Here is a 115343-nt window from a genome sequence, read left to right on the forward strand (position 1 = left end):
CGGTGCTGGTCCACCGCTTCGATCAGGGCTTGTGAACGGGCCACTTGCAAGCGCGCCTGCAGCAGGGCATCCGCGGCTTTATCGTGTTCGGCGTCACTGCTGCTGGCATCTAGCTCAACCAGTACCTCGCCTGCCCGTACGGTTTGTCCTTCCTTCACATGCAAGGCTTTGACACTGGCCACATCGACCGAGGCAATGGTTTTGATGCGTGCCGATGGAATGATCTTGCCCGTGGCGGTGACGATGATATCGATGTGGCCAAAGCAAGCCCACAGTATGGCTGCCAGCAGCAAGCTCATCAGCACACGGGCACTGAGCCGCAAGGTGGCCGAGTCGGGTGCTTCCCGTAATGCCAGTCCGGCAGGCAGAAATTCGGCTTCCTGTTTATTGAAAAAATCGGTTTTCAGCGTATCCCGGATACGCCAGAAGTGACGGAAAACCGAAACATAACGGCGCAGCAGATCGAACCCGGCCTGTAGCCGGTGACGCAAGCTCATACCTGCTCCAGGGGGCCAGGATTGCCATGTACTACCGGGTTGACGGCTGCCTGCCCCTGCAAGGTATGCAAATGGCGATAAATGCCATTCGGCTGTTGCATCAGTTGGGCGTGATTGCCGGATTCGGCAATCTGCCCCTTTTCCATCACGATAATCCGGTTGGCATCCCGTACTGCCGACAAGCGATGCGCAATAATCAATACCGTGCGACCGGCGGCAATCCGCCGCATATTGTCCTGGATGACTTTTTCCGATTCGTAATCCAGTGCGCTGGTGGCTTCGTCAAAAATCAGAATGCGTGGATCAAGTAATAACGCCCGTGCAATGGCAATCCGCTGCCGTTGGCCACCAGACAAGCCGGCACCCTGTTCGCCAACCAACGTGTCGTAGGCTTCCGGCAATTCACAGATAAAGTCATGCGCGCCAGCCAGCTTGGCCACCTGAATGATTTTCTCAATTGGTGCCGCAGGATCGGTCAGCGCAATATTGTCGCGAATTGAACGGGAAAATAAGGTGTTTTCTTGCAAAACCACGCCAATTTGCTGACGCAAGGAGGCGGTGTCCACAATGGCAATATCCTGACCATCCACCGTCACCCGGCCCCGGTCCGGCACATACAGCCGCTGTACCAGTTTGCTCAAGGTGCTTTTACCTGACCCGGAGCGACCGACAATGCCAATCACCTCGCCCGGCTTGATTTCCAGAGATATGCCACGCAGTACATCGCTGGCATCCGGGCGGTAGCGAAAGGACACCTGATCAAAACCAATGGCACCGGCAATGCGCGGAATGCGGGTTTTATGGCCCTCCACTTCGGTATGCGTATTCAGGATATCGCCCAGCCGCTGCATGGAAATACCCACCTGCTGGAAATCATTCCATAACTGCGCTAGCCGCAGAATGGGCGCTGATACCTGGCCGGCCAGCATATTAAAAGCCACCAGCTCGCCCACGGTCATTTTGCTGTCCAATACTTGCAAGGCTCCCAGCCACATGATGCCCGCGGTCACCAGCTTGCTGACCAGACTAACACCGCCACTGGCCACCAGACCGACATTGGTGGTGGATAGCCCGGCTGCCACATAAGCTGCCAGCTGTTTGTCCCACTTTTGCCGCCAGCGCGGCTCTACCGCCATCGATTTGATGGTGTCTATCCCGGTGAGGGTTTCCACCAGAAAAGATTGGTTCTCGGCACTTTTATTGAACTTGTCATTCAGCTTGGCGCGCAGGATAGGGGTAAAAATAAACGACAGCAGCAGATAGACCGGGATGGATGCCAATACAATCATGGTCAATGGCACGCTGTACCACAGCATCACCAGTAAAAATACAACAGAAAATACCGTATCCAGTACCAGAGTCATGGCGTTACCGGTGAGGAAAGAGCGGATATTTTCCAGTTCGCGTATGCGTGCCACCGAGTCCCCGGCACGCCGAGCCTGAAAATACGCCACCGGCAATGACAGCAAATGGTCAAATAGCCGGGCACCCAGTTCCACATCAATCTTGCTGCTGGTGTTGGCAAATACCGCAGTGCGAATTCCGCTGAGCAAGGCATCAAACAAGGTGGCCACAATCAGGCCGATGGCTATCACGTTCAGCGTGGTCATGGCATGGTTCACCAGCACCTTGTCCATTACCACCTGAAAGAACAAGGGGGTGATCAGGCCAATCAGTTGCAGCGCCAGTGAAATCAGCAATACCTCGCCCAATGACTTGCGATACTTCACCACGGCAGGGATAAACCAGGTGAAATCAAATTTCGCCATGGCCCCGGCAAAGCTGGCGCGGCTGGTAAACAGAATCAATTCGCCACTCCAGCGCGACAGCAAGTCCGGCAAACCGATTACCTGCGGAGGCTGACCGGGCTGCTGAATCAGTACTCGCCAAGACTCATGGGTGGTATCCACTTTTCCCATGATAAAAAAGCCGCCATCCCGCCATATCCCAATGGCAGGTAAGGGCGCACGTTCCAGCCGCGCCATGTCTTGTTGAATACATTTGGCCGTCAGCCCCAACTTGCGCGCTGCCAGCAACAGGGTTTGTACCGAAAAAGCTGAATTGCCAAACTGGTGGTGTAACTGCGCGGCATCGGCAGCAATACCATGTAATTGCGCCATCAGAATCAAACAGTGCAAGCCGCTGTCAAGCTGCTTGCTATGGGTGGCATCAGCCGGAGAGGAAGAGGGTGTAGACATGGAAACAAAGCCAAAACGAACAGGATGAAGGCGGTGCTGCATCACCCGCCGGGAACAATGGCAGTACAGGAGGCAAGCGAGGCTTACCTCCTGACTGCTTAACAGGATGATTTGACGGGACTAATGATTGACCGCCAGCAACACCTGGCCATTACTCTGCTGACCATTAACCCAACTGGTTTGGGTTGCAGACGGTGGTGCAAACGCACTCATGGCCTGTACAAAGCGGGCAACGTCACTGTTGTACATCGTGCGGCCATCCGCGGTTTGAATGCGTTCTATCTGGTTATCTGTGCCGCTGCTGCCCGGGGTGTACCAGTCTTTGACAGTGAGCCTGTCCGTACTGCCCAGCACTTTGATTTGCAGGTCCATGCCCTGTTTGGAGAACCACAAATCAGTCTGATTGATGCCATTCAGCTGCAAGGTATCGGTATTACCCAGCGTGGCATCCTGATCGATGATCAAGTCCTGGCCGTCGCCACGGTTAAATACATAGCGGTCGTTACCGGCCTGGCCAATCAGCGTGTCATTGCCTTTGCCCCCAGTCAGCACATTATTGCCACGGTTGCCGATAATCTGGTTATCCAGCGCATTGCCGGTGGCATTGATGTTTTCTTCCCATAGCTTGATCGGTTCGATGGTGTAAATGGCGTATGCATTAGTGACATTCGCATCCCGGCGGAAATCGGCCAGCGGGATATAACGGGTCATGTCGCTCACCAGTCCGCGGCCTGAGTCTGCAATATAAAAGCCATTAATTGCTCCACTCTTGGCATCGCAGGCCACGCCAGTGACCGTTACCACATGATTGGTACTGCCATCACCCAAATAAGCCGCATCGTTCCACAGCTTGCCACTGTTCACTGCAATGATCACCCCGCGTCCACCCTTGATCAAGTTGGCAATGGCTTGCTCGTTATAGCCAGCGATAATGCCATTACGAATGCCATAGCTATCCAGCAAGGCTTGTTGATTGTAGGCGTTACAGCCACCGCGCTGGTAGTCAGGTTTGACCGGGTCGGTGACGCACCATTTATTGTCTATCGCCCGCTGTACCACCTGGCCTTCGGTCAGGGCGATATTGGCCTGAGTCGCCAGGTTGGCAATGCTGGTTAGCGCGCAGGTACCGCGGAAACCGGGGATGGCATTGCCTTGCATATAATCCAGCTCGTTGGCCTTGGGATAGCCATACACCAGAATATCCACCCCGTCGGCCAGGCCCTTTTCCGGCTTGGCAAAGTCCAGCAGGGTGAGGTTCTCGACATGCTCACCCAGGGCGTAGCTGATACTGGCATAGACCGTATCCACGCCCTCGCCAGCCAGTTCAATCACCTTATCACCGGCATTGTCGACATAATAAATATCATTGCCCAGTCCACCTATCATGGTATCGGCCCCGGTGACACCATCCAGGATATTATTCTGGCTGTTTCCAATAATCAGGTTATTCAGGCTATTGCCGGTGCCATTGATGGTATAACCTTCCAATAGACGCAATTCTTCGATATTGGCATTCAGAATATAATTGACACTGCTGACGACGGTATCGTAGCCCTCGTTCTGCTGTTCCAGCACCACATCATTTACGCTGTTGACAATATAGATATCGTTGCCTTTGCCACCTTCCATGGTGTCGGCACCGGCCCCACCGTCAATATAGTCATTGCCGATGCCACCAATAATGGTGTCATTCCCGGCACCGCCATACAGGAAATTATTATCGCGTGTACCAGCAGGCAAGGGTGCTTCATTATTGGCCATGCCACCGACAATCAAATCATCACCATCCCCGCCATAAATCACATCATCGCCAGCGCCACCAAACAGCCGGTCGTTACCGGCTTCGCCATACAGCCAGTCATCTCCCTCTCCCCCTTGTAACTCATCGTTACCAGTACCGCCCCATAACTGGTCATTCCCCAGCCCGCCTAGCATCAAATCATTACCTGCCCCGCCATACATCACATCATTATCCGTTTCGCCAGCAGCCAAGGCCTGTTTGGTATCATTGCCTGGCGTGAACCCCAGCATGATGTCATCGCCATCACCGCCCCACATGCGGTCATTACCCACCCCGCCAAACATCTTGTCGGCACCGCTGCCACCATCCATCACATCATTACCACTACCGCCAGTCATTTCGTCATCACCAGCACCACCAAATAACGTATCGTCACCAACTCCACCATCCAGATAATCCTGTCCAATACCACCATCCAAGTAATCATTGCCCAAGCCACCTAGCAACTGATCATTCCCTGCACCACCAAACAACACATCATCATCAGTTTCACCAGCTAATAGCGACTGTTTGAAGTCGTTACTTGCTGTGAAGCCTTGCAGAAAATCATCTCCATCCCCGCCATTCAATACATCATTACCTACCCCGCCAAATAGCTTGTCATTGCCACTACCGCCATCCAGTACATCACTCCCACTACCACCATTCAACTCATCATGCCCATCTCCGCCAATCAGCGCGTCGTTACCCTCTTGTCCCAGTAGCAAATCATTACCACTACCTCCATCCAGCAGATCATTTCCAGCGCCTCCATCTAGCTGGTCATTGCCTTCTTCACCATACAAGCGGTCATCTCCAGCATAGCCCCACAAAATATCATTACCGGTACCACCCCATAAATTATCCTTACGGTCAGAACCTCCCATCTGGTCGTCACCACCGCCAGCATAAAAATTTTGTATCAATGCCAGGTTGAAGAATTTCCCATTGTATTGGGCATAGTAATTGACATCGAAACTGTCATTTCCATCTGTGCCAACCATATTGCGTTGGTCGCTGGAAATCTTTATCTGAGAAGGTGCCCAATCAATCCACAGACTAGAAGCTATCCAGAAGCGATTATCTGTATTACGCAAGGTGGCATAGTTACTACCCCATGCCGTAGGTAGTACCGGTGGCATTTTAATGTTTAGTGGTGCTAATGCTGTGCTTTGAGCCACGGTTTGCCCAACAGCCTGACCTGCCGTATAAAAGCCAACATCGCTGGCACGGATGGTTTGCAAGCCAAGCCCACTCAGCGCACTGGCCAGGGTGATGTTTTCACCGCCCTGCGCAACGCCATCCTCATTGCCATCCTGCCAGGCGGTCAGACCATCCAGCTCCGCCCCACTCAGCTTGCCATCCTTATTGCTATCGCGAGCCAGCAATTGCGCTGCTGACACGGCCTTGCCATTGCCATCCAGCACGCGGAAGGTTTGCTTGGCAATGGAAGTGGCATTATCGGTGGCGATGGCTTTGCTTTCGTAGAAAGCGCCGATGGGATCGTAGCCAAAATGGTAGGTAGGTGTAGTAAAGGTAGGGCTGCTGTACACCAATTGATAGGTGGAGAAACTACTGTAATCACGCCAGATGGAATCCAGCACGCTGCCTTGGCCATACAGATAGCGCATTTGCCGGTCGGCATTCAGCAGGTCGGCAAAGGAGTTGCCTGTGGAAATATATTGATCAGGGCCGCCATATAAATTTTTAAAAGTATAAATTAATTGATCAGTCTTTCCGTCCTGATTGCTATCAAGTTCAATTACTGATGTTGAACTTGAAATTGATTTTGCTTTGCTAGATGAATTTATTTGATCGAATTTATTGAGTAAACGGTCGTAAGATCCATCACTAAGAGGGTTGCCCGTGCAGTCTGTGCAGTTGTATGGTTTTGATAGACCATGTTGCAGTAAAAATCTATCGGTAATGGCTGCAGCCATTTGTTCGATATTCATTTTATTGAAATCGTCATTGATAGAGTAATCGTAAACATTTTTATCGTAACTGAAACCATTGCCAATCCAATTGCCAATGCCACTTAAAATAGTAACTTTCCCTTGTACCTGCCACTGCCAAATATGGGCAACCTCATGAACTAACCATCCTTTAAAGCTCATGCCACCTGCTGTGGTGTAGTCATTTTTGTAGTATTCGTCTGGAAATGAAATGGTATTAAATGTAGTGACGGCAGCTTCTCCTGGTAATAGCCTGGTATTGATGACTATTTTGGAGTAATCAATAGAGTCTCCATATACCTCTTTAAGCATGGATATTTCATTGTTGGTGAGTTTTCGTTCGCTCATGATTAATCTCCAATTTTCATTTGTTAATTATTTATGTTGTTGATGCTGCCATTTTGGTAAATAAATTCTCCTTTGATGTTGGTTGGGTATTTTTCCCCGTTTTTATAGAAAATAACAAATCCTAGTATTTGATATCTACCGTTGGTGATTTTTTTTGCTGGGATGTATGGGTCTATTAATTCTGTTTGTTTTCCGTATTGTATTGGAAAGTAATTTCCATGTATTACTTGTTCTACTGGTTGGCGCCCCCATGCTGCCCAAAATCCTTCGCTATCATTATTGGTGGTTGTTTTGCTAATTGAAATGCTAGTGAGTTCTGCGTAATCATATGTGCCTTTATTTTTTATGTCTATATATAAATTTCCAGTTTTATCTGTGTATGCGATGGATGAAACCCAGTTTTCACACTGAATCACAGAGCAGGGGTGGCATCCTGATAGTACTGCTGAAATTATCAGAATCACCAAGTATGTATACTTACGGCAATATAGATTGTGCGTCATTATCTTCAATCATTTATCGAGCGATTAACTGGTAAGTTAAGGCTGTGATTGTGCTTGTGTAAATGGACTATTAGGTCAGTGTTTTTATGTTTTCTGATGGTGTGATGGAGGTTTGAATTTATATGTCAAAGCGGCATTATGTGAATTTTAGTTTGATAGATGAATCGGATTTTATTCACACTTCCAAAGTGTGTTGGGAGTTCTCTTGATAAGCGGCATTTGACAGGGTGCTGAGTGCGGCGTCACGGTTCAGGGTGCTGGTCATGGTTTATCTCCGGTCTGGACAAGGGCTACTGGGGGAAAGAAGGGGACTGGCTGGGTTGGGTTTTTTGCAAGGCTTTGAGCGCTTTTTCACCCTGCTCTCGATAAAATGCGCGACTGCGCTGCTCGCTGACAGCCATTGCTTGCTTAACCCGTTGCTGCCAGTTGTCAGGAAAAATGACACGATGTTTTAGTTGTGGGGAGTTAGGTACTTCAGATCTATTTAAAACTTCCGTGGTGAGCCATAATTCCCCAGGGGCTTGGTAGCAAGAAGTTCCTATGGTAATCATACTGATTTGACTAAATATATTCTTGTCATAAGATATTATTCCGATCCATCCAGAGCTACCGCTTTTATCCCAATACATCCACCCCAACTCTTTGCCAGTTTGTGGGTCGGTCAGTGGTACTCGAACTCCAGCTCCCGGTAATGTGCTGCGCGGACGCATTAGCCGGTTCGCTGCACTAGCCAAAAATTCCGATGAAGTTTGACTTAGATCCAGCTCTACTGGCGGCATCCTTGGGTCCCAGGGCAGCGGATTACGTTGCTGATCGAAATACACATCCAGCACGCAACGTACTTCGTCTTCACGGCAAGCTTGGCGGTCGCCCCCCCAGCCGCAGGTGGCGTAACTGGGCATCACGCGAAAGGCGACAGCATCGGCACCTTGCAAGGCTTTCGATTCCTATTGCACCGGCATTTGAAAGCGCTGGGCAAAAGCGGGGGTGTAGACGTAGATATTGGGGTCTCGATCCATCACGCCACGGTGTCGAACAATGCGCGCTTCATAAGAAAAATTCGCTGCGGGTGGCTCGCTTTGCAGCATGGGCAACGGTTCCACAGCATGAGCCGTGGCTACGGTTAGCATGCAGGCCAGCGCCAGTCGTATGGCAGAGCGAGGAGGAGGAAGGGCAAGACGGGACATGGGCATTCCTTGAGCAAAGACGTGGTGGTAGCAAAAGCGGTAACAAGGGCTGGCCTGCACGTAGCGGCTGACTGTAGGGGGGAGTAACCGGGCGGGTAAACCTGTACAAGGGACAGGTAAATGGCATCAATGCAGAGCAAGGATGGGTGGCGAATGGAGTCGGATTGTTCTAGTGGTTGATTAATCTTGAAGATGGAGTTGGATCCTTTATGCACATGGCTGAATAGTGTGAGTACTCGCACGGAAATGACTTACGGGGAGGTGAGAAGTCGGTGTAGTGAAAATTGGGCAGTATAGTGCCGGCATGCATTTGTTCTGCGTGCCAAGTACTCATAGATCGTGATCATGACTCAGGCCTGCTAAAGGCTGTGGGTTGGCCAAGGTGTTCTGTGTGCGCAATTTCACTTTTCCCCTTGGCTATGGCGTAGCCGCGATTTCTGGGGCTGAATGCAGCCGTGCTTGCTGCAAAAGTAGCGTTTGGTGGTTGCCGACGAGTGTGTGTCGCTGAGTGGTTTCGGTGTGTATGGCAGAAGGCTTGCTGGCCGCCAAAGGGCGGGTATGGGTGGGGTGCCGGGTGGAAGGGATTGAGGCAAGAACAGGCACAGCAGGGCCTTGTGGCTCTGCTGCGCCAGATGAGCGCAAGACTACCTTGGCGCCGCTAACAAAAAGCCTGCTGCTGCGTTGCGCCTCCTTGCCGTACTCTTTGTACTGTTTGCGTCGGCGCGTCTTGCCCCAGGGAGGCTACGCTATTTTGTTAGCCGCTCTTAGCGCGGCAAGCCCAGCGCGTAGCGGATGACTTCGCGTTTGAGCGGGCCGGCCTTGTCGGCCAGTTTCAGCCCCAGCTTGCGGGCAGCCTTGAGCGGCGGAATGTTGTTGCTAAAGCCGAAGCAGAAGGCGTCCATGCCGGTCTGCATGGCCAGATTGGCTGGTTTGCGGCGTCGTTCGTAGGCTTTGAGCACGCTGATATCGGCAAAGTCGCGTCCTTCGCTGACGGCGCGGCTGATGATGTCGGCCAGCTCGGCCACATCCTGAAAGCCGAGGTTGACCCCTTGACCGGCCAGCGGGTGAATGGTGTGGGCGGCGTCACCGGCCAGCACCACGCCATCCTTGGCATACGTTGCCGCATGGCGACGGGTGAGGGCGAAGGAGCCGCGTGCCAGCAGCTGGCGGATGCCGCCCAGCTTTTGCGGGAAGGTGGCGCTGAAGGCGGAAACCAGTTCTTCGTCGCTCAGTGCCAGCAGGCGCTTCACTTCGGTGGGCGTGTTGTACCACACCAGAGAGGCGTGCGGGCCGGTGAGCGGCAGGAAGGCTTGCGGGCCGGAGGCGGTAAAGCGTTGCCAGGTGATGTCCTGCTGGCCGTATTCCATTTCGCAGCTGGCTACCAGCGCATGCATGGGGTAGTCCCAGCTGGTGATGCCGATGCCTGCTGCATCGCGCACCTGGGAGCGTGCACCGTCGGCGGCTACCAGCAGGCGGGCGACCAGTACGGTGCCGTCTTCCAGCGTGACGCGCGATGCCTTGGGCGAGTAGACAATGCTGGCAATGCGCGCCGGGCAAATATAGCGGATGTCGTCTTTTTCTTGCAGGCAGGCGGTGGTGGCCAGCTGTACGATGCGGTTTTCCACGATGTGCCCCAGTGCGTCCACACCGGCTTCGGCGGCATCAAACAGGGTGCCGTTCTGTTCCCGGTCTTCCCATACCTGCATGCGGCGGTAAGGGGCGGCGCGCATGGCGAGAATACGGGGCCAGGCGCCCAGGCGTTCCAGCAACTGTGCCGATGCGGGGCTGATGGCTGATACACGCAGGTCCGGTGCCTGTGTCGGGTCAAACGCCGTGGGCGCGGTCTGTTCCAGTACGGCCAGCTTCAGGCCCTTGCCACTGAGTGCAGCGGCCAGGGCGCTGCCAACCATGCCCCCGCCGACGATCAAGATATCCAGATGTTCCATTACGGCCCTCATGCGGCGCATTGCGCCTGATTCTCGTTGCAGTATTGCGCGCGATTGTGCCAAAGGCGGCTGCCATTGGCTTTGGTCTGGATCAAGCGCCGGGCAAGTGCGCGGCTTCAGTCGCCGGAGTACAGCGGGCGTTCTTCCAGCACGGCGCGCAGGCGCGGGGTGACATGCTGGATGAAGGCTTCGTATTTCTTCGGCAGTGGCTGGCGGTACGGAAATACCAGGTACACCGGCCAGCTGCCGCCTTGCCAGCCCGGTAATACCCGTACCAGATGCCCGCTTTCCAGATAATGGCTGGCCACATAGTGCGGCAGCAGGGCCACGCCGTGGCCGGCAATCAGGCCGGAAATCAGCGAGGCGTACTGGTCGCACACCAGCATGGGACGGGTGGTGATGGATTTGAGTTCGCCGTCTTTTTCCAGCCGCCATTCCCGGCCATAGACATGATGGCTGTTAAGCAGGATGCGGTGACGGCACAGGTCGTCCGGGCTGTTCAGCGGCGGGGCTTTTGCCAGATACTCGGGCGAGGCGTAGGGCGCTTCCCAGACAAACCCCAGCGGCTTGGCCACCAGGCGGTCGTCGTGCACATTGCGTGAGCGGATGCAGAAGTCGACGCCGTCGTTGATCGGGTCTTGCAGGCGGTTTTCCGCGCGCAGCTCCAGTTCCAGATCCGGATGGCAGGCAGCCAGCTCGGACAGCATGGGAGCCAGCAGGTACTGGGCAAACGAGGCGGTGGCGCTGATGCGCAGCGGGCCTTCGATCAGGCCCTGCGCTTCTTCGATATCCGGCCCCACTTTTTCCAGCATCTCGCGCAACTGGCGGGCGTGCTCGGCCAGACGGCGGCCGGTTTCGGTCAGTGCCACGCGGCGGGTGTTGCGCAGCACCAGCACGGTGCCAAGCTGCTGTTCCAGCTCTTTCACCAGCTGGCTGATGCGGCTTTTGGCGCAGCCAATGTCATCGGCGGCGGCGGTAAAACTGCCTTTGCGCGCCAGTGCATCAAAAGCCAGCAGGGCATCGGGCGATGGAGTGGGATTTGTTTTCATGGCAGAACAGTGCGTGGTAAGGGCGATGTATTTGACGGCGTTTTTCACGATATTAGCATAGGGACGCCCAGTTTCCTGAACAGTGCCAGGAATTTTCTTAGCAGACTGTCGGTCAGGCAGGCTTATTCTGAATTGTTTTAAATTTTGAACATTGAAGTCGTTTTATTGGTGTTAATCTGCGAAATTGTCATGCGTATGATTGATTGGCGTGATTTTCAGAACGATGCTCAATCAAGAAAGGCAAGGCAATGAAAGTACTGGTTATTGGTGGACGTGGTGTTATCGGTAGTGCCGTGGTGGCATTGTTGTCAACAGAACATGAGGTGCTGGTGGGCGGGCGTCATGAAGCTGAGGTGCGGGTGGACATGACCGACCCGGCCAGCATCGAGGCCATGTATCAGGCGCATCCAGACCTGGACGCGGTGGTGGTGACTGCCGGCCATGTGCCATTCAAGCCCTTGCAACAGCTGAGCGAGGACGATTGGCAGTCTGGCTTGCATGACAAGCTGATGGGGCAGGTGCGTCTGGTGCAGATCGGTGCGCGCCACCTGCACACGGGGGCGGTATTCGTGCTCACTTCCGGCCTGTTGAAGCGCGAGCATATTCTGGGCGGTAGTTGCGCCAGTGTGGTCAATGCCGGTCTGGCTGCCTTTGTGCGCTCGGCGGCACAGGAGTTGTGGGGACAGGCGCGGGTGAATCTGGTCAGCCCTGGCGTAGTGGCGGGGGATGAGCGCGGTGCCGGGGCCTTTGCCGGTTTCATGCCGGTGAGCCGTGAGCAGATTGCCCAGAGTTATCTGCGCGCCCTGACCCAGCCCCTGACTGGCAAGGTGCTGGAAGTCTTTCCCGAAGTCACGCGCTAAGGCCGGATGTGGGAAAATGAGCGCCGCCGGTGATCAGCACCGGCGGTTTTCCTTTTGCAATGGATTGCTCATGTTGCCCACTTTTGCGCTCAGCGCCGCCATGCTGCTCTGGGCCAGTGCCTTTATCGCGCTGAAAATCGTCTTTGTCGTGTTCGACCCACTGGCAGTGCTGTTTGCCCGCATGGTGCTGGCCAGTTGCTGCATTCTGCCCTTGTTGTGGCAGCGGGCAGAGCGCTGGCGTTACCAGCGTGGCGACTGGCGCTGGATGCTGGCCATGGGCCTGGCCGAGCCCTGTCTGTATTTTCTGTTTGAAGCCCAGGCGCTGGTGAATACCAGTGCGGCACAGGCATCGGTCATTACTGCCACGCTGCCCTTGCTTACCGGGGTGGGCGCCATGTTGTTCCTGCATGAAAAAATGAGCCCGCGTGGCTGGCTGGGGCTGGTCATTTCCTTTGCCGGGGTGCTGTGGCTGACGCTGGACAACCAGGTATCCGCCCAGGCACCCAACCCGGTATTGGGCAATGCGCTGGAGTTTTGCGCCATGTTGTGTGCCACTGGCTATGTGCTGATTGCCAAGCGCCTGTCGCGTCGTTATTCGGCACTGGCCATTACCGGCATGCAGACGGTGCTGGGCAGTGTCTGGTTTGGCCTGGCCCTGCTTAGCCCCTGGGGCCATTGGCCCAGTCATTTTCCACTCTGGCCCAGCCTGATGGTGGTGTACCTGGGGGTGTTCGTCACCCTGGGGGCATATGGCCTGTATACCTGGGCCGTCAGCAAGATGCCGGTGTCGCGGGCATCGCCCTTTATCAATCTGATTCCGCTTTTTACCGTCCTGCTGGCGTGGTGGCTGCTGGATGAAACCCTGGTTCCGGCGCAATGGCTGGCCTGCCTGTTGGTGCTGGGTGGGGTGTTGCTGGGCGAGGGAAGGTCTTCGGCCAGGTAGTCTGAATGTTAAGTTTGGTAAAAACCGGTCGATATGACAGATATCAAGTGCTGTACCATCGCCAGCCATCACCTGTGCAAGGGAAAAGCGGCGTTGCCAGCAGCCTGACACTATAAATAACTCTAGGTTTGTCGGCGAAGCGTGCCGATCAGCCATTCCCTCCGGCCGGGGCTCGTTCCGGACTGAATGGCTTCTCCATATCAATAACAGGATGCAAGGCGTGATGAACAAGACATGGCAGATCCGTTCGCTGCAAGCGGCGGTCATACTACTCGGGGGTGGTTTGCTGGTAACCATGGCGCAGGCCGAAGAAAAGGCTGCGGCACCTGCCGAACACGGCAAGCCCATTGTCTTGCCGGGCAAGCAGGCGGCATCGGCCGCAGCGGAAGCACCGACCAAGACCATCGTGTTGCCGGGCAAGCTGGCTGCATCCATGGCGGCGGCGCGCGCCAAGCCCAAGGAGCCGGAAACCCTGCAGCCTGAAGTAAAGCAAGGGGCGGCACCTCTGCTGAAAGCCCCAGTGGGCCCAAGCCCCGAGGTACATGCCCCGGGCGCTGCAGTGCATGAGGCCAGGCGTGCGGCCAAGCCGCGCCGTGCCAAAGCCAAACCCAAGGCAGTGGAACGCAAGCCTGAGGAGAGCAGCCATGACGAACACGGCCATGGCTCCGAGGTGCAGCAAGTGCGTGCCGCGGTAACGACCATCCTGCACGACAACAGTGAATACATGGCGCATCACAATGCCGCCTATTTCAAGACCTTTGCCGACAAGCAGACGCCGCGCGCCACGGTAGTCACCTGCTCCGATTCCCGGGTGCAAAGCGAGGTGATGGACAAGAGCGCCGTCAACGACCTGTTCATGGTGCGTGACATCGGCAACCAGCTGGCCACGGCAGAGGGCTCGGTGGAGTACGGGGTGCGCCATCTGCATACCCCGCTGCTGATTTTTGTCGGCCATGCCGCCTGCGGTGCCATCAAGGCAGCCTCGGCCGATTACAGCAAGCTGGAACCGGCCATCCGCAAGGAATTGGCCACCATCAACATTCCGCAGGGCATCGACCCTACCGATGGCGCGCTGCTGAATGTGAATAACCAGGTGGAAAGCGCCATCCTGAAGTTTTCCGGCGAGGTGGAAGCCGGGCATCTGGCCATCCTGGGGGCGTTCTACGATTTCCGTAACGATCTGCGCCAGGGGGCCGGCAAGCTGATCATCACCAATCTGAACGGTGAGACTGATCCGGGCAAGATCCGCGAACTGATGAAGCAGGGCCAGTATTTCAAATACAGCTTCATGCGCTGAGCGCAGCACTTTTTCTGTACCAGAACCGCCACCGCGTTGATCCGCGCTGGCGGTTTTTCTTTTTGTTCAGTCTGTTTTTGTAAGTGCAAGACTACAAGCTGGTGAGGTTGGCTGTTGAATGATTTACCGGCACATCCTGTTTTATGTTGCTGACGACTTGTTTACTTGGCCTGGCGCAAAACGATGAACAGATAAAAAGAGTAATCTGCCTTTAATAATGATTTTTCCAGTAAAACAAAGGCGCTGGCCTTGTTTGTCTGACAATTTTATTTGCATGGTTGTAGTGGATTAATTACAGCATGCAGGGCTGTATATTCAGTTTGTATTTGAAAAAGCCTGCCGGATGAATACGGCGATCAACTGAATGTCATGCAGCCCGGGCAGATTTCTTTTTTGTCATTGGAGTCGTGTCATGTCGGTATCTTCATTGGAACAACTCGATGCGCTGGTAGCGCGTGTCAAACAGGCGCAGGCGGTTTTTGCCGAATTCTCCCAACAGCAGGTGGATGTGATTTTCCGCAGCGCGGCGCTGGCCGCGGCGGATGCGCGCATTCCGCTGGCGCGCATGGCGGTGGAGGAAACCGGCATGGGGGTGATGGAAGACAAGGTGATCAAGAATCACTTTGCCTCCGAGTACATCTACAACAAGTACAAGGATGAAAAGACTTGCGGCGTGCTGTCGGAAGACGACAGCTTCGGCACCATCACCATTGCCGAACCTATTGGCATCCTGTGCGGCATCGTGCCCACCACCAACCCTACCTCCACGGCCATTTTCAAGGCGCTGATCGCACTGAAAACCCGCAATGCCATCATCTTCTCGCCCCATCCGCGGGCGCGGCGTTCCACTTGCGAAGCCGCCCGGCTGGTACTGGAAGCCGCCGTGGCTGCCGGTGCGCCGCAGGACATCATCGGCTGGATAGACGAGCCTAGCGTCGAGTTGTCCAACGCACTGATGCAGCACCCGGATATCAACCTGATTCTGGCCACCGGTGGCCCCGGCATGGTGAAGGCCGCGTACTCCTCCGGCAAACCCGCCATTGGCGTGGGCGCAGGCAATACCCCGGCGGTGATCGACGAAACCGCCGACATCAAGCGCGCCGTGGCCTCCATCCTGATGTCCAAGACTTTCGACAACGGCGTGGTATGTGCGTCCGAGCAGTCAGTCATCGTGGTGGACAGCATTTACGAGGCCGTGCGCGAACGGTTTTCGCGCCATGGCGGTTACATTCTCAGCGCAGAGCAAACCGCCGCCGTGGCGGGTGTCATCCTCAACCGTGGCAGTCTGAATGCTGCGATTGTCGGCCAGAGCGCGGTGAAGATTGCCGCCATGGCCGGCATTACCGTACCGGCGGACACCAAGGTGCTGATTGGCGAAGTGAGCGATCTGAGCAATGACGAAGCCTTCGCCCACGAAAAGCTGTCGCCCACGCTGGCCATGTACCGCGCCCGCGATTTTGCCGATGCCTGCGACAAGGCTGCTGCACTGGTGGCACTGGGCGGTATCGGCCACACCTCGGCGCTGTATACCGATCAGGACTTGCAAGGCGAGCGCATCCGCTATTTTGGCGACAAGATGAAAACCGCCCGCATCCTGATCAACACCCCGTCCTCACATGGCGGCATCGGCGACTTGTACAACTTCAGCCTGGCGCCGTCGCTGACGCTGGGTTGCGGTTCCTGGGGTGGTAATTCCATCTCGGAAAACGTCGGCCCCAAACACCTGATCAACAAGAAAACCGTGGCCAAGAGGGCGGAAAACATGTTGTGGCACAAACTGCCCAAGTCCATTTACTTCCGTCGTGGCTGCCTGCCGGTGGCACTGGAAGACCTGGCGGACAAAAAGCGTTGCCTGATCGTGACCGGGCATTACCTGCTGGAGCACGGCTTTGTGGATGAGCCGGTGCGGCTGCTGAAAAAAATGGGCCTGGAAGTGGAAGTGTTCTTCGACGTGCCTGCCGACCCCACGCTGGCCGTGGTGCGCAAGGGTGCCGAACTGGCCCATGCCTTCCAGCCGGACGTGATCATGGCGCTGGGCGGCGGCTCGCCGATGGATGCGGCCAAGATCATCTGGGTGATGTACGAACACCCGGAAGTGCATTTTGCCGATCTGGCGCTGCGCTTCATGGACATCCGTAAACGCATTTACCAGTTCCCCAAGCTGGGTGGCAAAGCCATGCTGGTGGCGGTGCCCACCACATCCGGCACCGGCTCGGAAGTCACGCCGTTTGCCGTGGTGACCGACGAAGTAACCGGGGTGAAATACCCGATTGCCGATTATGAGCTGACTCCGCACATGGCCATTGTGGATGCCAATCTGGTGATGGACATGCCCAAGTCGCTCACCGCCTTTGGCGGCATCGACGCGGTGACGCATGCGCTGGAAGCTTATGTGTCGGTGATGGCCAACGAGTATTCCGACCCGCAGGCCCTGCAGGCGCTGAAGCTGCTGAAGGACTACCTGCCATCGGCCTATCTGAACGGCGCACGCGACCCGAAAGCGCGCGAGCAAGTGCATAACGCTGCCAGCATTGCCGGCATCGCCTTTGCCAACGCCTTCCTGGGCGTATGCCACTCCATGGCGCACAAGCTGGGTGCGGAATTCGGCCTGGCGCATGGTCTGGCCAATGCCTTGCTGATCAGCAATGTCATCCGCTACAACGCGGCTGATATTCCGACCAAGCAAACCGCGTTCAGCCAGTACGACCGGCCCAAGAGCGTGGCGCGTTATGCCGAGATTGCCCGTCATCTGGGGCTGGAAGGCGAGCGCGATCACGAACGGGTGGAGAAACTGGTGCAGTGGGTGGACGAGCTCAAGCAGATGCTCAACATCCCCATGTCGATTCAGGCAGCCGGCGTGGAAGAGGCGGACTTTCTGGCCCGGGTCGACCAGTTGGCCGAAGCCGCGTTTGACGACCAGTGCACCGGGGCCAATCCGCGCTACCCCTTGATCAGCGAACTCAAACAGCTGCTGCTGGACAGCTACTATGGCCGGGCCTGGTGCGAAGCGCATTTGCGCGATGCCGCCAGCGATGTTGCTGTGGTGCGCAAGTCCAAGGGCAAGCAAAAAGCGGTATAAATCCGCAGCGTTTCAACCAGCAGGCCCGGAGCTAGCTCCGGGCCTTTTCCTGCCCGCTGCATTCCATACCGGGTGTGCTGGGTTAAGCTGTCTGCTTGACCAGCCCGTGATGGAGCGCAGTATGAAAATCGACACTATTCCGTTTGGCGTGACCGACTGGTCGGCCATTGCCCCTACCGAGCATCCCGGCGAAAGCGGCATGGCGCTGTGGCGTACCTGTCAGTTCGGCAATATCCGCGTGCGCATGGTGGAGTACAGCCCCGGCTATGTGGCCGACCACTGGTGTCGCAAGGGTCATATCCTGCTGTGTCTGGAAGGTGAGTTGCTGACCGAACTGGCCGATGGCCGCCGCTTCATGCTGACCCCCGGCCTGAGTTATCAGGTGGCCGATGAAGCCGAGCCGCACCGCTCGTCAACCCGGACCGGGGCGCGGCTGTTCATTGTGGATTGAGCGCGGCTCACCACACCCCTGCGGTGTGGTGTCTGCTTGCCGCAGGGGCATTACGCTATTTTGTGGCCTCAGGCAGGCTTGCTCTTGCGGCTGCTGCGTGCCGGTTTGGCGGCGTCGGTTTCGCTGGCGCTGACCGGTACCGGTTTCACCTTGGCCCGCGTGCCTTTGGGCTTGACGGCGGGTTCTCCTTTTTGCAGATGCAGCAGGCGGCGGCGGATGTCGTCGGTATCCAGCCAGATATCCTCGCCCTTGCTGATGCGTTCCAGTTCCTGATCACTCAGGAAGGGGCGGCAGACATTGCGCATCACCTTGTCGAACCATTTGCGGCTGGCCATCACCTGCGCTGCCTGTTCGTTACCCTTGCCCACCGAGGCGGATGAGTAGTTGTGGAACATCAACTGGCAGGTGTCATGCACGATCAGCTCGTCCCCGGCCAGAAAGATCAGCGCGCCCATGGAAAAGGCGCGGGCTTCCAGAATGGTGATGACGTGCGCCTCGCTGGCGGCGATGTTGTTGATGATCTGCAGGCCGGTATCGAAATTGCCGCCGGGGGTGTTGAGGTGCAGGAAGATCAGGTCGGTGGCACTGGCAGTGCGCAGGGTGTACAGCAAGTCGGTGTACTGGATGGGGTCGACAATTTCGCCGGACAGATAGTAGGAAATCTGGCGGATCACACCTTGTGATTCATAGCGGCGGAAGGCGGGCAGTTTCACATCGTCGTCTTCGTCGTCGTCAGTGCTGCGGTCTTGCAGCGGGGCGTGGTAGCGGGAGTGGGTCATCGCATTTTCCTGTTGTTGTAAGGATGAGGAAGACTGCGTGTTGCACTGTCAGTGTAGCCCTGCCACCACAAGAGCGACCAGCCTGTTTCCTCCCTGTTTTGCGATATGGCAATGCAGGAAACAGAAAAAACGCCTGCAGCACCGGGCGGCAGGCGTTGTGGAGCGGGATCTGGCCGAACCTAGCCCAGTTCTTTCAGCAGCTCCTTCACCCGCACCACGCGCAGGCCCACTTCTTCTATCTTCGACTCCACCCGCAGCTTGTCCTGACCGGCCAGCTTGTAGTTCTTCTTGCTCTGGATCAGCTGGATGATCTTCATCGGGTCGATCGGCGGGTTCTTGATGAACTGCAACTGGATGGCCACTTCGCTGGCGTCCAGCTTGGCCACGCCCAGCGGCTTGGCCAGCAGGCGCAGGCGGTGGCTTTCGATCAGCGTTTTCACCGTTTGCGGCGGCAGGCCGAAGCGGTCGATCAGCTCCTCGTGGATGGCATCGATGTCCTGCTCGGTTTCGCAGGTGGCCAGGCGCTTGTACAGCACCAGCCGTTCATGCACGTCCGGGCAGTAGGCATCCGGCAGCAGCGCCGGGCTGTGCAGATTGATTTCGGTGGTGACGCCCAGCGGTGCGTCCAGGTCCGGCTCGCGGCCTTTTTTCAGGTCGCGCACCGCTTGTTTGAGCATCTCGGTAAACAGCGAGAAACCCACTTCCTGCATTTCGCCCGACTGGCCTTCGCCCAGTACCTCACCCGCGCCACGGATTTCCATATCGTGCATGGCCAGATAGAAACCGGCACCCAGCTCGCCGGATAGCTGGATGGCTTCCAGCCGCTTGCCGGCGTCCTTGGTCATGCCGTCCGGGGTCAGCAGATAGGCATAGGCCTGATGATGGCTGCGGCCCACCCGGCCACGCAGCTGGTGCAGCTGGGCCAGGCCGAACTTGTCGGCACGGTTGATCAGGATGGTGTTGGCATTGGGAATGTCGATGCCGGTTTCGATGATGGTGGAGCACAGCAGCACATTGAAACGCTGTTGCAGGAAGTCGCGCATTACCTGTTCCAGCTCGCGTTCGCGCAACTGGCCGTGGGCCACGCCGATGCGGGCTTCCGGCACCAGTTCGGCCAGTTTTTCCTGCATGTTGGCAATGGTGTCCACTTCGTTGTGCAGGAAGAACACCTGACCGCCACGCTTGAGTTCACGCAGGATGGCCTCGCGGATCACGCCGTTGCTGGCCGGGCTGATGAAGGTTTTCACGGCCAGGCGGCGGTTGGGCGCAGTGGCGATGACCGAGAAGTCGCGCAGTCCTTCCAGCGCCATCGACAACGTGCGCGGAATCGGTGTGGCGGTGAGGGTAAGCACGTCCACATTGGCGCGCAGGCGCTTGAGCTGTTCCTTCTGGCGCACGCCAAAGCGGTGCTCTTCGTCGATGATCACCAGCCCCAGGTTCTTGAACTGTACATCCGGCTGCACCAGCTTGTGGGTGCCGATGACAATGTCCACCGTGCCCTCGGCCAGGCCCGCCAGCGCGGCCTTGCTTTCCTTGGCGCTGCGAAAGCGCGACAGCTCGGCAATCTTCACCGGCCAGTCGTTGAAGCGGTCGGAGAAGTTCTGGAAATGCTGCTCGGCCAGCAAGGTGGTGGGCACCAGCAGCGCCACCTGCTTGCCGCCCATCACCGCGACAAAAGCGGCACGCAGCGCGACTTCGGTCTTGCCGAAGCCCACATCGCCGCACACCAGACGGTCCATCGGCTTGCCGCTGCACATATCGTGGATCACGGCTTCGATGGCATTGGCCTGGTCTATGGTTTCTTCAAAACCGAAACCGGCGGCAAAGGCGTCGTAATCGTGGTGGGACAGGGTGAAACTGTGGCCTTCGCGCGCGGCGCGCTGGGCGTAGAGGTTAAGCAGCTCGGCGGCGGTATCGCGCGCTTTTTCGGCGGCTTTCTTCTTGGCCTTTTCCCAGGCCGGGTTGCCCAGCTTGTGCAGCGGGGCCTGTTCGGATGGGCCACCGGCATAGCGCGAAATCAGGTGCAGCTGGCTCACCGGCACGTATAGCGTGGCGTTGTCGGCGTACTCCAGCTGCATCAGCTCGGTTTCGCCTTCGCCCAGGTCCATTGACACCAGGCCGATATAGCGGCCGATGCCGTGCTGCTCGTGCACCACCGGGTCGCCGGATTTCACCTCGGCCAGATCGCGCAGCATGGAGTCCGAGCTCATCTTCACATGGCGGCGGCGGGTGTGGCTGCGCGCAATATGCTGATACAGCTCGCTCTCGGTGATGATGGACAGCGGCGGTTGCTGCTGGGCAAAGCCGGAATACAGCGGGGCCACCACCAGCGCCAGTGGCATGTTGCCGTTGGCAAACTCCTGCCAGTTGTCGATCAGTTGTGGCTTGATGCCGTGTTCCTGCAGGAACTGCACCATGGTTTCGCGCCGCCCCAGGCTTTCTGCCGTCAGCAGCACGCGCTGGCCGCTGGTCTGCAGATAATGCGCCAGCTTGTGCAGCGGGTTGTCGGCGCGGCGCTCGACCGCCAGGTCGGGCAGGGTGAGGCCGGCGGCATCCGCTTCGCCTGCTGCCGGGATTTCAATGCGCGAATAAGGCTTGATGCGACCAAGGAATTCGTCCTGACGCAAGAACACATCGGCCGGTGGCAGTACCGGGCGTTCCGGGTCGCCCTGTGCCATGTGGTAGCGGTTCTGTACGTCCTTCCAGAAGGTGTCGGCGGCACCGGCCACGTCGCGGTGCAGCACCACCAGGGCGGCTTCGCCCACGTAGTCGAACAGGGTGGCGGTTTCGTCAAAGAACAGCGGCAGGTAGTACTCGATACCGGCAGGGAACAGATTGGCCGAGACGTCCTTATAGATGCGACTCTTGGACGGGTCGCCTTCCATGCGCTCGCGGTAATGCTGGCGGAAGGCGGTGACACCGCTTTCGTCCGCCGGATATTCGCGCGCCGGCAGCATGCGGATTTCCGGCACCGGGTACAGCGTGCGCTGGCTGTCCGGGTCGAAGGTGCGCAGGCTGTCGATTTCCTTGTCGAACAGGTCGATGCGGTAGGGCAGGGTGCTGCCCATGGGGAACAGGTCCACCAGGCCGCCACGAATGGAAAACTCGCCCGGCGCCATCACCTGGGTGACGTGGCTGTAGCCTGCCATCACCATGTCGGCGCGCAGTTGCTCCACATCCAGTTGTTGCTTGCTTTGCAACAAGAAGGTGCGGCCCAGCAGGTAGCTGACCGGCGAGAGCCGTGTCATGGCGGTGCTGACCGGTGCAATCACCACCTGGCATTCGCCGCGGTGGATTTGCCACAAGGTGGCCAGCCGCTCGCTCACCAGCTCGCCGTGCGGCGAGAAATGGTCGTAAGGCAGCGTCTCCCAGTCAGGCAGCAAGGCCGCCTTGATGTCGGGGGCAAACCAGGGCAACTCGGCCTTCAGCCGTTGTGCGGACTGGGCATCGGCAGTCAGCACCAGCAGGGTGTGGCCGGCCTTGGCCAGGCCGGCCAGTACGGCAGCATCCAGGCCATCGGGCAGGGCAGGGCAGCAGGTCTTCTGACCGGCAGGGGCAATGCGAGGCAGTGTGTCCAACATTCTTCTTCACATTCGTGGATCTGCGAGTATTATACCAGCGGGCATTTCACGCCATGGGTGTGTTTGCCATCCATTTACAAGAGGCCACAAGGCCCGCGACCCGCCACATATCCGTACCTCATACCAATAATCACCGCCCGGCATTGCCGGGCATGGACGGACTGTGGCTGTAAAGGATTGGGAGAGTGAAAACTAAGGGGATGTTTGCCGGCTGGCTGGCTTTTGCCGTGTTTGCCGCCAGCTTGTTGCTATGGCCCAGGAGCGCCCTGGGTGAGATTCCTTTGTACGGTTTCCTGCCACACGGCCTGTTTGCCGGCTGCCTGCTATGGCGCGGCTTGCGCCGGGTGTGGTTCTGGCCGCCGGCAGCCCTGCTGCTGACCAGCCAGTATTTGCCATGGCCATGGGCGACCGCCCTTAGCCTGTCCTTGCTGCTGCTGTTGCCGGGCGCACATTTGTTGCGTGCGTCACCGGCCACTTCAACCGATGGTTCGGCCATCTCCCGCCTGTTGCTGAACCTGCTGGAAGTGTGTGCCTATTTCACCGCTCCGCCCATTGCCTTGCTCGGCGTCTATTCCTTCTGGCATGGCAGTTTGCCCGAGGTATTGCAGTGGATGGCGCAGGCCGGTGCCTGCTGCATGCTGGCCATGACCTCCTGCCTGCCGCTGTTGCGACTGAGCAGCCTGCCCGACCGGCGTCGGTTGCTGGAGTTGCTGGTGATCTTGCTGGTGATGCTGGCTGTATGGGCTTCCATGGTAAGCAATGCACAGGATTTGCCCATACCGCGCCCGGTACTGTTTTTTCCCCTGATGATCTGGGCCTCCTTCCGCGGCCGCTTGCTGGGTGCCTGCCTGTCCGGTGCCCTGCTGTGTCTGTTGTTGTCCCTGCCCGGTTTTTTCCCCGGTCTTTACCTGTATGCCGGCAGCACCGAGCTGATGACCGAAACGGCGCTGTGCCTCACTTTCATCGTGGCTTCCTTGCTGGTGGCAACGCTGAGTGATGTGCACCGCCGCAAGGAAGACGAGCTGAACGAATTCCGCTCGCGGGTGGAGTCGCTGGTCAACAACAGCCCCAACATGATGTCGCTCAAGGGGCTGGACGGCCGCTTCCTGCTGGCCAACCGCGCTTACAGCCGCATGCTGGGCGTTACCGAGTACGCCATGGTGGGCCGCCTGGTGAGCGATTATTTTGCTCCTGATGATGCCCGGCGCATCCAGCAGCAGGACGAAGTGGTACTCAATTGCCTGGAGCCGCGCCAGTTTGAAGAAAGCTTCACCACCGGCGGCAGCACCTTCACCATGCTGGTGACCAAGTTTCCGCTGTTCGACAGCCAGGGCCGCCCGGCCGGGGTAGGCAGCGTGGATACCGACATCACCCGTACCCGCGAAGAGCAAAAAGCCAAGAAGGAAGCCGAGGAAAAATACTGGGCGCTGGTGGAACAAACCCTGGTCGGCATCTACATCCTGCAGGACGAGCGGCTGGTGTACGTCAACCCCAAGCTGGCGGATATTGTCGGCTATCGTCCGGAAGACATGCAGGACATGCCGCTGGAAAGCCTGCTGCCGCCCAGCGAGGCCAGCCGCATCCGGCTGCAGATCAAGCGCCGCCTGCGCGACAACATCCAGGTAATGCATTACACCACCCGCGCCATCAGTCGCGATGGCCATCTGGTGGATCTGGAAGTGCACAGCCGTCTGGTGGAGTACGACGGCAAGCCCGCGCTGATTGGCGTGGTGGTGGACATTTCCGATCGCATCGCCGCCGATACCAATCTGAAGCTGGCAGGCAAGGTGTTCGAAAATTCGGCGGAAGGCATCCTGATTCTGGATTCCGATACCCGCATCATCGCCGTCAACCACGCCTTCACCCGCATTACCGGCTACCCGGAAGACGAGGCGCTGGGCAAGCTGTCGCGCATCTTCAGTGAAAATGACGACGCAGTCAGCCAGCAAATGCTGGAAGCACTGGCGCAGCACGGCCACTGGCAGGGCGAAATGCGCGACCGGCGCAAGAATGGCGACTGGTATCCGGCTGAACTGTCCATTTCGCTGGTGCGCGATGACGGCGGCTTCCTCAGCAATTACGTGGCGGTGTTTTCCGACATCACCGTGCGCAAGCAGGCCGAAGAGCGTCTGCAGTTTCTGGCCAATCACGACCCGCTCACCCGTCTGCCCAACCGCAGCAGCCTGATCAGCCGGCTGGAACAGGCCATTGTCGACATGAGCGGCGAGCCGACCCCGCTGGCGGTGATGTTCATCGACCTGGACCGTTTCAAGCTGATCAACGACTCCTTCGGTCACCAGTCCGGTGATGAACTGCTGCGCGAAATTGCCATTCGGCTGTCCAATTCGGTGGGTGAGCGCGGCCTGCTGGCGCGGCAAGGTGGCGACGAATTCACCCTGCTGCTGACCGAATTTGCCGATCAGGCGGAACTGGCGGCGCTGGCCGAGGACATCCTCACCGTGCTGGGCCGTGGCCTCAGGCTGGAAGAACACGAAGTGTTTGTCACCGGCAGCATCGGCATCAGCGTGTTTCCCAATGACGGCACCGATGCACGCAGCCTGCTGAAAAACGCCGATGTCGCCATGTACCGCGCCAAGGACGCAGGCAAGAACACCTACCAGTTCTTTGACGCAGAGATGAATACCCAGACCTTCGAGCGCCTGCTGCTGGAAAACGGCATGCGCCAGGCGCTGGAGCGGGGCGAATTCGAACTGCACTACCAGCCGCAACTCAATGCCGCCAGCCGCGACATGTCCGGGGTGGAGGTGCTGATCCGCTGGCGTCACCCGCAACTGGGGCTGATTCCGCCGCTGCGCTTCATTCCGCTGGCCGAAGAAACCGGCCTGATCAAGCCGATTGGCGACTGGGTGCTGCAAGAAGCCTGCCGCCAGATCAAGGCCTGGGACGATGCCGGGCTGTTTGTGCCGCGCGTGGCGGTCAACCTGTCGGCGCGTCAGTTCGAACAGACCACGCTGGTGGACAATGTGGCCCGTGCCTTGCAAACCACCGGGCTGGATGCCTGCCGGCTGGAGCTGGAAATCACCGAAAGCATGATCATGCAGAACCCGGTGGAGGCCGTGCACCAGCTGGCCGAACTGAAAGCACTGGGGGTGTGGCTGTCGATTGACGACTTTGGCACCGGTTATTCCTCGCTGTCCCATCTCAAGCGCTTCCCGCTGGATACGCTGAAAATCGACCGCTCCTTTGTCGACGGCCTGCCGGGTGATGAAGACAATGCCGCCATTGCCGAAGCCATCCTGGCCATGGCCAAGAAGCTCAAGTTCAAGGTGGTGGCCGAAGGGGTGGAGAATGCCGCCCAGGCAGATTTCCTGGAGCTGAAAGGCTGCACCCTGTTGCAGGGCTATCACTTTGGCAAGCCGGTTCCGGCGACAGAGTTCCCGCAACTGGCCGAGCAACTGGCCAAGTCGGCCCGTCTGGCCGTACTGGCCGACTGGCAGGGCGGTCTGTGATGGGCAACGGGCAGCGGTTTGGCAGCAAGCGCCGCCCTTTGCAGCTACAATAGCGCCCATTCCCGTTTACAAGGCTTCAAGCGCATGAGCAACAAGCGACTCATTCACGGCTTTCATGCCATCAACGCCCGCTTGTGGCAGAACCCGAAAAGCCTGATCGAAATCTGGCTGGCTGGCGGCCGCCACGATGAGCGTGCCAAGGCCGTGCTGGACAAGGCCGCAACAGAAAGCATCAAGCTGCACATTGTCGACAAGGCCAGGCTGGACAGCATGAGCGGCAATGCCCGCCATCAGGGCGTGGTGGCGATGATTGACGCCAGCCGCAACCATGTCGACCTGGACGACGTGCTGGAAAACCTCAACGAACCGCCGCTGCTGCTGATTCTGGACGGCGTGACCGACCCGCATAACCTGGGTGCCTGCCTGCGCGTGGCCGACGCCATGGGCGCCCATGCGGTGATTGCCCCCAAGGACCGCTCGGCCGGGCTGAATGCCACCGTATCCAAAGTGGCCTGCGGTGCCGCAGAAGTCATCCCCTACATCACCGTCACCAATCTGGCACGCACCCTGCGCGACCTGAAGGACGCCGGGGTGTGGATTGCCGGCACCACCATGGAAGCCGATACCGACCTGTTCCATGTGGATGCCGCTGGTCCGCTGGCCTGGGTGATGGGCTCGGAAGGCGAGGGCATGCGCCGCCTGACGCGCGAGCACTGCGACGTGCTGGTGTCCATTCCGATGTGTGGCACGGTGGAAAGCCTCAATGTGTCGGTGTCCTCCGGCATGGTGCTGGCCGAAAGCCGCCGCCAGCGTGTGCTGGCCGCCGAAAAAGCCCGCTGAACCCACGGCACCCCACCTCGAAACCCCATGCCACGGCATGGGGTTTCTGTTTATTGGCCCCCTCACACGTGCGGTAATGAAAGTGCGAGGGGGAAGAGATGGCAAGGCTGCGCAATCAGGTAGTGAGTTGGAGGGCCCTGCTTTGCCACGTCCGGTGCAATCGCACCAGATGGCTTTGTCGGCAGCCTGCCCATGCCACGGCATGTCGTTTTTTTTGATGCAGGACAGTTTTTTGTCATCGCGTGGATCACTTGCGGAACCAGGCTGGCTATACTCTGCTCTACTGGTTTTATACCCTTGGGGGGTATTTAAGATGCGTGATGAGTTGGCCGGATCATGCCTGCCACGCTGAAGCCCCCACCGACGGAGTCAAGACATGGACAGAAGACATTTCCTGCAATGGAGCAGCGCGCTGGCGCTGATGCCGGTGCTGGCAAGCAAGAGCAGAGCAGAAGGCATGGCCGACATGCCGGGCATGGATCACGCAGCCATGGACCACGGCGCAAGCGCCAGCATGCCTGCTGCGGAGAGTCTGGGTCTGCCGCGCGGCCTGCCCCTGCCTGCGCTGTCCATGCTGGCCAATCAGGGGGGCAGCGGCCAGTTTGTCGGCCAGTTGCAGGCCGCGCCGGTCAGCCTGCCGCTGTTGCCGGGCAAGCCCGCTACTACTTTCTGGGCGTATAACGGCCAGATTCCCGGCCCGGCCATCGTGGCCTGGGAAGGGGACGAAGTGGACATTGCTTTTGCCAATAAGCTGCAGCAGCCCAGCACCATTCATTGGCATGGCATGCCGGTGCCGGCAGAGCAGGACGGCAATCCGCACAACCCGGTTCTGCCGGGGCAGCAGCATGCCTACCGCTTCCGTTTGCCGCCGGGCAGCGCAGCCAGCTACTGGTATCACCCGCATCCACATGGCCATACCGCGCAGCAGGCCTACATGGGGCTGGCCGGCGTATTCGTGGTGAAAAGCCGCAACGACCCGCTGGCGCATCTACCGGAGCAGTGGCTGGTGCTGTCCGACCTTAAGCTGGATGCCCATGGCCAGATTGCGGATAGCAGCGCTGCCGACCGGCATGATGGCCGCGAAGGCCAGTTCGTGCTGGTCAATGGCGGCTGGCAGCCGGTCATCACGCTGGCTCAGGGCGAGCGGCAGCGCTGGCGCATCTGGAATGCCAGCAGCGCCCGCATCCTCAAGCTGGCCTTGCCCGCACACGAAGTACAGCTGGTGGGCACCGATGGCGGCCTGATCGGCGCACCGCGCCACATCGATACCCTGCTGCTGTCGCCCGGCGAGCGGGCGGAAATCGTCGTGACCGGACGCTTTGCTACAGGCCAGCCATCCGCCTTGCAGTCTTTGCCTTACAACCGCGGCAAGGCCATGAGCCCGGAGCAGGGCGAAACCCTCACCCTTGCCACCATCCGCCAGGCAGGCAGCAAGGCCACCGCCATGCTGCCGGACAAACTGCGCGATATCACTGCGCTGGGCGAGCCTGCGGTAAAGCGGGTGGTACAGTTCAGCGAGAACATGGCCAACCCGGCGGCGATGTTCCTGATCAACGGCAAGAAATTCGACATGAACCGGGTGGATTTCACCGGCAAGGTCGGCCAGATCGAAGAATGGGACATTGTCAGTCAGGCGCACATGGACCACCCCTTCCACATCCACGGCACCCAGTTCCAGGTGATAGCCCGCACCGATGACGGCGTATGGCAAACCGAGCCCTTCCTGGCCTGGCGCGATGTGGTCAACATCCCGGCTGGCGAGACCGTGCGCTTGCGCTTTGTGCAGACCATGCCCGGCCTGCGCATGTTCCACTGCCATATTCTGGAGCATGAGGATGCCGGCATGATGGCCATGCTGGATGTCCGGACATAAAGCAGCCAGGCACAACAGCGCAGGGCTGCCGGTGTTACACTGGCAGCCCTGTTTTCAATCCAGAATGCGGAGTCTGCATGAGCCTTGCCCCCAAAAACGACGACTGCTGCCATGGGCAGCCGGAATCCAGTGGCAAGAGTGTGACCCAGCCCAACAAGGCGGCCCTGCTCAAGCGGCTGGCCAGAATTGAAGGGCAGGTACGCGGCATCAGCGGCATGGTGGAATCCGACCGTTACTGCGTGGACGTGCTGACCCAGGTGGCGGCAGTCAAGTCGGCACTGGATGCCGTGGCCATGCAGTTGCTGGAAAACCACATGAAGGGTTGTGTCAGCCGCGCATTGCAACAAGGTGATGCAACCGGCATGGTGACCGAGCTGATCGATGTGGTGAAAAAGGTGCGTTAGGGCGCGGAACGCCCCAATCAAGGCAGGCTTCATCAACGATTGCTCCGCCTTGTGGAATACTCGGGTTTCCCCACCTGCCCATGGAAACCCACCGCCATGAAAACCCTTCTGCCAGCGCTGGCTGGCCTGCTGTTGTCCCCCTGGCTGATGGCCGATCCGCTCCCGTTCGAACAATTCATGCGCCTGCACCGCGGCATGTCGGCCAGCGAGCTGGCGCAACTGGCGGGCAAGCCCGACTACACCCGTCCGGACCCGGCAGGCAGTGGCGATACCGAGCTGTTCTGGCTGGGCGACATCGACCTGCCCTATACCACGGTGATCACCCTGCATCAGGGCCTCGTCAGCGATATTCACCGCAACAAGCGCCTGTAGTTGTTGCGCTTTGACTGCGCGGCTTGTCATCCGGCCCAGGTATACAGCCGATTTAGTTTGCCCCGGCCTGATTAAGTGCGTAGAATGCTGCGGTTTCACTACCTTGCTTTTTGCAACCGCATGGCAAAAAGCTAAATAGCCATAAGGAGTTAACATGCGTCATTACGAAATCGTGTTCATCGTCCATCCGGACCAGAGCGAACAGGTTCCGGCCATGATCGAGCGCTACAAGGGCATGGTTCTGGCCGCTGAAGGCAAGATCCACCGTCTGGAAGACTGGGGCCGTCGTCAACTGGCTTACCCGATCCAGAAGCTGCACAAAGCCCACTACGTTCTGATGAACGTTGAGTGCCAGTCCGAAACCCTGGCCGAGATCGAGCACGCCTTCAAGTTCAACGACGCTGTTCTGCGTCACCTGACCATCAAGCTGGACCGCGCCATTACCGAAGCGTCCCCGATGATGAAGGACGAAAAGGCTAAGAACCTGCTGGATTCCCAGCCGGCAGCCGAGGCCGAAGCTGCTGCCTGATAGGCAGGAGTGAAGGACTTGCAGAACCGTCTGGTATTGACCGCGACGGTCGAACGCGAAGAAGACCTGCGTTACACCCCTGCCGGTATTCCGGTAGTGGAAATGTGGGTCCGGCACCAGTCAAGACAGACTGCTGGCGGGTTCGAACGGGATGTGGCCTGTGAAATCCAGGCCGTGCTGATTGGTGAAGACGCCCGGCGTATTGCCGGCAAACTGGCAGGAAACACGGTAACGCTTACCGGCTTTCTGTCCCAGCGCAGTCTGAGGAATCCGCGGTTGGTACTCAATATCGAATATGTTGAATTTGTAAAAGGTTAGTCAAAATGGCTCGTCAACTCTTCAAGCGCAAGAAGTTCTGCCGCTTCACGGCAGAAGGCATCAAGGAAATCGACTACAAATCCGTTGATCTCCTGAAAGACTTCATCGCCGAAAACGGCAAAATCATCCCGGCTCGCATTACCGGTACCAAGGCTCGCTACCAGCGTCAGCTGACCACTGCTATCAAGCGTGCTCGCTTCCTGGCTTTCCTGCCTTACACCGATCAACACTAAGCCGGGAAAGGACTTAAGATGCAAATCATTCTGCTCGAAAAAGTTGCCAACCTGGGTCAACTGGGTGACGTGGTAAAGGTTAAGAACGGTTACGCCCGTAACTTCCTGATCCCGCAAGGCAAAGCCAAGCGCGCTACCGAAAACAACCTGAAAGAGTTCGAAGCGCGTCGCGCCGAACTGGAAGCCAAGCAAGCTGAAATCCTGGCCGATGCCAAGGTTCGTGCTGAAAAGCTGGCTGAAGCTGTTATCACCATCGCGCAAAAAGCCGGTGTTGATGGCCGTCTGTTCGGTTCCGTGACCAATGTGGACGTGGCTGAAGCCGTGACCGCATTCGGCGTGGAAATCAAGCGTTTCGAAGTTCGCCTGCCGAACGGCCCGTTCAAGGCCATCGGTGAGTACGACATCGAAATCGCCCTGCACCACGACGTGGTTGCTCCGATCAAGGTTGTTGTGGTCGCTCAAGCCTGATTCCCTTACCCGGAATTGTGCTGCACGAAAAAAGCCCGCTCTTGCGGGCTTTTTTCATGGGCTGACGGTTTTACCTGCGCCATCCCAAGCCTGATCTGCACTGTCAGGATCAAGAAGCCTGAGGTTTGCTTCCGTCTGCTTTCCATTTGCTGTTTCAGTTTTTTCCCATCAATTTGACCGGTCTTTTCAAATAAGCTCCCTGCTGTCCATCTCCGGGCCGAGCATGCACTGGCTGTGCGGCACGCTACGGCCCCGTATTTGCAGTCGAGGAGCATTGCCGCATGTCATCTGTCATTACCCGATGCAGTCAGTTCAGTAGCTGGCTGAGCGCCGCGCTGGCACAGGAAAATCCGCTCGTTCCCACGCCCTTGACGCAGCATGTCAATGCCGATGTCTGCATTGTCGGCGGTGGATTTACCGGTCTGTGGAGTGCCATCCGTATCAAGGAAGCCAGCCCGGAAACCGAGGTAGTGATTGTCGAAGCGCGGATGTGTGGCAGTGGTGCCAGTGGCCGTAATGGCGGCTTTGTGCTCAGCCTGTGGGCCAAATACCAGTCGCTGGCCAAGATGTGCGGCGAGGCCGAAGCCCTGCGCCTGTGCCAGCTGTCATCACAGGCCATTTTCGAGCTGGAGGCCTTTTGCCAGCAGCATGGCATTGATGCCCAGCTGCGGCTGGATGGCTGGCTGTGGGCTGCCACCACCACCGCCCAGCTAGGTAGTTGGGAGGGTACAGCCAGCCAGCTGGAGCGCCTGGGGCAATCTCCCTTCCTGCGTCTGGCTGCGGGACAAGCGGCGCAGCTTGCTGGTTCTGCCCTGCATCTGGATGGCGTGTTCGAGCCGGTGTCAGCCTCCATTCAGCCGGCCATGCTGGCGCGTGGCCTGCTGCGCCATGCCCGCAAGCTTGGGGTCAAGGTGTATGAGTCCACCCCGATGCAGCGGCTGGAAGCAGGCTCCCCGGCTCGGGTGCAATGTCCACAGGGCAGCGTGCGTGCCGGCAAGGTGATTCTGGCCATGAATGCCTGGGCTGCGCAGTTTGCCGACATCCGCAAGGCCTTTGTCGTGGTATCCAGCGATGTGGTGATGACGCGTCCCTTGCCTGACTTGCTGGAGTCTATCGGCTGGACCAATGGCATGACCATCTCCGATAGCCGCATGCTGGTGCATTACTACCGCACCACGCCCGATGGCTGCATTGTTTTTGGCAAAGGTGGTGGCAGCGAGCAACTGGTATACGGCAGCCGGCTGGCCGACAAGCTGGACGGGCCATCAGGCATCGCCGACACGGTGGCTGCCCATTTGCGCCGTGCCTATCCGGGAGTGCAGGCCAGCGATGTCATCAGCAACTGGACCGGCCCCATCGACCGTACCCATAACGGCTTGCCGCATTTCGGTGCGCTGCCGCAGCAAGCAAATGTCTTCTATGCCATCGGCTATTCCGGCAATGGCGTTGGCCCCTCCATGTTGGGCGGCCGCATCCTGGCGGCGCTGGCACTCGGACAGGATAACGAATGGGCGCGCTGTGGCCTGGTGCAAGGCCTGCAGCGCGACTTTCCTCCCGAACCCATACGCTATATCGGTGGCCGTCTGGTGCGCCATGCGGTGGGGCAGGTCGATCTGGCTGCCGACGAAAACCGTCAGCCGTCCTGGTTGATGCAGCAGTTGAGCAAGCTGGCTCCCGCCGGCCTGTCGCCAACCAGGAACACCCCTTCCCAATCCCGCTAGACCCATCTGGAGAACCGCATGTCTTGCTCATCGGATATCGAACAGATCCGCCAGGCACTCACTGCCTATTACCACGCCTTGTATTACGGCCGGCCGGAAAAACTGGAAGAAGCATTCCGTCCCGATGCCATCTTGCTTGGCGATGTTGACGGTAACGAATCGCGGCTGGACCAGACGCAATACCGCAAGCTGCTGCAAACCCGTGTTTCGCCACATGCCCAGGGTGAGCCCTATCGCCTGCAGATCGGCGAAATCCGTCTGTGCGGCAATGCCGCCATGGCGGAGCTGCAAACACCTTTGGCCGGGAAGGTTTTCACCGATTACGTCTCGCTGTTCAAGCGTCAGGGACGTTGGCGTATTGCATTCAAGCTGTATTCCCATCCGCAGTGAACCCTGTCGCCAGCCGCGTCAGTGTGGTCGCCACGCTGACCGGTTGATTCTTGCACTTCCACGGAGCATTCATGCATTCAACTGAACTGGCGGCAGAGCCGTCCCATGCAGACTCTGGCCTGCTGGTGCAGCCCATCAGCAGGCTGGAAACCATAGGCATCATTTTTGGCACCAATATCGGGGCGGGCGTACTGGGCATGGCCTTTGCCGCGCGCAAGACCGGATATGTCCCGCTGTTGCTGTGTCTGGCACTCACCTGTGTGCTGTGCACCATCACCATGCTCTACCTGACGGAGGTGGCGCTGCGTACCCGTGGCAATCATCAGCTCAGTGGCCTGGCTCGCCGCTATCTGGGCGGAGTGGGCGGCTGGCTGTTGTTTCTGGCGGTGGCTGCCAACAGCTTTGGTGCGTTGACGGCCTATATGGCAGGCAGTGGCAGCATCATGCTGGATTTGCTCGGCGCATATGGCATGAGCAGGGAGCTGGGTAGCATCCTGTTCATCGTGCCGTCGGTGGCCGTGTTGTATCTGGGCCTGAAAGTGCTGGGGGCGGGTAACAAGCTGATCAGCATCAGCATGATTGTCATCATCCTGGCGCTGATTCTGGCGTCCATCGTCAGCCAGGATGCACGGCTGAGCAATCTGTGGCTCAGTCACTGGCAGTATGTGGTGCCGGTGTTCAACCTGGCGGTATTTGTGTTCGGTGCGCAGTTTCTGGTGCCAGAGCTGGTGCGCGGTAATCTGACGGCACCGCGCAAGCTGCCCGGTCTCATCATGGCCGGCATGGCGCTGACCTTTGTCTTTGTCGCGCTGATTCCGGCTTCGGTGATTGCCCTGGTCGGCAGCGACAACCTGACCCAGGTGGCCACGCTAAGCTGGGGCAGGGCGCTGGGTCAATGGGCTTATTACACCGCCAACATCTTCGCCTTGCTGGCCATGCTGACTTCCTACTGGGGGCTGGGTGGCTGCCTGTTCACCAATATATTCGACCACTTCCGCCTGGGAAGCGAACAGCAAAAAGGCAAACGCCTGTTGGTGCTGGTTGTGGTTGCACTGCCGCCTTTCCTGCTGGCGTATTCGGGTATTGCCAGCTTCGTCAATGCGCTGTACTTCGCCGGCACATTTGGTGGCGTGCTGATGGGCATCATCCCGGTTCTGCTGCTGAATGCCGCACGGCGTCGGGGCGATGTTGACAGCGAGTTCGTCTGTGGCTGGTATGCCCACCGCAGTGTGCAGTGGCTGATTGTCGCCACCTTCTTCCTCAGCGGAGTGTATGCGGTGGTATCGCTGTTTGGGGTGCTGCCGGAAAGCTGGTAGCAAGCCAAAACGCCTGCTACTGCTTGGACAGTCAAGGCTTGACCGACCTGGCACAGGCCGGGTCGGTCAGGCGCAGGCTGGTGGCTAGTCGTTTTCCAGCACGATGCGGGCACGCAGGCCGGGTGCGCCGTCTTCGGCAATGGCCAGCAGGCGGTCGATATTCGGATGCTTGCCCGGATACAGGCGCGCATCGGCAGTATGTTCCGCATACAGCTGCAGGCCTTCCAGGGCGGCTGCGCGGTTGATATGGCTGTGTTTCTTGATGAGGGCATGGTAAACCCGTACCGAACCGGCAGTGCCCGGCTTGTTTTCCAGACGGGTGAGGGTTTCGCCGGCAGCATCCAGCAGTACGATGGCGGCGATGCCATCGGTGGTTGGCAAGGTTTCCAGAATATCCTTGAAGGTGGTGGTCATGCGGTGGGTTTCCTGCTTGGAATAAAGAGTTGTCGGGTTCAGTCAGCTGATGCTAGCACAAGAGCACCAGTCGCCAGAGGGTAGGGGCTTGCGCCATTCTGGTCGATTCATGCCCTGAAATGGTGCGCATATCGTGCCTGCCCGGTAGCCGGGCTTACGATATCCGGCACTGAAAATTGACATGTTCAATATTATCAAAGGCTTGTCATTTCTGGCACGCCATTTGCTATATGTGATGCAGTAGCTGGCGACGGGTGATTGCTCCCTCCTCCTTGCAATCACCGTCCTGCGCCAGTCTGCAAAGGAGAAAACAGAGCGGCATAGCCGCCACCGGCCGGTCTGGCCGAAGAGACCACTCTTCGGCCAGACGACCAACCCGCCTTCAGCCTGGTTGAACGCCCATCAGATATTTGCGGCTCATGGCCTTGAACAGTTCACTGCCGGCAACGCCCAGCATTTCGAACAACACCATTTCCCGACTGACCAATACCGCTCCCGCTGCCTGCATGCGTTGCAAGCCCAGTTGCTTGTCGCTGTCGCGGCGGCTGGCCACGGCATCGGCCACCACAAACACCTGTTTGCCCTGTGCCAGCAGTTGCAGCACCGTCTGCAACACACAGACATGCGTTTCCATGCCGCAGACAATCACCTGCTTGCGCGCCAGCAGGCTGTCTGGCAGGCAGTCGGCGGCAACGCAGGAAAAATGCAGCTTTTCCACGACGGCGGCTTGCGGTGCCAGTGCCAGCAGGCTGGCTTCGGTGTGGCCCAGGCCGCGTGGATATTGTTCGGAAAACACAATGGGCAGGCCGGTGTCGTGTGCTACACCCACCAGCCACAGGCTGGCTGCCAGCATGGCGTCGGCCTGGTCCACCGCCGGTAACAGCTTGTCCTGGATATCCACTACCAGCAATGTGGCTTGATCAATCTGCATCAACATGTCGCTGCCCCTTTCTGTGCTTTTTCATCGGTAAGCCTTCCGGCTGACAGGGTAATCCCTTGATGGGCAGAAATGCCAGATGTGGCACTATGCCGCTTCAACATTCTTGGGACCGTTCACCTGCCATTGCAGTTCTGCAAGCGGGTGACGTGCGCAACCTGGCGTGGCAAGCCGACACAGAGCAGCTGCCCGCGCCGCGGAGAGAGTTCATGCTGCAAGGTGCTTACCGGCTGTTTCACCAAGCCATTGTCGAAGTGATCGACCCCAGGCGGGTATTTAGCGACCCGCTGTCCACCCTGGCCTACGGGACGGATGCGTCCTGCTACCGGCTGGTGCCCAAACTTGTCATCCAGACACACTCCGAGGCCGAAGTGCAGGCAGTGCTGGCACAGGCTGCGGCATTGAAATTGCCGGTCACCTTCCGTGCAGCGGGTACTTCGCTGTCCGGCCAGGCGGTGAGCGATTCCATTCTGGTGGTGGCCAATCATGGCTGGAAAGACCTGCAAGTCCTGGATGAAGGACGTGCCATCCGCCTGCAGCCGGGGGTGATCGGCGCGGCCGCCAATGCGGCACTGTTGCCGTTTGGCCGCAAGATCGGTCCGGACCCGGCCACCATCAACTCGGCGATGATAGGCGGCATTGTCAGCAACAACTCCAGCGGCATGTGCTGCGGTACGGCGCAAAACACTTACCAGACCATCAAGAGCCTGCGGCTGGTGCTGGCTGACGGCACGGTGCTGGATACCGGCGATGCCGCCAGCGTGGCGGCTTTCCGCCAGTCCCATGCCGGCCTGCTGGCCGGACTGGGGGCTCTGGCCGCTCGTATCCGTGCCGATGGCGAGCTGGAAGCGCGTATCCGCCGCAAGTACAAGATGAAGAACACCACCGGCTACAGCCTGAATGCGCTGGTGGATTTTGCCGATCCGCTGGACATGCTGCTGCATCTGATTGTCGGCAGCGAAGGCACGCTGGCTTTTGTGTCCGAGGCGACTTACCACACGGTGGAAGAGCTGCCCAACAAGGCGTCGGCGCTGGTGTTGTATCCCACCATCAAGGACGCCTGCGATGCCATCCAGTTGCTGGCCCAGCACAAGGACGTGGTGTCCTCGGCCGAGCTGCTGGACCGCGCCAGCCTGCGTTCGGTGGAAAACAAGGCAGGGGTGCCGGCCGAACTGAAAACGCTGGGCGACGAGGCTGCCGCCATCCTGATTGAAACCCGTGCCCGTGATGCTGCCGCACTCACCGCACAGATTGATGCCATTTGCGGCTATATCGCTGCCATTCCCAATCTGTCCGGCATCCGCTTTACCGATGTGGCCGAGGAATACACCCGCTTGTGGAATATCCGCAAGGGCATGTTCCCCAGCGTGGGCGCGATGCGGGCGGCGGAAACCACCGTCATCATCGAAGACGTGGTGTTCCCCATCGAACATCTGGCCGAAGGCACGCTCAAGCTGCAGGCCTTGTTCCGCCAGTACCATTACGACGAAGCCATCATCTTCGGCCATGCGCTGGAAGGTAACCTGCACTTCGTGTTCACACCCAACTTCTCCGGCGAAGCCGAAATCAAGCGCTACGAAGCCTTTATCGAGGACGTGTGCAAGCTGGTGGCAGTGGAATACGAAGGGGCAGTCAAGGCCGAGCACGGCACCGGCCGCAATATGGCACCGTTTGTCGAGATGGAATGGGGCCCGGCGGCGTATCGCATCATGCAGGAGCTTAAAGCCCTGTTCGACCCGGATGGCATCCTGAACCCGGATGTGATCATCACCCACGACAAGCTGCTGCATATCCGCAACCTGAAGCCGATTCCCACCGCCAATGCGCTGATCGACAAGTGCATCGAGTGCGGCTTCTGCGAAGTGATGTGCCCCAGCCGCGCCATCACCCTGACACCGCGCCAGCGCATTGTGGCCAACCGCGAAATGGCTGCGCTGGAGCAAAGCGGCAAGGACCCGTCCCGGCTGGATGAGCTGCGCGAGCGCTACCAGTTTGCCGGTGATGAAACCTGTACCACGTGTGGCTTGTGTGAATCCGCCTGTCCGGTGGGCATCAACACCGGCGCGCTCACCAGCCAGCTGCGCCAGCAGAATCTCAGCGATACCGGCTGGGCGCTGGCCAACACCCTGGCCTGCCACTATGACACCGCCACCGCGGGTGCACGCCTTGGCTTGCGTGCGCTGCAAACCGTGCAAAGCGTGGCCGGCAATGCCGCCACCGGTATGCTGATGCGCAGCCTGCGCCGGGTAGTGGGGCGTCGTATTCCGTACTGGACGCCATACTTCCCGCGTGCTGCCGGCAAACTGCGGCTGGATGGCGGCAAACAGGGCGAACGCAAGGTGGTGTACCTGCCATCCTGCCTGACACGCACTTTTGCCCCGGCCAAGGCGCAGCCGGACCAGCGCCCGCTGAACGAGGTGGTGGCCTCGGTGCTGAGCAAGGCCGGTTACCAGATTCTTTACCCGCAGCAGATGGATGGCCTGTGTTGTGGCACGCCGTTCAAGTCCAAGGGGGCAGTGGATGCCGCCGCCAGCAAGCTGTCCGAGCTGGAAGCGGCCTTGCTGCAGGCCAGTGACAATGGCCGCTGGCCGGTGATTGTCGACAATGGCGTGTGTACCGCCAGCATGCTGGAAGGGCTGCAGGACAAGCGTCTGCAAGTGTATGACGTTACCCGTTTCGTGCAGGAGGTGGCCGCTGAATATCTGGTCTTCACTCCGCAGCCAGAAAGCGTGGCGCTGCACGTGGTGTGCTCCATGCGCAAGACCGGCCAGGCGGCCATGCTCAATGCCCTGGCCAAACGCTGCGCCAGCAAGGTGGTCGAGCCGCAGGGCATTACCTGCTGCGGCTTTGCCGGTGACAAGGGCTTCAGCCATCCGGAACTCAACAGCAGTGCGCTCACCGGCCTGAAGGCACAGGTGAAGGACTGCGGCAGCGGCTTCTCCAATAGCGTCACCTGCGAGATCGGCCTGTCGGCCAACTCCGGCATCCCTTATCAAAGCCTGATGTATCTGGTGGACAAGGCCTGTCGCAGCCGCTGATCTGCAGTCCTGTCATCAATCGACAGCCCCGTTTCCATCATGGAGCGGGGCTTTTGTTTGATCAGCTGGCTTGTAACATCGTGCTGCTGTTTGTCATGATGGCGGATTGACTGTCTGTAACTGGCTGCAAGGGAGCAATCGCGCATGAGTTTTCATATCCGCCGCATCGAGCCGGAAGACGCCGCCGCCATGGCGCGCTTGCAATCCGCCCCCGGCGTGGTACGCCATACTTCACAGCAGCCCTATCAGTCGGCCGCCGACTGGCAGCAAAAATTGCAGCAGCTGTCCCCATCCTGTCACTGGCTGGTGGCCTGTGATGCTGCCGACGAAGTGATAGCCAGCGCCGGGCTCACCATCCTGCCGCAGGCGCGTTGCCGCCATGTGGCCGACCTGTTCCTGCTGGTCCGCGACGAATGGCAGGGCAAGGGCGTGGGGCGTGCACTGATGCAGGCCCTGCTGGAGCTGTCCGACAACTGGCTGGGGCTGATCCGGTTGCAACTGATGGCCCAGCAGGACAACCAGCGCGCCATTGCGCTGTACGAGCGCTTTGGCTTCCAGCATGAAGGCGTGGTGCGGCAGGACATCCTGCAAGACGGACGCTATGTGGACAGCGTGGTGATGGCACGGCTGCACTGGCCGGCAGGAGGTCAGGCATGAGCCAGTTTCACATTCGCAAACCCGGTCCGGCAGATGCCGCGGCACTGCGCGCCCTGATGAGCGATCCGCTCTGTTACGGCAATACCCTGCAGCTTCCTTATCCATCCATGCAGCTATGGCAACAGCGGCTGGCGGCTAGCGACCCGCTGCACCATGCGCTGTTGCTGGAAACAGCCGAAGGGCAGGTGATTGCCCATGGTTCACTGTGGCGGGAATGTGCACCAAGACTGGCACATGGTGCCAGCCTGGGCATGGCGGTGCAGCGCGAATGGCAGGGACAGGGCGTGGGTTCTGCCTTGCTGCAGGCCATGCTGGACCTCGCTGATAACTGGCTGGGCCTGCACCGGGTGGAACTGACGGTATTCACCGACAATGCCGCTGCGCTGGGCTTGTACCGCAAATACGGTTTTGTCGAAGAGGCCTGTTTGCGCGCATATGCCTTGCGCAACGGGCGTTATGAAGATGTGTTGAAAATGGCAAGACTGCGCCCCATGCCCTTGCATGGACCGGTCTAGACGCAGGACAAAAAAATAACGCCATCGACAGATGGCGTTTTCAATTACACAACAAAGGAGTTTGCTGTCTGCCCCTGACGGCAGTGGCTTGCTGATGCACGGCAAGCCCTGAAGAAACTTCAACAGAGTGTCAACATTATCCAATCTGCCCGGCAAGCTGTCGTTCATCATCCGGACATGAAGCGGTAATATTGCGACCTGTCTGATTTATATAAAGAAAAAGCGCGGATAAACCGCGCTTTTGTCTTTCTCAGGCAGTCGTGTCCGATCGCCTTGATCAAGTACTTAGATGTCCTGCCCTTCGACAATGCCGTCATGGCTGGCCGAGGATTTGGGCAGAATCAGGTTCAGCGCCATGGCCAGAATCGAGCACAGGCCCACGCCGGCCAGTTCCAGCCCGCCCAGTTTCAGCGTCAGGCCGCCAATGCCAGCGGTCAGCACTACCGAGATGATGACCAGATTGCGCGGCTGCATCAGGTCTACCTTGGCTTCAATCAGCGTCTTCAGGCCGATGGAGGCGATGGTGCCGAACAGCAGCACCATGATGCCACCCATCACCGGCATCGGGATGGATTGCAGCAGGGCATTGAACTTGCCGAAGAACGCCATGCAGATGGCAAACACGGCAGCCCAGGTCATGGTCACCGGGTTGAAGTTGCGGGTGATCATCACTGCGCCGGTCACTTCGGCATAGGTAGTCACCGGCGGGCCGCCGATCAGGCCGGCCACACACACGCCCAGGCCATCACCCATCAGGGTGCGATGCAGGCCCGGCGTCTTGGTGAAGTCCTTGCCGGTCACGCCGCCAATGGCCATCACGCCACCGATGTGTTCGATGGACGGGGCAATGGCCACCGGCAGCATGAACAGCGCGGCAGACCAGTTGACCTCGGGGCTGTGGAATACCGGTGCGGCAAACCACGGTGCATTGGCCAGCTTGGCAAAATCCACCACGCCCATGAAGGCAGCAGCGATATAGCCCACGGTGACGCCAGCCAGAATCGGCACCAGCTTGAACATGCCACGCGCGTAAATGGAAACGATGATGGTGGTGGCCAGCGAAATGGCAGCCAGCAGCATGGAGGTTTCATACGGCATGATCTGTTTGCCGCCAGCCTGACCCATGGCCATGCCGGATGCAGCGGTGGCTACCGACAGACCGATGATCATGATCACCGGGCCAATCACCACCGGCGGCAGCAGCTTGTTGACCATGGCCATGCCGCGCCAGCGCACGATGGCGGCAAACACGAAGTACATGAAACCGGCGGCAAACAGGCCGAACATGGTGGCACCCTGGCCCCAGGTATGCATGGAGTAGATGATGGGGCCGATAAAGGCAAAGGAGCTGCCCAGGAAAATGGGTACCTGACGACCGGTACACAGCTGGAACAGCAAGGTGCCGATACCGGCACCAAGCAAGGCCATGGCCGGGTTGAGGCCGGTCAGCAGCGGAACCAGAACCAGTGCGCCAAAAGCGACGAACAGGATCTGGGCGCCGGAGATGGCCACCTTCACGTGTTGGAACATAATGGGATTTCCCTGTTTTTGTTGAAATTGAAATGGGCTTGGTCTGACGCTGACTCAGACCGTGCAATACATGATGGCCTGGGCAATGATGTTGTTCTGCTCCCGCGCCAGCTCGCTGTGTTGCCTGAAGTCCCGCACCATGGCCTGTACCCGTGAGTAGGTATCAAAGTTCGGTAGCGGGCGATAGGCAATGTCCACGCCCAGCCGCGCCGCCACCTTCTTGATGGTGGTGGGCTTGATGCACACATGCACATCCGGCTGGCTGTAAGCCAAAAAGCAGGTCACCACCGGCCACTTGGCCGGATTGGCATTGCCGTCATTGCGGCACAACTGCAGTACCTCGACAAAGTCGGCAAAGCTGTCCGGGCCAAACTGGTGCAGCAGGCGATACAAGGCCTGGGCAAACGGCAGGTGCACATCGCGAAAGCCCAGGTAATTACGAAAGGCCATCTTCTCGAAGGTGCTCACCGTGGTGCTGCGGCCGATGATCTGGCGACAGGTTTCGCTGATGGCGGCAAGATTGCCGTCGTTTAGCGCCTGCTGCATGGTTGTGGCGGCCAGTCCCTGGCTGCACAGCGTGATGACGCTGTCCACGCTGCGGTGCTTTCTGGCCAGTGCCTGCCATGCCGCGTCCTGCAAACCATCGGGAAAGCGCAGCAAAAAATCCTGATCAATCGCCTGATGCGGACTCAACACGGTAGGTCTTCCTTGTGCATGGCGCTGGGGTTGCAAGGCCTGCAAAAAACGCCGCTACTTCGGCTGAAGGTGAGCGGCGTGTTGCAGGCATGGGCAGGACTCAGATGTGCTTGGTGCCGAAAATCTTGTCACCGGCATCACCCAGACCCGGGATGATGTAGCCGTTTTCATTCAGATGGCTGTCCAGCGAGGCCGCGTACAGTTGCACGTCCGGATGGGCATCGTTGACCACCTTCACGCCTTCCGGCGCTGCGACCATCACCACCGCCTTGATCTGCTTGCAGCCTTTGCGCTTGAGCAGTTCGATGGTGGCCACCATGGAGCCGCCGGTTGCCAGCATCGGGTCGATGATGATGGCAATGCGCTCGTCCAGGCTGTCGACGAATTTCTCGAAGTAGGACACCGGCTCCAGCGTTTCTTCGTTGCGGGCCAGGCCCACCACGCTGATCTTGGCGGAAGGCACCAGATCAAGCACGCCGTCCAGCATGCCGATGCCGGCGCGCAGGATGGGAACGACAGTGACTTTCTTGCCCTTGATTTGCTGTACGTCGATCTTGCCGCACCAGCCGTCGATGGTGGTGGCTTCCAGTTCGAAGTCGCGCGTGGCTTCATAAGCCAGCAGGCGTGCCAGTTCCTGGGTGAGCTGGCGGAATTTCATGGTGCTGATGTCGCCTTCGCGCAGCAGACCCAGTTTATGTTGCACCAGCGGATGGTTGACTACGTGGATATTCATTTTTTTGGTCCCAACCCTGCGAAAAAGCTGCCGATGCCGGTCTTGTGAACCGCAATGGCAGCTTGTTTCAGATATGCGAAACCGGCCTTGTTGCCGCGGCCGGTCTTTGAATGAGGTATGGGGCGGTATTCTACCGCTTTTCCCAGCTGGAAATCCACGGGATTAACCCTGATGCAGGCAATGGCGCCGAGCAGATATAACCCTGCACCGCAGTGCACCCTAGTTCCGTCAGGACGGAGAGGTCTCCGGCGTCTTCCACGCCCATGCCAATGGTCTGCAGGCCTTCACGTTGCCCCAGCTCCAGGGCTTCTTGCAGGATGGCACGCAAGTGCTGGTTATCCCCTGCGCCGTGGACAAAGGCCCGGTCGGTTTTCAGGCCGCTGAAGTGACTGGACTTGAGTTTGTCGGTCAGCCCCACGCCAATGCCGAACTCATCCACCATCACGCCAAAACCGGCCTGGCGCAGTGTAGCCAGCTGGGTGTCGGCTACCGTCCAGTGCTGGCGCAAGGTGCTCTCGGAAAACTCCAGCGTCAGGTTGGCTGGGGTCAAGCCGGCCAGACGTGTTTTCTGGGTAAGATGGGAGGTCAGTTGCGGGTCGGCCAGCAATTGGGCCGAGAGGTTGATCGATACATTCAGGTCGAAACCCTGATCCAGCCAGTCGCGGCAGGCATACAGGGACTTTTCCAGAATCAGTTCGGTCAGCTCGCGAATCATGCCGCGCTCTTCCATCACCGGCACAAAGGTGATGGGGGACAGCACGCCCAGCGCCGGGTGACGCCAGCGCGCCAGCGCCTCGGCACCGATCACGCGGCGGGTCTGGATGTTCACAATCGGCTGGAAATACGGTACCAGCTGGTCGTTGACCAGGGCTTTCCAGATTTCATCAATCGGCATGGCCGTGCCACCGTTGGCAGTCAACGGGCTGGCGCTTTGGTCCGGAGCGGCATAGAAGCCGTCAGCTTGGGAGGAGGTCATGTCTGTCAGGTATCCGCTACGAAAAGGGCGCTGCCTTGCCTGTCTGTCATGGCTGAATTGTAAGACAGGGAATTCCGGGTGGATATGTTCATCTTCAAAATGCCGCAAAAAAACCCGGCATGGCCGGGCTTTGGAGAATACGGTAGGAACTGGCTTACAGGCCTTCCAGCACCTGTTGCAGTTCGCCGGACTGGTACATCTCGTACATGATGTCCGAACCGCCAATGAATTCACCCTTCACGTACAGCTGTGGAATGGTCGGCCAGTTGGAGAATTCCTTGATGCCCTGGCGGATTTCCGGGTCTTGCAGCACGTCGACGGTCTTGATGGTTTCCACGCCACAGGCTTTCAGGATTTGCACTGCGCGCGAGGAAAAGCCGCACTGCGGGAACTGGGCCGAACCTTTCATGAACAACACAACCGGATTTTCGGTAACGGTCTGCTTGATGATTTCCTGGGTATCCATGGGGAATTCCTTGCTGTGAAAGGGCCGGCGCCGGGCTGACCCTGAATACTTGACTGAATCAATGGGTTATTGTACGTAAGCGGGCCGTTCCGGTCAATTTGCCTGATTACGTGCCCGCAGCTGGTGCAGGAATATCTCGGCCTGGCCGTCATACAAGGCATGCCGGTTCATGAAGCGCGACACATTGGCGGCCACCAGAGCAGTCGCCATCAGCGGGATGATCATGCTGGACGAGGAAGAAGTCATTTCCATCACGATGACAAAACCGGTCATCGGTGCGCGCGTCATGCCGGAGAAAAACGCCACCATGCCCAGCAGCACCATGGCGGCCTGGGGCAAAAACGGCAGCAACAATGACATGTTCAGGCCAAAGCCTGCCCCCACGGCGAGGGAAGGGGCAAACATGCCACCGGGTGCGCCGCTGATATAGGTGATGATCAGTGACAGCAGCTTGAGAATGCCGTATTCCTGCATGCTGCTGCCGCCACCTTCAATGATTTCCTTGGCACGGAAATAGCCGGTGCCAAAGGTAATGCCATCGCTGCCAATGCCGATGACGGCCAGCAGCAAGCCGCAGGCAATGGCAAACAGGATGGGGTAATGGCTGCGCCAGTCATGCAAGGGGCCGGGCAGGCGGTTGGCCAGTGCCAGAATGGCACGTGAAGTCAGCCCGCCGATGATGCCGCCGACGATGCCGCATACCGGAATGGCCATCCAGCCCGAGCGCAACTCCAGCGCGACGGATACCACGCCGAAGTAGTTGTAATCGCCCAGTACGGCAATGGCGGTGATACCGGCCAGAATCACCGATAGCAGGATGGTGGAGCTGGCACGCTGGTCGAAGGTGCGGCCCATTTCCTCGATGGCAAACACGATGCCGGCCAGCGGGGTGTTGAACGCGGCGGCTACCCCGGCGGCGGCACCGGCCAGAATGAAACTGCGTGCCACGCCTTCATGGCGCAAGGCGGCTTCGCGGTTGAGGGAATACTTGATGGCAGCACCCACCTGCACGATGGGGCCTTCATAGCCCATGGTGGAACCACAGCCCACGCCGATCAGCGTCAGCACCATCTTGCCCACGGCAGCCCGCATGGTCAGGATGCGCGCGCGCAGCGCATGCATGCCAGGCTGCATGGCAATGATGGTTTGCGGAATGCCGCCACCACCGGCACCTTCAAAGAAGGTGCGCAGCAGCCAGACGGACAAACCCAGCCCGGCGGGGGTGATCAACAGCGCCCAAAACGGCGATTGATCGTAGATCTGGTAGAACAGCTCGTGCGACAGATGGCTGCCATTGGCAAACACGGCGGCCACCAGGCCGATGAGGATGGCAGCAATCCAGATGGGGGCCCGACGCCGCCACAATCCCACGGACAAATACAGGTATCTCAGGCGGCGGCTTGCGCGCAGACCGTGCTGGCCCAGGCGCCGGGCGACTCTGGAGTCGGACATGGGGGTGGGAACTCCATCGGTTTATCAAGAGAGTAGCAGAGCCGAAACGCAAATCATTCTGGATTGAACAGTATTTTCGATTCTGCTAATACTCTAATGATAAGGTCAATCTGCTTTCCTGACCAGAACCGCGGCAAAGAAACCGTCAGAATTATGCAAATGCGGTTTCAGTTCCAGATAATCACCGATTTGCAGCGGAATTTTCTGTTCGGCCAGCGCGGCATCCATCGGCAGCAGGCTGAAGTCCGGATGTGCGGCCAGGAAGGCTTCCACGATGTCGCGGTTTTCCTGCGGCAGCAGGCTGCAGGTGGCATACACCAGACGGCCGCCCACTTTGACCAGACGGGCTGCCGACGCCAGGATGGCGGTTTGCTTGGCGTTCAGCTCGGCCACGCTTTCCGAGCTCTGGCGGAATTTCAGGTCCGGGTTACGGCGCAGGGTTCCAAGGCCGGAGCAGGGGGCATCCACCAGCACGCGATCCGCCTTGCCGGCCAGACGCTTCACCTTGCTGTCGTTTTCATGTGCCAGCAGTTGCGGATGCACATTGGACAGGCCGGAGCGGGCCAGACGCGGCTTGAGGTTGGCCAAGCGCTTTTCCGACACGTCAAATGCGTACAGGCGGCCGCTGGACGCCATTTGTGCGCCCAGCAGCAGGGTCTTGCCACCGGCACCGGCACAGAAGTCCACCACCATTTCACCACGGCGTGCGCCGGTAATCAGGCCCAAGAGCTGGCTGCCTTCATCCTGCACTTCGATGGCACCGGACTCGAACAGCTCGTACTTGCTCAGCGAGGGCTTGCCTTGCAGACGGATGCCGAGCGGGGAGTACGGAGTAGGTTCGCAGGGCATGCCGTCGGCGCGCAGACGGTCGATGACTTCATCACGCTTCATTTTCAGGGTGTTGACGCGCAGGTCTAGCGGGGCGGGTTCCATCAGGCCCAGGCCCAGTGCCAGCACGTCTTTCGGGTCTTTTTCTGCCAGACGCTCGATCACCCATTCCGGCAGTTCGGCCGCCACAGACAGGCTGTCTTCCAGCGTTTTGCCCTTGACGCCACCGAGCCATTCGCGTTCGCCAGCGCTGGTGCAGTCAGCCATTTCCTTGATATTGAGCTTTTGCAGACGCATCAGCGCCACCATGGCCAGGCGGCGCGGCGTGGCTTTTTCCGGGGCGATGAGGGCGCGGAACTGGATCAGGCGGCGCAGGCAGCCAAAAGCGGTTTCGGCAATCAGGTGACGGTCGTTGGAACCCAGCTTCACGTTTTCGCGGAAGTAGGCGGACAGCACGGCATCGGCCGGACGGTCGAAGCGGGTCATCTGGCCGATGACGGTTTCGATATGTTTCAGTTGGCTATGGCTGATATTCATTAACGGTTATTCCGGGTCATGGGGCGAGCGGGCAGGCGCCATTGCTCGGTGCCGTCAACATTGATCAGCACGGCGCGCAGTTCCACCCGCTTGCTTTTGTCGATGCGCGAAATGCGCACCGGCAGGTTGGAGAAATCCGGAGCCAGCCAGAATTCGGTGATGTCGTCCTCGCCCTTGGCGCGGAACACTATCACCCGGATCTTGCCGGAGCCGGTGTCGTAATCGGTTTCGCCACTGGGGGTCATCGGATAGTCGTAGACCTTTTTCCCGGTGGTGATCTGTAGCGGGGCAGTGCCAAGCTGGCCGCCCTTCAGGCCCAGCTGGAAAGCCAGGCTGAATACATCCTGCGCCCCGCTGCGCAAGGCGACTTCCTTGTCGCCCTGGTCGCCAAAATGCAGCATGCCGGCAGACCAGTCAAAGCGGGCGGATTCTTTGGCATCCTGACCTACCCAGGCTTGCAGGCTATCCGGTTGCAGGCCTTGTTTGCCCAGCTGCCCTTGCGAAAGGTAGCGCCGATTTCCGCCCACCAGCGGATTGAAGCGGATTTCCAGCGTGTAGCGGTGGCCATCCTGTTGCCAATCCAGACCGCCGCTGCCCACCATCGCACCATTATAGAAGGTCTGGTAGCCAAGTTTGGCCCGCGCCGGGAAGCGGTGCAGTGCGCTGGCCGGGGTCAGATAACCGGCCGGCCTGTCGTTGTTGCTGGCTCCCGGCGCGCTGGCTTCTGCTGCCTTGGCGTGTTCTTCCGGCTTTGATGCCGGCGGTTCTGCCTCCGGCATGCTGGCCTCGGCACGCTTGCTGCTTTCTGTGGCCGGCTGGCTGGCATCGGCCAGCTCGGCAGGATGCTCTGCCGCTTTGTCCGCTACGGTGTCTGTCCTGGCCTGCGCACCTGAAGCGTCGCGTTTGCGCTTGTGCTTTCTGGCTGCCGGATGATGTGTGACCGCGCCGCCAGCCGGGCCGACAGGCCGCAGCCGGGCAGTGGGTACTGCGGGTGGTGCCGGTGTGTCCAGTGCCAGTGCCTGCATCTTGACGTCAATCTTGCGCAGCGCCTGATCGGGCGGCAGTTCGATGACGGCATCGGGCAGCAGGCCCGAGCCCAGCATGGTCAGATGCACCAGTACTGAGAGCAGCAAGGCAAGGGCAAAGACCCGCAGCGGTGTCTTCATGCTGATGCCGGAATTACGGCGCCGGGGCCATCAGGCTGCCGGGCGGCTGGTCTGGCGAGGCCACGCGGCCATCAATAATGTTCAGTTCATCGGCGACAAAACGGCGTACGGCATCGGGGTAGAGCTGGTGTTCCAGCTGCAATACCCGCGCGGCCACGCTGTCCGGGGTGTCATCCGGCAGCAGGCTGACCACGCCTTGCGACACGATGGGGCCGTGATCCAGTTCGGCCGTGACAAAGTGCACGGTACAACCTGCCACCTTGCAGCCCATTTCCAGCGCCCGCGCGTGGGTATGCAGGCCGGGGAAGGCCGGCAGCAGCGAGGGGTGGATGTTGAGCATGCGGCCTTCGTAACGACGGGTGAAGCCGGCGGTCAGAATGCGCATGAAACCGGCCAGCACCACCAGCTGCGGCTGGAAGCCATCAATGACCTGGGCCAGTGCGGCATCGAAGTCCTCGCGGCTGGCATAGGCCTTGTGGTCCACCACGGCCGTGGCAATGCCACGCTCGGCGGCCCAGGCGAGGCCAGCGGCATCAGGGCGATTGGATATCACCGCCGCAATGCATGCGCCGGGGATATTGGCGTCGACAATGGCCTGCATATTGGAGCCACGGCCGGAAATCAGGATGACGATATTCTTCATGGGTCAACATGTCTGCGGCAGCCACAATGCCTGCCGGTAAAAAAACAAGCGCCGCCAGCAGTGCTAGCGGCGCCGTTCGGTGTCACTGCCGGACTCAGGAAATCTGGGTCTGGTGTTCGTCACCATTGCGGGCGCGCACAGTGCCCAGGCGATGTACGGTTTCGCCTTCCTGCTGCAGCAGGGCAGTGGCAGCAGCCACGTGCTCTTCGGCCACAATCACGACCATGCCGATGCCACAGTTGAAGGTGCGGTACATTTCCTGGCTGTCCACATTGCCTTCTTTTTGCAGCCACTGGAACAGCTTGGGCAGCTCCCAGCTGTTTGCATCCAGTTGGGCGACAACATTGTCCGGCAGTACGCGCGGCGTGTTTTCGGTGATGCCGCCGCCGGTGATGTGGGCCATGCCTTTTACCGGCAGGGTCTGCATCAGCTTGAGCAGCGGTTTCACGTAGATGCGGGTCGGCGCAATCACGGCGTCGCGCAGGCTCTTGTCGCCATCAAAGGCGGCGTCCAGATCCGGCTGGGCGCGGTCGATGATCTTGCGAACCAGACTGTAGCCGTTGGAATGCACACCGTTGGAACCCAGGCCCAGGACAACATCGCCCGGTACGATGGTACGGCCGGTGATCACCTGGCTTTTTTCCACCACGCCGACGGCAAAGCCGGCCAGATCGTATTCGCCCACCGGGTACATGCCCGGCATTTCAGCGGTTTCGCCGCCGATCAGTGCACAACCGGCTTGTTCGCAACCGGCGGCAATGCCCTTGATGACGTCAGTGGCTTGCGGTACGTCCAGCTTGCCGCAGGCGAAGTAATCCAGGAAGAACAGCGGCTCGGCGCCCTGTACCAGGATGTCGTTCACGCTCATGGCGACCAGATCGATGCCGACGGTGTCGTGGCGGTTCCAGTCAAAGGCGAGTTTCAGCTTGGTGCCCACGCCATCGGTGCCGGAAACCAGGACGGGCTCTTTGTACTTTTTGGAAATTTCCACCAGTGCGCCGAAACCGCCGATACCGCCGAGAACTTCCGGGCGCATGGTGCGCTTGGCATAGGGCTTGATGTTTTCGACGAGCGCGTCGCCGGCGTCGATATCCACGCCTGCATCACGGTAACTGAGGGACTGGGTGCTCAAGGTAAACTCGCTTTCTGCTAACTTGAAGTATTTTCACGTCAAGCTTTCGCTGATGCGAAAGCACTGTATTTTAACTGAATTTCCTCGGGAAAGCTGCGCTAAGTTTGCAATGTGTTGTCCGGATGTGTGCCGGGCAGGCTGGGGGAGTGGCAGTTGGCAGGGTGCGCAGGCGCGGTGGGAGCATGCAGACTGGCGATTTTATACAACAACAAGCACTAAACAAATGCCATGCAGCGGTTTCGCCAAGCAGGCATCTCAGCGTAAAATTGCAGCCTGACTTCAATCGGCCCACACGACCTTACTCTTGGACCAGCTAGTACTAGACCTGACCCCCACGCCGCTGCCGGCTTTCGACAATTTCCTGGCCCAGCGCAACCGCGAGGTGATTACCGCCCTCACGGCGGAGGATGGCGAGCGTTTCATCTATCTGTGGGGTGAACCCGGCAGCGGCAAGACGCACCTGTTGCAAGCCTGGATTGCCCATGCCGAGCGGCTGGGGCGTGCTTCCATTTATCTGGATGGCCAGAAAGAGCATTTGCCGGACTTCGCCCGCGAAGCCAGCTTCATTGCGGTTGACCATGTCGACGACCTGGCACCGGACGACCAGATCACCCTGTTCTCTTTTTATAACTCCCTGAAGGAGAGCGGCGAAGGCCGCCTGCTGATGGCCGGGCGCAAGCCGCCGATGGCCGCCGCCGTGCGTGACGACCTGCGTACCCGCCTGGGCTGGGGACTGGTGCTGGAAGTAAAGGCCCTGTCTGACGACGACAAGCTGGCCGCGCTGCGCACCCATGCCGCCAACCGCCAGCTGGCGATTGCCGACGATGTATTCCGTTACCTGCTTACCCACTGGCGGCGCGACCTGTCCAGCCTGATCGGCATGCTGGACATGCTGGACCGCTATTCGCTGGCGCTGCGCCGCCCCATCACCGTGCCGCTGGTGAAAAACGTTTTGCAAACCGCGAGTTCTTCCGACACATGACCCAAGCACGCAATCTGGCCCTGTTTGACCTGGACAACACCCTGCTGATCGGCGACTCCGATTTCGAATGGCCGCGCTTCCTGATCAAGCGCGGCATTGTGGATCAGGCTTACTACGACCACCGCAACAACCATTTCTACGAACAGTACAAGGCCGGCACGCTGAATATCGGCGAATATCTGGAATTTGCGCTGGAACCGCTCACCCGCTACGACAATCAGGAACTGGCGGCACTGCATGCGGCTTATATGGATGAGCATATCCGCCCCATCATTCCGCAAGCCGCGCGTGACCTGCTCAACCTGCATCGCCAGCAGGGTGATGAAATCCTCATCATCACCGCCACCAACCGCTTCATCACCGGCCCCATCGCGGCCGAACTGGGCGTGGATGACGAACACCTGATTGCCATCGACCTGGAACGCACCGCCGATGGTCGTTACACCGGCAAGCACACCGGCGTACCCAGCTTCCAGGCCGGCAAGATCACCCGGCTGGAAATGTGGCTGGCCGAACGTGGCCAGACGCTGGCCAGCTATGGCCGCAGCTTCTTCTATAGCGATTCGCACAACGACCTGCCCTTGTTGTCCATCGTCAGCAACCCGGTGGCAGTCGACCCGGACGACACCCTGCGCCAGCATGCCAAGGAGCAGGGCTGGCCGATCATCAGCCTGCGTGGCTGACATAGCGCATCAATAGTTCAGACAGTCTGGCTACGGCCAGACTGTTTTTGTATGGAGAGATGATATGGAGCAACTGCAAGCATTCCTGGCCCGCGCCGAAGCCCTGCTGGCCCGTCTCGAACCCTTGCTGCCCCCGGCCCGGCCCGAGCCGGACTGGAGTGCAGCGGCCTACCGCTGGCGGCGTCAGGGCATGGCCGGCTGGCTGGAGAGTGTCAACGAGCCGCACACCCTGCCGCTGGCACGGCTGACCCATATCGACAATCAGCTCAAGCTCTTGGTGCGCAACACCCGCCAGTTCGTCAAGGGAAAACCGGCCAACAATGTGCTGCTGACCGGTGCGCGTGGCACCGGCAAATCGTCACTGGTAAAAGCCTTGCTGCCGGAATTTGCCGACAAGGGCCTGCGCATCATCGAGGTGGACAAGGAGCATTTGTCCGACCTGGCCCAGATCATGGCGCTGGTGGCCGGTCGCAAGGAGCGTTACATCCTGTTCTGCGACGACCTGTCGTTTGAAGACGGTGATGACGCCTACAAGGCACTGAAAACCGCGCTGGATGGCGGCCTGGCCCGCCGGGCGGAAAACATGCTGGTGTATGCCACCTCCAACCGCCGTCACCTGATGCCGGAAAAACACAGCGAAAACCGCGAAGGCTGGGTCAGCGATGGCGAAATCCATCCGGGCGAAGCCATCGAAGAAAAAGTGTCGCTGTCGGACCGCTTCGGCCTGTGGCTGTCGTTTTATCCGTTTGATCAGGACGCTTACCTCGCTGCGGTCAAAACCTGGCTGGAGCATTTCCAGCTGCCGATGGACAGCGAAGCCGAACGCGCCGCCCTGCAATGGAGCCAGCTGCGCGCCAGCCGTTCCGGCCGGGTAGCCTGGCAGTTTGCCAATGACTGGGCCGGGCGTAGCGCCAAGGAACGCAAGGCGGAGCTGGGCAAGTGAGCTTGACGGCCGCTGCCAGCATGCCGTCGCAGCACAAGGCGCGCGGCATCCTGCTGTACAGCCTGGCCATCTTTTTGCTGGCGGTGATGGATGCCAGCGCCAAATGGCTGACCCATGGCTATCCGGTGGGGGAGATCATCTTCTTCCGCTCGCTGTTTGCCCTGCCCATCCTGCTGGTGCTGGGCTTGCGTCATAGCAGCGCACCGGCCCGGCTGCTGGCTACCGCCCATCCGTGGCAGCATCTGCTGCGTGGCATGGTGGTGCTGGTCACCATCGTCACTTTCTTCATTGCCTTGCGCCATCTGCCCCTGGCCACGGTGACGGTGATCACCCTGTCCAACCCGGTGTTCATGCTCTTGCTCAGCCTGGTATGGCTGAGCGAGCGCGTTGGGCGGCGGCAATGGCTGGCGGTGGTACTGGGCCTGCTGGGTGTGCTGGTGGTGTGTGGCTGGTCCGGCCTGCAGTTCAATGTCTACAGCCTGCTGGCGGTGGGTTCTGCCTTGTCTTATGCCCTGGCCTCACTGCTGACGCGCCAGCTGTCGGCCACCGACAGCCCGGCCACCATTGCCATGCTGGGAACGCTGATCATGCTGGTAGTCAGTGCGCTGACCGCCGGCAGCGACTGGCAGCTGCCCGGCTGGGGCGACTGGCTGGTACTGCTGTTGCTGGGCCTGAGCGGCGGGGTGGCCAATTTCGTCAACGCCCTGTCGCTACGCTATGTGCAACTGTCGGCGGTGGCGCCGCTGGAGTACAGCATCCTGCTGTGGGCGGCCGCACTGGGCTATCTGTTTTTTGGTGAAATGCCCGGCATCACCACCTGGCTGGGCGGTGCACTCATCATCGCCAGCGGCGTGGTGGTGGCCCGCGAGAAACATTAAGGCAAACAATAATCAACATGCATTCCGACAAGAAAATCATCGAAGTGGTGGCGGGCGCGCTGATGCGACCGGATGGCAGCTTCATGCTGGGCAGCCGGCCGGAAGGCAAGCCCTATGCCGGTTACTGGGAGTTCCCCGGCGGCAAGGTGGAGCCGGGCGAAAGCGCCATGCAGGCGCTGGTGCGCGAGCTGCAAGAAGAAATGGCCATCACGGTGACCCATGCCACGCCCTGGCTGACCCGGGTGCATCACTACGAACATGCATCGGTACGTTTGCATTTCTTCCGGGTATGGGACTGGCAGGGCGAGCCGCAACCGCAGGAGGGACAGCAGTTTGCCTGGCAAGCGCCAGACCAGATCAGTGTCGAGCCCATGCTGCCGGCCAACGGGCCTATCCTCAAATCTCTGCAACTGCCTGCCGTCTATGCCATCACTTGCGCGCATGAAATTGGCGTGGCCGCCCAGTTGCAAGCCTTGGCCGCTGGCCCTGCATACGGGCTGGTACAGGTGCGTGAACCGGACATGAACCGGCAGCAGTTGCAGGCCTTCGTCACGGAGGTAGCTGCCATCGTGCATGCGCGCGGCGGCAAGGTGGTGGTGAATGCCGAGCCGGACTGGCTGGCCGGCTGGCCGGTGGATGGCGTGCATCTGAATGGCACCCGTCTGCGACATCTGGCACTGCGGCCGGATTTTGACTGGGTGGGCGCTTCGGTGCATTCGGCTGAGGAATTGCAACAGGCGGCAGCGCTCGGCCTGGATTACGCCTTGCTTGGACACGTCCAGCCCACGGCCAGCCACCCTGGCGTCACGCCACTGGGCTGGCAAGGCTTTACGGTGGTATTGGCAGATGGCATCCCGCTGCCGGTGTATGCGCTGGGTGGTTTGCAGCAGCAGGATCTGCCACGAGCCCGCCAGCATGGTGCGCACGGGGTGGCGCTGATGCGAGGGGCATGGCAATGACGATGAATCTCAAACAGAAAAAACTGCTGTTGATTGGCGTAGCCCTGATATTGCTGGCGGCACTCAAGGGTGGGCTGATCTGGTGGTATTTCCAGCACAAGCAACAAGCCGCTGTGCCGGAGTCGCTGGCCTGCAATGTCACACAGGGGGCGTGCAGCCTGCCGGACGGCGGCAGCCTGCGTTTTGTCACGCCTCCGCAAAACGGCAAGCCTTTTGTCATGCGGCTGGAAGGGGTGACTGCCAGCGAACCCAGCGTGGAGTTCGCCATGGCAGACATGGACATGGGGTTCAATCGCTACCGCTTTGTGGCGGATGGCGCCAACTGGCAAGCCCGCATCACCCTGCCGGTATGTGCCACGGGCAGCCGTCACTGGATTGCCACCCTGCATCTGGGGGAGAAGGCTTACAGCCTGCCGTTCCAGGCGCAGTAGCGCAAGTATCGTTCAGCACGCAAAGGCTCCGGGAGGGGCCTTTTTTGTTGAGGGCCAAGCAAAGATCTCTTTCCTGTCCGCCGCGCGGAGGCGGCACTCAAAACCCTCATCCGCTTAAGCGGATGCAAAACCGGTTTTAACTTTGACCGCCCACTATGCGGCTACACTTTCACTTCAACAGATAGCTGAGCACGATACCTGCCATCAGCACCGCACCGACGCGGTTATTGTCCAGAAAAGCCTTGAAACACAGCCCTCGGTCGCGGGTGCGGATTTCCAGATACTGCTTGGCAATCAAGCCCAGGCTGATAGCCAGCGCAGCAAAGAAGGGCCAGCCCAGGCTCAGGTGCAGGCCGATACCGGTCATCATGCTGATGAACACGGCGTGGCACAGCATGATGCCGGTGACGTCGTGATCGCCAAAAGTGATGGCCGAGGTCTTGATACCGATTTTCAGGTCATCCGGCTTGTCGGCCATGGCATAGGCGGTGTCGTAAGCCACGGTCCAGAAGGCATTGGCCAGCAGCAGCAGCCAGGCCAGTGCGGGAACGTGATTGTTGAGCGCGGCAAAGGCCATGGGAATGCCAAAAGAGAAGGCAATCCCCAGATAGGCCTGCGGCATGGGGAAGAAACGCTTGGTAAAGGGATAGCTGGCGGCCACGAAAACCGCTGGCACGCTCATCAACCAAGTCAGCTGGTTGAGCGGCAGGATCAGCAGGAAGGAGAGAATGGCCAGCACCAGGGCCAGCAGCAGCGCTTCGCGCTCGGTCACCGCGCCACGGGCAAACGGGCGCTGGCTGGTGCGCTCTACATGCATGTCGTAGTGGCGGTCGGCATAGTCGTTGATGACGCAGCCGGCGGAGCGCATCAGGAAGGTGCCGACCACGAAAATCAGCACTACCAGCGGGTCCGGCTTACCGTTACCGGCGATCCACAGCCCCCACAGGGTAGGCCACAGCAGCAGCAAGGTGCCGATGGGCTTGTCCATGCGCATCAGTTGCTTGTAAACGGTGTAGCGGTCTTTCAGGGCGTGCAGTGTCATCGGGCAAAGTCTTTCAGGGCGGGCAGGAACACCTCGCACACCACCATGGGGGCGTCATCCAGCACAAAACGGCAGCGACGTGCGCTGAGGTTGTCGGCCTGGGCTGGGCTGGCCTGATACAGCGGATGGCTGCTGTCCAGTTGCCGGTAATGCAGGGGGGCGCGTTGCAGTTGCGGCAGGCCGCCAAACAGGGTGAAACCCAGCGAGCGGCTGCCCCGGTCCAGAATCGGCTGCCATACCGGGCAGTCCAGCCGGGCAATGCTGCGGGCATAGACAACCGGTACCTCGTCCAGGGTCAGTAACACATGACGCGCATACAGCGGTTGGTCCGGGGCGATGCCCAGCAGGGCGGGTTCATCGGCATGGGCCGGGCTGCTGCCCTGGCTGAGCGGTTGCACCGCAAAGCGGTGGCCGGTGGCCAGCAGCCGTTCGGTGAGCGAGCCGGGCTCGGTGACAAAACCGAGCAGGGCCGGGGGGAGGGCGGGTGGCTGCGGCAGCCAGTGTGAATCCTCGATCATGGCGCGCATTATGCCAAAGCCGGACGATGCTTGTCCTGTTTGTCGCCTGTAATACGACAATACGCTTGCCTGTTTATTTCACCGCCGGGCTGCGACAGGTATGATGAAAGCCCCTGTTCTTGCCCTTTGCCGGACTTGTGTCAGCCATGTTGCCGCAAGCGGAATGACGATCATGATAGAAACCCTGTTGTGGCTGGTAGGCTACCAGCTGGCTGGAGAACTGATCAGCCGCACTTTTTCCCTGCCCTTGCCTGGCCCGGTACTGGGCATGCTGTTGCTGTTTGCCACGCTGGCCCTGCGCAAATCGGTACCGGAAAGCATGAAGCTGAATGTGCCGCGCTTTCTGTCGCATCTGTCTCTATTGTTCATTCCGGCCGGAGCTGCGGTGCTGGCCTACCGTGATTTGCTGGCCGGATTTGGCTGGCAGCTGATTGTGGTGCTGGTGCTGTCCACCACCTTGACCCTGCTGCTGCCCGGCCTGTTGCTCAAGCTGCTGCTGGCGCGCCATCGACACCAGGAGGGCGCATGAATACCGATGCTGCCCTCAGCGTGATCCGCACCTCTCCCTTGACCGGGGTGTTTGTCACCTTGCTGGCCTACAAGCTGGCGGTGTTGTTCAACCGCCGCTGCAAGGGGCATCCCTTGTCCAATCCGGTGCTGATCGGTGTGTTGCTGTTGCTGGTCTGGTTGCTGGCCACCGGCACCAGCTACCGCGATTACATGAAGGGCGGGGTGATGGTGCAGATGCTGCTGGGCCCGGCCACGGTGGCACTGGCCGTGCCGCTGTATGGCAATCTGTCGCGGTTGAAGCGTGCCGCCGGCCCCCTGGCCATCACCATCGGGTTTGGTGGACTGGTGGGGATTGTCAGTGCGGTAGGAGTGGGCTGGCTGCTGCAATTGCCGCAGCAGGTGTTGCTGTCGCTCACCACCCGTGCCGTTACCACGCCCATCGCCATGAGCGTGTCGCAGGGCATTGGCGGCATTCCGGAGTTGTCCGCCATGTTCGTGATTTTGTCCGGCATATTCGGTGCGGTCATCGTCAAACCCTTGTTCAATCTGCTGGGCTTGCGCGATGACATGGTGCTGGGAACGGCAACCGGGATTTCCGCTCACGGCATTGGCACGGCCAGGGTGTTTCAGTTGTCGGAAACGGCGGGTGCCTTTGCTGGCCTCGCCATGGGGCTGAATGGTGTGGTGACGGCCATTCTGGTGCCCTTGCTGGCACCTTTGCTGCACTAGGCCGGGCTGGCTAGGTGTTTGTCCGACATGCAGCTGACACAAGGCTGGTGTAGGCTGCCGGTCTGCTGTCATGCTCTGGGATACAGGCATGTCGTGCGGCACTACAAGGCGGGTTTACCTTGTCGTGATGCCGCACCAACAACAATAACGGAGGTGAATGATGGATCTGATTCTATGGCGCCACGCCGAGGCAGAAGAGGGCTCGGATGATCTGGCGCGCGCACTGACGCGCCGTGGTCAGCAACAGGCCAGCCAGATGGCCGCTTGGCTGCGCGACCGTCTGCCGCGCGATTTTATCTTGCTGGCATCGGAAGCCAAACGCTCGCAGCAAACCGCAGCGCTGCTGAGCAAGCGTTACACCGTGTTGCCGGAACTGAACCCGGATGCCTCGATCGAGGCGGTGATGCAGGCCGTTAACTGGCCTGAGGCAGGCAAGACCATCGTGCTGGTGGGGCATCAGCCTTATATCGGACGCCTGTCTGCCCAGCTGCTGGGCGAGCAGCCCTTGCTGTGGAGTGTGAAGAAAGGGGCGGTGTGGTGGTTGAGCCACCGCGTGCGCCACGATCTGGAGCAAGTGCGGCTGAAGGTGATGATGACACCGGGCATGCTGACGCCCAATGAGTGATGCAGTCACCGGCTTGTGAAAAAAACCGCCTGTATGGCGGTTTTTTCATACTGTCGCAGATAAAAAGAGGGCTCCCGAAGGAGCCCTTGATCAGCGGGTACCAAGCGGGCCGGGGGTGGGCCCTGAGAGAGAGTCTTGGTAAGTAAATACTAGAAATAGTTTTTACAAATTGCAATAGATGACGGTCAGTCTGTCGTTGCTGCCAGCTGTTGGCGCAGGTTTTTTGCCACAGCCACCATGCGTTGCAGCGCGGCTTCCACTTCCGGCCAGCTGCGGGTTTTCAAGCCGCAATCCGGGTTCACCCACAAGCGCCTGGCCGGTATCACCTGCAAGGCCTGTTCCAGCAATGCCGTCATTTCGTCGGCGCGCGGTGTGCGCGGGCTGTGGATGTCGTAAACACCGGGGCCGATCTGATTGGGATAATGGAAACGGGCAAAGTCCTGCAACAGCGCCATGTCCGAACGCGAGGTTTCAATGGTGATCACGTCGGCATCCAGGGCGGAAATCTGCGGCAGGATGTCGCCAAAGGCCGAGTAGCACATATGGGTGTGAATCTGCGTGCTGTCATCCAGGCGCCAGCTGCATAGCCGGAAGGCTTCGCCCGCCCAGCGCAGGTAGTCTGCCCGGTCAGCCTTTTTCAGCGGCAGGCCTTCCCGGATGGCCGGTTCGTCAATCTGGATGATGCGGATGCCGGCATTTTCCAGCTCCAGTACTTCATCGTTCAAGGCCAGGGCAATTTGCTTGCATACCGTGCTGCGCGGCAGGTCGTCACGGACAAAGCTCCATTGCAGCAAGGTGACCGGCCCGGTAAGCATGCCTTTGACCGGGCGCTGTGTCAGGCTTTGCGCGTAGACGGCCCAGCTGACGGTCATGGCCTTTGGTCGTGCCACATCGCCCACGATGATGGGCGGCTTGACGCAACGGCTGCCATAGCTCTGCACCCAACCCAGCCGGGTAAACACAAAGCCGTCCAGTTGTTCGCCAAAGTATTCCACCATGTCGTTACGCTCGGCCTCGCCATGCACCAGCACGTCCAGGCCCAGCGCTTCCTGACGGCGGATGGCCAGTGCGATGTCCTGCTGCATGGCCTGTTGATAGTCGCTTGCAGACAGTTCCCCGCGCTTGAAGGCGGCACGGGCGCTGCGGATGCTGGCAGTTTGCGGAAAGGAACCGATGGTGGTGGTGGGCAGCAGGGGCAGCTGCAGCCAGTCCTGTTGCTGTGCCTCCCGGCTGGCGAAGGGGCTGCGGCGTTGGTCGGCACCGGGCGGCAGCGTGGCCAGCCTGTCCTGCACCGCCGGGCGATGAATCAGCGGGCTGTTGCGGCGCAGTGTTTGCACATGGTCGCTGGCCTGCAGTTCATGCACGATGCTGTTGCGGCCTTGTTCCAGAGCACGCTGCAGCAGCTTGAGCTCATTCAGCTTTTGTACGGCAAAAGCAAGCCAGCTGCGGATGTCGGCATCCATGGTGGTTTCGGCGGCGGCATCTACCGGGCAGTGCAGTAGCGAGCAGCTGGGGGCCAGCCACAGCCGGTCGCCCAGTTGTTCGGCCAGTGGCTCCAGCAGCGCCAGCTGTGCCGACAGATTGCTGCGCCAGATATTGCGTCCATCCACGATGCCGGCGGAAAGAATCTTGTCTGCCGGCCAATGGGCGGCGAAGGCTGCCAGCTGCTCTGGTGCGCGCACCAGGTCCAGATGCAGGCCGGCGACCGGCAATGTGCTGAGCAGGGCGGTGTGCTCCGCCACACTGCCAAAATAAGTGGCCAGCAGGAGGTTCAGCGGAGTGCTGGCCAATTGCTGATAGGCAGTGGCGATGGCTTGCAGCCAGTCGGCGGGCAAGTCCAGTGCCAGGATGGGTTCGTCCAGTTGTACCCAGCTCACGCCGGCTGCGGACAGCTGTTGCAGGATCTGTTCATAGCAGGCCAGCAGTGCGGGCAGCAGTTGCAGCCGGTCAAAATCGCCGCCCTTGCACTTGCCCAGCCACAGCAGGCTGACCGGGCCGATCAGCACCGGCTTGGTACGGATGCCCAGTGCCCGAGCCTCGGCCAGCTGGCTTAGCAAGACCGCCGGGTTGGCGGCAAAGCGGGTGTCGGCATGCCATTCCGGCACCAGGTAGTGGTAGTTGGTATCGAACCATTTGGTCATTTCCAGCGCGGGCTGTTGCTGGTTGCCACGTGCCAGCTGGAAATACTGTTCAGGACTGATGCTGGCCGCCTCAAAGCCGAAGCGGGGCGGGATGGCCCCCACCAGAATCTGCGCATCCAGCACGTGGTCGTACAAGGAGAAGTCGCCCAGCGGTGACAGGGTGATACCGGCACCCTTTTGCAGCAGCCAGTGGCGCTGGCGCAGTTCGCGTGCGCCTTGCTGCAGTGCTTGCTCGTCTATCTGGCCCTGCCAGTAGTTTTCCAGCAGGAATTTCAGTTCGCGTTTGGCGCCGATGCGGGGGAAACCGGCCAGGTGCAGTGTGGTCATGCGGGGCTCCTTGTTGTCAGTGGCTCCAGCATGGTGGTTTTTACTGTATGATTCAAACGCATAATTTTATCGATTTGAATTAATTATTTTCATGATTGGACGGTCCGACTGTGCTGGAACTGCGTCATTTGCGAACCCTGATTGCCTTGCAGGAAACCGGCAGCGTGTCGCTGGCGGCAGAGCGGGTGTTTCTCACCCAGTCCGCCTTGTCGCATCAGCTAAAGCAGCTGGAGGCCTACTATCAGCAGCCCTTGTTCGAACGCAAGACCCAGCCGCTACGCTTTACCCTGGCGGGGGAACGCCTGCTGACGCTGGCGCATGAGCTGCTGGGCCGTGTGGCTGCGGCCGAGCGCGATGTGGCGCGCATTCGCGAAGGCGATGCCGGTGAATTGCGCGTGGCGGTGGAGTGTCACACCTGTTTTGACTGGCTGATGCCGGCCATGGACAGCTACCGCCAGCACTGGCCTGCGGTGGAGCTGGACATCGTGTCCGGCTTTCATGCCGACCCGGTCAGCCTGCTGCTGACCCAAAGGGCGGATCTGGCCATCGTGTCGGAAATGGAAGCGCAAGCCGGTGTGGTGCACCACCCTTTGTTTGCTTACGAGATGGTGGGCATCGTGGCGCGGGATCATCCACTGGCAGAAAAGAAAATCTGGCAGGCGGCAGATTTCGCCGGTGAAACGCTGATCCAGTACCCGGTGCCGGATGACATGCTGGATTTGTGGCGCAAGGTATTGTTGCCTGCCGGGGTGAACCCGCCACGGCGCAGCAGCGAGCTGACGGTGGCCATCATCCAGCTGGTGGCCAGCCGGCGCGGGGTGGCGGCCTTACCGTACTGGGCGGTGCGGCCTTATCTGGAAAAGGGCTATGTGGTGGCGCGTACCATTGGCGATGGCGGCCTGCGCAGCGAGTTGTATGCCGCGGTGCGCAGCGAGGATGCACCGCTTGCCTTCATGCAGGATTTTCTGGCCACGGTACGGGAGCGCAGCTTCGCCACGCTCCCCGGCCTTACCGTACTGGCAGGCTGATCAGTCAGCGCCTAGACATGGTCGGCATGTTCGTCATGCCCTTCCATGCCCAGTTCCTGAATCTTGCGGGTCAGGGTGTTGCGGCCCCAGCCCAGCAGATGGGCGGCTTCCACCTTGCGGCCACCGGTGTGGGCCAGCCCGGTGCGGATGCAGCTTTCTTCAAAGCGGCGGGTCAGGTCGTCGATGATGCCCACTTCACCGGCGCGCAGCCGACGGGCCACTTCTTCGGCCAGCCCCAGCGTCCAGTCCACCACGTGCACGGCGCTGCTGACTACCGGGCTGCCATCGCTTTCCGTCGCCGGTGCAATGGCTTCCGGTTCGCGCAGTTCGGAGGGCAAGTCGCCCACTTCCACCTGCTGGCCCGGTGCCATCACGGTAATCCACTGACACAGGTTTTCCAGTTCGCGCACATTACCGGTAAAGCTGTGGAACTTGATCACTTCCATCGCCGCTTCGGTCAGGCGCTTGGGCTCAACGCCCAGACTGCTGGCGCTCTTGGCCAGGAAATGGCGGGTCAGCAGCGGGATGTCCTCGCGCCGTTCGCGCAAGGGCGGCAGACGCAGGCGGATCACATTCAGGCGGTGGAACAGGTCCTCCCGGAACAGGCCGCGTTTGACCCGGTCTTCCAGATTCTGGTGGGTGGCGGCAATCACCCGCACATTGGCCTTGATCGGCACATGGCCGCCCACGCGGTAAAAGTGTCCGTCCGACAGCACGCGCAGCAAGCGGGTTTGCAGCTCGGTGGGCATGTCGCCGATTTCATCCAGAAACAGCGTGCCGCCTTCCGCCTCTTCAAAGCGGCCGCGACGGGTGGCCAGCGCGCCGGTAAAAGCGCCTTTTTCATGGCCGAACAGTTCGGACTCCAGCAAATCCTTGGGAATGGCTGCGGTATTCAAGGCAATGAAAGGCTTGCTGGAGCGCACCGAATGGCGGTGCAGCGCTTCGGCCACCCGCTCCTTGCCGGTACCGGACTCGCCGGTAATCAGCACGGTGACATGGGATTGCGACAAGCGGCCAATGGCGCGGAATACGTCCTGCATGGCGGGTGCCTGGCCTAGCAGCACCGGCATGGCTTCCACGCCGCCGGTGGCTTCGATCTGGCTATTGCTCTCGGCCAGTGCGCGCTCGATCAGCTGCACAGCCTGGTCGACATCAAAGGGCTTGGGCAGGTATTCGAATGCACCACCCTGGAAGGCGGCCACTGCCGAATCCAGGTCGGAGTGCGCGGTCATGATGATGACCGGCAGCTGCGGATGATCGGCCTTTACCCGGGAGAGGAATTTCAAACCATCGGTGCCGGGCATGCGGATGTCGGAAATGATGACGCGCGGTGTATTGTCGTACAGGGCATTCAGCGCATCATCGGCGCTGGAAAAGCTGTCAAAGCCGATGCCACTGCGGCCGAGTGCCTTTTCCAGGACCCAGCGGATGGCCTTGTCGTCATCAATGATCCACACCGGGTTATTCATAGCAGCCCTCGTTTCTGTAATGGGGTTCAGTCCGTGTTGCTGAAGGGCAGCATCACGGTAAAGCAGGTCTGGCCCGGGCGGGATTCAAATTCGATGCTGCCGCCGTGCTGGTGTACATAAGCCTGGGCCAGTGTCAGCCCCAGGCCGGTGCCTTCGGCACGTCCGGTAACCAGGGGATAAAAAATGTGATCCCTGATTTCTTCCGGAATACCAGGACCGTTGTCGACAATCTGCAATTTTAATGCCAGCACGTGACGCTTCCGTGCCAGGGTGACCTGCCGGGCGACGCGCGTGCGCAAAATCACCTCGCCCTTGGCCTTCATGGCCTGCACCGCGTTCTTGACGATATTGAGCACCACCTGGATCAGCTGTTCTTTGTCCGCCACCATGTGCGGCAGGCTGGTGTCGTAGTCGCGGCGGATGACGAGGCCCTGTGGATACTCGGCCAGCGCAATGCTGCGCACCCGTTCCAGCACTTCGTGGATATTGATTTCGCTGCGCACATGGCGGCGATGCGGGGCCAGCAGGCGGTCTACCAGCGATTGCAGGCGCAGGGCTTCTTCCTGGATGACTTCGGTGTATTCCTTCAGCTCCGGCCGGTCTGACAGTTCATGCTCCAGCAACTGGGCCGCACCGCGGATTCCCCCCAAGGGGTTCTTGATTTCATGCGCCAGGTTACGAATCAGCTCGCGATTAGCCTGTTGTTGCAGCAAAAGCCGCTCTTCATTGGCAATTTTCAGTTGCTGATCCAGTGGTCGCAGCTCGACCAGCGCCAGCCGACCCTCCGCATCTATCGGTGTCACCGACAGGGCGATATGCAGCGGCTGCTCACCATGCGGTGTGCGCAGTTCGAGGTCGTGCTCGATATAACTGGAGTTGTGTTGTAAGGCGGTGGCCAATGCCTGGCGCAGGGCGGGGCTGTCTTGCAGCAACTCGAACAGCGAGTGGCGCAGCAACTCTCGCCGGCCTATGGCCAGCAGGTTTTCACAGGCGGGATTGGCAAATTCGAGTTTGCCATCGGCATGCGTGATCAGGACCGGGGTGTCGAGTAAATCCAGGCCGGCAAAGCTGGGCGAGTTCATGGTGCTCCGAATCGGATGAGGCTGTGCATCTGGCTATTAGCAATAAGCACGCCAAGCCGGAGCACCGCATATGCACGAAATCGGCCTTAATTATGCACCATTATTGTGCATTGGATGCAGCTTGCCCCAGTTCGCGGCGTAATGCGTCCACATTCTTCTGGCGCTCGGTGACGGCGTCCTTCAGTTTTTGTACCCGGTCCAGGTATTTCTGGTAGTTGCGGGTTTCATCGCCGTTGCGGGTAGCCGCGCCGTCGGTGTAAGCCTTTTGTGCATCAGCCAGGGCTTTTTGCTCATTGGCCAGTTCGTTTTCCAGAATCTTGCGGCGGCCTTCGTCGCGCTTGGTCTGGGTACCGTTGTCCACACTGGGGTAGCCATCCGGTGTGGAGGCAGATTTGCCGCTGGCGGCCGCCTTGCCCTTGCCGCTGCCACTGCCGCCATAGGTGGACAGCGGTGCCAGGTGCATGGGCTTGGCGCCCTTGATCGGCACATTGGTGAAGGTGACATTGCCATTGGCGTCGATGTATTTGTACACCTCGGCATGGGCCAGGCCACAAGTCAGCAGCAGGCAGAAAGCAAGGGTTTTCATGGTGTCGGGCGTCTGCGGTGAAAACGGGAGGATGTGACGCTATGATAAGCAAAAGGTGGTCTCGCGTCACATCTGCATGACAACAAGGCGGCGGCCAGCATGCCGTACATCTGTGGAATGTGTCATCATGCCCCCGGGCATCACCTTGTGCCAATGGCATGGCGTGTGCCTGTATTTGATGTCCGGTCTCCATGCAGAAGGTAATGAGGAAATGTTTGCAGTCATCCGTTCAGCCCATCGTCCTGGCACTTTACAGAAAGCCGGCCCATGCTGATTCAGTTGCTTTATTCCAGCAAGGCCACCACAGCCCTGTCTCCTGCCGATTTGACGGCAATTCTGGACAAGTCGGTGGCCAATAATCAGGCCCGGCAGATTACCGGCCTGTTGCTGTACCGCGATGGCTGCTTCTTGCAACTGTTGGAGGGGGAGGAGGCTGTGGTTGAGGCTGCGTTCAGCAAAATCAGCCAGGATTCGCGCCATCATCAGGTGGAGTCCCTGTTTTGCAGCGAATGCAAACAGCGTGAGTTTGGCCAGTGGTATATGGGTTTCCATGTGCCGCAGCCCGAAGCACTGGCGCGCTTCCCCCAGTTTGCCCCGGTGTTCGATCCGGCATTTGATGTCAGCCAGCTGGTTGTTGCGCCACAGGATGGCCTGGCCATGCTCAAGGCGTTTGCCGAGTTGCCGGGCTGAGTGTTCCTGGCGGTAGCCGGCAGACATGAAAAAACCCGCGCAAGCAGTGCTTGCGCGGGTTTTCTGTATCCGGCAAGGCACCCGAAGGTGCCATCGCCCGATTACAGGGAGTAGTACATTGCAAATTCTACCGGGTGGGTAGTCATGCGGGTCAGGTTCACTTCCTGCATCTTCAGTTCGATGTAGGCGTCGATCCATTCGTTGGAGAACACACCGCCACGAGTCAGGAAGTCGCGGTCTGCGTCCAGGGCAGCAAGGGCTTCGTCCAGGCTTGCGCACACGGTCGGGATCAGCTTGTCTTCTTCCGGCGGCAGGTCGTACAGGTTCTTGTCAGCAGCATCGCCCGGGTGGATCTTGTTCTGGATACCATCCAGACCGGCCATCAGCAGAGCGGAGAAGCACAGGTACGGGTTAGCCAGCGGATCCGGGAAGCGGGCTTCGATACGGCGAGCCTTCGGGTTTGCCACGTGCGGGATACGGATGGAAGCGGAACGGTTCTTGGCGGAGTAAGCCAGTTTTACCGGAGCTTCGTAATGCGGAACCAGACGCTTGTAGGAGTTGGTACCCGGGTTGGTGATGGCGTTCAGTGCCTTGGCGTGCTTGATGATACCGCCGATGTAGTACAGGGCGGTGTCGGACAGGCCGGCATAGCCGTCGCCAGCAAACAGGTTCTTGCCGTCTTTCCAGATGGACTGGTGAACGTGCATGCCGGAACCGTTGTCACCAACGATGGGCTTGGGCATGAAGGTAGCGGTCTTGCCGTAGCTGTGTGCCACGTTCTGAACCACGTATTTCAGGATCTGGGTCCAGTCGGCACGCTGGGTCAGGGTGCTGAACTTGGTACCGATTTCCATCTGGCCGGCAGTGGCCACTTCGTGGTGGTGCACTTCAACCGGTACGCCCAGCTCTTCCAGCAGCAGAACCATGGCGGAACGCAGGTCTTGTGCGGAGTCAACCGGCGGTACCGGGAAGTAGCCGCCCTTCACGCCCGGACGGTGACCGGTGTTGCCACCTTCGAATTCTTCAGCGGAGGCCCAGGCAGCTTCTTCGGACTTGATCTTCACGAAGCAACCGGACATGTCGGTGCCCCAGGTGATGCTGTCGAATACGAAGAATTCCGGTTCCGGACCGAAGTAGGCGGTGTCGCCCAGGCCGGATGCCTTCAGGTAAGCTTCAGCGCGCTTGGCGATGGAGCGCGGGTCGCGGTCGTAGCCCTTGCCGTCGGCCGGGTCAATCACGTCACAAGACATGAATACGGTCGGTTCGTCAAAGAAGGGGTCAATCTTGGCGGTAGCCGGGTCAGCCATCAGCAGCATGTCGGAGGCTTGAATGCCTTTCCAGCCGGCGATGGAGGAGCCATCAAAAGCGTGGCCGCGCTCGAACCACTCGTCAGCATCTTCCAGCAGCACGTGTGCCGGAATGGTAACGTGTTGTTCTTTACCACGGGTATCAGTAAAACGCAGGTCTACGAACTTGACGTCGTTTTCTTGAATCAGCTTGACTACGTCTGCAACCGCCATGAATGTTCTCCTAAAGGCAACGTGCATCGAAAGCAATATTGCTTGATAAAGATGGTACGCTTCGCTTGAAGCATGAAGCGTGCCAGGCTAAGAACGCTAATTCAATCATTGTGTCACAGGGTGTTCGGTCCTGCTAGCCGTAAGTTGTGCACCAAAATGATGCCTTGCCAAGTGCAAATGATCGATATTGGTGCATTGTCTGGTGCTGACAGCCGCTCCGCACAGGCAGGCCCTGCGCACCATAGTGTGGCACGGCCCCGTTACAAAGAAAGGTAGCCCATGGAACAAACCGTCAAGATCCTGCAGACCGCTGCAGAGCGTGCCGCCAGTCAGCAATTGTCCTATCAGGGCGCGCTGACACCGACAGAAGCCTATTACCTCATTCAGCAAGTGGAAGGCACCGTACTGGTGGACGTCCGCAGTGCGGCGGAATGGCAATTTGTTGGCGTGGTTCCCGGTGCATTGCGTATCGAGCTGCGCAGTTTTCCCGGCATGCAGCCCAATCCGCAGTTTCTTGCGCAATTGCAGGGCGCGGTGGACAAGCAGGCTTTGCTGCTGCTGATGTGCCGCAGCGGCGTGCGCTCGCATGAAGCGGCCGTACAGGCAGCGGCAGCCGGATATGCCCGTGTATACAACGTGATGGAGGGCTTTGAGGGCGACAAGGATGCCCATGAGCATCGCGGCGTAGTGAATGGCTGGAAAGCCCATGGCTTGCCGTGGGTGCAAGGCTGAAGCAGGCCTGAATTGTTGGGACAGGGGTATTGACCGGTTGATGTTTATGACGTTACACGGCAAAGTGCTACCTCAGCAGATGAACCGCACGATGCGGTAGCACCACAGGAATCCAAGAAAGCTGATCATGACCAACCGTTACGCCGTCATCGGTAACCCCGTTTCCCATAGCCAGTCGCCGTTCATTCACAGCGAGTTTGCCCGAGCCACCGGCGAAGCCGTGCAATATGAAAAGCTGTTTGCCGAACTGGGCAAGTTCAACGAAGTGGTTGGCCAGTTTGTGAAAGAAGGTGGCCTGGGCCTGAATGTCACCCTGCCGTTCAAGGGTGATGCCTTCCGCATGGCCCAGGAAGTGACCGAGCGCGCCCGCGCAGCCGAGGCCGTCAATACCCTGACTTTCCGCGATGGCAAAGTGTATGGCGACAACACTGACGGCGTCGGCCTGGTACGCGATATCGTGGAAAACCTCGATTTCCCGATGGAAGGCAAGAGCATCCTTATTCTGGGTGCCGGTGGTGCCGTACGCGGCGTGCTGGAACCGATTCTGGAACAGAAGCCGGCCAAGGTGACCATTGCCAACCGTACCCTGATCAAGGCGGAATCCATTGCCCATCATTTCGCGCCCTGGGGTGAGGTGGAGGCCAGTGGCTACGAGGCACTGGAAGGCAAAACCTTCGACATCATCATCAACGGTACTTCCACCAGCCTGCACAATGAAATTCCGCCGCTGCCGGCCAACATCTTCACCGCCCGCACCCTGGCTTACGACATGGTGTACAGCAAGGGTCTGACGCCTTTCCTGAAGCGTGCTCAAAGCGAAAATGCCGGCATGCTGGCCGATGGCCTGGGCATGCTGGTGGAGCAGGCGGCCGAGTCCTTCCATATCTGGCGTGGTGTCAAACCGGACACGCGCAAGGTCACCAATATGTTGCGAGAAGTGCTGGCCTGATTTGATGCGGCTCATTTTCAAGATCATGGCGGTCCTGGTGGCCGCCATTGTGTTGTACAACCTGTGGATTTTCGGCCATATCGTCTACTGGCGCAGTCATAACCCGGCGGCCAGTGCCTTCATGAACGAGCAGTTGGCCAAATTGCAGGAAGACGACCCGGAGGCTGAGCTGCGGCAGAAATGGGTGCCATACGCCCAGATTTCTCCCAACCTGAAACGGGCGTTGATTGCGGCGGAAGATGCCAAGTTTGCCGATCACGAAGGTTTTGACTGGGATGGCATCGAGGCTGCTTTCGAGAAGAATCTGAAGCAGGGGCGCATCGTGGCGGGTGGTTCCACCATCAGCCAGCAATTAGCGAAAAACCTGTTTCTGTCCAGCAAGAAGACACCATGGCGCAAGCTGGAAGAAGCAGCCATTACCGTGATGCTGGAAAAGGTGCTGGATAAACGCCGTATTTTCGAGATCTACCTTAATGTCATCGAGTGGGGGAATGGTGTGTTCGGTGCAGAAGCTGCCGCCCGCTACTACTTCCATACCAGTGCTGCCCGGCTGTCTGCCGGACAGGCTGCCAAACTGGCGGCTATGGTGCCCAATCCGCGTTATTACGATGAACATCGCAATGCCACTGGCCTGATGAAGAAAACCCGCATCATCCAGCGACGCATGGCCTTTGCCGACCTGCCTTGAGATCCCCCCCTTTGCTGGAAGGCGAAGGGGGCTTCATGTTACAATCCCGCTTCTGTTTATACGTTCTGCCGTGCCGAAAAGGTGCGGTATTGCACATGGACTTACCCAGTTATCCCATAGCCCCTGGCTTCCCCGTTTTTCCTTGTTGATTCCCGCCATTACGACCGTGTAGCCCCGTCTCCGTCGCCATGGCGGAAGGAGTTGTGCTTGTCGGTTATTGAAAAAAAACAAACTGCTGAACGATTGAGCGAAAGCCTGGCCGAGGTGCAAAGGCTGATCGCGCTGCATGTCGAAGAGGATGGCATTGTCCCTGCCGCCTCACCGGCACTGGACGAGCTGCAACAAAGGCTGCAAAACCTGCATCCGGCCGATATCGCCTACATTCTGGAAGCCTTGCCGCTGGATGAACGGCTGCTGGTTTGGGGCCGCGTCAAGGCACAGCAGGATGGTGAAATCCTGCTGGAGGTTTCCGATGCCGTCCGGGAAACCCTGATCGAATCCATGGCCCCGGCCGAACTGCTGGCGGCTGCTCGCCAGCTGGATACCGACGAGCTGGCTGACCTTGCCGGCGACCTGCCACGGCAGGTGGTTTATGAAGTCATGGGCGAACTGGACGAGGCCGAGCGCCAGCAATTGCAATCGGCCCTGTCCTATCCGGAAGGCAGTATCGGCGCGCTGATGGATTTTGAACTGGTGAAAATCCGGGCTGATGTCAGCTGCGAGGTGGTCTTGCGCTACCTGCGCCGTTTTGACGAGCTGCCACACCAGACCGACAAGATTTTCGTACTGGATGCCAACGAGGCACTCTGTGGCGTGCTGCCCTTGCGCAGCCTGCTGGTGGCAGACCCGGAAGCCATGGTGGCCGACGTGATGGCGACCGAAGTGGTGTCCTTTCACCCGGAGGACGAAGCGCGCGATGCCGCGCTGGCCTTCGAGCGTTACGACCTGGTGTCCGCTCCGGTAGTGGATGAACGCGGAGCCTTGATCGGACGGCTGACCGTGGATGAAATGGTGGACGTGCTGCGGGAAGAGTCGGACAGTGAGGTGCTGAACCTGGCTGGTCTGAAAGAAGAAGAAGACCTGTTTGCTCCGGTTATTGATTCAGTGAAAAACCGCTGGTCCTGGCTGGCCATCAATCTGTGCACTGCCTTTGTCGCCTCGCGGGTGATTGGCGCATTCGAACACTCCATTAACCAGCTGGTGGCGCTGGCCGCCCTGATGCCCATTGTGGCGGGCATTGGCGGTAACTCCGGCAATCAGACCATCACCATGATCGTACGCGCCCTGGCCATGGGGCAGATGCAGGTGAATCAGGCCTGGCGCTTGTGGCGCAAGGAACTGGGCGTCAGCATCTTCAATGGCCTGATCTGGGGCGGCGCAATTGGCCTCATCGCCTGGATGCTGTATGGCCGCCTGTCACTGGGCCTGGTCATGCTGGCTGCCATGACGCTCAACCTGATGCTGGCCGCCACCATGGGCGTGCTGATTCCCTCGCTGATGCAAAAGCTGGGACGTGACCCGGCGCTGGGCTCCAGCGTGCTGATCACTGCATGTACCGACTCTGGTGGCTTTTTCATTTTCCTTGGGCTTGCCACCCTTTTCCTGCTTTGATGATGAATCATGCTGACACTTGAACAGGCACTGCGCTGCCATTCCCTGCCACGTCTTGAAGCACGCATGCTGTTGCAGCATGTCCGCCCAGGCCTGACCCATGCCCGCATGATTGCAGACCCGGACCTGCCGCTCACGGAAGACGAAGCCGCGCGTTTCGAGCAGTTGGCACAGCGCCGCCTGCAAGGTGAGCCGATGGCCTATTTGCTGGGCGAGCGCGAATTTTATGGCCGCCCGTTTCGTGTCAGCCCTGCGGTGTTGATTCCCCGGCCGGAAACCGAGCATCTGGTAGAAGCCGCCTTGCAGCGCGTGGCCACCCTTGAACCAAAGCGTGTGCTGGACCTGGGCTGCGGCAGTGGTGCCATCGCCATCACCCTGGCGCTGGAAGCGCCGGCATGGCAGGTACAGGCGGTGGATTTGTCTCCGGCCGCGCTTGAGGTTGCCAGTGGCAATGCCCAGCAGCTGGGTGCCGAGGTCCAGTTTCGCCTGGGAAGCTGGTATCAGCCATTGGCAGGGCAGGGGGAGTTTGACCTGATTGTTTCCAACCCGCCGTATATCGAGCAGCACGATCACCATCTGGATGAGGGCGATGTCCGTTTCGAACCGCGCATGGCCCTGACTGATGAGGCTGACGGGTTGATGTGCCTGCGCGCCATTATTGACGGTGCACCGTCCCGGCTGAAGGCTGGAGCATGGATCATGCTGGAACATGGTTATGATCAGGGCCCGGCAGTGCGGGACTTGCTGCGGCAAGCAGGATTGCAGCAAGTTGAAACCCTGGCAGACCTGGCCGGTCTGGATCGTGTCACGCTGGGGCAGATGCCTGCACCATAAGCCGCTGCCGTTCAGCGTGCATGTGCAGGAGTGCCATGACGCAGCCGGATGGACGCTTTATCCGTCATCGACATCCTTTGCCCTGTATCAAGTGACAAATGCGATTCTGACGGCATGCTGTTGCCCGTCAACCAGCAGACCGACAGTGCCGTATTCGTGCGATCGGCAAGGCCGATGGCATTGAAAATGAAACTGGCGCTTCGCCAGTCCGTTACCAGACAGGGAAGCGCCAGTGTCAGTCGGGCAATACGAAACGATTACCCGTTTATTGCTTAGTGGTGATGACCGTGTGCACCGTGAACGTGGCCGTGGCTGAGTTCTTCAGCACTGGCGGCACGTACTTCGGTAACTTTGGCAACAAAGCGGATGGTCTGGCCGGCCAGCGGGTGGTTGGCATCCACGATGGCCTTGCCGTCGGCGATGTCGGTCACACGGAACAGCAGAACGTCGCCGGTTTCCGGGTCGTCAGCTTCAAACATCATGCCGACTTCCACGTCAGCCGGGAACACGTCCAGGTCTTCAACGCGAACCAGTTCTTCTTCCGGGTCGCCGAAAGCGTCATCCGGGCTCAGCTTGACGTCGACAGAGTCGCCAACATTCTTGCCGTGCAGGGCCTCTTCCACCAGCGGGAAAATGCCATCATAGCCACCGTGCAGGTAAGCAATCGGCTCTTCGGTCTTGTCGAGGAGGTTGTTTTCCGCGTCGAACATCTCGTAGTGGAGGGTAACGACGGTATCTTTGGCGATTTGCATCAGAAATTGTCCGGGATGAAATGAAAAATCTTGACAGGGCAGGGGGCACAGAAATTCCCTCTCCTGCAAGGAATGGTGCGGAACAGCCGCTTGAACGTATTGTAAACCATAGAAGGGCTCACAAGCCCGTGAAACTGCCATGAAACCGATGACATTACTGGGTGGCCTTACCCCAGACGCCTTTCTCAAAGAATACTGGCAAAAAAAGCCCTTGCTGATTCGTGGTGCGCTGACTGATGTCGGTCCCCATGTCGATTTCAAATGTCTGTCCGAGCTGGCGATGCAGGAAGATGTCGAGTCCCGCCTGATCGAAAACCGTAATGGCCGCTGGCATCTGGAGCGCGGGCCTTTCCGTCCGGCACGCTTTCGCAAGCTGGGTGAAACCGACTGGACCATACTGGTGCAGAATGTGAATCATCATTTGCCGCATATCGACAAGATTCTGTGGCAATTCGATTTCATCCCGTTTGCCAGGCTGGATGACCTGATGATCAGTTATGCACCTCCGGGTGGCACGGTTGGTCCGCATTTCGATTCTTACGATGTATTCCTGCTGCAAGTCGGTGGCAAAAAGCGCTGGCAGATTTCCTCGCAGGCTGATGACGACTTCATCCCGGATGCCCCCATCCGCGTGCTGCAGGATTTTCGTGTCGAAGAGGAGTTCGTGCTGGAGCACGGCGACATGCTGTATTTGCCGCCCAAATGCGCGCATTACGGTGTCGCACTCGAACCGGGCATGACCTATTCAATCGGTTTTCGCGCGGCCCCGGCGCAGGAGCTGGCCACGCAGTTCCTGGTTTATCTGCAAGACCACATCTGCCTTGATGGGCGCTATGCCGACCCGGAGTTGAAACGCCAGCCCGATCCGGCCCGCATCAGTGAAGAAATGGTGGACAAAGTCAGCCAGATGCTCAGCCAGATTGTCTGGAACAAAGACACGGTGAGCGATTTCCTGGGTCACTACCTGACTGAGCCTAAGCCACATGTCTTCTACGATTCGCCTGACGACGAACTGGATGAAGATGAATTTGCCAATAAAGTTTCCCGGCATGGCGTCGAACTGGACCGCAAGAGCCTGATCCTGTTCCATCAGGAAATGTTCTATTGCAATGGCGATGTTCTCGAAATCGAACCGGCTGATGTTGCGGTGTGGCAACAGTTTGCCAATCAGCGTCATTTGTCGGCAGCCGACATCAGGCCGTCGTTATTGGGTGTGCTGTACGAAGGATATCTCGATGGATATTGGCATTTGTCGCCGTCTGTAGCAAAATAACCACATCAGATGTTCAAATGTACACATGGCAAGGCATCCAAGCGGCAAGCATCGGCGTTCAAACGCTCATTTTGCCGTGAATGTTGCACTGCGGAAGGTTGCCGGGCGATTGGTGGCATTTTTGCTACTCTCCCCCCCTACACAGCAATTTTTTTCGTGATACAATTTGCGCACTGAAAGATTTTCAGTCGCCCAGTCATTTCCAAATACAGCTTGGGCGATTAAATTGACGTCTTGTTAACTTATCTTTAAAGGTCAAGAAAAAATGAAACAGTCGCTCCTCGTTGCTGCCCTGCTGGCCGTTGCTCTGTCCGCTTGCGGTAAGAAGGCTGATGCTCCGGCTGAAGCTTCCGCTCCTGCTGTTGAAGCTTCCGCTCCGGCTGCTGACGCTTCCGCTCCGGCTGCTGATGCTTCCGCTCCGGCTGCTGACGCTTCCGCTGCTGCTGCTTCCGCTCCGGCTGCTTCCGCTGCTCAGTAATTCAGCGCGAAAGCACCAAAAAACCGGCTTCGGCCGGTTTTTTTATGTCCGTTATTTGCTGTTGTATGGCAGATGTGAGGCATCAAATGAAAAAAGCCCGCGGAAGCGGGCTTTTTTTTGCTGCGGCAGCAGTTGCTTACTGCAACTCGGTCTGCAATTTGGATAGGACGGATTTGGCAAAGCTGTCGGAAAGAACCTGACCTTGCTTGTTCTGTACCACCAGGGAGCTGGTACCGTTGCCTTCTTCCTTGACTACCACGCGATATTCCGGCGCGCCGGAATTTGCTTTCTGATCGGCGTCCTTGCTCTTCCAGAAGGCGAGGCCGGACCAGAAACCACCGCTGGACGATTCTTCCTTGTCCAGTTCGCCCTTGGCGGGTTTCACGAAGTAAATACCTTGTGAACGGTCGCGATCATTGACCACCAGACCAATACGATCCAGCGCCAGGCCTACACGACGCCAGGCACGGTCAAAACCGTCGTTGATGTTGAGTGTGCCGTTAACAATGCTGTCTTTCGGCTTGTCGGCAACCACCTGGGTTTTCTTGATTGCTTCCTTGGCCTTCTCTTCATTGATACCCATGCGGATCATGAAGCGACCGAGCAGCTCGGCTTCCAGATTGGGATCAACCGGACGCGGCTGCCACATGGTGTCCGATTTGCCTTCGTTGATGAAGGTTTCGTACATGCCGCGGTGCGAGAAGTAGATCTCGGTGCCGTTGGCGGTCTTTTCCAGGCGGATGCGGAATTTGTCTCGCTCCGGAGTGGACATTGCACCACCCAGGCCAACCGTTTCCATCAGCTTGCGAATACCATCGGACGGCAGCTTGGCGCGGTTTTCCGCCCAGTCGGTTTCCATGATGCCAAGGTCAGGCTCTTCGGTCTTGATGACAAAACCGTTTTCCTGCCAGAAAGCTTTCAATACCGGCCACAGTTCTGCCGGCGATTTGCCCTTCACCTCAAGCCAGCGCTGAGTGCCGGCACGTTCCATGGTGATGTTGTCGATACTGTTGACGGCAACAGTATTGCCAGTCACGGCAGCCTGAACGGCGGCGGCTTGCTGGGTGGCTGCCACGGCATTGCTGCTGGCCAGGGCAGAAGCACTGCCAGTGGCCGGAATGACATATTTGTTCTGGATTTGCGGCGCGGTCAGGTCCGGCGGCACTTCCAGGGTGTTGCCCGCTTTGGGCGGTTCAGCGGACTTGTAGTCCAGTTTCTTTTCCAGCGGGTTGGAGGTGCTGCAACCAGCGAGAATGCCGGTTGCAAGCAGAATCGCGGCGGGCGCGCTTCGTTTCATGCGGACTCCCTTGTCGTCAGGGGGTTTAAATGAGTTCAGCCTGCTTCATGGCGGCCGTCAGCTGCGGGCGCAGGCTTTCCGACATCACATGAAGGGGAAGGCGGATGCCTGCAGGAATCATGCCCAGCTCTTGCAGTACCCATTTGGCCGGAATCGGGTTGGGTTCGGCAAACAGCTGCTTGTGCAGACCTTGCAACTTGTCGTTCAGTTCGCGTGCCAAGGCCGCCTTACCGGCAATGGCGGCGTCACACATCTGGCTCATCAGCTTCGGTGCAACGTTGGAGGTGACGGAGATGACGCCATTACCACCACACAGCATGAATGCCATGCCGGTTGCATCATCGCCGGAGTACAGCGCGAAGTTTTTCGGGACACGGCTGATCAGGTCGCAAGCGCGGCCGATATCGCCTGTTGCATCCTTCAGCCCGATGATGCCGGGCACTTCGGTGAGGCGCAGTACGGTGTCATTGTTCATGTCGGCAACGGTACGACCCGGTACGTTGTACAGGATTACCGGAATGTCGACACTTTCAGCAATTGCGCGGAAATGGCGGTACATGCCTTCCTGCGTCGGCTTGTTGTAGTAGGGCACCACGGAAAGGGTCATGTCGGCACCGGCCTGCTTGGCATGGGCTGCCAGTTCGATGGCTTCGGCGGTGGAGTTTGCCCCGGTGCCGGCGATAACCTTGACGCGGCCCTTGGCCTGTTTGATGACGGCTTCAACGACGGCGATGTGTTCATCAACAGCAAGGGTGGCGGATTCACCAGTGGTACCAACGGCAACGATGCCGCTGGTGCCGTTGTCGATGTGGAAATCGACCAGGCGGGAAAGGGATTCGAAGTCGACCCGACCATCTGCGGACATCGGGGTGACCAGGGCAACCAAGCTACCGGTAAGCATAGTTCTGCCTATATCTAGGGATGAGGATTCAAAGTCTTCGATTGTAGCGGAATTCCCCTACGGGTCAAAAGCATGTCATTGCATTTGGTGCCAAGCGCCGGAATGTCGTGCTGATGTGTTAGAATCCACGGTTTTTCCGATACTTACGGCTGGATTGGCTGAAGGATCCCAAGCGTGATTACGACAAGCAACATTACCATGCAGTTTGGCGTGAAGCCTTTGTTTGAAAAGGTTTCCGTCAAGTTTGGCGAAGGCAACCGTTATGGCCTGATTGGTGCCAACGGTTCCGGCAAATCGACTTTCATGAAGATTCTGGGTGGCGACCTGGAGCAGACCAGCGGTGAAGTGGCCATTGAGAACGGCCTGCGACTGGGTAAGCTGCGCCAGGACCAGTTTGCCTACGAAGACCAGCGCGTCATCGATGTGGTGATGATGGGCCATACCGAGATGTGGGCGGCAATGAGCGAGCGTGACGCCATTTATGCCAATCTCGAAGCCACCGAAGAAGACTACATGCACGCGGCCGAGCTGGAGGCCAAGTTTGCCGAATATGATGGCTACACTGCCGAAGCACGTGCCGGCGAACTGCTGATGGGTGTGGGCATTCCGGTGGAGCAGCACTTTGGTCCGATGAGTGAAGTGGCACCTGGCTGGAAGCTGCGTGTGCTCCTGGCGCAGGCGCTGTTCTCCAACCCGGACATCCTGTTGCTGGACGAACCGACCAACAACCTGGACATCAACACCATTCGCTGGCTGGAGCATGTGCTGAACGAGCGCAACTCCACCATGATCATCATTTCCCACGACCGCCACTTCCTGAATTCCGTATGTACCCACATGGCGGACCTGGACTACAACACCATCCGTATCTATCCGGGTAATTATGATGACTACATGATTGCCTCGGCCCAGGCTCGCGAACGTCAGCTGTCCTCCAACAGCAAGGCCAAGGAACGTATCCAGGAACTGCAGGAATTCGTGGCCCGTTTCTCGGCCAACAAGTCCAAGGCGCGTCAGGCTACTTCCCGTCTGAAGCAGGTGGACAAGTTGAAGTCGGAAATGGTGGAGGTGAAGCCTTCCAGCCGCCAAAACCCGTTCATCCGTTTCGAGACCGACGACAAGTTCAAGCTGCACCGTCAGGCTGTTGAAGTGGAAAGCCTGAGCAAGGCCTACGACAGCAAGGTACTGTTCAAGGACATGAGCTTCATTCTGGAAGCAGGTGCCCGTCTTGCCGTGATTGGCCCTAACGGCGCAGGTAAAACCTCGCTGGTCAAGCTGCTGGCTGGTGCATTCGAACCCGCTTTTGCCGAAGGGCTGACTGCAGACTACGGCAATATCAAATGGGCGGAAAAAGCCCAGATCGGTTATTTCGCACAAGACCACGAAGCCGACTTCGACACCGACATGAACCTGACCGAGTGGATGCGCGAGTGGGGACAGGAAGGCGACGACGAGCAGGTCATTCGTGGCACGCTGGGTCGTCTGCTGTTCGGCGGTGACGAGGTGACCAAGCCGGTACGTGTTCTCTCCGGTGGTGAAAAGGGCCGCATGCTGTATGGCAAGCTGATCCTGCAAAAGCCGAACGTGATGATCATGGACGAACCGACCAACCACATGGACATGGAGTCGATCGAATCCCTGAACATGGCGCTGGAAAAGTACAAGGGCACGCTGATTTTCGTCTCGCACGACCGTCAGTTCGTCAGCTCGCTGGCTACCCATGTGCTGGAGCTGGATGGCAAGGGTGGTTATGACTATTACACTGGCAATTACGAAGACTACCTGGCCAGCAAGGGTCTGGAATAAGCCGGAAATCGCTCTTTATTCAATGCCTTTGTCCTGTTGACAGGCGGGCTAGAGCGATTGCTTTACCGACGGGAGCAGGTGCGCTATATTGCAGTGCGACATCGTGTTGCGCTGCAAAATAGCACACGATGCTCCCTTTTTTTGTAGCAAAAACATAATAACGACAAGACCAAACAGGAACCCGATCTTGAATGGGTCGATGGTGGAGCCCGAAAGTCGACCCGACACCGGGTTGCCTGCAACCTCAAGTTAATGAAGGAAGAACCATGCGATTGAAAGGGAAAGTCTCCATCATCACTGGCGCTGCCAGCGGTATCGGTAAGGCGACTGCAGAGAAGTTTGTCAAGGAAGGTGCCATTGTTGCCGTCTGTGACCTGAACATCGATGCCGTGAATGTTGTGGTGGAAGAACTCAAGGCTCAGGGCGGGGAAGCTGTAGGCTACCTGGTCAATGTCACGGACAAGGCGCAGATTGCCGATATGGTTGGCGATCTGAAAAACCGTTTTGGCCGCATCGACGTGCTGGTTAACAATGCTGGTATCGTGATGGATGCCCAGCTGATCAAGATGACCGACGACCAGTTCGACAAGGTGATCGACATCAACCTGAAGGGCGTTTACAACTGCGCCCGCGCCGTGGTGGATACCATGGTTGAACAGGGTGGCGGTGTGATCCTGAACGCCTCCTCCGTTGTTGGCGTATATGGCAACTTTGGCCAGACCAACTACGCAGCCACCAAGTTTGGCGTGATCGGCTTTGTCAAAACCTGGGCCAAGGAATTGGGCAAGAAAGGCATCCGTGCCAACGCCGTATGCCCGGGCTTTGTGGCAACGCCCATCCTGAAATCCATGCCGGAAAAAGTCATCCAGGCCATGGAAGACAAGGTGCCGATGAAGCGTATGGCAGATCCGAGCGAAATCGCCAACGTCTATGCCTTCCTGGCATCGGACGAAGCCAGCTACATCAATGGTGCTGCCATTGAAGTAACCGGCGGCCTGACTCTGTAAGCAGCAGTTCGACGCAGCAAAAACGCCCCGGCATGCCGGGGCGTTTGCTTGTCGGAGCGTTGAGCCTGCTGTGTGCAGTGGCTAATAAAATAGTACTGCGCCCCTGAAGCAGGAAGGCGCAACGCTGGAATGTAGGGGTGTTGTCGGGTCTTAGTCGTCCAGGTCGCTGTCATGGGCAAGCAGGGCTGCTTCCACTTCACGGCGGTGCAGATGCGGCGCAAACAGTTCGACAAAGGTATAGGCAAAGCCGCGCAGGTAGGCGTCCTTGCGAATGCCGATCTTGGTAGTGGACGGCTCGAACAGATGTCCTGCGTCAATAATGCGCAAGCCGGCATCGCGATTGGGCTCGAATGCCATGCTGGCGATGATGCCGATGCCCAGGCCCAGGGCAACATAGGTCTTGATCACATCAGTATCGATGGCGGTCAGCACGACATTGGGGCTGAGGCCCTGGTCGGCAAAGGCTTTGTTGATCTTTGAACGGCCGGCAAAGGCAAAGTCGTAGGTGACAATCGGATAGCTGGCGATGTCAGCCAGGGTGAGCGGGCGATCCAGCTGCAACAAGGGGTGGTCTTGCGGGACAACCACCGAGCGGTTCCACTCATAGCAAGGCAGCATGGCCAGCTCTTTATAAAGAGCGATGCCCTCGGTGGCCACGGCCAGGTCCGCCTCGCCGGAAACCACCATCTCGCAAATCTGGGTGGGGCTGCCTTGCTTGATCGACAGCTTGACCTTGGGATAGCGTTGCACGAAAGCGGCAATGGTGGGGGGCAGGGCATAGCGTGCCTGGGTGTGGGTGGTGGCAATGGTGAGTGCACCTTCCGATTCGCGCGAAAATTCATCCCCCACGCGCTTCAGGTTTTGCGCTTCGCGCAGGATGCGCTCGGAAATGCGCAACACTTCCTTGCCCGGTTCAGATACCGAAACCACGCGCTTGCCATTGCGGATGAACACCTGGATGCCCAGCTCGTCTTCCAGCAAGCGGATTTGTTTGGAAATGCCCGGTTGCGAAGTGTGCAGTTTCTCTGCCGCTTCGGACACGTTCAGACCCTGTTTGGCCACTTCGACCAGATAGCGCAGCTGTTGCAGTTTCATAAGACGGGCATATTCCATAAAACCTGTAGGCATTAAATACTAACACAATATTCTTTTAGGTTTATATAGGGCTTGGGTAGGATGATGCCCTAGCCAGACTTTACCTATTCGTGGAGCGCTCGATGAGCCTGGATGTAAAACTTGCAGCAACTCAAGCCCTGTTGACCGAAATTGCCGCCAAACACCCTGACGCAGTGCTGGCCAACAGCTATGGTGCCGAAGACATGGTGCTGACCGACCTGATCGCCCGCCTGTCCCTGCCGCTGCAGGTGTTCAGCCTGGACACCGGTCGCCTGCCTGCCGAAACCTATTCCCTGATGCAGCAGGTTGCCGAGCGTTACCCTGCGGTAGCGGTCAAGGTCTACTTTCCGGAAACCGCGGCGACCGAAAGCTATGTCAACACCCATGGCATCAACGGTTTCTATCAAAGCGTCGAATTGCGCAAGTCCTGTTGCCAGATCCGCAAGATCGAGCCGCTGAAGCGCGCCTTGGCAGGCAAGTCGGCATGGATCACCGGCCTGCGACGCGAACAGTCGCCCACCCGGCAAGATCTGGGTAATCAGGAGTTTGACGCAGACAACGGCTTGATGAAATTCAATCCGCTGATCGAGTGGACCGAGGCCGAAGTATGGGAATACATCCGCAGCAACGATGTGCCGTACAACGCCCTGCATGATCAGCGATATCCCTCCATTGGCTGCGCCCCTTGCACCCGCGCGATCACCGTTGGCGAAGATGTGCGAGCCGGACGCTGGTGGTGGGAAAACCCGGAATCGAAAGAGTGCGGACTGCACATCAAATCCAGTCCTCTCAAGCGCCCAGCATAAGGCTGGCCGTTCCTACCAGGCCAACCTTACCCAAGGACAAGCAACCATGTACCGTTATGATGAAGTAGACCATCGCATTGTGCGCGAGAGAGTTGAACAGTTTCGCGATCAGACCCAGCGCTTTCTGAGCGGCGCGCTGACTGAAGACGAATTCCGCCCACTGCGCCTGATGAATGGCCTGTATGTGCAGCGCCATGCGCCCATGCTGCGCGTGGCCATTCCCTATGGTCACCTGTCCAGCCGTCAACTGCGCAAGCTGGCGCACATTGCCCGCACCTACGACAGGAACTACGCTCACTTCACCACGCGTCAGAACATCCAGTTCAACTGGCCGGAACTGGCGCGCGTGCCGGATATTCTGGCTGAACTGGCCGAAGTGGAAATGCATGCCATCCAGACTTCGGGCAACTGCGTGCGTAATACCACCACGGATGCCTTTGCCGGCGTCGCCCAGGACGAATTGCTCGATCCGCGTGCCTACTGCGAAATCATCCGCCAGTGGAGCACCCTGCACCCGGAATTTGCCTTCCTGCCGCGCAAGTTCAAGATTGCCGTATCCGGCAGCGTGGAAGACCGTGCCGCAACGCAAGTACACGACATCGGCCTTCATGTAGTGCGCAATGAGGCGGGTGAAGTCGGCTTCAAGGTGATTGTCGGCGGTGGTCTGGGGCGCACCCCGATTGTTGGCGAAGTGGTGAAGGAATTCCTGCCCACCCGCCATCTGCTGACCTATCTGGATGCGGTGCTGCGCGTTTATAACCGTTTTGGTCGCCGTGACAACAAGTACAAGGCGCGGATCAAGATTCTGGTCAAAGCCATGACTGTTGAGGGCTTTGCTGCCAAGGTCGAAGACGAATGGCTGCATCTGAAAGATGGCCCATCCACCCTGCGCGATGTGGATGTGGCCCATTACGCCAGTTACTTCACCGATCCGGCCTATGAGGTGCTGCAGTCCAATCCGCCAGAACTGACAGAAAAACTGGCTGCAGAGCCTGCATTTGCCCGTTGGCTGGAGCGCAACACCCGTCCTCACAAACAGGCCGGTTATCGTTCTGTCGTACTGTCATTGAAGAAGACCGGCGTACCGCCGGGCGATATCACCGCAGAACAGATGGACGCCGCTGCCGACTGGGCGGACCGCTTTGGCTATGGTGAGCTTCGTGTGGCGCATGAGCAGAACCTGATCCTGCCGGATGTACGCGAACGGGACTTGTATGAAGTATGGCAACTGGCCAAGAGCCAGGGCTTTGCCACCCCCAATGTCGGTTTGCTCACCGACATCATCTGCTGCCCTGGCGGTGACTTCTGCAGCCTGGCCAATGCGCGTTCCATTCCGGTTGCTGAAGCCATCCAGACCCGCTTTGAGGATCTGGATTACCTGTTCGACCTCGGCGAGATTGATTGCAATTTCTCCGGCTGCATGAACGCTTGCGGTCACCATCACATCGGTAATATCGGCATTCTTGGTGTGGATAAGAATGGTGAGGAGTGGTATCAGATTACGCTGGGCGGCAGTCAGGGAAGTCATACCACCATCGGCAAGGTAATCGGCCCCTCCTTTGCCCAGGCTGATGTGCCACTGGCTTTTGAAAAAATCATGACGGTCTATCTGGAGCAGCGCACAAACGGAGAGCGCTTTATTGAAACCGTACGCCGTATCGGCCTCGACCCCTTCAAGGAGCGCGTGTATGCGAAGCATCATTAAGGATGGACAAATTACGCAGGACAGCTGGCAGGTATTGCGTGCTGATGAGCAAGGCCAATACCCGCAAGTGGCTGCGGATGTCGATGTGATCGTTCCCCTTGCATTGTGGCTGGCGGACAAGTCTGCCTGGCAGGGCCGGGTTGGCAAAACGGCAGTGTGGCTGGCTCCAGATGCCGATCCGGCCTTGTTGGCCGCTGATTTGCCGGACTTGCCTCTGGTTGCGGTCGATTTCCCGGCCTTTACGGATGGTCGCGGTTACAGTCTCGGTCGCTTGTTGCGGGAGCGCTACAGCTATGCCGGTGAGCTAAGAGCGCTCGGCGACGTATGGGTGGATTTGCTGCACTATCTGTGGCAAGTCGGCTTCAATGCCTTCGAAATCAAGGATGGCAAGGACACTGATGGTGCGCTGGCCGGATATGACACCTTCACGGAACGTTACCAATCGACACACAGGGAACCTGTTCCGCTGTTTCGTCGGCGTGTAACATCTCAGTGATAGTGTCGTGTGAATGAGACAGAATGACGGCTTGGCTGCAGATTTATGATGCTTTTCTGCAACAATTCCGCTGCTTTTGCCGTCGTGCTGTGTTGACACCGGATAGACGCATTTCTATAGTGCCCGTTAACTGCATAAACACAGTTTGGCGCTTACCCTGTTGTTTGCAGTAGAATTGTCCGCGTGGTGTTTGCGTCAACCGCATCAATACCGATTCATAGATAAAAGAGGGAATAATATGACTAAACAGCTGAAACTGAGCGCCTTGGTTGCTGCTCTGCTGGTTTCCGCTAGCGCGTTCGCAGCTAAGCCGGGCTACACCGTTGATCAATCCACCGATGCCGTTTCCCGTAATAACTATGGCGAATGCTGGCATACCGCTTACTTCGACAAGGCCAAGGACGGCCTGGTTGAGTGTGGTGATCGCGAAGCTGCCAAACCGGCTGCTCCGGTAGCTCAGGCTCCGAAGGCTGCTCCGGTTTCTGTGAAGGAACACGTAACCCTGTCCGCCAAGGTTCTGTTCAACTTCGACAAGGCTACCCTGCGTCCGGATGCCAAGAGCGAACTGGATCCGCTGGTTGCCAAGCTGAAGGCTCACGCTGGTGAAGGTCATCTGAACGGTGTTGAAATCGACGGTTACACCGACTTTATGGGTTCCGACAAGCTGAACAACGCTCTGTCCCAGAAGCGTGCTGATGCTGTTAAGGCTTACTTCGTTGACGCTGGTGTACCGGCTGAGAAGGTTACTGCCGTAGGCAAGGGCAAGGCTGATGCCAAGATGACTGACGAGTGCAAGGCCAAGTTCCCGAAATACGCCAAGAACAAGAAGCAGAATGCAGAAATCAAGGCCTGCATCGAGCCGGATCGTCGTGTTGATGTTGTAATCGACGCCGTTAAAGTTACCACCAAGTAATTTGCGCTGGTAAACACCGAAAAGCCCCACAAACGTGGGGCTTTTTTGTTTTGTCACTTCTGATTACATGGCTGGACGCTACTGCTTGCCGGCGGCTACAATCTTAAGTTTTCAGGATGCTAGGCGTCAGATGCAGGTATTTCTAGGAGATCCACGACGTTTCGGGCTCGCTGGCTGTGCATTGACCATTGGGAACTTTGATGGCGTGCATCTTGGCCATCAGCACATGCTGCGGCGTCTCAAGGACGAGGCTACCGCGCGCGCCTTGCCCACAGCCTTGCTGACATTCGAGCCGCATCCTCGTGAGTTCTTTACCCGAAGTAATCCTCCCGCCCGCTTGTCCACCTTGCGCGACAAGCTGAATGTCCTGCAAGCCTCTGGCTTGCTGGATTATGTGTTTGTCTTTCGCTTCAATCAGCGTTTTGCGAGCATGACTGCGCAGGATTTTATTCAGGATGTTCTGGTGCGGGACCTGAAAACGCGCTATCTGCTGATCGGCGATGACTTTCAGTTTGGTGCTGCGCGCCAGGGCAATTTTCAACTGCTGTCCGCCTGTCCGCATTTTGTGACTGAAGCGATGCCATCGGTTCTGGTACAGGGAGAACGCGCATCCAGCACGCTGGTGCGCGAACGACTAGCCATGGGAGACCTGGACGCAGCCAATGCATTGCTGGGACGGCGCTACCAGATCTCTGGCAAGGTCATGCATGGGCAAAAGCTGGGGCGCACCATTGGTTTCCCCACGGTCAATGTGCATTTGCCACACCTGAAACCCGCTTTGCAAGGTGTGTTTGTGGTAGAAGTAGATACCCCGTTCGGACGCAAGGGCGGGGTGGCCAGTCTGGGGCTCAACCCTACGGTCAGCAGTAGTAGTGACTACAAGCTGGAAGCGCACCTGTTTGATTTTGCCGGCGATCTCTATGGCCAGCGTGTCACGGTGCATTTCCTGAAGAAGTTGCGCGATGAAGAGCGCTACGACAATTTACCGGCATTGGTAGCGCAGATAGAACGAGACGCTGCCAGTGCCCATACTTATTTGACCAGTTTGCAGCGAGAGCAGGCATGAGCATCGATTACCGTAAAACCGTCAACCTGCTGGATACCCCGTTCGCCATGCGAGGGGATCTGGCCAAACGCGAACCTGCCTGGGTCAAGCGTTGGCAGGAACAGAAGCGCTATGACAAAGTGCGCAAATTGTCTGCCGGTCGCCCGAAATTCATCCTGCATGATGGCCCGCCGTATGCCAACGGCGACATCCATATCGGTCATGCGGTCAATAAGGTATTGAAAGACATCATTGTCCGCTCCAAGACGCTGGCAGGTTTTGATGCCCCCTATGTGCCGGGCTGGGACTGCCATGGTCTGCCGATCGAGCTGATGGTGGAGAAGCTGCATGGCAAATCCATTCCTGCCGCCAAGTTTCGCGAGCTGTGCCGCGAATATGCCAAGGAGCAGATTGCCCGTCAGAAGAAGGACTTCATTCGTCTGGGCGTACTGGGTGACTGGGAGAATCCCTACCTGACCATGGATTTCAAGACCGAGGCTGATATCGTGCGCACCCTGGGCACGATTTACAGCAACGGTTATTTGTTCAAGGGCGAAAAGCCCGTGCACTGGTGCATCGAGTGCGGCTCCGCACTGGCTGAAGCCGAGGTTGAGTACGAAGACAAGAACTCCCCGGCAATCGATGTTGGTTTCCGAGTGCTGGATCAGGACAAGCTGGCAGCTGCATTCGGCCTTACTGCCGAGCAGGTGGCTGGTGCCATGGCCGTTATCTGGACCACCACACCGTGGACACTGCCGGCCAACCAGGCGGTGGCAGTCAGTGCCGCGCTGACTTACCAGTTGATTGATACCCCCAAGGGCAAGCTGATTCTGGTCAAGGAACTGGCCGAGTCTGCACTGCAGCGCTACGGCTTTGCCGATGCCAAGGTGCTGGCAGAGACTACCGGCGACAAGCTGGAAATGCTGCAATTGCAGCATCCGTTCTATGGCCGCAGCGTGCCTGTCATCTGTGGTGACCACGTCACTACCGATGCCGGTACCGGTCTGGTGCATACCGCCCCGGCACATGGCCTGGAAGACTTCCAGGTCGGTCAGCAATACGGCCTGCCGATTGATAACCCGGTTGCCGATGATGGCCGCTACAAGTCCACTACCGAACTGTTTGCCGGTCTGTCGGTATGGGAAGCCAATCCCAAAGTCATCGAAACGCTGGAACAGCATGGCACCCTGATTCATCAGGCCCGTTTGCTGCATAGCTACCCGCATTGCTGGCGTCATAAGACACCCATCATCTTCCGTGCGACGGCCCAGTGGTTCATCGGCATGGACAAGCAGGGCAAGGATGGCGTGGCACTGCGCGAGCGTGCCAAGAGCGCGGTCGATGCAACCGAATTCTTCCCGGCATGGGGGCGTGCGCGCCTGGAAGCCATGATTGGTAACCGTCCGGACTGGTGTGTATCCCGCCAGCGCAATTGGGGCGTGCCGATGACCTTCTTCGTGCACAAGGAAACGGGCGAGCTGCATCCGCGTTCGCTGGCCTTGCTGGAAGAAGTGGCACTGCGCATCGAACAGCAGGGTATCGAAGCCTGGTTCAGCCTGGATGCACAGGAGCTGCTGGGTAGCGAAGCCGCCGAGTATCGCAAACTGTCCGATACCCTGGACGTGTGGTTCGACTCCGGCTCTACCCACTTTGCCGTGCTCAAACAGCGCCCGGAACTGGCTTGGCCTGCCGACCTGTATCTGGAAGGCAGTGACCAGCACCGCGGCTGGTTCCAGTCTTCCCTGCTGACAGGTTGCGCCACCATTGGTCGCGCACCGTACAAGCAATTGCTGACCCATGGTTTCGTGGTGGATGGCAAGGGCCTGAAGATGTCCAAGTCCAAAGGTAATGTCGTAGCGCCGCAAAAGGTGAATGACAGCCTGGGCGCCGACATTCTGCGTCTGTGGGTGGCCTCCACCGATTACTCCGGTGAACTGGCGATTTCCGATGAAATCCTCAAGCGGGTGACCGAAAGCTACCGCCGCCTGCGCAATACCCTGCGCTTCCTGCTGGCCAACCTGTCGGATTTCGATCCGCTGGAAAATGCCGTGCCGTTTGGTGAAATGCTGGAGCTGGATCAATACGCCCTGCTGATGGCGCGTCAGGTTCAGGAAAAAGTGGCGGGCGAACTGTACACCCGTTATGCCTTCCACCATGCCATGCAGGAAGTGGTGAATTACTGCTCGGAAGATCTGGGTGCTTTCTATCTGGACATCATCAAGGACCGTCTGTACACCACCAAGGCGGACAGTCATGCCCGCCGCAGTGCCCAGACAGCGCTCTATCATCTGAGCCGCAGCTTGCTGTTGTTGATTGCACCGGTATTGTGCTTCACCGCAGATGAAGCCTGGGAAGTCCTCACCAAGAGTGAGGAAGAGTCCACCCTGTACCACACCTGGCATGAGTTCCCTGCACTTACCGCGGCCAGCGAGCAAGCCTTGCAGCAGAAGTGGCAAGCCATTCGCAGCCTGCGCGCCCAGGTCAACAAGCAGATTGAAGAGCTGCGCAGTGCCGACCAGCTGGGTTCCTCCTTGCAAGCCGAGCTGGATATCGAGGCCGCCGGTGATTTGTACCAGCAACTGGCCAGCCTGGGTGACGACCTCAAGTTTGTGCTCATCGTATCGGCCGCGCGCGTCCGTGAGGCCGAAGAGACTCGTATCACCGTGACACCTTCTGCACACCAGAAATGTGATCGCTGCTGGCACTATCGGGCCGATGTAGGGTCTCATGCCGGTCATGGCGCAGTATGTGGACGTTGCGTCGATAATATCGATGGCAAGGGTGAAGTCAGAGCGCACGCCTGATTGTTCCCGAGCATCCCCCGGACAGGTTCCGGGGGATAGACCGGTAAGGAAGTCATCAAATGGAATCTGTCATGCAGGTGCCTCACGCCAGAGTCTGGAGTAAATGGATGGGGCTGGCATTGCTGGTCATCGTTCTGGACCAGCTCTCCAAGATTTATTTCAATACGCAGTACCAGTTTGGTGAGATGCGGGATGTCATTCCCGGCTATTTCAGCTTCACCCTGATTTACAACCCGGGCGCTGCATTCAGTTTCCTGCGTGATGCAGGTGGCTGGCAGAAGTACTTGTTCACCCTGCTGGCGCTTGGTGTTTCAGCCTATCTGGGCTGGAACATCATCAGGGGGCGCTTTAGCCGTCTGATGAATATTGCTGCCAGCTTCATCATGGGCGGTGCAATCGGGAATGTGATAGATCGGCTGGCCTATGGTCATGTGGTCGATTTCATCCTCGTGCATTACCAGCACAGCTGGTATTACCCTGCTTTTAATCTGGCAGATTCCTTCATTTGTGTCGGTGCCGTGCTGATGGTGCTCGACAGCCTGAAGCAACCCAGAGCGCATTGAACCTGTTTTTGCCACCCATCGTGTGGTGGCGTTTTGCAAGGACTACAGATGACGAAGACCATTATGCTGGCCAACCCGCGTGGCTTTTGTGCCGGGGTGGATCGGGCCATCGCCATCGTCGAGCGTGCCATCGAGAAGTTTGGCGCTCCCATTTATGTCAGGCATGAAGTGGTGCACAACCGCTTTGTCGTGGAAAACCTGCGTGCCAAAGGTGCCATTTTCATCGAAGAGCTGAAAGACGTACCCGCCGGCAGCACACTGGTGTATTCCGCTCATGGTGTGCCGCTGGCTGTGCGTGCCGAAGCCGAGGCGCTCGGCTTGCAAGTGTTTGACGCAACCTGTCCGCTAGTGACCAAGGTGCATGTCGAGGTGAAGCGCATGCACAAGGCCGCGATGGAAATCATCATGATTGGTCATGCCGGCCATCCTGAAGTCGAAGGAACCATGGGGCAGGTGGATAGCGGCATGTATCTGGTGGAAAGTGTTGAAGATGTTGCCCGCCTTGAAGTGCGCAATCCTTCGGCGCTGTCTTATGTCAGTCAGACCACGCTTTCCGTCGACGAGACACGGGACATCATCACAGCACTCAAGCAGCGCTTTCCCGCCATTACCAGCCCGAAAAAGGACGATATCTGCTATGCCACGCAGAATCGTCAGGATGCGGTCAAGGTACTGTCCGACCAGTGCGACATCATCGTGGTAGTTGGCTCGCCCAATAGCTCCAACTCCAATCGCCTGCGCGAAGTTGCTGCATTGCGAGGCGTGGACGCGTATATGGTGGACAATGCTTCTTTGCTCAAGCCAGAGTGGTTTGACGGCAAGCAGCGGGTTGGTGTCACTGCGGGGGCTAGCGCTCCGGAAGTGCTGGTCCAGGCGGTTATCGAACAGATTCGCAGCTATGGTGCTGAAAGTGTGTCTGAACTCAGTGGTGTGGAAGAGTCCACCGTGTTTGCCTTGCCACCAGGTTTGCGAGATCCGCAATAGTTTTGGTTCATCCAGTCAAAGAAAAGGCTCTGCATTGGCAGAGCCTTTTTTATTTGGCGGCGGCAATCAGCTGGGCTTTCTTGCTTTTCCGCCATACAAACGGGTGATTTCGCCAGCAGCCCGCATCACCAGAGAGCCCAGGTGGGTGATGCGCTCATCTGGAATGCGCGATGCAGGTCCGGAAACCGAGATAGCGGCAAACGCATTGCCAGATTCATCGTAAATGCAACTGGCAACACAGCGCAGGCCAATCGCATGCTCACCGTCATCAACAGCAAATCCCTGTTTATGGATTTGTGCCATCTCCTCTTTCAGCTTTGCCGCGGTCGTGATGGTATTCCCGGTAAACAGAGGCAGACCGGTCTTCTGCAAGATGCGCCCAATGTGCGCTTCATCCTGCGCTGCGAGAAATGCCTTGCCTGCTCCTGAGGCATGCAGGGGAAGTCGTCCGCCTATCGGTGCGAGCATGCGCATCAGCTCGCGGCATTGCACTTGTCCCACCACGACGCTTTGCCAGGCGTCAGTGTCGAAAACCACCAGATTGCTGGTTTCACCCGCCGCCTCCATCACTTGTCGCAAGATCGGCATTGCCAGCGTGGGCAAGTCGCGGCTGTTCAGAAAGCCACTCCCGACGGTAAAGGCGCGGACGCCTATGCTCCACAGCCCCAGCTCTCCAGTCTGTTGAACAAAACCCATTTGCTGCATGGTGGTCAGCAAGCGATGTGTCGTGGAGTTTGGCAGCCCGACCTGCATCGAAAGGTCGGTCAGCATGATGCCAGCTGGTGCTTCTGCAATGCGCTCAAGCAAAACCAGCCCCCGGGTTAGCGATTGTACTTGGCCTGTGCCGGCCACCTGGCCATCGGTACGCTTGCGTATATTGCCACGGGCGGGAAGTGTATCGGCTTTGCTCATAAATCCTCGTTGTTGATTGTGGATCGGGCGCTGTGTGCTGTGCAATTTTACGCCTTAGGTACAGCTGAGTGTAATAACTGCCTGGATAGGAGGTTTTCAAGTTTGAAAAGTAATGAATTGGTCTGTTTTTCCATAAATACAAATTCGATAACTTGATGAAAATAAACGATATTTAATGTAAATTTATAAAAATGGAAACCACTTCCATTTGCCATTGACTGAAAATTGTTGCGCAGGATAGTCTCCAAACAAATAGGCTGCAACCAGTGTGGTGAGGCCTGCTTAACCCAGGAGCTATCCAATGGCCAAAATGCGAGCAATCGAGGCTGCAGTACACGTGCTGATCAAGGAAGGGGTGACCACTGTCTTTGGTGTACCCGGTGCTGCGATCAATCCCATGTATGCCGCCATGAAGAAGATAGGTGGCATACGCCATTTTCTGGCACGCCATGTTGAAGGTGCATCGCACATGGCAGAAGGTTTTACGCGGGCACGGGCTGGCAACATCGGTGTCTGCATTGGTACCTCAGGTCCGGCAGGGACCGACATGATTACCGGCTTGTACTCGGCAGCAGCGGACTCCATTCCCATCCTGTGCATAACCGGGCAAGCACCACGCTCACGCTTGCACAAGGAAGATTTCCAGGCAGTGGATATCAAGGAAATTGCACGTCCGGTATCCAAATGGGCGACTACCGTGATGGAAGCTGCGCAACTGCCAGGCGCATTGCAACAGGCATTTCATTTGATGCGTTCAGGGCGCCCTGGTCCGGTATTGCTGGACCTGCCTTTTGATGTGCAAATGACTGAAATTGAATTCGATCCGGAAACCTACCAACCGATACCGGCATTCAAGCCACGTGCCACGCGTGCACAGGTTGAAAAGGCACTCGCAATGCTGTTGGACGCCGAGCGTCCGGTAATTGTCTCTGGTGGTGGCGTGATCAATGCCAATGCCTCCGCAATGCTGACCGAGTTTGCCGAAATTGTTCAGATTCCGGTGATTCCTACCCTGATGGGATGGGGCTGCATTCCTGATGACCATCCGCTGATGGCCGGTATGGTGGGACTGCAAACCTCACATCGCTATGGCAATGCCACTCTTCTGGCTGCTGATTTTGTCTTTGGTATTGGAAACCGCTGGGCCAACAGGCATACCGGCTCGGTCGAAGTCTATACCCAGGGCCGCAAATTCGTTCACATCGACATTGAACCCACCCAGATCGGACGGGTATTCGCCCCCGATTTTGGTATCACCTCTGATGCTGCCATGGCATTGGAACTAATGATTGAAGTGGCACGTGAATGGCGCGCCCAAGGGCGCTTGACCATTCGGCATGACTGGCTGCAGGCGTGCCAGCAGAGAAAGGCCAGCATGTTGCGACGTTCGGATCACGCCGACACGCCAATCAAACCGATGCGCGTGTATGAAGAGATGAATCGCCATTTTGGGCGCGATGTCCGCTATGTCAGCACCATCGGTCTGTCGCAGATTGCTGCGGCCCAGTTCCTGCATGTTTATCAGCCTCGCAACTGGATCAACTGCGGCCAGGCTGGACCACTGGGCTGGACCATTCCCGCGGCGCTTGGTGCCAAGGTAGCGGATTCCACACGCGAAGTGGTCGCCATCTCCGGGGATTATGACTTCCAGTTCATGGTGGAAGAGCTCGCCGTCGGCGCGCAGTTCCGCATCCCATACATTCATGTGTTGGTTAACAACAGCTATCTGGGGCTTATTCGCCAGGCTCAACGCCAGTTCGATATCGACTACTGCGTACAACTGAGTTTCGAGAACATCAATGCTCCAGAGCTTGGTAGCTATGGTGTTGATCACGTCAAGGTAGTGGAAGGATTGGGCTGTAAAGCAGTACGAGTGACTGACCCGGAGCAGCTGGCAACAGGCTTTGCCGAGGCACGCCGCTTGATGGAAGCATTCTCTGTACCGGTTGTAGTCGAGGTCATCCTTGAACGGGTCACCAATATTGCCATGGGTACTGAAATCAATGCCATCAACGAATTTGAAGATATTGTCGATTTGACCGTGTAAGTCGGCAATAACCATGTGGCCGGCAAACTTGACCGGCCGACATCCTGTGGGAGAGTCCTATGCCAAGATTTGCCGCCAACCTCACCATGCTGTTTAACGAAGTAGATTTTCTGTCACGTTTTCAAGCCGCAGCCAAAGCCGGATTTCGGGGAGTTGAGTACCTGTTTCCCTATGGTTACGACAAACAGCAGCTGGCTGAGCTATTGGATAAGCACCAGCTAGAACAAGTACTACACAACCTTCCGGCAGGTAACTGGGCTGCTGGTGAGCGTGGAATCGCTTGTCTGCCTGACCGTAAAGCAGAATTTCAGGATGGCGTTGGCGAAGCAATCAGCTATGCAAAAGTGCTTGGATGCCGTCAATTAAACGTTCTGGCAGGTATACGCCCCCAAAATGCAGACCCCGATGTCGTACAGGAGACCCTGCACAACAACCTGCGTTTTGCTGCAAAAGCCTTGAAAGCAGAAGGGATCAAGCTATTAGTCGAGCCTATCAATACATTCGATATTCCCGGTTTTGTGGTGTCACGAACCCGACAGGTACTCGCCATGATACGGGAACTTGGCTGCGACAATCTGTATGTCCAGTACGACATTTATCACATGCAACGTATGGAAGGAGAGTTGGCCCAGACACTGCAGCTACAACTACCGCATATCGCACATATCCAGCTGGCAGATAATCCGGGCCGGCACGAGCCTGGCACGGGCGAAATCAATTATTCCTTCTTGTTCAGTTTCTTGGACCGAATTGGATATCAAGGGTGGATTGGCTGCGAATACAAACCTAAAAGTACTACCGTCGCAGGCCTGGGCTGGATGACGCAGTACCAGTAAGTTTGATTAAAACGAGGAGACATAGATGAAAAAAATTGGATTTATCGGACTAGGCATCATGGGTGCTCCTATGGCCAAACACTTGATAGAAGCTGGCCATTCACTATTCGTCAATTCACGCAGCGGCGTACCTCAGTCTTTGGCAAGTTATCAGCTTACTGTTTGTGACAGTGGGAAACAGGTCGCTGAGTTAGCCAACATCATTATTCTGATGCTGCCAGATACCCCAGATGTGGGAGCCGTATTGTTTGGGGCCAATGGCGTGGCTGAAGCAAATCTTAGCGGCAAGGTAGTCGTGGATATGTCATCCATTTCTCCGATTGAAACCAAGAAATTTGCCAGTCGGATAGAGCAATTGGGTGGGCATTATCTAGATGCTCCAGTCTCTGGGGGGGAAGTGGGAGCACGTGCAGCCAGCTTATCTATCATGGTAGGAGGGCCACAGCCTGTCTTCGAGCAAATGCTACCCGTATTGCAATTGATGGGGAAAAATATCACCAGGGTTGGTGGCAATGGAGATGGTCAAACTGCCAAGGTAGCCAATCAAATAGTAGTTGCATTGACTATCGAGGCGGTGGGTGAGGCACTACTGTTTGCCTCGCGTGCAGGAGCTAACCCTGAAAAGGTAAGGCAGGCGCTACTTGGAGGCTTTGCTTCTTCCAAAATACTGGAAGTGCATGGTGAACGTATGGTAAAGCGGACATTTGATCCAGGATTCCGAATTACATTGCATCAAAAAGATCTCAATCTGGCGCTAAGCAGCGCCCAGCAAATGGCATTGGCCTTACCTGTAACGGCACTGGCGCAACAGTTGTTTAATAGTTGTGTTGCTCAAGGTGGTGGGTCTTGGGATCATAGTGCAATGGTACGTGCGCTGGAGAAACTATCTGATTATTCTATTTCAGCACAGTAGTTTTGAAATAACGATTTGTTGATAGTGTATTACGATCGGGGTGGATTTATCCACCCCATTTTATATTACAAGTTGAATGGATTGAAAATGCACCGCAATCCTGGTTGATGGAAAATGGTTGAAAATAAAAAAAGGTGAAACTGATTAAAGTTTCACCTGGATAAAAGAGTGCCTGTTCCTTATGGTGCCCACTGTGAAATCTGAAGTCGCTCCTCGTCGCTCATTTTTGTCAGATTGGCCAAGGGCATGTATTTACTGGCTACTACTTGTTTGATTTTGATGTGATGTCTTTGGATATCCTGATCATTATCAAGTAGTATGCCTGCCGGCGCGGCACTAAATCCGACTTGCGTGGGCCTTGCTGAATGGCACGAAACGCAGCGCTCTTGCAGGATGCGACTGACCATATGGATATTATTGCTTGTAGCAGGCAAGGATTTGTTGTCATTGCTATTGCTACTCCTTGTTTCTGTCGGGACTGTTTTGATGTCAGTGGGTGCCGCTATCATTCCAATGACAAACAAGAGAATTCCACTGGCCGCTGGTAAAGTCAGCATATTCTGACCTTGGTGGCGTAGCACAAAATACTGTCTGATTAGTGCCCCGGACAGAATGAATAGCGTCATGATGAACCACGATGTCTCATTACTGTAAGCAAAGGCATAGTGGTTGCTGATCATCAGAAAAACCACAGGTAGTGTAAAGTAGGTATTGTGCACAGACCGTTGTTTTCCTCGCTTACCATCCAGTGGGTTGGGTTGTTCTCCGGAGTTAAGTGCTTTTACCATTCTTCGCTGACCTGGAATGATCCAGAAGAATACATTTGCAGACATACATGTTGCCATGACCGCTCCTGTCAGAAGGAATGCAGCACGCCCTTGAAATACATGACTGCTGAAGTACGCGACTCCTGACATCAGAATTGCAACAGCGATGCTCAAGAGGCCATCTCTTTGCATTTCTGGACTGATACGGCGGCATAACTCGTCGTAAAGCAGCCATCCAACAATAAGTAATGCAAGTGCAGCTACACCGGCTTCTCCTGGGGTCAATACTGCTGCCCAAGCCCAGGGGCTTGCCGGGTTAACCAGATAGACAGAAGCATTGCTCAGGTATAACAAGCAGAACAAGGCAAAGCCTGAAAGCCAAGTAGTGTAAGACTTCCAGAATGACCAGTGTAGCTTTTCATCTAAAGGGAAAGGAGGGTGGGTCAGATATTTCTGATTGTGGTAGAAGCCACCACCGTGTACCGATGACATTTCACCAATCAAATCATAGCGTGAATCCTTTTCTTCATTTGGCTTTGTCAGGCTGTTGTCTAGCATGACGAAGTAAATTGATTCACCGATCCAGGCAATGGCGGCAATGACATGCAACCAGCGTAGCAGCAGGTTGCCAAACTCCGTGAGATAGCTTTCCATAAGTTTTTTCCTGATAGAAAGAATGGTAGTCAGCTGCCGCGGTAAGTTGAGTACGTCCATGGTGTGACAATTAGTGGGACATGATAATTTTGACTGGTGTCGGCAATACCAAAGCGCAGTATTACACGGTCTATAAAACTGGGCTGAGCCAGTTTTATGCCTTGCGCAATAAAGTAATCACCTGCATAAAAGATCAGTTCGTAGATGCCGGTTTTCATCTCATCACCGTTCAATAAAGTCTTGCTGCTCCGACCATTCTCATCGGTATGCTGCTGACACAGCAGGCTCCGTTTTTCTTCTGTTACACGGTATAGCTCGAAGTACATCCCCTTTGCGGCCCGACCATGCATGGTGTCCAAAACATGTGTGGAAATATGTCCCATTATTGTCTCCTGGGTAAGAAAGTCCTGTCTTTTAGTTCAGCTTGAATTCATTTTTTAGGGTTGTTGTAAAGCATGAATCTGGCGATATTGTTTTGTTTTTGTGGTAATTGTCAATATTTGAATGAAGGTGCATGCCATGTTGTGGCAAGTAGAAAAGTGAAACACCATCCTTTTTGATGAGTAAGTAAATTCTTCACTTCAATGGCACTATCTCTCATCCGGTTAAGCGTAAATGCCGATAGGCTATGAGCAGCGCGCTTATCCTTGAAAGCTTGTGATGGAGTGATTTTATTCTGTGAGTTGGTCTGAAGCTGTACTTTCAGACATGTTTATCCCGTTGGGAGCTACGGTACGCTTGGAACCGATGAATCGAAACTGAGTAGATGATCAATTTTCTACATTCGGTGCGAAATCCATACGGAGAATGCAGGAGGGGAGTCGTGGATGTGTTGACAGTGGTGTTGATAAATACGAAGTGCGTCAGCGTATCAATACTTATGGGTAGTTATAGCAACTGGTGTGGATTAATGTATTCAGAATCGGGATGATTGGATGTAAATGTTAGTATCGCGTTTGAGTGTGTCGATCCTTTTTGTTTTGTCGAGGATGTCAGTGTATGCCAAGGCGAAGGAGTTCATAGCATGAAGAGAGATTATCCACGCGATATGGTCGGCTATGGGAAACAGCGCCCACCGGTGTGTTGGCCAGGCCAGGCCAGAGTGGCAGTTCAATTTGTTCTCAATTATGAGGAAGGTGGGGAAAGCAATATTCTTCATGGCGATGCCGTTTCAGAGCAGTTTTTATCAGAAATTGTAGGAGCTGCTGCATATACGGCACGTCATATGTCGATGGAAAGCTTATACGAATATGGGTCACGTGTTGGAGTATGGCGTATTTTGCGTGAATTCGAGCGGCGTGAATTGCCATTGACAGTTTTTGCTGTTGGTATGGCGCTAGAGCGTAATCCGGAAGCTGCAGCTGCATTTGTGGAGCAAGGTCATGAACTGGCATGTCATGGTTATCGCTGGTTACATTACCAAGATATAGATGTAGGACTGGAGCGAGAGCATATGCAACGTTGTGTTGAAATCGTGCAGCAATATACCGGTGAGCATCCTGCAGGCTGGTATACGGGAAGAGATAGCCCCAATACGCGACGCTTGGTGGTTGAAGAGGGAGGATTTCTATACGACGCCGATAATTATGGTGACGAATTACCTTTTTGGACCGAAGTGCGTTTGCACAATGGGGAATGCAAGCCTCATCTGGTGCTGCCATATACGCTGGATGTTAACGATATGCGCTTTGCCTCCCCGCAAGGGTTCAATACAGGAAAGCACTTTTATCAGTACCTCAAAGACAGTTTTGATGTGCTGTATGCCGAGGGTGAATCATCCCCTGCAATGCTGTCCATTGGTTTGCACTGCCGCTTGATCGGTCGGCCTGGCCGATTTGCTGCGCTGCAGAAATTTCTTGATTACGTTCAACAGCATCAATGGGTATGGATATGCCGCCGCGTTGATATTGCCCGCCACTGGGTACGCCATCATCCTTATTCTGCGCGGGAGGTATGCCCATGAAACCTCGCATGACACTAGAGTTATTGAACCAACTGCCGTTTGATGATTTTGTTGATGCACTTGGTGGGGTATTCGAACACTCTCCATGGGTGGCCGAACGTACTGCTGCTTTGCGTCCGTTTCATTCGGTGATGGAACTGGCTGCAGTAATGAGCGCCGAAGTGGAAAAGGCAGGCTATGGTCCGCAGATGGCGTTGATCAGAGCACACCCCGAGTTGGCAGGCAAAGCTGCAGTTCGTGGTGAATTGACCCGGGAGTCCTCGGAAGAGCAGGTGGGAGCCGGGCTGGATCAATGTTCACCCGAAGAGTTCGCTCGGCTGAATCATCTTAATCAGGCTTACCAGGCTAAATTTGGGTTTCCCTTCATTCTTGCCGTTCGTGGATATGAACGAATGGGAATTCTCCGTGAGTTTGAACGACGTTTGGGATCTGAAGTTGAAGAAGAACGTCGAGAGTGCTTGAAGCAAATATACCGCATTGCACGTTTACGCTTGGAGGCTATGTTTCCTGAGGATGTTGCTAGATGACTGCTGAGATGTTGGTCTTGTACCTGTTGGCGATTACGGTAGTGATTGCTGTGCCGGGCCCCTTGTCTCTTTTCATGGTCGGCAATGCAGTTCAATACGGTGTATGGCGGAGTTGGCCAGGTTTTGTTGGAGGAGTTCTGGCCTCGGTCAGTTTGTTACTGTTGTCTGCACTAGGGATTGGCTCCCTGTTATTGGCATCTCCTTCTATGTTTTTGCTATTGCAGCTGTTTGGGGCTTGCTATTTGTTATATCTGGGATTGCGAACATGGCAAGGAAGAGCAAAGTCTATTCAAGTGGAAATGAGAGGCCTGCCGATTGGCACAGAGCTCTTTTCCAAAGCCTTTCTGCTTGGTATCAGTAATCCAAAAGATATTGTTTTTTTTTTGGCACTTTTGCCACAGTTTTTGGTATCAACGCAACCACTGTTTCTTCAACTTGTATGGATGGTTGTTGGGTGGATGGTTGTGGATTTTTTTTGCAAGTTTGGCTATGGACTGTTGGCTAACTACTTGCTGTCCAAGATGGCTGGTCTTCGTAAATTCTTTCTCGCTGTTTCAGCTTTATGTTTTTTCTCTATTGGTGTAGTCCTGCTAGTGCAAACCGTAGCACATACTGTTCATTAAAATAGTTTTTGAATATTTATAATAAAGGAGAGACATCATGAGCATTCATTCACAGCATGAATTCACTGTGGTACATGCCGCTACTGTAGAGTTGCCAGATTATGCCCGGCGCTATGTGAACCTGGCAGATGCTGATTTTGGTGCCAAGGTTGTACACTGTTCTGATGAATGGTTTGCCCCTGCTGAGCGTATGTTGCAGTCAGCATCACCTGTGTTTTTGGTAGGCAAGTTTGACGATCATGGGAAATGGATGGATGGCTGGGAAACGCAGCGTCGCCGTAATGGAGGCCATGATCATGCTGTTATTCAATTGGGTTTGCCAGGAGTCATCAAAGGTATTGATATTGATACCAGTCATTTTACTGGTAATTTCCCACCTGCAGCAGTGCTGGAAGCCTGCTATTTCGATGGAATACCCGATGAAAATACGCAATGGACAACGCTTATTCCCGCAGTATCTATAAGCGGTAATGCGCACCATTTTTTTGCCATTGATGATGTTCGTGTCTGGACCCATGTTCGTTTGAATATTTATCCTGATGGCGGTGTGGCACGATTGCGTGTATATGGAGAAGTCCATATAGACTGGAACAGCAAGGATAAAAGTGCTTTATACGAAGTATCTGCTCTGCAACAGGGTGGGCGTGTCCTTGCATATAACGATGCTCATTTTGGTGTGCCATTTAGATTGATTATGCCCGGTAGAGGTATCAATATGGGGGATGGGTGGGAAACCCGGCGTCGGCGAGAACCCGGAAATGACTGGTGTATTGTAAAGCTTGGTCATGCGGCAGTGATCGAACGTATTGAAGTTGATACCGCTCATTTCAAGGGAAACTATCCCGATAGTGTTTCTATTCAGGCTGCATTGGTTAGTCAGGGAACCGATCAGTCTATTGTGACCCAAGCAATGTTCTGGGGAACTTTACTGCCAGAACAAAAAGCGACCATGGATGCCCAGCACTTTTTCGATCAAGAATATATCCGTCCTTTAGGTCCGGTTAACCATGTGCGGTTGAATATTTTTCCTGATGGAGGCGTCAGTCGTTTGCGTATTTGGGGTCGTTTGGCAAGTGAGTAAAGTCAATAAAATATGAGTGAGGAGAATTATTATGGCTTTGCTTAATTTGGAAGTGCTGACCAAGGAAGCATTTTTACCATTCGGTAATGTAATTGAAATAACGGGTAGTGATTGGTTTCCTATCAATAATGGTAGTACGCGTCGTTATCACAAGCTTGGTCTGGTCGATATTTGCGGGGATGATGGTTTGCCTGCCATCAGTATGGCACGAGGCGTCGCATTTGATTTTCCGCTTAGTATAAGTATGCTGGAGCGGCATCCTTTAGGTAGCCAGTCATTCATTCCTTGTAATGGTGTTTCATTTGTCGTGGTAGTTGCTCCCAGTTTGCCTGATGGAATGCCAGACGAGCGTGGTTTGCGTGCCTTTCATGCCAAATCCGATCAGGGTGTTAACTATTTTCGGAATTGTTGGCACCACCCATTGATCAGCTTGCAGCAGGAAGGCGATTTCATTGTGGTTGACCGTGTAGGCAGTGGTCACAACTGTGATGAAGTGATGCTCTCACAACAATACCAAATCGAAGCTTCCCGCTAGTTTATTTGCCTGATTTTGCTATTTTCCTTGTTGCCGAAGCAACTGGGTGGCCCGGTCATGCTCGTATTTTGCTGGTTCCATCGGTGGACTTCACAAGTCATATGGCATGAGCGATGCACAGGAGAGATCTGATGAGCGTAATAAAACCCATTCATCCGGTGGATGAAAAGCTACCATTTCTACAGTTATTTACTCTTGGACTACAACATGTTTTGGTGATGTATGCTGGAGCAGTGGCTGTCCCGCTGATTGTTGGTGGTGCTGTTGGTCTACCCAAGGAGCAAATCGCATTCTTGGTGAGTGCCGATTTGTTTTGTTGTGGCTTGGTTACCTTGTTGCAATGTCTGGGTATCAAGGGTTTCGGTATACGTATGCCTGTCATTATGGCAGTTACATTTGCCACGGTTGGGCCAATGATTGCGATCGGACAGAACCCTGAGTTAGGTCTTCCCGGAATTTTTGGGGCAACCATGGCCGCAGGTTTGATATCGCTGCTGCTGGTTCCACTGATCGGCCGTCTGATTCGTTTCTTTCCACCATTGGTCACCGGGGTAGTAATTACTTCAATTGGTCTTTCTATTATTGGCGTCGGTATCAATTGGTCGGCAGGTGGTCTCGGTTCTCCTGATTACGGTAGCCCCTTATATCTGGGGATTTCATTGACCGTCCTCGTCTTCATCCTGTTGATCATCCGGTTTGCTTCGGGCTTTCTTGCCAATATTTCCATTCTGCTTGGCCTGGTACTTGGCTTTGTCATTGCTTTGTTACTGGGAAAAGTTGATTTTAATGGACTACAGGATGCCAATTGGTTTGCCATGATTCTGCCTTTCAAGTTTGGTGCACCAAGATTTGAACTATGGTCCATCGTCACATTGACAGTGGTGATGCTGATTGTCTTCATCGAGTCCATGGGCATGTTTCTGGCACTGGGTGAAATCGTAAATCGCCCTGTCAAGCGTCAGGATCTGGTGCGTGGTTTGCGTGTTGATGCTGTGGGAACCCTGTTTGGTGGCATGTTCAATACGTTCCCACATACTTCGTTTTCGCAGAATATCGGTCTGGTCAGCATTACAGGTGTGAGTAGCCGCTGGGTGTGCGTGATGTCGGGTTTTATCCTGATTGCTTTCGGGCTGGTACCTAAGATGTCGATTGTTGTGGCCTCCATTCCTCCCTTTGTACTGGGTGGTGCTGGCATCGTGATGTTTGGCATGGTGCTTGCAACTGGCATCAAGGTGTTATCACGTGTGGACTTCCAGAATCGTTACAACCTCTACATCGTTGCCATCAGTCTTGGTATGGGTATGATTCCCACGGTTGCCAAGGATTTTTTTGGACAGATGCCCACAGGTATGGCACCGCTATTACATAGCGGTATCTTGTTGGCAAGCTTGACTGCGGTAATCTTGAATGCCTTTTTCAATGGGCTTGGGAGTAGTGATCTGACCGAAGCCAGCTCGACGGAGGTCATGTCCGTACCTGGACACTAAGTGCTTGATATGGCTGCCGGCACGATGCAGGTGGTGTTGTGTGGAGCAGGCCCTGTCGGTCGGGCGGTGATTCGTTTGCTGGGCGAGCTGCCTTGCACCGTATTTTGGCTGGATCGTCGCCCGTCAATTTTTCCCGAGGAGTTGGCTGGCAATATTCACCCTGTGGCAGGCGGCGTCGAGCAGATGTGCAATTTGCCTGCCAATGCTTGCTGGCTGGTAATGACTGATGACGATTTGCTTGATTTCGACTGGGTCGAGCAGATTTTGCTGCGCGGTGATGCACGCTTTATCGGCTTGCTGGGATGTCGTGGCAAACTGGCCAGTTTCAATTTGCGTCTGATCAGTCGAGTGCCCCTTGGGAGTATTGCCAGTGTTCACTGCCCTTTGGGAATAGAAGGGATCAACAGTCGACAACCAGCGATAATGGCAATTTCCATCGTGGCGCAGCTTATGCAGCAACTCAAGCCGGACTGATTCGATATCTTGCTGCGTGAGAGTTGTTTGTCCGCGCAGACAATCCTGACCATTGCTGTGTTGAGGGTATTGAAATCGGCCGGCTTGTCCCTATCTGTCTGCTCACTGTTACCCAACCACTGATGAATAGAGACCATGAGCGCACAGAAAGAAACCCTGGGCTTTCAGACCGAAGTCAAACAACTGCTTCACCTGATGATCCACTCCTTGTATTCCAACAAGGAGATCTTCCTGCGAGAGCTGATCTCCAATGCATCGGATGCTGCCGACAAATTGCGTTTTGAAGGTCTGGCCAAGCCCGAGTTGTTTGAGAATGATGCCGAGTTGAAGATTATCGTCAGCTTTGACAAGGAAGCCCGCACCATCACCATTTCTGACAATGGTATCGGCATGAGTCGCGACGAGGTGATTGCCAATATCGGTACCATCGCCAAGTCTGGCACCAAGGCATTCTTCGAACAGCTGTCTGGTGACTCCAAAAAGGATGCCAATCTGATTGGCCAGTTTGGTGTTGGTTTTTACTCGGCCTTCATTGTTGCTGACAAGGTGAGTCTGACTACCCGCCGTGCCGGTGCTGCCGCCAGCGAAGGTGTTCGCTGGGAATCCCAGGGCGAAGGGGAGTACACGCTGGAACAGGTGGAAAAGGCTGGTCGTGGTACCGACATCGTCCTGCACCTGAAGGAAGGTGAAGACGAGTTGTTGGCCGACTGGGCACTCAAGCGCATTGTGCGTACCTACTCCGACCATATTTCCATCCCGATTCTGATGAAGAAGGGCAATAGCTACGGCGAAAATGGCGAAGTAATTGAAAGCGACGAGCTTGAAGCCGTCAATGCCGCTTCGGCCTTGTGGACCCGCAGCAAGAGCGAAATCAGCGACGAGCAGTACATCGAGTTTTACAAACATGTGGCACATGATTTCACCGACCCGCTGGCCTGGAGCCATGCCCGCGTCGAAGGTCGCCAGGAATATACCGAACTGCTATATATCCCGTCCCGCGCACCGTTCGACATGTGGGACCGCGAGCGCAAGCAGGGCATCAAGCTGTATGTACGCCGCGTGTTCATCATGGAAGACAGCGACAAGCTGATGCCGCAATACCTGCGTTTTGTGCGTGGCGTAATCGACAGCAATGATCTGCCGTTGAATGTTTCACGTGAGATCCTGCAGGAAAGCAAGGATATCGACGCGATTCGCGCCGGTTGCGTCAAGAAGGTGCTGGGCTTGCTGGAAGATCTGGCCAGCAATCAGCCGGAAAAATACGCCGCATTCTGGAAAGAGTTCGGCCAGGTGCTGAAAGAAGGCGTGGGCGAAGACCATGCCAACAAGGAGCGTATCGCCAAGCTGTTGCGTTTTGCATCTAGCACCGTTGAAAGCGATGAACCGACTGTCAGCCTGAGCGACTATATCGGCCGTATGAAAGAAGGTCAGGACAAGATCTACTACATCACCGCCGATACGCTGGCCGCGGCGCGTAACAGCCCACATCTGGAAGTGTTCAAGAAGAAGGGCGTGGAGGTGCTGTTGCTGACCGACCGTGTGGATGAGTGGGTGGTTGGTTCGCTGTTCGAGTTCGATGGCAAGTCGCTACAGTCGGTAGCCAAGGGCCAACTGGACCTGGGCGGGCTGGAAGACGAAGCCGACAAGGAAGCACAGAAGCAGGCTGAAGAAGCAGCGAAACCGCTGGTGGAAAAAGTGCAGAATGCACTGGGCGACAAGGTGAAGGAAGTGCGTGCTACTGTGCGTCTGACCGACAGCCCGGCCTGCCTGGTTGCGGGTGAGCACGATATGAGTGCCCACCTGGAACGGATGCTGAAGGCGGCCGGCCAAAAAGTGGAAGCGAGCAAGCCTACCTTGGAAATCAATCCGGAACACGTGCTGGTGAAACGTCTGGCTGAAGAGTCGGATGCTGGCCGCGCGGCCGATCTGGCTCAGGTGCTGTACGACCAGGCCTTGTTGGCAGAGGGTGGCAAACTGGAAGACCCTGCCACCTTCGTCAAGCGCATCAACAAGCTTTTGCTGGAGTTGTCGGTCTGAGTTTGCCTCGTTGACCGCAGTACAAGACAAAACCGCCCTTTGGGGCGGTTTTGTCTTATGGACGCTAGCAGTCAGGGTTCGCTGCGGTGCTTACTCAAACGGTGTGGCTACAAAGGCTGGCAGGGCTTCGGCTTGTGTGCTCCATTGCTGCAGTTGCGGGAAGTCCATCCAGTCCAGTTGCTGTGGCAGTAGCTCTCGACTGAAGCGCCAGGCGACGGCAATGCTGATACCAGCCTGATCCATGTTGTTAATATCTGGCGGTAGTTTTGCCATCGCCTGTTCCAGCGCGCTGTATGCCGCAGTCAATTGGCTTGCGACACGTTCCTGCCAGGGCAAATGCCGTTTGTCCTCGGGGCGTAGCTGTTGCTCGTAGATCAGTTGCACACTTTTTTCCATGGCGGCTAGCGCCAGCCCCAGCAGGTACAGGCAGTGCTGACGTTGTGGCAGGGTCTTGGGCATCAGGCTGCGCTCTGGATACAGGGTGTCCAGATAATCCAGAATCAGGGTGGAGTCCATCAGCGTATTGCCATCATCTAGCATTAGGGTCGGGGCCTTCACCACCGGATTGATGGATTGGAATTCAGCCAGATGGCGAAATACCGATACGGCGCGATGGGTAAACGGAATCCCCATCAAGCGCATGCTGATGGCAACACGGCGTACATAAGGGGAGTCCAGCATGCCAATCAGTTGCATGATCTGCCTTCCTGTTCAAGCGGTTTGAAAATGGCTGGCAATGCTTAGCCAGCTGCATTGAGGGGTATTGGTGGCGGGGCGCATTTCCAGCTGGCCATGTCCTTCCAGCAGCAGCTTGCCGGCAGGGAGCTGTAGCGAGTCTCCACCTTGCAGGCAGATGTCCTGGCCGTCAATTGTCAGCCAGTGTGCACCGCTACCGGCAACGATCAGGCAGGGTCGGGATAGTTGTACTACCAGCAGTTCACCTTTTGCCAGTTCCAGCCTTAATGAGTGGGACATGGTCATCTCCTTTCGTGGGGGTGAGTTCACTATAAGTTGTGCGGTTGCTGCTGAAAATTGATATTTATTTGGAATTCATGTTAGTTTTTCTTACATGAGACCTTTACCACCCCTATCTGCACTACGCAGTTTCGAAGCACTCGCCCGACTGGGTAGTGTTACGCAGGCAGCCAGCGAGCTGCATGTGACGCATTCGGCCATCAGCCAGCAAATACGGCAGCTTGAGGAAATGCTGGGTGTGGTGTTGTTTGTCCGGGAAGGCCGGGGACTGCGCCTGACAGAGGACGGGCGGCTGTATGCACTGCAAGTGCGTATCGGGCTGACCGAGTTAACCGAAGCTACACGTTTGATTCAGGCTCGCCCGCGGGATGGCGAGCTGGTGGTCGCCGTGCTGCCTTCCTTTGGCGCACACTGGCTGTTGCCACGCTTACCGCGTTTTCAGGCGCGTTTCCCGCAATACCGCATCAGTTTGCGTGCCAGTCTGGATATTCAGGATTTGCGCCAGGGGCTGGTGGATATCGGTGTGCGCATGGGGCAGGGCGGCTGGGAGGGTTTGCAGCAGCAACATTTGTTTGATGATGAGTTGGTGGTCGTGGCCTCACCTGGTTTCCGGCAGGGTAAACTGCCACGGACTCCAGCCGAGATTGTCGCCGGGCCGGTGGTTCGCACCGTGGAAAGCTGGATGGGCTGGTGTCAGGCAGCAGGAGTGGAAGAACCGTCACAAGCTGGGCTGTGGATTAATGATTCCAATCTGGTATTGCAGGCCGTGCAGCAGGGAATGGGAGTAGCGCTGGAGCGGCGCAGCCTGGTGGATGCTGGTCTTAAGTCCGGCATGCTGGTGCAACTGAGTGATATCGTGGTGCCTTATCCCTATCCGCACTGGCTGGTATGGCCACAGCGCGAAAGCTCCTTGCTCAAGCAGCGTGAATTCGCTGGCTGGATGGCCGAGGAGGTAGCCGTGTATCAGCAGGAGCTGGCGCAGGCTGCCCGCTGATATTGGCATCCACGGCGGCGAAATGCAGTGAAGGAACAGTAGTGGAATTATTGAAATTATTGCTCTTGTTTGGCCTGACGGCATTGGCCGAGATTACCGGCTGCTATCTGCCCTGGCTGTGGCTGAAACAGCAGGGTTCAGTCTATTTATTAGTACCAGCCGCGCTTTCACTGTTGCTGTTTGTCTGGCTGCTGACCTTGCACCCGGCCGCGGCCGGGCGTGTCTATGCCGCTTATGGTGGTGTCTATGTGGTGGTGGCCTTGTTATGGCTGTGGGTGGTTGATGGCGTGCGGCCAGGCTTGTGGGATGTGCTGGGGGCTACACTGGCCTTGGCGGGAATGGCCATCATCATGCTGGCACCACGGTCGACATGAGCGCGCTGGTGTGCAAAATGAAAAAACCGGGATTGCCCCGGTTTTTGTATGTCTCGTTTACGCTGCCGGTGGCCGGGTATCGATGAATGATTGGCGAGCGGACAACCGTTCCAGCAGGCTTGCCAGATTGGGGTGGCGTTCGCGCCAGTCAATGGCCGGGAAACGGAAATCCAGGTAGCCCAGGCAGCAGCCGACGGCAATGTCGGCCAGGCTATAACTTTCGCCATTACACCATTGCCGTTCACCCAGATCGGCGGCCATGACTGCCAGCCCGCGATCTATCTTGTCCTGTTGCCGTGCGATCCATTCCGGCATCTGCTTGTCTGCTGGCCTGCGCTGTTCCAGCACAATGGCGACGGCGGCATCGGTAATGCCATCGGCCAGTGCTTCCCAGCGACGGGTATTGATCAGGCGACGGTTTTCCTGTGGCAGCAGGCGTGCAACTGGCGAGATATTGTCCAGATATTCCACGATGACCCGCGAATCGAACAGGGTGCTCCCGTCATCCAGCTCCAGCACCGGGACTTTGCCCAGCGGGTTGTAATGCGGGACCTGACTATCCGGATTCCACGGCATGTCCTCTTCCAGCGGGCAATCAATCTTCTTGTCGGCCAGTACGATGCGTACCTTGCGGGCATACGGACTGGTGTAGGAGGCAATCAGTTTCATGGTGGTAGAGTGCTCGGCGGGTCGTAAAAGCGGGCTGATGTATTCAGCCCGTTGTGTTGCTTACTGTAGCGCAAGGTTGCGGTGGCATAAAGAGCTAGTTGAGCTCAATCTTGCCATTGATGGTGAGTTGCAACTGGCTTTGGCCTGGTTGCCAGTCTGGCTGGGCCACATCGGCTTCCTTGGCCATGGGTGCTGCGGCAGCGCGCATCAGCATGGGGGGGCGGAAGGCCGGGGCTGCATTGCCAAACTCCAGCTCCTTGATGGTAATACGGCTTTTGCCGAGGGTTTGCGCCGTGATATTGGCTTGTGCCTGCATTTCGGCCAATGCAGCTGGAATCATGGCTTTTTCCGCAGCGCGACGGGCAGCATCGGATACGGTGAACTGCACGCCTTCCAGCAGCATGGTTTTCTGTAGCTGTGCTACCAGTTCTGCTGCCTGGGTCATGTCCCGGCTTTTCAGGCGGATTTCCGCGCGGCCTTGCCAGCCTTGAATCTTGCCGTTCTTGTCGTAGCTGGGCCAGCTGTTATAGCTGCCACTGCTGACGTCCACTTGAGGATATTTCTTGCCAAGTGCCATGCCCTGGGCAATGCCCTTGTTCAGGCGGTTGGCCAGCGTGGCGGGCTGATCGCTTTTTTCCTGCAGGTAGAGCGTGGCTTGCAGCTGGTCGTTAGCGACTTCTTGCTGGGCAGAGCCTGACAGACGCAGTTCGATGCCATCAGCTGCCTTGGCCAGGGCCGGTGTGATGAGCAGGCTGGCTACCATCAGGGAGGGAATAAGCGTGGATTTCATGCGGACTCCTGCATAAATTGGCGAACAGGCGTTTGAGCCGGGTTGATGCAGAAGGTTCGCATATCTGGCCAGCAATTGGCCACTGAGCGTGGCAGGCCCGTGCCGGCTGCGGTGCAGCAACCGGCACGAGGGGGCAGAACTCAGCCCAGCAACAACGCGTCGTCGTCCAGCTTTTCGCCGCGGGTTTGCTCGAACATGGCCAACAGATCGGGCACATCCATGCGGCTGCGGCTGTCGCCGCTGACATCCAGTACCACGCGGCCTTGGTGCAGCATGACGGTGCGATGGCCGTGGTCCAGTGCCTGACGCATGGAGTGAGTCACCATCAGGGCGGTCAGCTTGTTCTCGGTCACAATGCGGTCAGTCAGCTCCAGTACGAAGGCCGCCGTTTTGGGGTCGAGCGCGGCAGTGTGTTCATCCAGCAGCAGCAGGCGGGAAGGCTGCAAGGATGCCATCAGCAGGCTGACGGCCTGGCGCTGACCACCGGACAGCAGGCCCATGCGGTCTCCCAGGCGGTTTTCCAGACCCAGCTTGAGTGTGGACAGCTTGTCGCGGAAGGCTTCGCGATAACTGGCCTTGACCGCGCGCGACAGGCCGCGTCCCTGGCCGCGCTGCATGGCCAGTGCCAAGTTTTCTTCGATAGTGAGCCCTTCACAGGTACCGGCGAGCGGGTCCTGAAACACGCGGGCCACCAGTGCCGCACGCTGCCAGGCAGACTGACGGGTGACGTCCTGCCCGTCAATGAACAGGCTGCCGGTGTCCGGGCTGATGTCACCGCTGATGGCATTCAGAAAAGTGGATTTACCAGCACCATTGCTGCCGATCACGGTGACGAACTGGCCGGACTCGATGGTGAGCGACAGGCCGCGCAGCACCGGGTTTTCCAGCGGGGTGCCGGGATTAAAGGTTTTGAACAGATTGTCGGCGCGCATCATGCGGATTTCCCTCCTTGCTTGTTGCGCAGCTTGCCCTTGATTTTGGGCAGTACCAGCGCCAGGCCCACCAGCACGGCGGTAATCAGGTTCAGGTCTTGGGCTTGCAGGCCGATGAAGTCGGCATTCAGCGCCAGGGCGATCAGCAGGCGGTAGAGCAGTGCGCCCAGCACGGTGGCCAGTGTCACCAGCCATAGTGTGCGTGGCGGCAGCAGGGTTTCACCGATGATGACGGCGGCGAGGCCCACCACAATGGTGCCGATGCCCATGGAGATGTCGGCACCACCCTGGGTTTGCACGTATAGCGCACCTGCCAGTGCAATCAGTGCATTGGACAGGGCCATGCCGGCCAGGGTCATGCGGTCGGTGGAAATGCCCTGTGCCCGTGCCATGCGCGGGTTGGCACCGGTGGCGCGCAGCGCGAGGCCGGTTTCCGAGGCGAAGAAGGCGTCCAGCAACAGCTTGGCGATGACCACAATGACCGCCAGCACAGCAGGCTGAATCAGCCAGGCGTTGTCATTCACCGTGCTGATGAAGGGGGTGAATACGGTGGGCAGGCCGATCAGCGCGATATTCGGTGCGCCCATGATGCGCAGGTTGATGGAATAGAGCGCAATCATCACCAGAATGCTGGCCAGCAATTGCAGGATGCCCAGGCGCACATTGAGCCAGGCGGTCAGCCAGCCGGCAGCAGCTCCGGCAATGGCAGCCAGGCCGCAAGCCAGCCACGGGTCGTGGCCACCGGCAATCAGCACGGCAGCGACGGCACCGCCCAGCGGGAAACTGCCGTCGGCGGTAAGGTCGGGAAAGTTGAGCAGGCGGAAGGAAATCAGCACGCCCAGTGCGACGAGGGCAAAGATAAGGCCGATTTCCAGCGCGCCCATCAGTGAAATCAGGGACATGAACACCTCTGCGACATGCCGGCTTGTCAGGGGTGTAGCCGGCAAGCCTGGCCTGGGTGAGGCCGGGCTGTTGAGACGGAAAAAGCCCGGATGGCGGTGAAACCATCCGGGCAGTCAGGCTGCTAACCGCTTACTTGACGGTGTTCTGCGCTTCTTTCAGCAGGGCGGCGGACAGCGGCGCACCTTGCTTCATGGCGGCAGACGGGTTTACGGTCAGGCTCAGCTTGCTGCCTACTTCCGGAGCGATGGTACCCGGCTTTTCACCCTTCAGGATGCGAACCACAATCTTGCCGGTCTGACGCCCCATATCGTAGTAGTTCATGCCCAGGGCTGCGATGGCACCACGCTTCACCGAGTCGGTATCCGAGGCAATCAGCGGCAGTTTGGCCTGATTGGCGACGGCCACCAGCGATTCGTAAGTGGACACCACATTGTTGTCGGTGCTGGTGTAGATGGCATCAACCTTGCCGATCAGGCTCTTGGCCGCCGGGGCCACATCCACGGTACGCGGTGCCGGGGCTTCCACCAGGCTCATGCCGCGCTTGGCCAGTTCTTCTTTCAGTTCCTTCACCACGATGGTGGAGTTGACCTCACCCGGACTGAACACCATGCCGACGCGTTTGGCGCCCGGTTTTACCTTCAGGATCAGGTCTACCTGCGGGCCCAGCGGCAGCATGTCGGAAACGCCGGTTACATTGCTGCCGCTGGGTTTCCAGCTGCTGACCAGCTTGGCAGCCACCGGGTCGGTGACTGCAGTGAATACGATAGGCAGGGTTTTGCTGGCGGCAACCAGTGCCTGGGCGGACGGCGTGGCAATGGCCACGGCGACATCCGGCTTGTCGCCGACAAACTTGCGGGCGATCTGGCCGGCAGTCGCCGGGTTACCCTGCGCGCTTTGATACTGCACCTTGACCTTGTCCTCACCAAAACCCTCGGCTTTCAGTTGGTCAGTCACCCCTTTGCGGGCGGCATCCAGCGCCGGGTGATCGACAATGGCCGTGATGGCAACCGACTTGAGCTCGGCAGCGGAAGCAGACAGGGAGAGCACGGCTGCAGCGGCAGCCAGCAGTTGGCGATGGCGTAGGGACATGGCAATTCCTTGTGAGTCAGGATAGATTTTTTTGGAAAATGAATATTTCGCGCAATTTTATTCCAATACCAAAGATTTTTCTTGTTGCGTTGCGCAATAAAATGGCTGAGATTGGATATTGGAGACAGGAAGTTGCCCGATCGTCGGGCAGGCGAAAAAAAAGCGGCCCGGATCACGGGCCGCATGAGTGTAAGCTGGCAAATTGCCAACCATTGGATCGATCGTTTAGTCGATGTAGTCGTAACCCGGCAGGGTGAGGAATTCGACAAAGTCATCCGAGGTGGTCAGATGGTCGAACATGCGGGCTGCGTCTTCGTACTGCTTGGTCCAGCGGTTGCCGTATTCCGCCTTGAGCTTGGCTACTTCAGCAGCTTGCAGTTCGCGGAACAGTTCCACCGTCACCTTGCGGCCATCTTCCAGCACGCCCTTGGGGCTGCGGATCCATTGCCAGATCTGCGAGCGGGAGATTTCGGCGGTGGCGGCATCTTCCATCAGGTTGTGGATGGGCACGCAGCCGTTGCCGGAAATCCAGGAACCCAGATACTGGATGCCCACATTGATGTTCATGGACAGGCCGGCTTCGGTGATCGGCGCTTCCGGCTGGAAGTTCAGCAGGTCAGCGGCGGTGACATTCACATCCGGACGCTGCTTGGCAATCTGGTTGGGGGCGTCACCCAGCACGCGGCTGAAGGCTTCGTTGGCAATCGGTACCAGGCCCGGGTGTGCAACCCAGCCGCCATCGTAGCCGTCGGTGGCATCGCGGTCCTTGTCGGCTTTCACGCCACCCAGTGCCTTGTCATTGGCCACCGGATCGTTCTTGATCGGAATCAGCGCGGCCATGCCACCGATGGCCGGCGCGTTGCGCTGGTGGCAGGTTTTCAGCAGCAGCAGGGCATAGGCACGCATGAAGGGTACGGTCATGGTGATCTGTGCACGGTTGGCCAGGCAGAAGTCGCGATTCTGCTTGAACTTCTTGATGCAGCTGAAGATGTAGTCCCAGCGACCGGCGTTCAGGCCGGAGCTGTGTTCGCGCAGTTCGTAGAGGATTTCGTCCATCTCGAAGGCAGCGAGGATGGTTTCGATCAGTACGGTGGCCTTGATGGTGCCCTGCGGGATACCCAGCTCGTTCTGGGCAAACACGAACACATCGTTCCACAGGCGCGCTTCCAGATGGCCCTCCATCTTTGGCAGGTAGTAATAGGTGGCACTGCCCACGGTTTGCAGGTAGGCAATATTGTGGAAGAAGGACAGGGCGAAGTCGAACAGTGCGCCGGAGACAATCTCGCCATCCACGGTGACGTGTTTTTCCATCAGGTGCCAGCCGCGCGGACGCAGGATCAGGGTGGCAATGGTGTCGTTCAGTTTGTATTGCTTGCCGTCCGGATTGGCAAAGGAAATGGTCTTGCGATACGCATCACGGACATTGATCTGGCCGCTGATCTGGTTTTCCCAGCTCGGACAGTTGGAGTCCTCGAAGTCGGCCATGAAGCTCTTGGCACCGGAATTCAGTGCATTGATCATCATCTTGCGATCCACCGGCCCGGTGATTTCCACGCGGCGGTCCAGCAGGTCTTGCGGCAGCGGTGCAATTTTCCAGTCGCCGGCACGGATGGCGGCGGTTTCCGGCAGGAAGTCAGGCAGCTTGCCGGCATCCAGTTCGGTCTGGCGCACCACGCGGGCGGCAAGCAGCTCACGGCGGCGTGCTTCAAACTGGCGATGCAGTTTGGCGACAAAGGACAGTGCTTCGGTAGTGAGGATTTCTTCAAACGCCGGGGTCAGCGGGGCGAGGATTTCCACGCCTTGCGGAAGGGTGACAGCCATGTGCTTGCTCCTGAAGTAAATGCGTTTATACGGCAGAACCGCTGCCTTTGATCAACAAAATGCTGCATTGCGATGTAAGCAGTGTATCTAGCCAAACAGTAAAAAAAAATGCATAAATAGGCATAACATCTTTTACTTTTAAGTACGCAATGAGCGAACTCAAACAGCTGGAAACCTTTGTCGCCGTGGTCAATCATGGCAGCCTGTCCGCTGCTGCCCGCCAGCAAGGCGTGGTGCCAGCCATGATAGGCCGCCGGCTGGATGCGCTGGAGGAGCGGCTGGGGGTGAAGCTGCTGGTGCGTACCACGCGCAGCGTGACCCTGACCCAGGAAGGCGCGGCATTTTTTGAAGACTGCCAGCGCATTCTGACTGAACTGTCCGAAGCCGAGGCCGCAGTGGCGTCCGGTAGCGGCCGGGCGCGCGGCCATCTGCGGGTATCCGCCCCGGCCGGTTTTGGCCGGCGTCACGTGGCACCGCATATTGCGGCATTCCAGCTGGCGCATCCGGATATCCGGGTGACGCTGGATCTGTCGGACCGGCTGATTGATTTGCAGCGCGAGCGTATCGATTGTGCGATTCGCATTTCGGATCTGGCTGATTCATCGCTGGTAGCCATGCGGCTGGCGGAAAACCGGCGTGTGGTGGTGGCGTCGCCCGCCTATCTGGCAAGACATGGCATTCCACACACGCTGGAAGAGCTGGTGCAGCACAACTGTTTGTCGCTGGGTGAAAGCCAAAGCCGTGGCTGGAGCTTTGAACGGGATGGCGAACTGATCAACCTGCGCGTGTCAGGTCGTCAGGAATGTAATGATGGTGCGGTGCTGCATGACTGGGCCTTGCAGGGCTTGGGGCTGGCCTGGCGCTCCTTGTGGGAGGTCAAGGATGACTTGTCCGAGGGGAGGCTGGTGACAGTGCTGGACCAGTTTGCCTCGCCGGATTACCCGGTGTATGCCGTTGTTCCACAACGCCGTTTTCTACCGGCCCGGGTGCGGCATTTCATCGAACACCTGCGCCAGGTGTACACCGCCACCGGCTATTGGGATTGAAAGCCGCAGTTTGTTCCGTCACGGTTTTCGCTGCATGCCCGGAACACCCTTGCTGTCGGTCACCCTGGTCTATGGCCTGGCTGGCGGTTCCGGGCTTGGTATAGCACAAATTCATGTCAAATAGGCATGGCATTGCGTTAATGCAGCAATTTTTGCCGGATTGTTGGCTGAGCTGCGCTACAAACTGCCTTGTCTTGCACAATTATGACAAGTATGGGATAGATCCTGCCGCGATATAAGGCCATTAATGGATAATGGATACACTTTGTCCAATATTTTGGCTTGAACTGTTCTCCCCTTCCTGTAAGATCGCGCGTTTTCCGCGGCAGTGTCCTGCGTTGAGTTGTCGGTCACGAACCGGCAGCAGACAGGGCAGCGGCGGACGGGCTGAGTATGATCATCTAAGGCCGGTTGTCCCCTTGCCCAAACATGGCAATGGCACCGGCGCACACAGGATAGTCTGAACATGAGTTTGATGCGCAAAAAGAGCGTTCAGGGCATGCTGGAATTTGCCCAGACTGCAAAAGGGCTCCGCAAGGAGCTGACGGCTTTCGACCTGACCATGCTGGGGATCGGTGCCATCATCGGTACCGGCATTTTCGTGTTGACCGGTACCGGTGCCACGGTGGCAGGCCCGGGCCTGGTGTTGTCCTTCATCATCGGCGCCTTTGCCTGCGGCTTTGCTGCACTGTGCTATGCAGAATTCGCCGCCATGCTGCCGATTTCCGGCTCTACTTATACCTATGCATACGCCACGCTGGGTGAACTGGTGGCCTGGATCATCGGCTGGGACCTGATGCTGGAATACCTGCTGGCATCTTCTGCCGTATCGGTGGGCTGGTCCGGTTATTTCCAGAGCTTGCTGGGTGGTTTCGGCATTCACC

General features: G+C 57.5%; 107 protein-coding genes (2 of these 107 only partly in view). 63 read left to right on the forward strand and 44 right to left on the reverse strand.

Annotation, left to right across the window (positions count from 1 at the left end; genetic code table 11):
• The 8 genes from DKK66_RS11395 to DKK66_RS11430 all read right to left on the reverse strand — a co-directional run.
• Positions 1-497, reverse strand: partial view of an HlyD family type I secretion periplasmic adaptor subunit gene (locus DKK66_RS11395; RefSeq protein ID WP_131358139.1) — the start only. Its footprint begins 847 nt before the window's first position; 497 of the gene's 1344 nt are visible here — the first part of the coding sequence; the start codon lies at positions 495-497; the stop codon falls past the left edge of the window.
• Entirely contained in the window at positions 494-2695 is a 2202-nt protein-coding gene (locus DKK66_RS11400; RefSeq protein WP_131358142.1) for a type I secretion system permease/ATPase, read from the reverse strand. The genes DKK66_RS11395 and DKK66_RS11400 overlap by 4 nt, the downstream gene beginning before the upstream one ends.
• A 120-nt stretch (positions 2696-2815) precedes the next feature.
• Positions 2816-6778, reverse strand: coding sequence for a calcium-binding protein (locus DKK66_RS20665; RefSeq protein WP_131358145.1), 3963 nt, complete (start codon positions 6776-6778; stop codon positions 2816-2818).
• A 23-nt stretch (positions 6779-6801) separates the two neighbouring features.
• Positions 6802-7281 carry a hypothetical protein gene (locus tag DKK66_RS11410; RefSeq protein ID WP_131358148.1) on the reverse strand — a complete coding sequence of 160 codons (480 nt, stop codon included), beginning with the start codon at positions 7279-7281 and terminating at the stop codon, positions 6802-6804.
• 290 nt (positions 7282-7571) lie between these two features.
• Complete coding sequence (locus DKK66_RS11415; RefSeq protein ID WP_131358151.1) at positions 7572-8216, reverse strand: hypothetical protein; 645 nt, start codon at positions 8214-8216, stop codon at positions 7572-7574.
• Between the two features lie 12 nt (positions 8217-8228).
• Entirely contained in the window at positions 8229-8468 is a 240-nt protein-coding gene (locus tag DKK66_RS11420) for a hypothetical protein (protein ID WP_131358154.1), read from the reverse strand.
• Positions 8469-9232: 764 nt separating this feature from the next.
• Positions 9233-10414 carry an FAD-dependent monooxygenase gene (locus DKK66_RS11425; RefSeq protein WP_131358157.1) on the reverse strand — a complete coding sequence of 394 codons (1182 nt, stop codon included), beginning with the start codon at positions 10412-10414 and terminating at the stop codon, positions 9233-9235.
• Positions 10415-10530: 116 nt separating this feature from the next.
• Complete coding sequence (locus tag DKK66_RS11430) at positions 10531-11463, reverse strand: LysR family transcriptional regulator (protein ID WP_062788305.1); 933 nt, start codon at positions 11461-11463, stop codon at positions 10531-10533.
• Between the two features lie 248 nt (positions 11464-11711).
• Between DKK66_RS11430 and DKK66_RS11435 the strand changes: the two genes are divergently transcribed.
• The 5 genes from DKK66_RS11435 to DKK66_RS11455 all read left to right on the forward strand — a co-directional run bounded on the left by DKK66_RS11435 (position 11712) and on the right by DKK66_RS11455 (position 18093).
• A complete protein-coding gene (locus tag DKK66_RS11435) occupies positions 11712-12323 on the forward strand; it encodes a short chain dehydrogenase (RefSeq protein ID WP_131358160.1) in 612 nt (203 codons plus the stop codon).
• Between the two features lie 70 nt (positions 12324-12393).
• A complete protein-coding gene (locus DKK66_RS11440) occupies positions 12394-13266 on the forward strand; it encodes a DMT family transporter (RefSeq protein ID WP_131358163.1) in 873 nt (290 codons plus the stop codon).
• 223 nt (positions 13267-13489) lie between these two features.
• Positions 13490-14563: a carbonic anhydrase gene (locus DKK66_RS11445; protein WP_242673623.1), complete on the forward strand. Its 1074-nt coding sequence runs from the start codon at positions 13490-13492 to the stop codon at positions 14561-14563.
• 412 nt (positions 14564-14975) lie between these two features.
• On the forward strand, positions 14976-17642 hold the full coding sequence (gene adhE / locus DKK66_RS11450; RefSeq protein WP_131358166.1) for a bifunctional acetaldehyde-CoA/alcohol dehydrogenase: 2667 nt from the start codon (positions 14976-14978) through the stop codon (positions 17640-17642).
• A gap of 121 nt (positions 17643-17763) precedes the next feature.
• Positions 17764-18093 (forward strand): DHCW motif cupin fold protein, encoded by a 330-nt coding sequence (locus DKK66_RS11455; protein WP_131358169.1) that lies wholly within the window; start codon positions 17764-17766, stop codon positions 18091-18093.
• A 68-nt stretch (positions 18094-18161) separates the two neighbouring features.
• Here the strand turns inward: DKK66_RS11455 and DKK66_RS11460 are convergent, their stop codons facing one another.
• Positions 18162-18872 carry an ATP-dependent Clp protease proteolytic subunit gene (locus DKK66_RS11460; protein WP_082695979.1) on the reverse strand — a complete coding sequence of 237 codons (711 nt, stop codon included), beginning with the start codon at positions 18870-18872 and terminating at the stop codon, positions 18162-18164.
• Positions 18873-19051: 179 nt separating this feature from the next.
• Positions 19052-22453 carry a transcription-repair coupling factor gene (mfd, locus tag DKK66_RS11465; protein ID WP_131358172.1) on the reverse strand — a complete coding sequence of 1134 codons (3402 nt, stop codon included), beginning with the start codon at positions 22451-22453 and terminating at the stop codon, positions 19052-19054.
• A gap of 185 nt (positions 22454-22638) precedes the next feature.
• Here mfd and DKK66_RS11470 point away from each other — a divergent pair, with 185 nt between their 5' ends.
• The 12 genes from DKK66_RS11470 to DKK66_RS11525 all read left to right on the forward strand — a co-directional run bounded on the left by DKK66_RS11470 (position 22639) and on the right by DKK66_RS11525 (position 34387).
• A complete protein-coding gene (locus DKK66_RS11470) occupies positions 22639-25923 on the forward strand; it encodes a bifunctional diguanylate cyclase/phosphodiesterase (RefSeq protein ID WP_242673484.1) in 3285 nt (1094 codons plus the stop codon).
• An 84-nt stretch (positions 25924-26007) separates the two neighbouring features.
• Positions 26008-26763: a 23S rRNA (guanosine(2251)-2'-O)-methyltransferase RlmB gene (rlmB, locus tag DKK66_RS11475; protein ID WP_045847262.1), complete on the forward strand. Its 756-nt coding sequence runs from the start codon at positions 26008-26010 to the stop codon at positions 26761-26763.
• 376 nt (positions 26764-27139) lie between these two features.
• On the forward strand, positions 27140-28636 hold the full coding sequence (locus DKK66_RS11480; RefSeq protein ID WP_131358175.1) for a multicopper oxidase family protein: 1497 nt from the start codon (positions 27140-27142) through the stop codon (positions 28634-28636).
• A gap of 77 nt (positions 28637-28713) precedes the next feature.
• Entirely contained in the window at positions 28714-29040 is a 327-nt protein-coding gene (locus tag DKK66_RS11485) for a metal-sensitive transcriptional regulator (RefSeq protein WP_045847264.1), read from the forward strand.
• Positions 29041-29136: 96 nt separating this feature from the next.
• The gene (locus DKK66_RS11490) at positions 29137-29412 is read left to right on the forward strand and encodes a hypothetical protein (RefSeq protein ID WP_131358179.1); all 276 of its coding nucleotides are present in this window, start codon (positions 29137-29139) and stop codon (positions 29410-29412) included.
• A gap of 154 nt (positions 29413-29566) precedes the next feature.
• Complete coding sequence (gene rpsF / locus DKK66_RS11495) at positions 29567-29941, forward strand: 30S ribosomal protein S6 (RefSeq protein ID WP_045847266.1); 375 nt, start codon at positions 29567-29569, stop codon at positions 29939-29941.
• 9 nt (positions 29942-29950) lie between these two features.
• Complete coding sequence (gene priB / locus DKK66_RS11500) at positions 29951-30259, forward strand: primosomal replication protein N (protein ID WP_231588880.1); 309 nt, start codon at positions 29951-29953, stop codon at positions 30257-30259.
• A 5-nt stretch (positions 30260-30264) separates the two neighbouring features.
• The gene (gene rpsR, locus DKK66_RS11505) at positions 30265-30492 is read left to right on the forward strand and encodes a 30S ribosomal protein S18 (protein WP_011137185.1); all 228 of its coding nucleotides are present in this window, start codon (positions 30265-30267) and stop codon (positions 30490-30492) included.
• 18 nt (positions 30493-30510) lie between these two features.
• The gene (rplI, locus tag DKK66_RS11510) at positions 30511-30960 is read left to right on the forward strand and encodes a 50S ribosomal protein L9 (protein WP_131358182.1); all 450 of its coding nucleotides are present in this window, start codon (positions 30511-30513) and stop codon (positions 30958-30960) included.
• Positions 30961-31241: 281 nt separating this feature from the next.
• A complete protein-coding gene (locus tag DKK66_RS11515; protein ID WP_131358185.1) occupies positions 31242-32681 on the forward strand; it encodes an FAD-dependent oxidoreductase in 1440 nt (479 codons plus the stop codon).
• A gap of 18 nt (positions 32682-32699) precedes the next feature.
• Entirely contained in the window at positions 32700-33071 is a 372-nt protein-coding gene (locus tag DKK66_RS11520) for a nuclear transport factor 2 family protein (protein WP_131358187.1), read from the forward strand.
• Between the two features lie 71 nt (positions 33072-33142).
• Entirely contained in the window at positions 33143-34387 is a 1245-nt protein-coding gene (locus tag DKK66_RS11525; protein WP_131358189.1) for an aromatic amino acid transport family protein, read from the forward strand.
• An 84-nt stretch (positions 34388-34471) separates the two neighbouring features.
• Here the strand turns inward: DKK66_RS11525 and DKK66_RS11530 are convergent, their stop codons facing one another.
• Both DKK66_RS11530 and DKK66_RS11535 read right to left on the reverse strand, forming a co-directional pair.
• The gene (locus DKK66_RS11530; protein ID WP_045847273.1) at positions 34472-34801 is read right to left on the reverse strand and encodes a DUF2322 family protein; all 330 of its coding nucleotides are present in this window, start codon (positions 34799-34801) and stop codon (positions 34472-34474) included.
• 382 nt (positions 34802-35183) lie between these two features.
• A complete protein-coding gene (locus DKK66_RS11535) occupies positions 35184-35738 on the reverse strand; it encodes a hydrolase (RefSeq protein WP_062788198.1) in 555 nt (184 codons plus the stop codon).
• A gap of 209 nt (positions 35739-35947) precedes the next feature.
• On the opposite strand from DKK66_RS11535, the gene DKK66_RS11540 reads away from it, so the two are divergent.
• The 3 genes from DKK66_RS11540 to DKK66_RS11550 all read left to right on the forward strand — a co-directional run bounded on the left by DKK66_RS11540 (position 35948) and on the right by DKK66_RS11550 (position 39948).
• Positions 35948-38776: an FAD-binding and (Fe-S)-binding domain-containing protein gene (locus DKK66_RS11540; RefSeq protein ID WP_131358191.1), complete on the forward strand. Its 2829-nt coding sequence runs from the start codon at positions 35948-35950 to the stop codon at positions 38774-38776.
• A gap of 144 nt (positions 38777-38920) precedes the next feature.
• Complete coding sequence (locus DKK66_RS11545; RefSeq protein WP_131358193.1) at positions 38921-39433, forward strand: GNAT family N-acetyltransferase; 513 nt, start codon at positions 38921-38923, stop codon at positions 39431-39433.
• Entirely contained in the window at positions 39430-39948 is a 519-nt protein-coding gene (locus DKK66_RS11550; RefSeq protein WP_131358195.1) for a GNAT family N-acetyltransferase, read from the forward strand. Before DKK66_RS11545 ends, DKK66_RS11550 begins: the two co-directional genes overlap by 4 nt.
• 285 nt (positions 39949-40233) lie before the next feature.
• Here DKK66_RS11550 and DKK66_RS11555 read toward each other — a convergent pair whose 3' ends face one another.
• The 10 genes from DKK66_RS11555 to purM all read right to left on the reverse strand — a co-directional run bounded on the left by DKK66_RS11555 (position 40234) and on the right by purM (position 50107).
• Positions 40234-41478: a uracil-xanthine permease family protein gene (locus tag DKK66_RS11555; RefSeq protein ID WP_045847280.1), complete on the reverse strand. Its 1245-nt coding sequence runs from the start codon at positions 41476-41478 to the stop codon at positions 40234-40236.
• 54 nt (positions 41479-41532) lie between these two features.
• Complete coding sequence (locus DKK66_RS11560) at positions 41533-42174, reverse strand: hypothetical protein (protein ID WP_242673485.1); 642 nt, start codon at positions 42172-42174, stop codon at positions 41533-41535.
• Positions 42175-42274: 100 nt separating this feature from the next.
• A complete protein-coding gene (gene upp, locus DKK66_RS11565) occupies positions 42275-42907 on the reverse strand; it encodes a uracil phosphoribosyltransferase (RefSeq protein WP_045847282.1) in 633 nt (210 codons plus the stop codon).
• 130 nt (positions 42908-43037) lie between these two features.
• Positions 43038-43883 carry an EAL domain-containing protein gene (locus DKK66_RS11570; RefSeq protein ID WP_082086474.1) on the reverse strand — a complete coding sequence of 282 codons (846 nt, stop codon included), beginning with the start codon at positions 43881-43883 and terminating at the stop codon, positions 43038-43040.
• Positions 43884-44037: 154 nt separating this feature from the next.
• Entirely contained in the window at positions 44038-44349 is a 312-nt protein-coding gene (gene grxD, locus DKK66_RS11575; protein WP_045847283.1) for a Grx4 family monothiol glutaredoxin, read from the reverse strand.
• Between the two features lie 93 nt (positions 44350-44442).
• Positions 44443-45801 (reverse strand): chloride channel protein, encoded by a 1359-nt coding sequence (locus DKK66_RS11580; RefSeq protein WP_131358197.1) that lies wholly within the window; start codon positions 45799-45801, stop codon positions 44443-44445.
• Between the two features lie 105 nt (positions 45802-45906).
• Positions 45907-47160 (reverse strand): RsmB/NOP family class I SAM-dependent RNA methyltransferase, encoded by a 1254-nt coding sequence (locus tag DKK66_RS11585; protein ID WP_207389891.1) that lies wholly within the window; start codon positions 47158-47160, stop codon positions 45907-45909.
• A gap of 5 nt (positions 47161-47165) precedes the next feature.
• Complete coding sequence (locus tag DKK66_RS11590) at positions 47166-48332, reverse strand: DUF3108 domain-containing protein (RefSeq protein ID WP_131358201.1); 1167 nt, start codon at positions 48330-48332, stop codon at positions 47166-47168.
• Between the two features lie 13 nt (positions 48333-48345).
• Positions 48346-48975 carry a phosphoribosylglycinamide formyltransferase gene (gene purN, locus DKK66_RS11595; protein WP_131358203.1) on the reverse strand — a complete coding sequence of 210 codons (630 nt, stop codon included), beginning with the start codon at positions 48973-48975 and terminating at the stop codon, positions 48346-48348.
• A gap of 94 nt (positions 48976-49069) precedes the next feature.
• Positions 49070-50107 carry a phosphoribosylformylglycinamidine cyclo-ligase gene (purM, locus tag DKK66_RS11600; RefSeq protein WP_062788176.1) on the reverse strand — a complete coding sequence of 346 codons (1038 nt, stop codon included), beginning with the start codon at positions 50105-50107 and terminating at the stop codon, positions 49070-49072.
• A 304-nt stretch (positions 50108-50411) separates the two neighbouring features.
• Here purM and hda point away from each other — a divergent pair, with 304 nt between their 5' ends.
• From hda to DKK66_RS11630, 6 genes are all read left to right on the forward strand, one after another.
• Positions 50412-51089 carry a DnaA regulatory inactivator Hda gene (gene hda, locus DKK66_RS11605; RefSeq protein WP_045847287.1) on the forward strand — a complete coding sequence of 226 codons (678 nt, stop codon included), beginning with the start codon at positions 50412-50414 and terminating at the stop codon, positions 51087-51089.
• Entirely contained in the window at positions 51086-51772 is a 687-nt protein-coding gene (locus tag DKK66_RS11610) for an HAD family phosphatase (RefSeq protein WP_045847288.1), read from the forward strand. Before hda ends, DKK66_RS11610 begins: the two co-directional genes overlap by 4 nt.
• A gap of 64 nt (positions 51773-51836) precedes the next feature.
• Positions 51837-52715 (forward strand): ATP-binding protein, encoded by an 879-nt coding sequence (locus tag DKK66_RS11615; RefSeq protein ID WP_045847289.1) that lies wholly within the window; start codon positions 51837-51839, stop codon positions 52713-52715.
• On the forward strand, positions 52712-53593 hold the full coding sequence (locus tag DKK66_RS11620; RefSeq protein WP_131358205.1) for a DMT family transporter: 882 nt from the start codon (positions 52712-52714) through the stop codon (positions 53591-53593). The genes DKK66_RS11615 and DKK66_RS11620 overlap by 4 nt, the downstream gene beginning before the upstream one ends.
• Positions 53594-53610: 17 nt before the next feature.
• Entirely contained in the window at positions 53611-54552 is a 942-nt protein-coding gene (locus tag DKK66_RS11625) for a Nudix family hydrolase (RefSeq protein WP_131358207.1), read from the forward strand.
• A gap of 2 nt (positions 54553-54554) precedes the next feature.
• Positions 54555-54983, forward strand: coding sequence for a hypothetical protein (locus tag DKK66_RS11630; RefSeq protein ID WP_062788167.1), 429 nt, complete (start codon positions 54555-54557; stop codon positions 54981-54983).
• A gap of 169 nt (positions 54984-55152) precedes the next feature.
• Here the strand turns inward: DKK66_RS11630 and ubiA are convergent, their stop codons facing one another.
• A complete protein-coding gene (gene ubiA, locus DKK66_RS11635) occupies positions 55153-56025 on the reverse strand; it encodes a 4-hydroxybenzoate octaprenyltransferase (protein WP_131358209.1) in 873 nt (290 codons plus the stop codon).
• Positions 56022-56543: a chorismate lyase gene (locus tag DKK66_RS11640; RefSeq protein WP_242673486.1), complete on the reverse strand. Its 522-nt coding sequence runs from the start codon at positions 56541-56543 to the stop codon at positions 56022-56024. Before DKK66_RS11640 ends, ubiA begins: the two co-directional genes overlap by 4 nt.
• 172 nt (positions 56544-56715) lie before the next feature.
• Here DKK66_RS11640 and DKK66_RS11645 point away from each other — a divergent pair, with 172 nt between their 5' ends.
• The 3 genes from DKK66_RS11645 (at position 56716) to DKK66_RS11655 (ending at position 58407) form a co-directional block, all read left to right on the forward strand.
• A complete protein-coding gene (locus DKK66_RS11645; RefSeq protein ID WP_045847635.1) occupies positions 56716-57072 on the forward strand; it encodes a CidA/LrgA family protein in 357 nt (118 codons plus the stop codon).
• Positions 57069-57782 carry an LrgB family protein gene (locus tag DKK66_RS11650; protein WP_131358213.1) on the forward strand — a complete coding sequence of 238 codons (714 nt, stop codon included), beginning with the start codon at positions 57069-57071 and terminating at the stop codon, positions 57780-57782. Before DKK66_RS11645 ends, DKK66_RS11650 begins: the two co-directional genes overlap by 4 nt.
• Before the next feature lie 157 nt (positions 57783-57939).
• Positions 57940-58407, forward strand: coding sequence for a histidine phosphatase family protein (locus DKK66_RS11655; protein ID WP_242673487.1), 468 nt, complete (start codon positions 57940-57942; stop codon positions 58405-58407).
• Between the two features lie 185 nt (positions 58408-58592).
• Here the strand turns inward: DKK66_RS11655 and metE are convergent, their stop codons facing one another.
• On the reverse strand, positions 58593-60875 hold the full coding sequence (gene metE / locus DKK66_RS11660) for a 5-methyltetrahydropteroyltriglutamate--homocysteine S-methyltransferase (RefSeq protein WP_131358215.1): 2283 nt from the start codon (positions 60873-60875) through the stop codon (positions 58593-58595).
• 110 nt (positions 60876-60985) lie between these two features.
• Here metE and DKK66_RS11665 point away from each other — a divergent pair, with 110 nt between their 5' ends.
• Complete coding sequence (locus tag DKK66_RS11665) at positions 60986-61903, forward strand: LysR family transcriptional regulator (RefSeq protein ID WP_193394062.1); 918 nt, start codon at positions 60986-60988, stop codon at positions 61901-61903.
• Positions 61904-61914: 11 nt separating this feature from the next.
• On the opposite strand, the gene ntrC is transcribed toward DKK66_RS11665, so the two are convergent.
• The 3 genes from ntrC to DKK66_RS11680 form a co-directional block, all read right to left on the reverse strand.
• Complete coding sequence (gene ntrC, locus DKK66_RS11670; protein ID WP_131358217.1) at positions 61915-63372, reverse strand: nitrogen regulation protein NR(I); 1458 nt, start codon at positions 63370-63372, stop codon at positions 61915-61917.
• Between the two features lie 26 nt (positions 63373-63398).
• Positions 63399-64454 carry a nitrogen regulation protein NR(II) gene (glnL, locus tag DKK66_RS11675; protein ID WP_045847617.1) on the reverse strand — a complete coding sequence of 352 codons (1056 nt, stop codon included), beginning with the start codon at positions 64452-64454 and terminating at the stop codon, positions 63399-63401.
• A gap of 100 nt (positions 64455-64554) precedes the next feature.
• Entirely contained in the window at positions 64555-65040 is a 486-nt protein-coding gene (locus DKK66_RS11680; protein ID WP_131358219.1) for a DUF4124 domain-containing protein, read from the reverse strand.
• A gap of 267 nt (positions 65041-65307) precedes the next feature.
• Here DKK66_RS11680 and DKK66_RS11685 point away from each other — a divergent pair, with 267 nt between their 5' ends.
• Entirely contained in the window at positions 65308-65730 is a 423-nt protein-coding gene (locus DKK66_RS11685; protein ID WP_052694156.1) for a BLUF domain-containing protein, read from the forward strand.
• Positions 65731-65831: 101 nt separating this feature from the next.
• Here the strand turns inward: DKK66_RS11685 and glnA are convergent, their stop codons facing one another.
• Positions 65832-67250 (reverse strand): type I glutamate--ammonia ligase, encoded by a 1419-nt coding sequence (gene glnA, locus DKK66_RS11690; protein ID WP_045847615.1) that lies wholly within the window; start codon positions 67248-67250, stop codon positions 65832-65834.
• Between the two features lie 279 nt (positions 67251-67529).
• Here glnA and DKK66_RS11695 point away from each other — a divergent pair, with 279 nt between their 5' ends.
• The 5 genes from DKK66_RS11695 (at position 67530) to prmC (ending at position 72064) form a co-directional block, all read left to right on the forward strand.
• Entirely contained in the window at positions 67530-67982 is a 453-nt protein-coding gene (locus DKK66_RS11695) for a rhodanese-like domain-containing protein (RefSeq protein ID WP_131358221.1), read from the forward strand.
• A gap of 127 nt (positions 67983-68109) precedes the next feature.
• Complete coding sequence (gene aroE, locus DKK66_RS11700) at positions 68110-68931, forward strand: shikimate dehydrogenase (protein ID WP_131358223.1); 822 nt, start codon at positions 68110-68112, stop codon at positions 68929-68931.
• A gap of 1 nt (position 68932) precedes the next feature.
• Positions 68933-69619: a monofunctional biosynthetic peptidoglycan transglycosylase gene (gene mtgA, locus DKK66_RS11705; RefSeq protein ID WP_370302447.1), complete on the forward strand. Its 687-nt coding sequence runs from the start codon at positions 68933-68935 to the stop codon at positions 69617-69619.
• A 273-nt stretch (positions 69620-69892) separates the two neighbouring features.
• Positions 69893-71230, forward strand: a complete 1338-nt coding sequence (gene mgtE, locus DKK66_RS11710; RefSeq protein WP_370303005.1) for a magnesium transporter — start codon at positions 69893-69895, stop codon at positions 71228-71230.
• A 12-nt stretch (positions 71231-71242) separates the two neighbouring features.
• The gene (prmC, locus tag DKK66_RS11715; RefSeq protein WP_131360988.1) at positions 71243-72064 is read left to right on the forward strand and encodes a peptide chain release factor N(5)-glutamine methyltransferase; all 822 of its coding nucleotides are present in this window, start codon (positions 71243-71245) and stop codon (positions 72062-72064) included.
• 272 nt (positions 72065-72336) lie between these two features.
• Here prmC and DKK66_RS11720 read toward each other — a convergent pair whose 3' ends face one another.
• The gene (locus DKK66_RS11720) at positions 72337-72816 is read right to left on the reverse strand and encodes a peptidylprolyl isomerase (RefSeq protein WP_045847609.1); all 480 of its coding nucleotides are present in this window, start codon (positions 72814-72816) and stop codon (positions 72337-72339) included.
• 139 nt (positions 72817-72955) lie between these two features.
• Here DKK66_RS11720 and DKK66_RS11725 point away from each other — a divergent pair, with 139 nt between their 5' ends.
• Together DKK66_RS11725 and DKK66_RS11730 are read left to right on the forward strand one after the other, a co-directional pair.
• Positions 72956-74089 carry a cupin domain-containing protein gene (locus DKK66_RS11725; protein ID WP_131358232.1) on the forward strand — a complete coding sequence of 378 codons (1134 nt, stop codon included), beginning with the start codon at positions 72956-72958 and terminating at the stop codon, positions 74087-74089.
• Positions 74090-74354: 265 nt separating this feature from the next.
• The gene (locus tag DKK66_RS11730) at positions 74355-74567 is read left to right on the forward strand and encodes a hypothetical protein (RefSeq protein ID WP_045847607.1); all 213 of its coding nucleotides are present in this window, start codon (positions 74355-74357) and stop codon (positions 74565-74567) included.
• Between the two features lie 136 nt (positions 74568-74703).
• On the opposite strand, the gene bamC is transcribed toward DKK66_RS11730, so the two are convergent.
• Both bamC and dapA read right to left on the reverse strand, forming a co-directional pair.
• Entirely contained in the window at positions 74704-75864 is a 1161-nt protein-coding gene (bamC, locus tag DKK66_RS11735; protein ID WP_131358235.1) for an outer membrane protein assembly factor BamC, read from the reverse strand.
• Between the two features lie 25 nt (positions 75865-75889).
• Positions 75890-76765 (reverse strand): 4-hydroxy-tetrahydrodipicolinate synthase, encoded by an 876-nt coding sequence (gene dapA, locus DKK66_RS11740; protein ID WP_131358238.1) that lies wholly within the window; start codon positions 76763-76765, stop codon positions 75890-75892.
• Between the two features lie 174 nt (positions 76766-76939).
• Between dapA and DKK66_RS11745 the strand changes: the two genes are divergently transcribed.
• Positions 76940-78571 carry an ABC-F family ATPase gene (locus tag DKK66_RS11745; protein ID WP_131358240.1) on the forward strand — a complete coding sequence of 544 codons (1632 nt, stop codon included), beginning with the start codon at positions 76940-76942 and terminating at the stop codon, positions 78569-78571.
• 266 nt (positions 78572-78837) lie between these two features.
• Positions 78838-79578, forward strand: a complete 741-nt coding sequence (gene fabG / locus DKK66_RS11750; RefSeq protein WP_131358243.1) for a 3-oxoacyl-ACP reductase FabG — start codon at positions 78838-78840, stop codon at positions 79576-79578.
• Positions 79579-79728: 150 nt separating this feature from the next.
• On the opposite strand, the gene cysB is transcribed toward fabG, so the two are convergent.
• The gene (cysB, locus tag DKK66_RS11755) at positions 79729-80673 is read right to left on the reverse strand and encodes an HTH-type transcriptional regulator CysB (protein ID WP_062787463.1); all 945 of its coding nucleotides are present in this window, start codon (positions 80671-80673) and stop codon (positions 79729-79731) included.
• Positions 80674-80795: 122 nt separating this feature from the next.
• Between cysB and DKK66_RS11760 the strand changes: the two genes are divergently transcribed.
• The 8 genes from DKK66_RS11760 (at position 80796) to ispH (ending at position 90010) form a co-directional block, all read left to right on the forward strand.
• Complete coding sequence (locus DKK66_RS11760; RefSeq protein ID WP_131358246.1) at positions 80796-81500, forward strand: phosphoadenylyl-sulfate reductase; 705 nt, start codon at positions 80796-80798, stop codon at positions 81498-81500.
• Positions 81501-81546: 46 nt separating this feature from the next.
• Positions 81547-83205, forward strand: a complete 1659-nt coding sequence (locus DKK66_RS11765) for a nitrite/sulfite reductase (RefSeq protein ID WP_131358248.1) — start codon at positions 81547-81549, stop codon at positions 83203-83205.
• Positions 83189-83701, forward strand: coding sequence for a DUF934 domain-containing protein (locus DKK66_RS11770; RefSeq protein ID WP_045847599.1), 513 nt, complete (start codon positions 83189-83191; stop codon positions 83699-83701). The genes DKK66_RS11765 and DKK66_RS11770 overlap by 17 nt, the downstream gene beginning before the upstream one ends.
• A gap of 238 nt (positions 83702-83939) precedes the next feature.
• Complete coding sequence (locus DKK66_RS11775; protein ID WP_131358251.1) at positions 83940-84614, forward strand: OmpA family protein; 675 nt, start codon at positions 83940-83942, stop codon at positions 84612-84614.
• A gap of 130 nt (positions 84615-84744) precedes the next feature.
• A complete protein-coding gene (locus DKK66_RS11780; protein ID WP_131360990.1) occupies positions 84745-85680 on the forward strand; it encodes a bifunctional riboflavin kinase/FAD synthetase in 936 nt (311 codons plus the stop codon).
• Complete coding sequence (gene ileS, locus DKK66_RS11785; RefSeq protein WP_131358254.1) at positions 85677-88463, forward strand: isoleucine--tRNA ligase; 2787 nt, start codon at positions 85677-85679, stop codon at positions 88461-88463. The genes DKK66_RS11780 and ileS overlap by 4 nt, the downstream gene beginning before the upstream one ends.
• Positions 88464-88534: 71 nt before the next feature.
• The gene (lspA, locus tag DKK66_RS11790; protein ID WP_231588895.1) at positions 88535-89026 is read left to right on the forward strand and encodes a signal peptidase II; all 492 of its coding nucleotides are present in this window, start codon (positions 88535-88537) and stop codon (positions 89024-89026) included.
• Positions 89027-89074: 48 nt separating this feature from the next.
• Positions 89075-90010, forward strand: a complete 936-nt coding sequence (ispH, locus tag DKK66_RS11795; RefSeq protein WP_045847594.1) for a 4-hydroxy-3-methylbut-2-enyl diphosphate reductase — start codon at positions 89075-89077, stop codon at positions 90008-90010.
• A 66-nt stretch (positions 90011-90076) separates the two neighbouring features.
• On the opposite strand, the gene iclR is transcribed toward ispH, so the two are convergent.
• On the reverse strand, positions 90077-90922 hold the full coding sequence (gene iclR, locus DKK66_RS11800) for a glyoxylate bypass operon transcriptional repressor IclR (protein ID WP_131358257.1): 846 nt from the start codon (positions 90920-90922) through the stop codon (positions 90077-90079).
• 301 nt (positions 90923-91223) lie between these two features.
• On the opposite strand from iclR, the gene gcl reads away from it, so the two are divergent.
• The 3 genes from gcl to DKK66_RS11815 are packed head-to-tail and all read left to right on the forward strand — an operon-like array spanning position 91224 to position 94718.
• Positions 91224-92969, forward strand: a complete 1746-nt coding sequence (gene gcl, locus DKK66_RS11805; RefSeq protein ID WP_131358260.1) for a glyoxylate carboligase — start codon at positions 91224-91226, stop codon at positions 92967-92969.
• A 59-nt stretch (positions 92970-93028) separates the two neighbouring features.
• Positions 93029-93805 carry a hydroxypyruvate isomerase gene (hyi, locus tag DKK66_RS11810; protein WP_131358263.1) on the forward strand — a complete coding sequence of 259 codons (777 nt, stop codon included), beginning with the start codon at positions 93029-93031 and terminating at the stop codon, positions 93803-93805.
• 25 nt (positions 93806-93830) lie between these two features.
• The gene (locus DKK66_RS11815; protein ID WP_131358266.1) at positions 93831-94718 is read left to right on the forward strand and encodes a 2-hydroxy-3-oxopropionate reductase; all 888 of its coding nucleotides are present in this window, start codon (positions 93831-93833) and stop codon (positions 94716-94718) included.
• A gap of 179 nt (positions 94719-94897) precedes the next feature.
• On the opposite strand, the gene DKK66_RS11820 is transcribed toward DKK66_RS11815, so the two are convergent.
• Positions 94898-96139, reverse strand: coding sequence for a urate hydroxylase PuuD (locus tag DKK66_RS11820; RefSeq protein ID WP_131358269.1), 1242 nt, complete (start codon positions 96137-96139; stop codon positions 94898-94900).
• Between the two features lie 29 nt (positions 96140-96168).
• Complete coding sequence (uraH, locus tag DKK66_RS11825; protein WP_131358272.1) at positions 96169-96522, reverse strand: hydroxyisourate hydrolase; 354 nt, start codon at positions 96520-96522, stop codon at positions 96169-96171.
• Between the two features lie 641 nt (positions 96523-97163).
• On the opposite strand from uraH, the gene puuE reads away from it, so the two are divergent.
• The 8 genes from puuE (at position 97164) to htpG (ending at position 104866) form a co-directional block, all read left to right on the forward strand.
• Positions 97164-98102 carry an allantoinase PuuE gene (gene puuE, locus DKK66_RS11830; protein ID WP_131358275.1) on the forward strand — a complete coding sequence of 313 codons (939 nt, stop codon included), beginning with the start codon at positions 97164-97166 and terminating at the stop codon, positions 98100-98102.
• Positions 98099-98629 carry a 2-oxo-4-hydroxy-4-carboxy-5-ureidoimidazoline decarboxylase gene (gene uraD, locus DKK66_RS11835; RefSeq protein WP_131358278.1) on the forward strand — a complete coding sequence of 177 codons (531 nt, stop codon included), beginning with the start codon at positions 98099-98101 and terminating at the stop codon, positions 98627-98629. Before puuE ends, uraD begins: the two co-directional genes overlap by 4 nt.
• The gene (locus tag DKK66_RS11840) at positions 98626-99252 is read left to right on the forward strand and encodes a LysE family translocator (protein WP_131358281.1); all 627 of its coding nucleotides are present in this window, start codon (positions 98626-98628) and stop codon (positions 99250-99252) included. Before uraD ends, DKK66_RS11840 begins: the two co-directional genes overlap by 4 nt.
• A 37-nt stretch (positions 99253-99289) precedes the next feature.
• On the forward strand, positions 99290-100333 hold the full coding sequence (gene alc / locus DKK66_RS11845) for an allantoicase (protein WP_131358284.1): 1044 nt from the start codon (positions 99290-99292) through the stop codon (positions 100331-100333).
• Between the two features lie 31 nt (positions 100334-100364).
• Positions 100365-100868 carry an ureidoglycolate lyase gene (locus DKK66_RS11850; RefSeq protein WP_131358286.1) on the forward strand — a complete coding sequence of 168 codons (504 nt, stop codon included), beginning with the start codon at positions 100365-100367 and terminating at the stop codon, positions 100866-100868.
• A 131-nt stretch (positions 100869-100999) separates the two neighbouring features.
• Positions 101000-102355 (forward strand): nucleobase:cation symporter-2 family protein, encoded by a 1356-nt coding sequence (locus tag DKK66_RS11855; RefSeq protein ID WP_255434116.1) that lies wholly within the window; start codon positions 101000-101002, stop codon positions 102353-102355.
• A 9-nt stretch (positions 102356-102364) separates the two neighbouring features.
• On the forward strand, positions 102365-102829 hold the full coding sequence (locus tag DKK66_RS11860; RefSeq protein WP_242673624.1) for an XdhC family protein: 465 nt from the start codon (positions 102365-102367) through the stop codon (positions 102827-102829).
• A 135-nt stretch (positions 102830-102964) separates the two neighbouring features.
• Positions 102965-104866 (forward strand): molecular chaperone HtpG, encoded by a 1902-nt coding sequence (gene htpG, locus DKK66_RS11865; protein ID WP_131358295.1) that lies wholly within the window; start codon positions 102965-102967, stop codon positions 104864-104866.
• Between the two features lie 90 nt (positions 104867-104956).
• On the opposite strand, the gene DKK66_RS11870 is transcribed toward htpG, so the two are convergent.
• Positions 104957-105562 carry a glutathione S-transferase family protein gene (locus DKK66_RS11870; protein WP_131358298.1) on the reverse strand — a complete coding sequence of 202 codons (606 nt, stop codon included), beginning with the start codon at positions 105560-105562 and terminating at the stop codon, positions 104957-104959.
• Between the two features lie 15 nt (positions 105563-105577).
• A complete protein-coding gene (locus tag DKK66_RS11875) occupies positions 105578-105841 on the reverse strand; it encodes a DUF2917 domain-containing protein (protein ID WP_165494160.1) in 264 nt (87 codons plus the stop codon).
• Positions 105842-105935: 94 nt separating this feature from the next.
• Here DKK66_RS11875 and DKK66_RS11880 point away from each other — a divergent pair, with 94 nt between their 5' ends.
• Both DKK66_RS11880 and DKK66_RS11885 read left to right on the forward strand, forming a co-directional pair.
• Positions 105936-106835, forward strand: coding sequence for a LysR substrate-binding domain-containing protein (locus tag DKK66_RS11880; protein WP_131358304.1), 900 nt, complete (start codon positions 105936-105938; stop codon positions 106833-106835).
• 41 nt (positions 106836-106876) lie between these two features.
• The gene (locus DKK66_RS11885) at positions 106877-107209 is read left to right on the forward strand and encodes a YnfA family protein (protein ID WP_207389775.1); all 333 of its coding nucleotides are present in this window, start codon (positions 106877-106879) and stop codon (positions 107207-107209) included.
• 57 nt (positions 107210-107266) lie between these two features.
• Here the strand turns inward: DKK66_RS11885 and DKK66_RS11890 are convergent, their stop codons facing one another.
• The 6 genes from DKK66_RS11890 to aceB form a co-directional block, all read right to left on the reverse strand.
• Entirely contained in the window at positions 107267-107878 is a 612-nt protein-coding gene (locus DKK66_RS11890) for a glutathione S-transferase (RefSeq protein ID WP_045847579.1), read from the reverse strand.
• Between the two features lie 94 nt (positions 107879-107972).
• Complete coding sequence (locus tag DKK66_RS11895; RefSeq protein WP_131358308.1) at positions 107973-108668, reverse strand: SIMPL domain-containing protein; 696 nt, start codon at positions 108666-108668, stop codon at positions 107973-107975.
• Positions 108669-108808: 140 nt separating this feature from the next.
• The gene (locus DKK66_RS11900; RefSeq protein WP_062787542.1) at positions 108809-109603 is read right to left on the reverse strand and encodes an ABC transporter ATP-binding protein; all 795 of its coding nucleotides are present in this window, start codon (positions 109601-109603) and stop codon (positions 108809-108811) included.
• On the reverse strand, positions 109600-110502 hold the full coding sequence (locus tag DKK66_RS11905) for an ABC transporter permease (RefSeq protein WP_045847576.1): 903 nt from the start codon (positions 110500-110502) through the stop codon (positions 109600-109602). The genes DKK66_RS11900 and DKK66_RS11905 overlap by 4 nt, the downstream gene beginning before the upstream one ends.
• Positions 110503-110632: 130 nt before the next feature.
• Entirely contained in the window at positions 110633-111592 is a 960-nt protein-coding gene (locus DKK66_RS11910) for an ABC transporter substrate-binding protein (RefSeq protein WP_131358311.1), read from the reverse strand.
• Between the two features lie 225 nt (positions 111593-111817).
• Positions 111818-113413 carry a malate synthase A gene (gene aceB, locus DKK66_RS11915; protein WP_131358314.1) on the reverse strand — a complete coding sequence of 532 codons (1596 nt, stop codon included), beginning with the start codon at positions 113411-113413 and terminating at the stop codon, positions 111818-111820.
• Between the two features lie 149 nt (positions 113414-113562).
• Between aceB and DKK66_RS11920 the strand changes: the two genes are divergently transcribed.
• Together DKK66_RS11920 and DKK66_RS11925 are read left to right on the forward strand one after the other, a co-directional pair.
• Positions 113563-114459, forward strand: coding sequence for a LysR family transcriptional regulator (locus DKK66_RS11920; RefSeq protein ID WP_131358317.1), 897 nt, complete (start codon positions 113563-113565; stop codon positions 114457-114459).
• Between the two features lie 466 nt (positions 114460-114925).
• Positions 114926-115343 carry the 5' end (the start) of an amino acid permease gene (locus DKK66_RS11925; RefSeq protein ID WP_045847572.1) on the forward strand. The gene runs 980 nt beyond the window's last position, so 418 of the gene's 1398 nt are visible here — the first part of the coding sequence; it begins with the start codon at positions 114926-114928; the stop codon falls past the right edge of the window.

The organism is Aquitalea sp. USM4, from assembly GCF_004328945.1.
Classification (GTDB): Bacteria; Pseudomonadota; Gammaproteobacteria; order Burkholderiales; family Chromobacteriaceae; genus Aquitalea; species Aquitalea pelogenes.

Coding starts and splice junctions, on each gene's coding strand:
- DKK66_RS11480 (WP_131358175.1), top strand. CDS start 27,140: ATGGACAGAAGACATTTCCTGCAATGGAGCAGCGCGCTGGCGCTGATG.
- DKK66_RS11765 (WP_131358248.1), top strand. CDS start 81,547: ATGTACCGTTATGATGAAGTAGACCATCGCATTGTGCGCGAGAGAGTT.
- DKK66_RS11550 (WP_131358195.1), top strand. CDS start 39,430: ATGAGCCAGTTTCACATTCGCAAACCCGGTCCGGCAGATGCCGCGGCA.
- DKK66_RS11615 (WP_045847289.1), top strand. CDS start 51,837: ATGGAGCAACTGCAAGCATTCCTGGCCCGCGCCGAAGCCCTGCTGGCC.
- DKK66_RS11580 (WP_131358197.1), bottom strand. CDS start 45,801: ATGTCCGACTCCAGAGTCGCCCGGCGCCTGGGCCAGCACGGTCTGCGC.
- aceB (WP_131358314.1), bottom strand. CDS start 113,413: ATGGCTGTCACCCTTCCGCAAGGCGTGGAAATCCTCGCCCCGCTGACC.
- DKK66_RS11730 (WP_045847607.1), top strand. CDS start 74,355: ATGAAACAGTCGCTCCTCGTTGCTGCCCTGCTGGCCGTTGCTCTGTCC.
- DKK66_RS11630 (WP_062788167.1), top strand. CDS start 54,555: ATGAATCTCAAACAGAAAAAACTGCTGTTGATTGGCGTAGCCCTGATA.
- DKK66_RS11655 (WP_242673487.1), top strand. CDS start 57,940: ATGATGGATCTGATTCTATGGCGCCACGCCGAGGCAGAAGAGGGCTCG.
- DKK66_RS11430 (WP_062788305.1), bottom strand. CDS start 11,463: ATGAAAACAAATCCCACTCCATCGCCCGATGCCCTGCTGGCTTTTGAT.
- DKK66_RS11870 (WP_131358298.1), bottom strand. CDS start 105,562: ATGCAACTGATTGGCATGCTGGACTCCCCTTATGTACGCCGTGTTGCC.
- DKK66_RS11680 (WP_131358219.1), bottom strand. CDS start 65,040: ATGAAAACCCTTGCTTTCTGCCTGCTGCTGACTTGTGGCCTGGCCCAT.
- DKK66_RS11650 (WP_131358213.1), top strand. CDS start 57,069: ATGAATACCGATGCTGCCCTCAGCGTGATCCGCACCTCTCCCTTGACC.
- DKK66_RS11850 (WP_131358286.1), top strand. CDS start 100,365: ATGGCTTTGCTTAATTTGGAAGTGCTGACCAAGGAAGCATTTTTACCA.
- adhE (WP_131358166.1), top strand. CDS start 14,976: ATGTCGGTATCTTCATTGGAACAACTCGATGCGCTGGTAGCGCGTGTC.
- DKK66_RS11920 (WP_131358317.1), top strand. CDS start 113,563: ATGAGCGAACTCAAACAGCTGGAAACCTTTGTCGCCGTGGTCAATCAT.
- DKK66_RS11485 (WP_045847264.1), top strand. CDS start 28,714: ATGAGCCTTGCCCCCAAAAACGACGACTGCTGCCATGGGCAGCCGGAA.
- DKK66_RS11900 (WP_062787542.1), bottom strand. CDS start 109,603: ATGATGCGCGCCGACAATCTGTTCAAAACCTTTAATCCCGGCACCCCG.
- DKK66_RS11695 (WP_131358221.1), top strand. CDS start 67,530: ATGGAACAAACCGTCAAGATCCTGCAGACCGCTGCAGAGCGTGCCGCC.
- glnL (WP_045847617.1), bottom strand. CDS start 64,454: ATGAACTCGCCCAGCTTTGCCGGCCTGGATTTACTCGACACCCCGGTC.
- lspA (WP_231588895.1), top strand. CDS start 88,535: ATGCAGGTGCCTCACGCCAGAGTCTGGAGTAAATGGATGGGGCTGGCA.
- DKK66_RS11875 (WP_165494160.1), bottom strand. CDS start 105,841: ATGTCCCACTCATTAAGGCTGGAACTGGCAAAAGGTGAACTGCTGGTA.
- fabG (WP_131358243.1), top strand. CDS start 78,838: ATGCGATTGAAAGGGAAAGTCTCCATCATCACTGGCGCTGCCAGCGGT.
- DKK66_RS11625 (WP_131358207.1), top strand. CDS start 53,611: ATGCATTCCGACAAGAAAATCATCGAAGTGGTGGCGGGCGCGCTGATG.
- DKK66_RS11725 (WP_131358232.1), top strand. CDS start 72,956: ATGAAACCGATGACATTACTGGGTGGCCTTACCCCAGACGCCTTTCTC.
- DKK66_RS11555 (WP_045847280.1), bottom strand. CDS start 41,478: ATGTTCCAACACGTGAAGGTGGCCATCTCCGGCGCCCAGATCCTGTTC.
- DKK66_RS11815 (WP_131358266.1), top strand. CDS start 93,831: ATGAAAAAAATTGGATTTATCGGACTAGGCATCATGGGTGCTCCTATG.
- rlmB (WP_045847262.1), top strand. CDS start 26,008: ATGAGCAACAAGCGACTCATTCACGGCTTTCATGCCATCAACGCCCGC.
- DKK66_RS11525 (WP_131358189.1), top strand. CDS start 33,143: ATGCATTCAACTGAACTGGCGGCAGAGCCGTCCCATGCAGACTCTGGC.
- cysB (WP_062787463.1), bottom strand. CDS start 80,673: ATGAAACTGCAACAGCTGCGCTATCTGGTCGAAGTGGCCAAACAGGGT.
- DKK66_RS11540 (WP_131358191.1), top strand. CDS start 35,948: ATGCTGCAAGGTGCTTACCGGCTGTTTCACCAAGCCATTGTCGAAGTG.
- DKK66_RS11570 (WP_082086474.1), bottom strand. CDS start 43,883: ATGACCTCCTCCCAAGCTGACGGCTTCTATGCCGCTCCGGACCAAAGC.
- DKK66_RS11610 (WP_045847288.1), top strand. CDS start 51,086: ATGACCCAAGCACGCAATCTGGCCCTGTTTGACCTGGACAACACCCTG.
- purN (WP_131358203.1), bottom strand. CDS start 48,975: ATGAAGAATATCGTCATCCTGATTTCCGGCCGTGGCTCCAATATGCAG.
- DKK66_RS11425 (WP_131358157.1), bottom strand. CDS start 10,414: ATGGAACATCTGGATATCTTGATCGTCGGCGGGGGCATGGTTGGCAGC.
- DKK66_RS11840 (WP_131358281.1), top strand. CDS start 98,626: ATGACTGCTGAGATGTTGGTCTTGTACCTGTTGGCGATTACGGTAGTG.
- DKK66_RS11895 (WP_131358308.1), bottom strand. CDS start 108,668: ATGAAATCCACGCTTATTCCCTCCCTGATGGTAGCCAGCCTGCTCATC.
- DKK66_RS11420 (WP_131358154.1), bottom strand. CDS start 8,468: ATGTCCCGTCTTGCCCTTCCTCCTCCTCGCTCTGCCATACGACTGGCG.
- DKK66_RS11440 (WP_131358163.1), top strand. CDS start 12,394: ATGTTGCCCACTTTTGCGCTCAGCGCCGCCATGCTGCTCTGGGCCAGT.
- glnA (WP_045847615.1), bottom strand. CDS start 67,250: ATGGCGGTTGCAGACGTAGTCAAGCTGATTCAAGAAAACGACGTCAAG.
- ispH (WP_045847594.1), top strand. CDS start 89,075: ATGACGAAGACCATTATGCTGGCCAACCCGCGTGGCTTTTGTGCCGGG.
- ileS (WP_131358254.1), top strand. CDS start 85,677: ATGAGCATCGATTACCGTAAAACCGTCAACCTGCTGGATACCCCGTTC.
- DKK66_RS11640 (WP_242673486.1), bottom strand. CDS start 56,543: ATGATCGAGGATTCACACTGGCTGCCGCAGCCACCCGCCCTCCCCCCG.
- DKK66_RS11880 (WP_131358304.1), top strand. CDS start 105,936: ATGAGACCTTTACCACCCCTATCTGCACTACGCAGTTTCGAAGCACTC.
- DKK66_RS11780 (WP_131360990.1), top strand. CDS start 84,745: ATGCAGGTATTTCTAGGAGATCCACGACGTTTCGGGCTCGCTGGCTGT.
- DKK66_RS11720 (WP_045847609.1), bottom strand. CDS start 72,816: ATGCAAATCGCCAAAGATACCGTCGTTACCCTCCACTACGAGATGTTC.
- bamC (WP_131358235.1), bottom strand. CDS start 75,864: ATGAAACGAAGCGCGCCCGCCGCGATTCTGCTTGCAACCGGCATTCTC.
- ubiA (WP_131358209.1), bottom strand. CDS start 56,025: ATGACACTGCACGCCCTGAAAGACCGCTACACCGTTTACAAGCAACTG.
- DKK66_RS11855 (WP_255434116.1), top strand. CDS start 101,000: ATGAGCGTAATAAAACCCATTCATCCGGTGGATGAAAAGCTACCATTT.
- DKK66_RS11435 (WP_131358160.1), top strand. CDS start 11,712: ATGAAAGTACTGGTTATTGGTGGACGTGGTGTTATCGGTAGTGCCGTG.
- DKK66_RS11490 (WP_131358179.1), top strand. CDS start 29,137: ATGAAAACCCTTCTGCCAGCGCTGGCTGGCCTGCTGTTGTCCCCCTGG.
- gcl (WP_131358260.1), top strand. CDS start 91,224: ATGGCCAAAATGCGAGCAATCGAGGCTGCAGTACACGTGCTGATCAAG.
- DKK66_RS11530 (WP_045847273.1), bottom strand. CDS start 34,801: ATGACCACCACCTTCAAGGATATTCTGGAAACCTTGCCAACCACCGAT.
- DKK66_RS11455 (WP_131358169.1), top strand. CDS start 17,764: ATGAAAATCGACACTATTCCGTTTGGCGTGACCGACTGGTCGGCCATT.
- rpsF (WP_045847266.1), top strand. CDS start 29,567: ATGCGTCATTACGAAATCGTGTTCATCGTCCATCCGGACCAGAGCGAA.
- DKK66_RS11905 (WP_045847576.1), bottom strand. CDS start 110,502: ATGTCCCTGATTTCACTGATGGGCGCGCTGGAAATCGGCCTTATCTTT.
- DKK66_RS11890 (WP_045847579.1), bottom strand. CDS start 107,878: ATGAAACTGATTGCCTCCTACACCAGTCCGTATGCCCGCAAGGTACGC.
- DKK66_RS11400 (WP_131358142.1), bottom strand. CDS start 2,695: ATGTCTACACCCTCTTCCTCTCCGGCTGATGCCACCCATAGCAAGCAG.
- DKK66_RS11515 (WP_131358185.1), top strand. CDS start 31,242: ATGTCATCTGTCATTACCCGATGCAGTCAGTTCAGTAGCTGGCTGAGC.
- DKK66_RS11590 (WP_131358201.1), bottom strand. CDS start 48,332: ATGAAGACACCGCTGCGGGTCTTTGCCCTTGCCTTGCTGCTCTCAGTA.
- DKK66_RS11410 (WP_131358148.1), bottom strand. CDS start 7,281: ATGACGCACAATCTATATTGCCGTAAGTATACATACTTGGTGATTCTG.
- DKK66_RS11445 (WP_242673623.1), top strand. CDS start 13,490: ATGAACAAGACATGGCAGATCCGTTCGCTGCAAGCGGCGGTCATACTA.
- ntrC (WP_131358217.1), bottom strand. CDS start 63,372: ATGAATAACCCGGTGTGGATCATTGATGACGACAAGGCCATCCGCTGG.
- DKK66_RS11685 (WP_052694156.1), top strand. CDS start 65,308: ATGCTGATTCAGTTGCTTTATTCCAGCAAGGCCACCACAGCCCTGTCT.
- uraD (WP_131358278.1), top strand. CDS start 98,099: ATGAAACCTCGCATGACACTAGAGTTATTGAACCAACTGCCGTTTGAT.
- DKK66_RS11545 (WP_131358193.1), top strand. CDS start 38,921: ATGAGTTTTCATATCCGCCGCATCGAGCCGGAAGACGCCGCCGCCATG.
- alc (WP_131358284.1), top strand. CDS start 99,290: ATGAGCATTCATTCACAGCATGAATTCACTGTGGTACATGCCGCTACT.
- rplI (WP_131358182.1), top strand. CDS start 30,511: ATGCAAATCATTCTGCTCGAAAAAGTTGCCAACCTGGGTCAACTGGGT.
- grxD (WP_045847283.1), bottom strand. CDS start 44,349: ATGGATACCCAGGAAATCATCAAGCAGACCGTTACCGAAAATCCGGTT.
- upp (WP_045847282.1), bottom strand. CDS start 42,907: ATGAATATCCACGTAGTCAACCATCCGCTGGTGCAACATAAACTGGGT.
- DKK66_RS11820 (WP_131358269.1), bottom strand. CDS start 96,139: ATGGAAAGCTATCTCACGGAGTTTGGCAACCTGCTGCTACGCTGGTTG.
- mfd (WP_131358172.1), bottom strand. CDS start 22,453: ATGTTGGACACACTGCCTCGCATTGCCCCTGCCGGTCAGAAGACCTGC.
- DKK66_RS11860 (WP_242673624.1), top strand. CDS start 102,365: ATGGCTGCCGGCACGATGCAGGTGGTGTTGTGTGGAGCAGGCCCTGTC.
- aroE (WP_131358223.1), top strand. CDS start 68,110: ATGACCAACCGTTACGCCGTCATCGGTAACCCCGTTTCCCATAGCCAG.
- iclR (WP_131358257.1), bottom strand. CDS start 90,922: ATGAGCAAAGCCGATACACTTCCCGCCCGTGGCAATATACGCAAGCGT.
- uraH (WP_131358272.1), bottom strand. CDS start 96,522: ATGGGACATATTTCCACACATGTTTTGGACACCATGCATGGTCGGGCC.
- hyi (WP_131358263.1), top strand. CDS start 93,029: ATGCCAAGATTTGCCGCCAACCTCACCATGCTGTTTAACGAAGTAGAT.
- DKK66_RS11760 (WP_131358246.1), top strand. CDS start 80,796: ATGAGCCTGGATGTAAAACTTGCAGCAACTCAAGCCCTGTTGACCGAA.
- puuE (WP_131358275.1), top strand. CDS start 97,164: ATGAAGAGAGATTATCCACGCGATATGGTCGGCTATGGGAAACAGCGC.
- DKK66_RS20665 (WP_131358145.1), bottom strand. CDS start 6,778: ATGAGCGAACGAAAACTCACCAACAATGAAATATCCATGCTTAAAGAG.
- DKK66_RS11910 (WP_131358311.1), bottom strand. CDS start 111,592: ATGTCCCTACGCCATCGCCAACTGCTGGCTGCCGCTGCAGCCGTGCTC.
- DKK66_RS11460 (WP_082695979.1), bottom strand. CDS start 18,872: ATGACCCACTCCCGCTACCACGCCCCGCTGCAAGACCGCAGCACTGAC.
- metE (WP_131358215.1), bottom strand. CDS start 60,875: ATGACCACACTGCACCTGGCCGGTTTCCCCCGCATCGGCGCCAAACGC.
- DKK66_RS11520 (WP_131358187.1), top strand. CDS start 32,700: ATGTCTTGCTCATCGGATATCGAACAGATCCGCCAGGCACTCACTGCC.
- rpsR (WP_011137185.1), top strand. CDS start 30,265: ATGGCTCGTCAACTCTTCAAGCGCAAGAAGTTCTGCCGCTTCACGGCA.
- DKK66_RS11770 (WP_045847599.1), top strand. CDS start 83,189: ATGCGAAGCATCATTAAGGATGGACAAATTACGCAGGACAGCTGGCAG.
- dapA (WP_131358238.1), bottom strand. CDS start 76,765: ATGCTTACCGGTAGCTTGGTTGCCCTGGTCACCCCGATGTCCGCAGAT.
- DKK66_RS11645 (WP_045847635.1), top strand. CDS start 56,716: ATGATAGAAACCCTGTTGTGGCTGGTAGGCTACCAGCTGGCTGGAGAA.
- DKK66_RS11535 (WP_062788198.1), bottom strand. CDS start 35,738: ATGTTGATGCAGATTGATCAAGCCACATTGCTGGTAGTGGATATCCAG.
- htpG (WP_131358295.1), top strand. CDS start 102,965: ATGAGCGCACAGAAAGAAACCCTGGGCTTTCAGACCGAAGTCAAACAA.
- DKK66_RS11775 (WP_131358251.1), top strand. CDS start 83,940: ATGACTAAACAGCTGAAACTGAGCGCCTTGGTTGCTGCTCTGCTGGTT.